The 115,343-nt window shown below is 68.4% G+C and carries 86 protein-coding genes, 1 tRNA gene and 2 pseudogenes (2 of these 89 cut by a window edge); 50 read left to right on the top strand and 39 right to left on the bottom strand.

What is annotated here, in order from left to right:
• Positions 1 to 8 carry the final stretch of an RNA polymerase sigma factor gene (locus ACQP0P_RS38210; RefSeq protein WP_433365103.1) on the top strand. It extends 583 nt beyond the left edge of the window, so 8 of the gene's 591 nt are visible here — the last part of the coding sequence; its start codon lies off the left edge, out of view; it ends in the stop codon at positions 6 to 8.
• Positions 1 to 993, top strand: coding sequence for a CU044_5270 family protein (locus ACQP0P_RS38205; protein ID WP_433365100.1), 993 nt, complete (start codon positions 1 to 3; stop codon positions 991 to 993). The genes ACQP0P_RS38210 and ACQP0P_RS38205 overlap by 8 nt, the downstream gene beginning before the upstream one ends.
• 253 nt (positions 994 to 1,246) lie before the next feature.
• On the opposite strand, the gene ACQP0P_RS38200 is transcribed toward ACQP0P_RS38205, so the two are convergent.
• Together ACQP0P_RS38200 and ACQP0P_RS38195 are read right to left on the bottom strand one after the other, a co-directional pair.
• Positions 1,247 to 2,146 (bottom strand): hypothetical protein, encoded by a 900-nt coding sequence (locus ACQP0P_RS38200; protein WP_433365097.1) that lies wholly within the window; start codon positions 2,144 to 2,146, stop codon positions 1,247 to 1,249.
• 13 nt (positions 2,147 to 2,159) lie between these two features.
• Positions 2,160 to 2,660: a hypothetical protein gene (locus tag ACQP0P_RS38195; protein WP_433365094.1), complete on the bottom strand. Its 501-nt coding sequence runs from the start codon at positions 2,658 to 2,660 to the stop codon at positions 2,160 to 2,162.
• A 774-nt stretch (positions 2,661 to 3,434) separates the two neighbouring features.
• Here ACQP0P_RS38195 and ACQP0P_RS38190 point away from each other — a divergent pair.
• The 3 genes from ACQP0P_RS38190 (at position 3,435) to ACQP0P_RS38180 (ending at position 11,040) form a co-directional block, all read left to right on the top strand.
• Positions 3,435 to 3,773: a hypothetical protein gene (locus ACQP0P_RS38190; RefSeq protein WP_433365091.1), complete on the top strand. Its 339-nt coding sequence runs from the start codon at positions 3,435 to 3,437 to the stop codon at positions 3,771 to 3,773.
• A 737-nt stretch (positions 3,774 to 4,510) separates the two neighbouring features.
• On the top strand, positions 4,511 to 10,384 hold the full coding sequence (locus tag ACQP0P_RS38185; protein ID WP_433365088.1) for a DNRLRE domain-containing protein: 5,874 nt from the start codon (positions 4,511 to 4,513) through the stop codon (positions 10,382 to 10,384).
• A gap of 59 nt (positions 10,385 to 10,443) precedes the next feature.
• Positions 10,444 to 11,040 (top strand): DUF6461 domain-containing protein, encoded by a 597-nt coding sequence (locus ACQP0P_RS38180; RefSeq protein WP_433365085.1) that lies wholly within the window; start codon positions 10,444 to 10,446, stop codon positions 11,038 to 11,040.
• A gap of 236 nt (positions 11,041 to 11,276) precedes the next feature.
• Here ACQP0P_RS38180 and ACQP0P_RS38175 read toward each other — a convergent pair whose 3' ends face one another.
• Entirely contained in the window at positions 11,277 to 11,471 is a 195-nt protein-coding gene (locus ACQP0P_RS38175; protein ID WP_433365083.1) for a hypothetical protein, read from the bottom strand.
• A gap of 140 nt (positions 11,472 to 11,611) precedes the next feature.
• Here ACQP0P_RS38175 and ACQP0P_RS38170 point away from each other — a divergent pair, with 140 nt between their 5' ends.
• The 7 genes from ACQP0P_RS38170 to ACQP0P_RS38140 all read left to right on the top strand — a co-directional run bounded on the left by ACQP0P_RS38170 (position 11,612) and on the right by ACQP0P_RS38140 (position 17,926).
• Positions 11,612 to 11,941 carry a PadR family transcriptional regulator gene (locus ACQP0P_RS38170; RefSeq protein ID WP_433365080.1) on the top strand — a complete coding sequence of 110 codons (330 nt, stop codon included), beginning with the start codon at positions 11,612 to 11,614 and terminating at the stop codon, positions 11,939 to 11,941.
• 2 nt (positions 11,942 to 11,943) lie between these two features.
• Entirely contained in the window at positions 11,944 to 12,357 is a 414-nt protein-coding gene (locus ACQP0P_RS38165; RefSeq protein WP_433365078.1) for a DUF1048 domain-containing protein, read from the top strand.
• Positions 12,357 to 13,163 (top strand): ABC transporter ATP-binding protein, encoded by an 807-nt coding sequence (locus ACQP0P_RS38160; RefSeq protein ID WP_355613113.1) that lies wholly within the window; start codon positions 12,357 to 12,359, stop codon positions 13,161 to 13,163. Before ACQP0P_RS38165 ends, ACQP0P_RS38160 begins: the two co-directional genes overlap by 1 nt.
• Positions 13,164 to 13,172: 9 nt before the next feature.
• A complete protein-coding gene (locus tag ACQP0P_RS38155) occupies positions 13,173 to 13,934 on the top strand; it encodes an ABC transporter permease (RefSeq protein WP_355613115.1) in 762 nt (253 codons plus the stop codon).
• Between the two features lie 91 nt (positions 13,935 to 14,025).
• Entirely contained in the window at positions 14,026 to 15,234 is a 1,209-nt protein-coding gene (locus ACQP0P_RS38150; protein WP_433365073.1) for a cytochrome P450, read from the top strand.
• Between the two features lie 346 nt (positions 15,235 to 15,580).
• A complete protein-coding gene (locus ACQP0P_RS38145) occupies positions 15,581 to 16,930 on the top strand; it encodes a serine hydrolase domain-containing protein (RefSeq protein WP_433365070.1) in 1,350 nt (449 codons plus the stop codon).
• A gap of 366 nt (positions 16,931 to 17,296) precedes the next feature.
• Positions 17,297 to 17,926, top strand: coding sequence for a DUF1707 SHOCT-like domain-containing protein (locus ACQP0P_RS38140; RefSeq protein WP_433365067.1), 630 nt, complete (start codon positions 17,297 to 17,299; stop codon positions 17,924 to 17,926).
• A gap of 605 nt (positions 17,927 to 18,531) precedes the next feature.
• Here ACQP0P_RS38140 and ACQP0P_RS38135 read toward each other — a convergent pair.
• The 5 genes from ACQP0P_RS38135 to ACQP0P_RS38115 all read right to left on the bottom strand — a co-directional run bounded on the left by ACQP0P_RS38135 (position 18,532) and on the right by ACQP0P_RS38115 (position 27,123).
• On the bottom strand, positions 18,532 to 23,268 hold the full coding sequence (locus tag ACQP0P_RS38135) for an AAA domain-containing protein (RefSeq protein ID WP_433365064.1): 4,737 nt from the start codon (positions 23,266 to 23,268) through the stop codon (positions 18,532 to 18,534).
• A 277-nt stretch (positions 23,269 to 23,545) separates the two neighbouring features.
• The gene (locus ACQP0P_RS38130; protein ID WP_433365061.1) at positions 23,546 to 24,127 is read right to left on the bottom strand and encodes a DUF4352 domain-containing protein; all 582 of its coding nucleotides are present in this window, start codon (positions 24,125 to 24,127) and stop codon (positions 23,546 to 23,548) included.
• Positions 24,128 to 24,402: 275 nt separating this feature from the next.
• A complete protein-coding gene (locus ACQP0P_RS38125) occupies positions 24,403 to 24,570 on the bottom strand; it encodes a hypothetical protein (protein ID WP_433365059.1) in 168 nt (55 codons plus the stop codon).
• Positions 24,571 to 24,765: 195 nt separating this feature from the next.
• Positions 24,766 to 26,640, bottom strand: a complete 1,875-nt coding sequence (locus tag ACQP0P_RS38120; protein ID WP_433365056.1) for a DNA/RNA helicase domain-containing protein — start codon at positions 26,638 to 26,640, stop codon at positions 24,766 to 24,768.
• Positions 26,641 to 26,766: 126 nt separating this feature from the next.
• Complete coding sequence (locus ACQP0P_RS38115; RefSeq protein WP_433365053.1) at positions 26,767 to 27,123, bottom strand: nucleotide pyrophosphohydrolase; 357 nt, start codon at positions 27,121 to 27,123, stop codon at positions 26,767 to 26,769.
• A gap of 85 nt (positions 27,124 to 27,208) precedes the next feature.
• Here ACQP0P_RS38115 and ACQP0P_RS38110 point away from each other — a divergent pair, with 85 nt between their 5' ends.
• The 5 genes from ACQP0P_RS38110 (at position 27,209) to ACQP0P_RS38090 (ending at position 39,557) form a co-directional block, all read left to right on the top strand.
• The gene (locus ACQP0P_RS38110; protein ID WP_433365050.1) at positions 27,209 to 27,700 is read left to right on the top strand and encodes a hypothetical protein; all 492 of its coding nucleotides are present in this window, start codon (positions 27,209 to 27,211) and stop codon (positions 27,698 to 27,700) included.
• Positions 27,701 to 27,970: 270 nt separating this feature from the next.
• Entirely contained in the window at positions 27,971 to 29,506 is a 1,536-nt protein-coding gene (locus ACQP0P_RS38105; RefSeq protein ID WP_433365047.1) for a protein kinase domain-containing protein, read from the top strand.
• Positions 29,507 to 29,852: 346 nt separating this feature from the next.
• Positions 29,853 to 33,398, top strand: a complete 3,546-nt coding sequence (locus ACQP0P_RS38100; protein ID WP_433365044.1) for a helicase-related protein — start codon at positions 29,853 to 29,855, stop codon at positions 33,396 to 33,398.
• Positions 33,395 to 36,148, top strand: coding sequence for a DUF1156 domain-containing protein (locus tag ACQP0P_RS38095; RefSeq protein ID WP_433365041.1), 2,754 nt, complete (start codon positions 33,395 to 33,397; stop codon positions 36,146 to 36,148). Before ACQP0P_RS38100 ends, ACQP0P_RS38095 begins: the two co-directional genes overlap by 4 nt.
• Before the next feature lie 4 nt (positions 36,149 to 36,152).
• Positions 36,153 to 39,557, top strand: coding sequence for a Swt1 family HEPN domain-containing protein (locus ACQP0P_RS38090; RefSeq protein ID WP_433365038.1), 3,405 nt, complete (start codon positions 36,153 to 36,155; stop codon positions 39,555 to 39,557).
• A gap of 282 nt (positions 39,558 to 39,839) precedes the next feature.
• Here ACQP0P_RS38090 and ACQP0P_RS38085 read toward each other — a convergent pair whose 3' ends face one another.
• The 3 genes from ACQP0P_RS38085 to ACQP0P_RS38075 all read right to left on the bottom strand — a co-directional run bounded on the left by ACQP0P_RS38085 (position 39,840) and on the right by ACQP0P_RS38075 (position 41,652).
• The gene (locus ACQP0P_RS38085; RefSeq protein WP_433365035.1) at positions 39,840 to 40,340 is read right to left on the bottom strand and encodes a hypothetical protein; all 501 of its coding nucleotides are present in this window, start codon (positions 40,338 to 40,340) and stop codon (positions 39,840 to 39,842) included.
• A gap of 197 nt (positions 40,341 to 40,537) precedes the next feature.
• A complete protein-coding gene (locus tag ACQP0P_RS38080; RefSeq protein ID WP_433365032.1) occupies positions 40,538 to 40,744 on the bottom strand; it encodes a DUF397 domain-containing protein in 207 nt (68 codons plus the stop codon).
• A 14-nt stretch (positions 40,745 to 40,758) separates the two neighbouring features.
• Positions 40,759 to 41,652: a helix-turn-helix domain-containing protein gene (locus tag ACQP0P_RS38075; RefSeq protein ID WP_433382304.1), complete on the bottom strand. Its 894-nt coding sequence runs from the start codon at positions 41,650 to 41,652 to the stop codon at positions 40,759 to 40,761.
• Between the two features lie 350 nt (positions 41,653 to 42,002).
• Here ACQP0P_RS38075 and ACQP0P_RS38070 point away from each other — a divergent pair, with 350 nt between their 5' ends.
• Positions 42,003 to 42,455, top strand: coding sequence for an ATP-binding protein (locus ACQP0P_RS38070; protein ID WP_433365029.1), 453 nt, complete (start codon positions 42,003 to 42,005; stop codon positions 42,453 to 42,455).
• Positions 42,456 to 42,615: 160 nt separating this feature from the next.
• On the opposite strand, the gene ACQP0P_RS38065 is transcribed toward ACQP0P_RS38070, so the two are convergent.
• Entirely contained in the window at positions 42,616 to 44,688 is a 2,073-nt protein-coding gene (locus ACQP0P_RS38065; protein ID WP_433365026.1) for a tetratricopeptide repeat protein, read from the bottom strand.
• A gap of 573 nt (positions 44,689 to 45,261) precedes the next feature.
• Here ACQP0P_RS38065 and ACQP0P_RS38060 point away from each other — a divergent pair.
• From ACQP0P_RS38060 to ACQP0P_RS38045, 4 genes are all read left to right on the top strand, one after another.
• Positions 45,262 to 45,384 carry a hypothetical protein gene (locus ACQP0P_RS38060; RefSeq protein ID WP_433365023.1) on the top strand — a complete coding sequence of 41 codons (123 nt, stop codon included), beginning with the start codon at positions 45,262 to 45,264 and terminating at the stop codon, positions 45,382 to 45,384.
• Between the two features lie 261 nt (positions 45,385 to 45,645).
• Positions 45,646 to 48,882 carry a hypothetical protein gene (locus tag ACQP0P_RS38055; RefSeq protein ID WP_433365021.1) on the top strand — a complete coding sequence of 1,079 codons (3,237 nt, stop codon included), beginning with the start codon at positions 45,646 to 45,648 and terminating at the stop codon, positions 48,880 to 48,882.
• Entirely contained in the window at positions 48,879 to 53,540 is a 4,662-nt protein-coding gene (locus ACQP0P_RS38050) for a DEAD/DEAH box helicase (RefSeq protein ID WP_433365018.1), read from the top strand. Before ACQP0P_RS38055 ends, ACQP0P_RS38050 begins: the two co-directional genes overlap by 4 nt.
• Positions 53,541 to 53,739: 199 nt before the next feature.
• Positions 53,740 to 53,964: a hypothetical protein gene (locus tag ACQP0P_RS38045; protein WP_433365015.1), complete on the top strand. Its 225-nt coding sequence runs from the start codon at positions 53,740 to 53,742 to the stop codon at positions 53,962 to 53,964.
• A gap of 93 nt (positions 53,965 to 54,057) precedes the next feature.
• Here ACQP0P_RS38045 and ACQP0P_RS38040 read toward each other — a convergent pair whose 3' ends face one another.
• The gene (locus tag ACQP0P_RS38040) at positions 54,058 to 54,729 is read right to left on the bottom strand and encodes an NAD(P)-dependent oxidoreductase (protein ID WP_433365013.1); all 672 of its coding nucleotides are present in this window, start codon (positions 54,727 to 54,729) and stop codon (positions 54,058 to 54,060) included.
• A gap of 93 nt (positions 54,730 to 54,822) precedes the next feature.
• Between ACQP0P_RS38040 and ACQP0P_RS38035 the strand changes: the two genes are divergently transcribed.
• From ACQP0P_RS38035 to ACQP0P_RS38015, 5 genes are all read left to right on the top strand, one after another.
• The gene (locus ACQP0P_RS38035; RefSeq protein WP_433365010.1) at positions 54,823 to 55,227 is read left to right on the top strand and encodes a winged helix-turn-helix transcriptional regulator; all 405 of its coding nucleotides are present in this window, start codon (positions 54,823 to 54,825) and stop codon (positions 55,225 to 55,227) included.
• A 1,115-nt stretch (positions 55,228 to 56,342) separates the two neighbouring features.
• Positions 56,343 to 56,558 carry a hypothetical protein gene (locus tag ACQP0P_RS38030; RefSeq protein ID WP_326643550.1) on the top strand — a complete coding sequence of 72 codons (216 nt, stop codon included), beginning with the start codon at positions 56,343 to 56,345 and terminating at the stop codon, positions 56,556 to 56,558.
• 10 nt (positions 56,559 to 56,568) lie between these two features.
• The gene (locus ACQP0P_RS38025) at positions 56,569 to 57,162 is read left to right on the top strand and encodes a DUF6879 family protein (RefSeq protein WP_433365007.1); all 594 of its coding nucleotides are present in this window, start codon (positions 56,569 to 56,571) and stop codon (positions 57,160 to 57,162) included.
• Positions 57,163 to 57,385: 223 nt separating this feature from the next.
• Positions 57,386 to 59,404: an ATP-binding protein gene (locus ACQP0P_RS38020; protein ID WP_433365004.1), complete on the top strand. Its 2,019-nt coding sequence runs from the start codon at positions 57,386 to 57,388 to the stop codon at positions 59,402 to 59,404.
• A gap of 140 nt (positions 59,405 to 59,544) precedes the next feature.
• Complete coding sequence (locus ACQP0P_RS38015; RefSeq protein ID WP_433365001.1) at positions 59,545 to 59,961, top strand: GNAT family N-acetyltransferase; 417 nt, start codon at positions 59,545 to 59,547, stop codon at positions 59,959 to 59,961.
• Between the two features lie 36 nt (positions 59,962 to 59,997).
• Here ACQP0P_RS38015 and ACQP0P_RS38010 read toward each other — a convergent pair whose 3' ends face one another.
• The 4 genes from ACQP0P_RS38010 to ACQP0P_RS37995 all read right to left on the bottom strand — a co-directional run bounded on the left by ACQP0P_RS38010 (position 59,998) and on the right by ACQP0P_RS37995 (position 67,018).
• Positions 59,998 to 60,360: a hypothetical protein gene (locus ACQP0P_RS38010; protein ID WP_433364998.1), complete on the bottom strand. Its 363-nt coding sequence runs from the start codon at positions 60,358 to 60,360 to the stop codon at positions 59,998 to 60,000.
• 644 nt (positions 60,361 to 61,004) lie between these two features.
• The gene (locus tag ACQP0P_RS38005; protein WP_433364995.1) at positions 61,005 to 61,979 is read right to left on the bottom strand and encodes an ankyrin repeat domain-containing protein; all 975 of its coding nucleotides are present in this window, start codon (positions 61,977 to 61,979) and stop codon (positions 61,005 to 61,007) included.
• Between the two features lie 363 nt (positions 61,980 to 62,342).
• Positions 62,343 to 66,599, bottom strand: coding sequence for a trypsin-like peptidase domain-containing protein (locus ACQP0P_RS38000; protein WP_433364992.1), 4,257 nt, complete (start codon positions 66,597 to 66,599; stop codon positions 62,343 to 62,345).
• A complete protein-coding gene (locus tag ACQP0P_RS37995) occupies positions 66,596 to 67,018 on the bottom strand; it encodes a hypothetical protein (protein WP_433364989.1) in 423 nt (140 codons plus the stop codon). Before ACQP0P_RS37995 ends, ACQP0P_RS38000 begins: the two co-directional genes overlap by 4 nt.
• A gap of 1,109 nt (positions 67,019 to 68,127) precedes the next feature.
• On the opposite strand from ACQP0P_RS37995, the gene ACQP0P_RS37990 reads away from it, so the two are divergent.
• Complete coding sequence (locus ACQP0P_RS37990) at positions 68,128 to 69,579, top strand: phenylacetate--CoA ligase family protein (protein ID WP_433364986.1); 1,452 nt, start codon at positions 68,128 to 68,130, stop codon at positions 69,577 to 69,579.
• A complete protein-coding gene (locus ACQP0P_RS37985) occupies positions 69,576 to 70,493 on the top strand; it encodes a hypothetical protein (RefSeq protein ID WP_433364983.1) in 918 nt (305 codons plus the stop codon). The genes ACQP0P_RS37990 and ACQP0P_RS37985 overlap by 4 nt, the downstream gene beginning before the upstream one ends.
• A gap of 270 nt (positions 70,494 to 70,763) precedes the next feature.
• On the opposite strand, the gene ACQP0P_RS37980 is transcribed toward ACQP0P_RS37985, so the two are convergent.
• On the bottom strand, positions 70,764 to 71,054 hold the full coding sequence (locus ACQP0P_RS37980) for a hypothetical protein (protein ID WP_433364980.1): 291 nt from the start codon (positions 71,052 to 71,054) through the stop codon (positions 70,764 to 70,766).
• Positions 71,055 to 71,268: 214 nt separating this feature from the next.
• On the opposite strand from ACQP0P_RS37980, the gene ACQP0P_RS37975 reads away from it, so the two are divergent.
• Positions 71,269 to 71,583, top strand: a complete 315-nt coding sequence (locus ACQP0P_RS37975) for a hypothetical protein (RefSeq protein ID WP_433364977.1) — start codon at positions 71,269 to 71,271, stop codon at positions 71,581 to 71,583.
• A 1-nt stretch (position 71,584) separates the two neighbouring features.
• Here ACQP0P_RS37975 and ACQP0P_RS37970 read toward each other — a convergent pair whose 3' ends face one another.
• The 4 genes from ACQP0P_RS37970 to ACQP0P_RS37955 form a co-directional block, all read right to left on the bottom strand.
• Complete coding sequence (locus ACQP0P_RS37970) at positions 71,585 to 73,630, bottom strand: hypothetical protein (protein WP_433364974.1); 2,046 nt, start codon at positions 73,628 to 73,630, stop codon at positions 71,585 to 71,587.
• Positions 73,631 to 74,179: 549 nt separating this feature from the next.
• Positions 74,180 to 74,686 carry a hypothetical protein gene (locus ACQP0P_RS37965; protein ID WP_433364972.1) on the bottom strand — a complete coding sequence of 169 codons (507 nt, stop codon included), beginning with the start codon at positions 74,684 to 74,686 and terminating at the stop codon, positions 74,180 to 74,182.
• Between the two features lie 87 nt (positions 74,687 to 74,773).
• A protein-coding gene (locus tag ACQP0P_RS37960; protein ID WP_433364969.1) for an IS630 family transposase occupies positions 74,774 to 75,849 on the bottom strand; the annotation gives its coding sequence in 2 pieces (ribosomal slippage) (positions 74,774 to 75,306 and positions 75,306 to 75,849; 1,077 coding nt in all).
• A gap of 469 nt (positions 75,850 to 76,318) precedes the next feature.
• Positions 76,319 to 76,657: a YciI family protein gene (locus ACQP0P_RS37955; RefSeq protein ID WP_433364967.1), complete on the bottom strand. Its 339-nt coding sequence runs from the start codon at positions 76,655 to 76,657 to the stop codon at positions 76,319 to 76,321.
• Between the two features lie 286 nt (positions 76,658 to 76,943).
• Here ACQP0P_RS37955 and ACQP0P_RS37950 point away from each other — a divergent pair, with 286 nt between their 5' ends.
• Positions 76,944 to 77,606 (top strand): DUF998 domain-containing protein, encoded by a 663-nt coding sequence (locus ACQP0P_RS37950; protein ID WP_433364964.1) that lies wholly within the window; start codon positions 76,944 to 76,946, stop codon positions 77,604 to 77,606.
• Between the two features lie 218 nt (positions 77,607 to 77,824).
• Here ACQP0P_RS37950 and ACQP0P_RS37945 read toward each other — a convergent pair whose 3' ends face one another.
• The 3 genes from ACQP0P_RS37945 to ACQP0P_RS37935 form a co-directional block, all read right to left on the bottom strand.
• A complete protein-coding gene (locus ACQP0P_RS37945) occupies positions 77,825 to 78,382 on the bottom strand; it encodes a DJ-1/PfpI family protein (protein ID WP_433364961.1) in 558 nt (185 codons plus the stop codon).
• Between the two features lie 127 nt (positions 78,383 to 78,509).
• Positions 78,510 to 81,017 carry a DUF4132 domain-containing protein gene (locus tag ACQP0P_RS37940; protein ID WP_433364958.1) on the bottom strand — a complete coding sequence of 836 codons (2,508 nt, stop codon included), beginning with the start codon at positions 81,015 to 81,017 and terminating at the stop codon, positions 78,510 to 78,512.
• Between the two features lie 117 nt (positions 81,018 to 81,134).
• A complete protein-coding gene (locus ACQP0P_RS37935; RefSeq protein WP_433364955.1) occupies positions 81,135 to 81,809 on the bottom strand; it encodes a TetR/AcrR family transcriptional regulator C-terminal domain-containing protein in 675 nt (224 codons plus the stop codon).
• A 131-nt stretch (positions 81,810 to 81,940) separates the two neighbouring features.
• Here ACQP0P_RS37935 and ACQP0P_RS37930 point away from each other — a divergent pair, with 131 nt between their 5' ends.
• From ACQP0P_RS37930 to ACQP0P_RS37915, 4 genes are all read left to right on the top strand, one after another.
• On the top strand, positions 81,941 to 82,657 hold the full coding sequence (locus ACQP0P_RS37930; RefSeq protein WP_433364952.1) for a DUF998 domain-containing protein: 717 nt from the start codon (positions 81,941 to 81,943) through the stop codon (positions 82,655 to 82,657).
• Positions 82,642 to 83,409 (top strand): hypothetical protein, encoded by a 768-nt coding sequence (locus tag ACQP0P_RS37925; protein WP_433364950.1) that lies wholly within the window; start codon positions 82,642 to 82,644, stop codon positions 83,407 to 83,409. Before ACQP0P_RS37930 ends, ACQP0P_RS37925 begins: the two co-directional genes overlap by 16 nt.
• 498 nt (positions 83,410 to 83,907) lie before the next feature.
• On the top strand, positions 83,908 to 84,414 hold the full coding sequence (locus ACQP0P_RS37920; RefSeq protein ID WP_433364947.1) for a hypothetical protein: 507 nt from the start codon (positions 83,908 to 83,910) through the stop codon (positions 84,412 to 84,414).
• A gap of 166 nt (positions 84,415 to 84,580) precedes the next feature.
• The gene (locus tag ACQP0P_RS37915) at positions 84,581 to 85,087 is read left to right on the top strand and encodes a hypothetical protein (RefSeq protein ID WP_433364944.1); all 507 of its coding nucleotides are present in this window, start codon (positions 84,581 to 84,583) and stop codon (positions 85,085 to 85,087) included.
• Positions 85,088 to 85,435: 348 nt separating this feature from the next.
• Here ACQP0P_RS37915 and ACQP0P_RS37910 read toward each other — a convergent pair whose 3' ends face one another.
• The gene (locus ACQP0P_RS37910) at positions 85,436 to 88,951 is read right to left on the bottom strand and encodes a CHAT domain-containing protein (protein ID WP_433364941.1); all 3,516 of its coding nucleotides are present in this window, start codon (positions 88,949 to 88,951) and stop codon (positions 85,436 to 85,438) included.
• A gap of 121 nt (positions 88,952 to 89,072) precedes the next feature.
• Here ACQP0P_RS37910 and ACQP0P_RS37905 point away from each other — a divergent pair, with 121 nt between their 5' ends.
• Complete coding sequence (locus ACQP0P_RS37905) at positions 89,073 to 89,462, top strand: hypothetical protein (protein ID WP_433364938.1); 390 nt, start codon at positions 89,073 to 89,075, stop codon at positions 89,460 to 89,462.
• The gene (locus tag ACQP0P_RS37900) at positions 89,459 to 90,421 is read left to right on the top strand and encodes a hypothetical protein (RefSeq protein WP_433364935.1); all 963 of its coding nucleotides are present in this window, start codon (positions 89,459 to 89,461) and stop codon (positions 90,419 to 90,421) included. The genes ACQP0P_RS37905 and ACQP0P_RS37900 overlap by 4 nt, the downstream gene beginning before the upstream one ends.
• A 2-nt stretch (positions 90,422 to 90,423) precedes the next feature.
• On the opposite strand, the gene ACQP0P_RS37895 is transcribed toward ACQP0P_RS37900, so the two are convergent.
• Positions 90,424 to 90,738, bottom strand: coding sequence for an ADP-ribosylglycohydrolase family protein (locus tag ACQP0P_RS37895; protein WP_433364932.1), 315 nt, complete (start codon positions 90,736 to 90,738; stop codon positions 90,424 to 90,426).
• Positions 90,739 to 90,944: 206 nt separating this feature from the next.
• Here ACQP0P_RS37895 and ACQP0P_RS37890 point away from each other — a divergent pair, with 206 nt between their 5' ends.
• The gene (locus ACQP0P_RS37890) at positions 90,945 to 91,619 is read left to right on the top strand and encodes an RNA polymerase sigma factor (RefSeq protein ID WP_433364929.1); all 675 of its coding nucleotides are present in this window, start codon (positions 90,945 to 90,947) and stop codon (positions 91,617 to 91,619) included.
• Positions 91,612 to 92,667 carry a CU044_5270 family protein gene (locus tag ACQP0P_RS37885; RefSeq protein ID WP_433364926.1) on the top strand — a complete coding sequence of 352 codons (1,056 nt, stop codon included), beginning with the start codon at positions 91,612 to 91,614 and terminating at the stop codon, positions 92,665 to 92,667. The genes ACQP0P_RS37890 and ACQP0P_RS37885 overlap by 8 nt, the downstream gene beginning before the upstream one ends.
• Positions 92,668 to 92,839: 172 nt before the next feature.
• Here ACQP0P_RS37885 and ACQP0P_RS37880 read toward each other — a convergent pair whose 3' ends face one another.
• The gene (locus tag ACQP0P_RS37880; RefSeq protein WP_433364923.1) at positions 92,840 to 93,643 is read right to left on the bottom strand and encodes a helix-turn-helix domain-containing protein; all 804 of its coding nucleotides are present in this window, start codon (positions 93,641 to 93,643) and stop codon (positions 92,840 to 92,842) included.
• 201 nt (positions 93,644 to 93,844) lie between these two features.
• Here ACQP0P_RS37880 and ACQP0P_RS37875 point away from each other — a divergent pair, with 201 nt between their 5' ends.
• Together ACQP0P_RS37875 and ACQP0P_RS37870 are read left to right on the top strand one after the other, a co-directional pair.
• Positions 93,845 to 94,078 (top strand): hypothetical protein, encoded by a 234-nt coding sequence (locus ACQP0P_RS37875; RefSeq protein ID WP_433364920.1) that lies wholly within the window; start codon positions 93,845 to 93,847, stop codon positions 94,076 to 94,078.
• Positions 94,079 to 94,110: 32 nt separating this feature from the next.
• Positions 94,111 to 94,467, top strand: a complete 357-nt coding sequence (locus ACQP0P_RS37870) for a hypothetical protein (RefSeq protein ID WP_433364918.1) — start codon at positions 94,111 to 94,113, stop codon at positions 94,465 to 94,467.
• Between the two features lie 39 nt (positions 94,468 to 94,506).
• Here the strand turns inward: ACQP0P_RS37870 and secA2 are convergent, their stop codons facing one another.
• The gene (gene secA2 / locus ACQP0P_RS37865; protein ID WP_433364915.1) at positions 94,507 to 96,717 is read right to left on the bottom strand and encodes an accessory Sec system translocase SecA2; all 2,211 of its coding nucleotides are present in this window, start codon (positions 96,715 to 96,717) and stop codon (positions 94,507 to 94,509) included.
• A gap of 349 nt (positions 96,718 to 97,066) precedes the next feature.
• Here secA2 and ACQP0P_RS37860 point away from each other — a divergent pair, with 349 nt between their 5' ends.
• Positions 97,067 to 97,858, top strand: a complete 792-nt coding sequence (locus ACQP0P_RS37860) for a class II aldolase/adducin family protein (protein WP_433364912.1) — start codon at positions 97,067 to 97,069, stop codon at positions 97,856 to 97,858.
• Between the two features lie 65 nt (positions 97,859 to 97,923).
• Here the strand turns inward: ACQP0P_RS37860 and ACQP0P_RS37855 are convergent, their stop codons facing one another.
• Complete coding sequence (locus ACQP0P_RS37855; protein WP_433364909.1) at positions 97,924 to 98,874, bottom strand: EamA family transporter; 951 nt, start codon at positions 98,872 to 98,874, stop codon at positions 97,924 to 97,926.
• Positions 98,875 to 99,107: 233 nt separating this feature from the next.
• Between ACQP0P_RS37855 and ACQP0P_RS37850 the strand changes: the two genes are divergently transcribed.
• Positions 99,108 to 99,473 (top strand): VOC family protein, encoded by a 366-nt coding sequence (locus ACQP0P_RS37850; protein ID WP_433364906.1) that lies wholly within the window; start codon positions 99,108 to 99,110, stop codon positions 99,471 to 99,473.
• 169 nt (positions 99,474 to 99,642) lie between these two features.
• Entirely contained in the window at positions 99,643 to 100,530 is an 888-nt protein-coding gene (locus ACQP0P_RS37845) for a DMT family transporter (RefSeq protein WP_433364903.1), read from the top strand.
• 17 nt (positions 100,531 to 100,547) lie between these two features.
• Here ACQP0P_RS37845 and ACQP0P_RS37840 read toward each other — a convergent pair whose 3' ends face one another.
• Complete coding sequence (locus tag ACQP0P_RS37840) at positions 100,548 to 101,711, bottom strand: FAD-dependent oxidoreductase (protein ID WP_433364900.1); 1,164 nt, start codon at positions 101,709 to 101,711, stop codon at positions 100,548 to 100,550.
• Positions 101,712 to 101,784: 73 nt separating this feature from the next.
• On the opposite strand from ACQP0P_RS37840, the gene ACQP0P_RS37835 reads away from it, so the two are divergent.
• A complete protein-coding gene (locus ACQP0P_RS37835; protein WP_433364897.1) occupies positions 101,785 to 102,372 on the top strand; it encodes a TetR/AcrR family transcriptional regulator in 588 nt (195 codons plus the stop codon).
• A gap of 119 nt (positions 102,373 to 102,491) precedes the next feature.
• On the opposite strand, the gene ACQP0P_RS37830 is transcribed toward ACQP0P_RS37835, so the two are convergent.
• On the bottom strand, positions 102,492 to 103,079 hold the full coding sequence (locus ACQP0P_RS37830; RefSeq protein WP_433364894.1) for a GNAT family N-acetyltransferase: 588 nt from the start codon (positions 103,077 to 103,079) through the stop codon (positions 102,492 to 102,494).
• Positions 103,080 to 103,499: 420 nt separating this feature from the next.
• Between ACQP0P_RS37830 and ACQP0P_RS37825 the strand changes: the two genes are divergently transcribed.
• Together ACQP0P_RS37825 and ACQP0P_RS37820 are read left to right on the top strand one after the other, a co-directional pair.
• Complete coding sequence (locus ACQP0P_RS37825; protein ID WP_433364891.1) at positions 103,500 to 104,675, top strand: acyl-CoA dehydrogenase family protein; 1,176 nt, start codon at positions 103,500 to 103,502, stop codon at positions 104,673 to 104,675.
• 28 nt (positions 104,676 to 104,703) lie between these two features.
• Positions 104,704 to 105,804, top strand: coding sequence for an acyl-CoA dehydrogenase family protein (locus ACQP0P_RS37820; RefSeq protein ID WP_433364888.1), 1,101 nt, complete (start codon positions 104,704 to 104,706; stop codon positions 105,802 to 105,804).
• Between the two features lie 60 nt (positions 105,805 to 105,864).
• Here the strand turns inward: ACQP0P_RS37820 and ACQP0P_RS37815 are convergent, their stop codons facing one another.
• Positions 105,865 to 106,467, bottom strand: a complete 603-nt coding sequence (locus ACQP0P_RS37815; protein ID WP_433364885.1) for a TetR/AcrR family transcriptional regulator — start codon at positions 106,465 to 106,467, stop codon at positions 105,865 to 105,867.
• A gap of 208 nt (positions 106,468 to 106,675) precedes the next feature.
• On the opposite strand from ACQP0P_RS37815, the gene ACQP0P_RS37810 reads away from it, so the two are divergent.
• The gene (locus ACQP0P_RS37810) at positions 106,676 to 107,434 is read left to right on the top strand and encodes a nuclease-related domain-containing protein (protein WP_433364882.1); all 759 of its coding nucleotides are present in this window, start codon (positions 106,676 to 106,678) and stop codon (positions 107,432 to 107,434) included.
• A 139-nt stretch (positions 107,435 to 107,573) separates the two neighbouring features.
• Here ACQP0P_RS37810 and ACQP0P_RS37805 read toward each other — a convergent pair whose 3' ends face one another.
• A complete protein-coding gene (locus tag ACQP0P_RS37805; RefSeq protein WP_433364879.1) occupies positions 107,574 to 108,926 on the bottom strand; it encodes a vWA domain-containing protein in 1,353 nt (450 codons plus the stop codon).
• Positions 108,923 to 109,774: an AAA family ATPase gene (locus ACQP0P_RS37800; protein WP_399528775.1), complete on the bottom strand. Its 852-nt coding sequence runs from the start codon at positions 109,772 to 109,774 to the stop codon at positions 108,923 to 108,925. Before ACQP0P_RS37800 ends, ACQP0P_RS37805 begins: the two co-directional genes overlap by 4 nt.
• A gap of 101 nt (positions 109,775 to 109,875) precedes the next feature.
• On the opposite strand from ACQP0P_RS37800, the gene ACQP0P_RS37795 reads away from it, so the two are divergent.
• A tRNA-Lys gene (locus ACQP0P_RS37795) sits at positions 109,876 to 109,949 on the top strand.
• Between the two features lie 292 nt (positions 109,950 to 110,241).
• On the opposite strand, the gene ACQP0P_RS37790 is transcribed toward ACQP0P_RS37795, so the two are convergent.
• The 3 genes from ACQP0P_RS37790 to ACQP0P_RS37780 all read right to left on the bottom strand — a co-directional run bounded on the left by ACQP0P_RS37790 (position 110,242) and on the right by ACQP0P_RS37780 (position 114,009).
• Entirely contained in the window at positions 110,242 to 112,671 is a 2,430-nt protein-coding gene (locus ACQP0P_RS37790; protein ID WP_433364875.1) for a glycoside hydrolase family 5 protein, read from the bottom strand.
• A 152-nt stretch (positions 112,672 to 112,823) separates the two neighbouring features.
• Complete coding sequence (locus ACQP0P_RS37785; RefSeq protein ID WP_433364872.1) at positions 112,824 to 113,210, bottom strand: hypothetical protein; 387 nt, start codon at positions 113,208 to 113,210, stop codon at positions 112,824 to 112,826.
• A complete protein-coding gene (locus ACQP0P_RS37780; RefSeq protein ID WP_433364869.1) occupies positions 113,119 to 114,009 on the bottom strand; it encodes an enolase C-terminal domain-like protein in 891 nt (296 codons plus the stop codon). Before ACQP0P_RS37780 ends, ACQP0P_RS37785 begins: the two co-directional genes overlap by 92 nt.
• 74 nt (positions 114,010 to 114,083) lie before the next feature.
• On the opposite strand from ACQP0P_RS37780, the pseudogene ACQP0P_RS37775 reads away from it, so the two are divergent.
• Positions 114,084 to 114,506 (top strand): annotated as a pseudogene (locus ACQP0P_RS37775) (aldehyde dehydrogenase family protein); the annotation flags it as partial.
• Positions 114,507 to 114,692: 186 nt separating this feature from the next.
• Here ACQP0P_RS37775 and ACQP0P_RS37770 read toward each other — a convergent pair.
• Positions 114,693 to 115,343 (bottom strand): annotated as a pseudogene (locus tag ACQP0P_RS37770) (5-dehydro-4-deoxyglucarate dehydratase); its annotated part runs 72 nt beyond the window's last position; the annotation flags it as partial.

The following is a 115,343-nucleotide window of genomic DNA, read 5'->3' as shown; positions in this document are numbered from 1 at the left end:
GTGGATGACCTGAAACTGCTGAGCGAGCTGCGGGCGGACGCGCCCGAGCCCGATGCCGACCGCCTGCGCGCGCTGCGGGCGCGTTCCCTGCGCCGTCGCCGCCGGCTACGGCCGGTGCTCTCGCTGCCGCTGGCCATGACGGCGGCCGTCGCGGTGATCGCGGCGGTGACCGTGGTGTACGGCGACGATCGGCCGGTCACCCGGCCACCCGTCACCATCGAGGCGACGCCGGTGAACGCGGAGGTCATGCTGAGGCAGGCGGCGCTGATGGCCGAGAAGCGCCTGCCGGACGGCATCTCGCCCCGTCCCGACCAGTGGCTGTACCGCAAAAGCGTCGTCAGGCAGCCCGCCGACGGCTCGGTCGAGGTCCAGGAGTACTGGACGCGCTACGACGGCACCCGGCAGGCGACCAGGCTGGGCCGGCGCCCGATGGAGACGCGGACCATCGAGCCGGACCCGGGTGACGACGACCTGTCCCCCCGGCAGTACGCGGCCAGGCTGGCCAAGCTGCCCACCGACCCGGACCGGCTGCTGGCCCACGTCAGAGGCGACCGGCACTGGCAGGACAAGCCGGACGAGGAGCGAGGCCTCGATGAGCCCGCGGACGCACGGGCGTTCCGGGTGCTGTCGGTCTACCTCGGCCAGGGGGTCCACCTGCCGCCCAAGCTGGAGGCGGCGATCTTCCGCGCTCTCGCCCGGATTCCGGGAGTCCGGGTGGACCTCGGCATCCGCGACGCGGCGGGCAGGCCGGGCATGGGCATCGCCTACGAGGTCGGCGCTCCGGGCTTCGGCACGCAGCGCGACGAGAACGGTCAGGTCACCGAGCGGTCCTACGTCATCCTCGACAGCACGACCTATCGCTACCTCGGCTCGCGGACGGACTTTCTGCGGGACCGTCTCATCAGCGGCGAGGTGGTCTTCACACAGGGAAGCGTCTTCGCGACCGCCGAGGTCGCGGCGGGGGTCGTCGACGAACCCGGACAGATTCCCTGATGCGACGTTCCCTACCCGAAGTACAGATCCACCCCGGTCCCGGCATCAGGAAGACAGGCCCGACGATCTCGGTTTCCCCGCGGCGCGTTCGCAACCTCCGTTGGGAAACGGAGCCTGTCAGCAGGGGCGAAGGGGGCGATCAGCGGGCCTGAATCGCACAACAGGCTCCTCAGGTGTGCCGGAAAGATCGTGTTCACGGCTCTCTCCCCGGCAGCGCTTCCCCCGGGCGGACCCGGGGGAAGCGCCACCGGACTCAGCCGGCGGGTGAACGCGCCCCTTCGAGCCGGTTGGCCGTGAGCATCAACGGGGTGCCGACCCCGTTCCGGGAGGCCGCCTCGGCGAGGAAGGCGGCCAGCCAGCCCAGCGCGTCCAGTGACCATTCGGTGAGAACGCCGTGGAATGTGGCCCGGTGCCGGGCGGGCCCGCGCCACAGCTCGTCGATGACGGCGGGTTCCAGGGCCGTGCCGTCGTCGGTCAGGTCGTCGGTCAGGTCGTCGGTCAGGGAGAACGAGTCGCACGAGAAGACATCCTGCGTGAAGCCCCGCATCCACCGGAGCATCCCGGGTGCCGCCGAACGGATGGACGGCTCCTGCCCGCCGTCCAACGTCACCCGCACCGATGTTCTCCACCGTGGGTCACCGTCGGCGAACCAGCCGGCCTCCTGGAGCAGGGTCATCACACCGCTCACCTGCGACGACGCGTCGAGGCTCGGTACGGGCAGCAGGACCTGAACGGCTCGCAGGCGCGCGGTGCCGATACGCGACACGACGTCGCCGGCGCACGAGAGGAACGCCTGCACCGGCAACGGCCGGCCGCCGGGAACCGGTTCGGTCAACGACACCTGGAACCACGCGATGCGTGACGGTTCCGATCCGGAACCCGGGCCCTGCCCGGCGTCGTTCATCCCCCACAGGCCGCCGGACGCGTTCTCGGCGGCCTCGGTGAGCCAGCCCATCGCGGACGACCTCGCGACGAACAGGCTGTACGCGTCCGAGGAGGCGACGTGAGGATCCCGCCATGGATGCAACACCAGCTCGCCGTGCAGGGCCGCGAACATGGGGTTGTCGGGTCTGCCCTCTCCCGATACCGCCGGATGCGGCGCCGGTTCGCCGTGCAGGGCCATGTCCATGGGGTTGTCGGGTCCGATACTCACGTCGCCTCTTCCGCTATCGCCTGCAGTAGATGTTCCGGCTAGGTGTGTAGAGCTTGCCCGGGTCGTCGGCCAGGCCGACCAGGTCCACGTCGACGACGCTACGCCATCCCGTCAGGCTGTTGCTGTTACAGCCGCCGCGTCCGGTCGCGCGGTTGCCGGCGCCGCCGCCGGATCGCACCGTCGCACTGCCCGCCGTGCCGGCGTTTCGCCAGCTGCCGTCGGAGTAGTACTGCTGCAGCTGCACCGTGACGACCGCCAGGGTGGCGTTGCAGTTGCCGTTGACCCACCAGCCGTGCCCGGAGGCCTCGAAGGCGGACGAGGAGACGTGGACGTAGTCCCCCGCGGTGTTGAAGACGCACAGCGCCCGGGTGTTCGTCGTGGAACCGGTGTTGTTCAGGCTCGTCTCGCCCCCTGCGGGAGCCCGGCCGGTATCGGGAACCGGAGCGGGGGCGGGGGCGGGAGGGGGGGCGAGGACGGACGCCGACGGAACCGCGATCGCCGCGGTCTGCGACATCCCGAGGAACGCTGCGCTTACGATGCCAGCCGTCATGGAGATCTTGCGGAGTGATTGACGCATGATCGTACCTCCGTGCTGAGTCGAGTCGAGCAGGGGCAGGAGCTGTTGTGCGAATCCTGTCTGGCGGTTGGAAATGTGCGCGGTGCTGATCTCAGGTAATGGCGCCAGGCATTGATAAACGTGTCATTTCCGCTCTTCCGTGTCAACGAAAAAAGAATTATTGGCGGCGTTTCGATAGCTACTTGATCTGCGATTCAGGAACATAGGCGGACAATTCATCGAATAATTATTTATTTTTCGCTAAAGCTCGTCAGGGGTTCCATGTTGTCATGGCGATAATTCGTGACAAAGGCCGGTAAGGCGACCGCCGTATGAGGTCGCCGTTCTTGTTGCCGATCTTCAATTCGTGGAGTTCGGTGGCCCGAAGGGGGCGGCGGGACGCAGGTCGGCATGACGAACGTGTGCCGGTGGGCTTACCCCGGCTGTCCGAACGTCCGGGCGTACCGGACCACCCGCGAGTCGTCCTGAACACCGGGCGCGGAGCCGCATCGCCCGAACGCCGGTGGCCAGGGTGGCGATCGTGCCGTCGTCGGTGCGGGTGAGGTACCAGGCGGTGGCGGACAGCGGCCCGGACAGCGGCCCGGACAGCGGCGTCGCCGTCGCCGATCCGGTCGCTGTGTGCCGACAACAGCCGGGAGACGACCTCCCCGCACCGGCCCTCGGCGCTGCCACCCGTTTTGGAACTATCGCAGCCGCGATGTCGTTGGCACGATGAACATCAACAGCGGGACGTGTGGTCACGATGTCCTGCGGATCGGAGACGAGATGGGCGGCGATCCCCGGCAGGTCCGCCGGTATCACCTGCGACCTGGGAACGTCCGTGAGTTGAAGGACAACGTGATCGCCGGCCTCCGGAAGCTCTGGGCGCTCCAAGGGCTGGCCACGCTGGGAGCGGTGGCCCTCTGGGTGGTCGGTGTCATGGTCGTGTCTCCGCTCCTGTTCCCCGACCCCCTCTGGCCAGGCGGTTTCCGCCGGAGCGGATTGGAGTCGGGGTTGTGCCTGGCCGGGAGCATGGTGATCGCCTCCAGGATTTTGCGCCCCTGGAAGTGACGAACGCACTTTGCGCCTTCCCCGCGCCCGCGGTCCCGGCGATCACGCACACCGTGATGACGCGCGGATCGCCGTCTTCGCCGATCAGGATGGTGTTCAGCTCTTCGAACTCGCCGATGCGGTTGACGAACCCGCGCACATCGGCGGGTAGTTGCCGTGGGGTGAGGTTCGCGGAGCCGCTCCGGTCCGGTTTGCCATGCTCGTGGAAGTGGACTCCGCCGCTGACGTCCCTGGCCTGTGTGCGTACGTACGGACCAGACGTATGGGCCTACAAAGCAAGATCCCGGCCTGCGGCTCCGTACTACGAGTCGTCCCTATTAGATCTTCCATGCAATCTCACTGCGGAGGGTGATCGATCGATATAGCAGCTATTGATCTTTTTGGGGTGAATTGTCGGCCATGATCACCAAAGTTGATGATCTATCTTTCTTTAAGTCAACTTTATAAGTAGCGTCCTGTGTGCCGAACCCTTGTTCGAGTGGCCCACGCGACAGCGCGGGCCACTCGCATGCATGCAGGAGACCTGGGTGACCTTGACACCAAGAAGAGGAGGGCTTCCGCCTTCCCCCTCCAACGGCAGGCGGCGTAGACGCCGACTTGCGAACGCCACCGCCGCCACATTGGCCGCGACGATGATCATTAGCTTGGCGGCAGCACCATCATGGGCCCAGCAAGAACCACCACCGACCGCCCCTCAGGCCCAGCCGACCCCCGCCCTGAGGGGCGGCACGCCAATCGTGGACGAGGCGGTAGAAGCCGCCAAGAAAAAGGCCCGCGAGACCGGCAAGCGTGTGGAGGTTTCCGAGCGCAACACCGAGACCTCGACGGTCTTCGCCAACCCGGACGGCAAGACTCTGCGAATGGAAATACACGCGCAGCCCATCCGGGTCAAGACAGCCAAGGGCGATGGTTTCACACCGATCGACACGACCCTGGTTGAGGAGAACGGGCTCATCAAGCCCAAGGCCATCAAGGGCGACCTGACCCTGTCGGCGGGCGCGGACACCATCCTGCTGAAGAGCAGGACCGCCCAAGGCACCGCCGAGATCGCCGCCCCCAGCGGCAAGCTGCCCAAGCCCAAGCTCGCCGGCAACACCGCCACCTACCACTCCGCCTACGGCAACGGCATGGACCTGGTGGTCACCACAACCCCCACTGGCTTCCGGCAGAAGATCGTGATCCAGGAGCGGCCGAGCGGCCCGGTGACTTTCCGCGTGCCGGTGGACCTGCCCAAGGGCATGTCCTTCAGCAAGAACGCTGCCGGACAGCCCACCGTGCTGGGCCAGGACGGCAAGAAGATCCTCGACATCCGGCCGGTGCCGCTGCTGGACGCCACCGCCGCGGACGCGAACGCGCCGATCGACGCCGGCAAGGTCGGCAAGGCCGGCGTCGCCGTCGAAGGGAACGGCTCCACCCTGGTGTACACCCCTGACGCGGCGTTCCTGGCCGACCCGGCGGTCACCTACCCGGTGACGCTGTCCGCCGCCGACTCCGACTGGTGGGAGTGCACGATCGGACGTGATCCCTGTACTTCACCGCCAGGGGGGGTGGACACGTTCGTCAATGACGACATCTACTACGACAGCTGGAACAACTTCAACCTCGACCGGATCCTGGTCGGCAAGTCCAACAACGGCGCCGTGCGCTGGCGCAGCTACATCCGCTTCCCGGACATCCCGGAAGACTCGCCGCTGCGGGGCGGTACGGTGCAGAACGCCGACCTGATCCTGTGGAACCATCTGTCCAACGACTGCGGCGATCATGTCGGTTCCGGCATTGTCGCCCGCCGGGTCACCTCAGACTGGGATGAGATGACCATGCAGTGGACCAGCCAGCCGTCGGTCACCACCGTGGGCCAGAACGTTGAGTACGGTGCCTACAGCCCCAACTGCACTAGCGGTGCGGCCGGCTGGGCAGGCAAGGAGTGGTACCTGGTCCACTATGTCAATGGGATCGTCCAGGCATGGGCCAACGGTGAGCCGAACTACGGCTTCCAGCTCGCCGCCGCCAACGAGTCCGACATCACCAACTGGCGCCGCTACCGCACGCAGGATTACTACTGCTGCAGTGAAGGTGCCCACCCGCCCAAGCTCACCGTCGACTTCGAGCCTGCGCCGAAGATCTTGACCTACTTCTCCGAAACAGGACCGCGACGGACCTCACCTCCGACCTTCGAAGAGGCAACGGCTCTCCACAGAGAGCCCGCCGAGAGTATTCCGGACAGGCCCGGTACTACGGTGGAAGAGATCATCGCCTCAGAAGGCACCCCTACCGTTCCTTACGAAATTGGACCCGATCAGTTGGGTCCTCTGCCGGGTGAGGATTGGTCGACCCCCCAGATCGAAGATGAAGATGGCCCGGGCTCCGGTGATGAGACACCTCCGGCTCTTATAGAGGTCAGTCCTGAAAGGGGCGCCACTGATGTATCAATTGCGACCCAGATCAAAGCGGTGTTCAGCGAGCCGATCTGGGAAGCGCAGCTCAAGCTGAAGGATCCCGCAGGTAACGTGCTGGCTGGCACGACGCAGCTCGACAGCGAGCGTAAGGTGCTGACGTTTACGCCAGATCAATCGTTGTCATATGATGTCCGCTATATAGTCGAGGTGTCGAACGCCCACGACGCCGACGGAAACATGATGACGGTCGACGCCTGGTCATTTAGCACTCCTGCGACCGCACACTGGAAGTTCGACGAAGGTTCAGGAACCACTGCTGGTGACTCCTCCGGTAATGGCCACCATGCCACCCTTAGCGACACAGTGGCGTGGATTCCCGGAAAGAGCGGAAACGCGGTGTCGAATGAGCCTTCGCAGGCGCAGATCGCCGCTTCTCAGAGGGCGGCCCATCAGGGGAAGGTTGTTGCGGTCGCCGACGAGACGACCGCGACCAGCATCACCTACGCCCAGCCCGACGGAAAGACCTTCACCACCCAGATCGCCGCAGGCCCGGTGCGGACCCGGCAGAACGGCACGTGGGTGCCGATCGACCCCACCCTGGCCGAGCAGGGTGGGGTGCTCAAGCCGAAGACACTTGCGGATGGTGTGGCCGTGGAGGTCTCCACCGGCGGTACCGGCGCGTTCGTGAGGATGACCGCCGACGGGCGGCGGTACGCGTTGACCTGGCCGGCCAGGCTGCCCAAGCCGACGGTCAAGGGCAATGTGGCCACCTACACCGACGCGGCCGGCAAGGGCGCAGACCTGGTGGTCACCGTGCTGCCGACCGGGTTCCGGCATGACGTGGTGCTGCGCGAGCGGCCCGCCAAACCCCTGGAGTTGCGCATCGGGGTGGACACCGGCGGCCTGACGTTGTCGAAGGGCAACGGCGGGCGGCTGCTGCTCACCGACACCGGCACTGGCAAGAACAAGGACAAGGGGAAGAAGAAGCTGGTGGCGTCGGCGCCGCAGCCGGTGATGTGGGACGCCTCCGCCGGAGCCCGCCTGGCCAAGGGCCGCCTGCCCCAGGCCCGGCACGCGAAGATCGCCACCGACGTGGTGACCACGGGCGGCCGCACCGAGTTGGTGCTCAAGCCCGACCACACGTTCCTGTCCGACCCGGCCACCGTGTATCCGGTGCGGGTGGATCCGACCACCACGCTGCCGTTCAACCACGACGTGGAGGTCTTGTCCACCGACACCGCGGGCTTGCCGGCCGATCCGACCGGCGGGTATCTGATGGCCGGGCGGATGCCCGGCTTGCTGGCGCGGGTGCATCTGCGGTTCGACACCGCCGCCCTGACCGGCGCCACGGTGAGCGATGCCAAGCTGTCGCTGAACAACATCGACGCGCCGGCCTGCGGCGCCGCGGTCGGCGCCGGCATCCAGGTGCGCCGCCTGACCGGCGCCTGGGATGAGAACAACCTGTACTGGGCCAACAAGCCGCCCTCCACCACCGAGGACGCCCAGATCAACCGGGCGGCGATCAACGAGAGCTGCGCTACCTGGCCCGGCCCGATGGACTGGAACGTCACCGGCATCGCCCAGGACTGGGCCGCCGGCGCGGCCAACCACGGCCTGGTGCTGCAGCACCCGAACGAGACCAACACCAACGACAACTACCGGGTGTTCACCTCCGCCGAGGACACCGACTTCGCCACCCCGCCCACGCTGACCGTCACCACCACCGGCCCCGCCTCGGCGCCCACTGTCAGCGGCCTGGCCATCACCCCGGCGCAGGCGGCTGGTGGGGTCACCACGGTCACCTCGCTCACCCCGCAACTCGCAGCCACCGTCTCCGACACCATCGGCGGCACCCTGACCGGTCAGTTCGAGATCGAGCACGACCCGGCCGCACCCACCGGGCAAGGCGCCGGCCAGATCTGGGCAGGCGCCTCGGCCGCAGTGGCCTCCGGCAGCCAGGCCGCCGCCGGCGTCCCGGCCGGGAAGCTCACTGACGGATGGAAGATCCGCTGGCGCGCCCGCGCCGTCAACGCCGCCGCGGCCACGAGTTCGGCGTGGTCGGACTGGCTGGCCGTTACGGTGGATGTGCCCGACCCGGTCGGGCAACCGACGGTGTCCGCCCTGCAGGTCAATCCGTCCCAGCAGTTGGACGGCACAACCGTCACTTCTACCCTCATCCCCAGCCTGCTAGCACAGGTGAGCGATCCGGCTGGAGGTAGCCTGCGGGCTGAGTTCGAAGTCGAACACGACCCGGCCGCGACCGAAGGCCAGGGCAGCGGGCAGATCTGGGCCGGGGCCGTCGACAACGTCACTTCCGGCAGCCAGGCCGGCATCACCGTCCCCGACGGGAAACTGACCGACGGCTGGCTGGTACGCTGGCGCGCCCGCGCGATCGCCGGAGCGCTGTCGTCCGCCTGGTCGGACTGGCAGCAGGTCAAGGTCGACGTCATCCAGCCCGGTGAGAAACCGCTCGCGCAGACCACTGGGCCGGTAATCCGTACCGATGAGAGCTTCACCGTCACGGCCTGGCTGCGCTGGAGCGACAAGGAGGGCAACTACACCGTCGTCGAGCAGAGAGGCACTCACCAGGCACCGTTCCGCCTGGGCAACACCCCCGACCGCGGTCTGGTGTTCACCTTCACCAGCGCTGATGCCGCTGATGCGACCGTTGAGGGTGTGGTCTCGGATGTCGAACCACCGGTTGGCGAGTGGTTCCATCTGGCCGGCGTCTATGACGCCGCAGCCAGGACTGCGACGCTCTACCTCAATGGCGACGCGGTTAAAACCGCATCCATCAGCTTTCCTGCATGGAATGCGAATGGTCCCATGGCCCTAGGCGCCAGCGTACGAGGTGATCTTGATGACGTATGGGTCCACCAGCGCGCTCTATCCGTGAGCGACCTGGCGACCCAGCACAACAGCGTCGCAACGCAGACTTCTGCAACAGTCGGCTCGAGCGGTGTCATCGACAAGGAGGAGTCGCGCACGGCACAGACGATGCGCGCCACCCAGGAGGAGTTCCCATACGACCGTCACACGCTGGAGTGGTGCGAGGAGAAGCGGGAATCCGAGGACGACGACGACCGGCTGAGGGACAACGTCTGGGGTGAGGTCCGCCCGTACAGTGGCTGCACAGCCAGGTTCCACAGCTGGCTGATCTGGACCGTCGACACGGAGAAGAGCAGGCAGACGGGCAGGACGATAGTCTTCCCCACGCCGGCCTGGATGTACTTCCACGTGTCGGTCGCCATCCACACCTATGCCGGAAATGAGACAGGCGCCGGCGTCCAGGGCGGCACCGCAGGGCGCCTGCCCCGCGACATCAAGGTGTGGACGAAGCTGTCCAACGTCTTCATTCCCGGCGACGACGACCCCGTGGTGCTAGGCACGCTGAAGCTCCGGGTCCGGGCCAAGGCCGGCAAGGAGACAAGCAACTGCGCCCAGATCGAGGGGCCCGCCAACGGCGAGCGCAGCGGTGACGTGCCGGACTACGATGAGGAGTGGCGGACCGAGTTCGTCTTCCGCTCCTCGGGAGCCCTCTTCGACAGCTGTACGATCCGTCCTTGGCTGACGCTCCAGATACCTGCCTGGCCGGACAAGAGCGTCGAACTGTGGGACATCCCGCGGAACCCGACAGCTACCAACGACAATGCTGCCAAGGTGCGCTGCGACAGCCTGAGCAAGCACGTGTACAAGGGCGGATGCGTCCTGGTGGGGGCCAACGCCGTCTACACCATGCACCGGACCGACCCATTCATGGGCGATGTACCCAAGCACATCCACGATGCGTTCTACTCCCCACACCTGACCGCTCCCCACTTCAAGGACACGAACGGCTCACCCATCGCCAAGAGGGTTCCGGGCAACTACGCCACCGGGGGATCGGCCTTGACGTACGTCTCCAAGGCTGCAAAGGCCCCGGACGGGAGAACGTATCGAGGAAAGAACAAGTATCGAAAGGGCGTCGACTGCCGGGAATGGTTCCCGGGCGCCGATGACGACGACTACCCCGATCCGAACGACGTCCCCGGCGAACTGCAGTGTGATGAGTTTCCCTTCGCATCCACCAAGGAAGGGCCAGGCTCAGCCGGATACAACTACTCCATCCGAGCACTTCGCCGAGACCAGAACGAGAACGCCGGGACCGATCTCGGCATCTTCTACGCTCGCTATCGGTTCCTCAACGGCAGCCAGTTCTGGGTAAACATCAAATAAGGCCGACATGGTGGCCCCGCTCTCCGGGCGGGGCCACCATGCTCCACGAAAGGACAACGATGAGCGAGGCCCGCACCACCTACGACCTCCTGGACGAATACGGCCTCGATGACGACTACTTCGGTTTCCACGCCGCCTGGGTCGAGGGAATCGACGCCCGCGAAGCCGCTCGCCGGATGCGGGCCGACCTCAGCACCACGGCGGAATGCAATATCCACGACATCCACGAACACACCGGTAACGCTGGTGAGCGCGACGGCATCATCCTCGTCGGCCAAGCCGGCTCCTGGGTCCTGATTCTGCAGCTACGGGGCTGGGACTGTCTGCGTGACCAGGCGCTGTCCATCGCGTCCAGCGGCGGGGGTCGCGCGGTGGCGATCGGCTGGAACGCCAACGGCGACGAACAGCTCATCTACGCGGCCGACGGACGGATCCTTACTTACATGAGTTTCTTCCCGCCGTCTCCTCGCGGCGGGGCCAACCGGCATGCGCTGGACGAGTACATGGACGGGCTCTCGTTCGTGGATGGCCCGGACACGGAGGCGAACATCGCCACGGCACTGACCTTGATCGAGCGCATCACCGGGCGAGGCATCGACCAGGACTGGCTCGAGTCCAGCAACACGTGTTACGTGATTCCCGATGGGGCCTGGTAGCCGCAGCGCGGCGGGTCCGTCGACTCACTGAGCGATTTTCGCGGAGCATGGTTTCGCCCGATTGGCTCCCGTGGAAGGGCGAGAAGTACGGCGGGCAACGGCTGCTGATCATGGCGTATCCGGGGCGCGGGGACGAGGTCGTCGTCCACCGCAGACGCACCAGGGGTCAGCCCACATAAGCCCAAAACCCACATTGGGATGATCTTGAAGGATCTTCCGGCTGGTTGACGGCATGGTCACTGGGCGCGGCGGGGTGGGCCGAGGATGGTGGTGATCTTGGCGATGGCTTCGGGGCCGGGTTTGACGTAGTGCATGGCGGTGCGGGGGTTCTTGTGCCGGGTCTTGCCCATGATGAGCTGCAGCGGGACGTCGGCCTCGCCGAGGCGGGCGCGGCCGGTGTGCGGGCAGATGTCGGCGGCGGGCTCGCTCACGAGCGGCGATCAGGCCGCCCGCACCCACATGCTTGCGGCCCCCGATTGTCCCTCAACTATTCGGTGTTGCTAGGTACCAGTAGTCGGTGTTACTTTGTACTGGTAGTTAGCGACACCGAGTAGCGGAAGGGGGGTGTTCCGTGGGCAAGCAACTGACGGAGATGCTCAAGGGAACGCTGGAGGGCATCGTCCTGGCGATCCTGTCCGGCCGGCCCGCGTACGGCTACGAGATCACGGCGTGGCTGCGGGAGCAGGGCTTCTCCGACATCGCCGAGGGCACCATCTACGCGCTGCTCGTCAGGATCGAGCAGCGCGGCCTCGTCGACGTGGAGAAGGTCCCGTCCGAGAAGGGGCCGCCGCGCAAGGTGTACTCCCTGAACGCACGCGGACGGGAGTATCTCGAAGAGTTCTGGAGGACCTGGAGCTTCCTCACGGAACGGCTCGAACAGCTCCGCGAAGGAGGTAAGTAGACATGGCCACAGAGCCGGCCGAGCCGAAGAGGCGCTACCTGCAGTACCTGGAGGTGGTCACCGGGCCGCTCGAGGACAAGAGGCGCTGGCGGCAGTACAAGGCGCGGATCAGAGCGCTTCCCGAGAACTATCGCACGGCAGCCGAAGCGCTGGAGCGGTACCTGATGCACTTCGGGCCGGGGGACGGCGCCGACGCGGCTTCGATGTTCGAAGACCTTGCCGATCTGTTCGAGCAGAGCGCGGCGGACGGAACCCCGATCCGCGAGATCTTCGGGCAGGACCCCGTGGAGTTCGTCGAGGCGTTTGTGCAGAACTACTCCGTGGGGCGGTACATCAGCCGGGAGCGGAACCGCTTCACCGGCGCCATCGAACGCGCCGCCGGCGAAAACACCGCAAGAAAGGACAGGACAGACTGATGACGACACAGCAAGCCCAGGCGATCCAGGTGCAAGGCCTGGAGAAGTCGTACAAGGACCTGCATGTGCTGCGCGGTGTGGACTTCACCGTGGCGCGGGGCAGCATCTTCGCCCTGCTCGGCTCGAACGGGGCGGGCAAGACCACGGTCGTGAAGATCCTGTCCACGCTGCTCAAGGCGGACGCGGGGACGGCCGGCGTCAACGGCTTCGACGTCGCCACGCAACCGGCGAACGTGCGGGAGTCCATCAGCCTCACCGGACAGTTCGCCGCCGTCGACGAGATCCTCAGCGGGCGGGAGAACCTCGTGCTGGTCGCCCGGCTGCGGCACCTCAAGAATCCCGGCCAGATCGCCGATGACCTGCTGAGGCGTTTCTCGCTGACCGACGCGGGCGCGCGCAGGGTGTCGACGTATTCAGGTGGCATGCGCCGCCGCCTGGACATCGCGATGAGCCTCATCGGCAATCCGCCGGTCGTCTTCCTCGACGAGCCGACGACCGGGCTCGACCCCCAGGCGCGCATCGAGGTGTGGCAGGCGGTCAGGGAACTCGCCGCCCAAGGCACGACGGTGCTGCTCACCACGCAGTACCTGGACGAGGCCGAACACCTCGCCGACCGGATCGCGATCCTGCACCAGGGCCGGATCATCGTGAACGGCACCCTGGCCGAGCTCAAGCAGCTACTCCCGCCCGCCAAGGTCGAATACGTCGAGAAGCAACCGACCCTGGAGGACATCTTCCTCACCCTCGTCGGCACCGACGGCAAGGACGGCGACGCCGACAAACACCGCATCTCGGTACGCAAGTAAGGAACAACGATGAGCAAGCATTTCTTCGGCGACACCGCCGTCCTGCTGGGACGCTCCCTGCGCCACATCACGCGCAGCGTGGACACCATCGTCACGACCGCGATCATGCCGATCGCCATGCTGCTGATGTTCGTCTACGTGTTCGGCGGCGCGATCAACACAGGGTCGGTCTCGTATGTGAACTACCTGCTGCCCGGCATCCTGCTCATCACGGTCGCCTCGGGCATCGCCTACACCGCGTTCCGGCTGTTCATGGACATGAAGGGCGGCATCTTCGAGCGCTTCCAGTCCATGCCGATCGCGCGATCGTCGGTGCTGTGGGCGCACGTGCTGACCTCGCTGGTCGCCAATCTGATCTCGCTCGTGGTCGTCGTGCTCGTCGCCCTGCTCATGGGTTTCCGCTCGGGGGCGGGAGTGCCGGCGTGGCTCGCGGTCGCCGGCATGCTGATCCTGTTCACCCTGGCGTTGACGTGGCTCGCCGTCATCGCCGGTCTGTCCGCGAAGTCCGTGGACGGCGCGAGCGCGTTCTCCTACCCGCTCATCTTCCTGCCGTTCCTCAGCTCGGCGTTCGTGCCCACCGACACCATGCCCGGCCCGCTGCGCGTCTTCGCCGAGCACCAGCCGGTGACCTCCATCGTCAACGCCATTCGCGACCTGTTCACCCAGCAGCCGGTCGGCACCGACATCTGGATCGCCCTGGCCTGGTGTGTCGGCATCCTCATCGTCGCCTACGTCTTCGCCATGAACACCTACCGCCGCAAGATCTCCTAGGCCGTATCGGCCGGGCTTGTCTTGATCCCGATGAGCGTGGCGGACAGTTCGAGCTCCACACAACACGTCCTATCGCGAGACAGGGAAGATCATGACTGAATCCCTCCACACCGTCACGACGATGCCGACGGCGCGTCAGTCCGACTGTCCCTTCGACCCGCCCAAGGAGCTGATCCAGGCCCGTGAACACGGCCCGATCAGCCGCTTCCCCTTCCCCGACGGACACCAGGGCCGGCTGGTCACCGGCTACGACCTGGTCCGGGCGGTCCTGGCCGACCCGCGATTCAGCTCACGCAAGGAACTCATGCGCCACCACCCGCTGGTCGACTACGGCGACATCGAGGTCCCCCCGGCGCCGCCCGGCGAGTTCCTCCTCATGGACGAGCCACAGCACAGCCGCTACCGCAAACCACTGGTCGGTAAGTTCACCGTCCGCCGGATGCGACTGCTCACCGAACGCGTCGAGCAGGTCACCGCCGACCACCTGGACGCCATGGAGAAGGCCGGACCGCAGGTGGACCTGGTGACCGCGTTCGCCAAGCCCATCCCCTCCGTCATCATCTGTGAGCTGCTGGGCGTGCCGTACGAGGACCGGGGCTCCTTCCAGGAGAACATCGACAAGTTCCTCGGCGGAGAGGTCGGCGACGAGGAGCTGATCGCGGCCTACACCGCGACCCAGCAGTACCTCGCCGAGCTGGTGGCCGCCAAGCGCGCCAACCCCACCGACGACGTGCTCAGCGACCTGCTCGACAGCGACCTGACCGACGAGGAACTGCAGGGGATGGCCCTGATCCTGCTGTCGGCCGGGTTCGACACCACCGCGAACATGCTGGCGCTGGGCACCTTCGCGCTGCTGCGGAACCCGGACCAGCTCGCCGCGCTGCGCGCCGAGCCCACGCTCACCGACCAGGCCGTCGAAGAACTGCTGCGGTATCTGAGCGTCGCCAAGCAGTTCCACAGGGTCGCGCTGGAGGACATCGAGCTGGGCGGCCACACCATCACGGCCGGTACGACGGTCATCCTGTCGCTCAACACCGCCAACCGCGACCCCGAGCGCTTCCCCAACCCCCACGGGCTCGACCTGCGCAGGCAGGACGGCGGCCACCTGGCCTTCAGCCACGGCATCCACCAGTGCCTGGGCCAGCAGCTCGCCCGCGTCGAGATGCGCGTCGCCTTCCCCGCACTCCTCAACCGCTTCCCCACGCTGCGCCTGGCCGTACCCGCCGAAGAGGTCGCCCTGCGCCCGGAGACCGCCGACATCTACGGGGTCAAGAGCCTCCCGGTCACCTGGGACGCGTAACCACGAACCAATGACGGGCGAGAGCGCGTACGGGCCGCCCGCCACCGCTGTGGCTGCTCGCCTGCGGCGATCGCGTCCGCGGCCCGTTTGCGCCCGTATTCCGGTGGCCCCCTGACGATGGCGGCTCGCGTTCCACGACAAGACCACCAAGTGCGAGCCGGAGCGACACGACGGCATGAAACCGATGGCCGGCCGTGTCCGCCTTCGACGAAAACTGCTCGTGCTCCTCGCACACCACTCTTGCCGCACCGATCCAGCAACACGGACCGTCCCGGTCGATCCGACGTACGTCTGCTCCAGCAGTCTCAGACTCCCTGCATTTCAGATCTCCAGCAAGGAATACAACATGGAAGACACGACAAGCGGGACACCCGAACAGGGACACGTCGGGCGCCGGACCGTGTTGAAGGGCGTGCTGGGTGCCGGCGCGCTCGCCGGCACGCACGCCGCCCTCGCCGGCCGCGCCAACGCCTCCGTGAGCGGTGACGATGTCGAGCACGGCTGGGGAAAAGTCGCCGACGCGTTCCGCAAGAACTTCAAAGACAACCCCGGCGAGGTCGGCGCGGCGTGCAGCGTCTACGTGGGCGGCCGCCCCGTCGTCAACCTGTGGGGCGGCCTCGCCGATCGCGAGGCGAACCGACCGTGGCGCAAGAACACCATCGTCCAGGTCGCATCCACCACGAAAGGCGCCACCGCGATCTGTGCCCACATGCTGGCACAGCGCGGTGAGCTGGATCTGGACGCCCCGGTGGCCCAGTACTGGCCGGAGTTCGGCGCTGCCGGCAAGGGCCAGATCCCGGTGCGCTGGTTACTGTCACACCAGGCCGGCCTGCCGATCGTCGACGGACCGCTGACATTCGAGCAGGCCTGCGCATGGCACCCGGTCATCCGTGCACTCGAGGCGCAGAAGCCGCTGTGGCAGCCGGGCACCGAGCACGTCTACCACAGCGTCACATTCGGGTTCCTGGTCGGTGAGGTCGTGCGCCGGATCTCCGGCAAGTCACTGGGCAGGTTCTTCGCCGAGGAGGTGGCCGCCCCGCTCGGACTGAGCGCCTGGATCGGGCTGCCTGAGAAACAGGAGAGACGGGTGGCCCGGATCCACTACGCCGCACCGTTCAGCGTGGAGGAGCTCACGGCCGGGCTGATCGCGATCACCGGACTCGACGCGGACACCGTCACCGCATGGGTGAACGCCGTGTGGGGCCCGGGCTCGGTCCAAGCCCGCGCCGGTGAGCTCGGCGGCGCCCTGGACAACACGACCGGCTATCACACCACGCGTGCCTGGCGCGCGGCCGAGTTCCCGGCCGCGAACATGCTCGCGGACGCGCGATCGGTGGCGCGGATGTACGCCGCCACGGTCGGCGACGTCGACGGGGTGCGGCTGCTCGATCCGTCAACAGTCGAGAAGATGACAGCCGTCCAGACCGACAAGACGCCGATGCACGGGCTGCCGCCGGGGCTGAACATCCCGGCTGACCGCTCCTTCTACATGTCGCTGGGGTTCTGGCGAGCCTGCCCGCCGCTGCCGATGGCCGGGCCGGGGTCGTTCGGCCACCCGGGCTCGGGTGGATCGATCGGCTTCGCCGACCCCGACGCCGGTGTCGGCTTCGGCTACGTCACCAACCTCTGGAACTTCCGGCCCGACGACCCGCGGGCGTCGAACCTGGCCAAGGCCGTCCGGTCCTGCCTCGGTTGACGACAGCCCACGCGTGACGGAACTCCAGGAGACGCTGCAGGAGCCGGCAGACCGGCACGACATCCCCGGCGTCGGCGTCGTTGACCGCCTGCGGCGGGGGGAGACAGGAGGCGCTGGCCGAACTGGTCGATCCGGGTGGGCCCGGTGGGTGAGCTGCGCGGCACCGGGCAACCGCTGTGGGCGCTGCCCGGCTCCTGGGGCGAGATCGAGCAGGGCCGAACGGCCGTGCTGGTAAGCGTCAGCACAGCACATCGAGGAGCTCATCAAGCAGCTTGGCGAGGCCATCGTCGACGTCGACGAGCCCGACACCAAGGTGCAGGTGTTCTGCGAGTGACACCGCCACAGGCCAACGAAAAGGAGACCCCGATGACGACACAGGAGATCCACGCGCAGGGTCTTGAGAAGTCCAACTTACCCGCCCTGCGCGCGTCCGACGCGGACCGCGACCGGGTCATCGAACTGCTGCGCGCCGCCGCCGCCGACGGCCGGCTCGACCCGGTCGAGTTCGACGAGCGGCTGGACGCGGCGCTGGCCGCCCGCACCGTCGACGCGCTGGCCCCGCTCAGCGCCGATCTGGTCGCGGTTCCAGGCAGTGACGGCGCACTCACGCTGCCGTTCGCCGGGACGCCGGCCGAGCCGGCCGCCGAACTGCTCACCATCAAGGAGCGGCACGGCTCGGTGCGCCGTGACGGCCGGTGGACGCTGCCGCACCGGCTCGCGCTGCGCACCGCGTGGTGTGACGTGACGCTGGACCTGACCAGCGCGGTGCGCAGCGCGCCCGAGCTGGTCATCGAGCTGCGGGTGAGCGGCGGCAACGTGGAGTTGGTCCTCGCGCCGGGCATGGTGGTGGACGCCAACGAGCTGTCGGTACGGCACAGCCGGCTGGCGATCAGCAGGGACGCGGGCGACAACGCGCCGGAGACGCTGCAGGTCCGCTTGGTAGGCCGCATGCGGCACGGCCGGCTCGACACCCGGTGGCAGGCGCCGCGCCGGTGACGCGGCAGGGCCCGGATACCGCGGTATCCGGGCCCTGCCATCTCGCGCGTGGTGCGGGCGCGCCGCCGTGCTACGGCCTGTCGTCAACGACGGCACCACCGCCGACGAACCGTTCTTCCTGCTCATTCCCTGTCCACGATGACCGCCGCCATCGCGTAAACGCTGCAGTCGTCGGGGCGGCGACGGAGACTCTCATCGACGTAGGTGATAAGCGTTTTGTGAATATATCGTCACTTAAAGTGAGTTTCGTGAGAGTTGTGCGCGTTGCTCAAACGGGAGTGCGGGCGCGGATTGTGCGCCTTCGTAGGGGAGATTTCGGCCGTCCGCCAAGTTTTCCACCACGACCGGATCAGCCGTCAGCTCGGCTTCGCGCAACGCCAGGTCGGTGAGCTGGTCAAGAGTAGCGGTGGGAGGAGAGCTGGTCAGGGAAGATGGGGACACGGGCGCGGCTCCTGCGGCGATCTTCGGATTTGAGACCTGAAAGATCAGCAGAAGTCGTGCTCTTCCGTCTTTCACCTGGCCAAACGCTCAACGTCGCCATACCGCATCAGAACCCGGGACCGCCGGGGCCCTGGACCAGGGTGCGTCTCGAGATGCGTTCAATGTCAGTCATGTTCTGAAACGGGGAAAGCCCGTTCCGGATTCATCGACTGCCGGTATGCCTCGATCACCTCTGCGGGAAGGCGGCCACGGTCGCCGATGGAGTACCCCTGGTTGCGAGCCCAGGTGCGTATCTGCGCGGTGGGCACCCCGGTTGAGGAGAGGCCACCGAGACGGGCCGCCGTCACCGTCCTGATCGGTGATTCGTCCATCTCGTTGAAGTCTCCGTCTTCAAGCCCGTCCCAGCCGATTTTCTCCGACAGGGCCAGAGCGCTCCAGGACAGTGACGAGCCGTTCCCCTCGTCGACGGTCGTGCCCGGTGAGATGCCTCGGCGGTCGAGTTCGGCCCAGAGTGACTCCATGGCCGTCGCCGGATCGAAGTAGAACTCGCTCTCGCGGATGCGCCAGAACCGCCACCCCGCGCGCTTGAGCTCGCGCTCCCGATCGAGGTCCGCCTCGCGTTGTTCGGGCGTGCCGTGCCAGAAGTCGCCGTCGCATTCGACCGCGAGTCGCCCCTCGGCCCCGCTCACCACGAGGTCGATCCGGCGGCCGTTGACCTCCACCTGGGGAACGACGTTGTACCCGCGCTCCTGGATATGGAGGAACACCCGCTGCTCGAAGAGCGAGTCGAACTCCGGATGACGGCTGTCGGGGGTCACATCGCTCAACGAGCTGCTGAGCGGTGTCGTCGGCGGGTTCAGCATGTAGCCGAGGAGCGATCGGCGCAGGCACATCGGGGAGAGCAGGTCGAGGCTGACGGAGTGGAAGAGCCACATCTGGTCCTTGGCTCGGGAGGCGGCCACGTTGAACCTGCGCTGCCACTCGGTGCTCGTCACCGCCGAACGCCTCTCGGCGATCACCATGGACAGGAACATCACGTCACGTTCGTCGCCCTGGAAGTCGGGGGGTGTGCCGACCCGCAGGCGCCGGCGCTCCCACTCCTTGGTGTCCAGCCGATCGAGCAGCATGTTGTGGATCAGCTGGGTCTGCCAGGTGCCCTGCAGGACCACGACGCCGAAGGTTTTGTCGTGGTACGCCGGATCCTCCGCGCAGGTGAGAATCCGATCCACGATCGCCTCGGCCTCCGCGACGTTACGGAGCCGGGTCGCCGTTCCCTCGCTCAGCGCGCCGGTGACGCGCACCACCCGTAGCGGCGGCAGCCGATCGGCGCCGAACTGCCGGAGCGGTACCAGCGGCTCGTCCGCGTAGAACTGCCGGGAGGAGAAGTCGATGATCTCCGGCATGCAGCGGAAGTGCTCCTTGAGCCGCAGAACCGTGCCGAATCTCGTCGCCAGCAGGTCGAAGAGGCTGGACTTGGGGGTGAACGCGTCCCGGAGGTAGGCGGGCATGTCCGGGAGATAGGTCGCCAGCTTCGCGAAGATCGGCTCCAGCTCGCCGTGGGTCACGGTCGAGGGTGCACACTGCTTGTCATCGCCGACGACGATGACCCGAGGTGCGAGCCAGAGCAGGAAGAGTGCCTCGATACCGGCCTGGCTGGCCTCGTCGACGATGATGACGTCAAAGGAGTCGCGGGTCGGCGGGATCGTCTCCAGCACCTGCTGGATGGGCATGATCCAGGCGGGGACGGCGTCGCGCGCGTCGTGCATGGCCTCGCGTGCGCGGGACTGGAACCTGTCGGCGTACCGTCCGGTGCCCTTGCCCAGTTTGCCGATGTGATCCTGGTAGGCCCGCAGCGCCGTCGTCTGGCGGGAGTTCATCCGGCTCAGCGCCGCCTGCCAGGCCTGTTCGGCGGCGAGTTCCGCGGTCAGGCGCATCTCCCGGGCGGTCGCGGCTTCGAGGTCGGACTCCAGTTGCTGTTCGAGGCCCGGCTGGCGCTGCTCGGTGAAGAACGTCCGTGCCTTGGCCCATGCCCAGGCGCGGCCCCAGGTGGAGAAGTGCGGTTGCCAGGTTCCAGCTTCGGCGAGCAGGCCGAGCAGTGCCGGGTGCGCGTCGCGGACCCGGCCGGAGAGTTCGTCGCAGCGTCGTTGTTCGGCCTGCTCGCGGTGCGCGTCGGCAAGCACGCCGAGACAGAGCTGATAGGTGATGTCATCACGTGATTTCACCGCGTGTCCGGCCTCCAGCAGCTCCGGGGGCGGAGGGCCGAGCTGGGATTCCCGCTGGATCCTCTCGTACAGGGCCTGGAGTTCCGAGGTGGCCCGTTCGGCTTCGACCTGGAGCCGCACGGCGTGCAGAGCCGCCACGTACGACGTCCACTGCGCGGGAGTGCCGAGGGCGACGTACGCGCCGGTCGAGGCGAGCAGCCGGGCCGTCTCCGTCACCGCCGACACGATCTGACGCACCCGATCGAGCCGGTCGAAGGCATCGGCGAGCTGTGCGACCGTACGCTGCAGGGGCTGGTCTCGCGGGAACTCCACTCCGACCAGCCGCCAGCCGCGCAGGAGTTCTCCGACGGCGGCCCGGCCTTCGAATTCGGCGATGACCAGTGAGAGCAGTTCCGCGTTGGACGGTGTGATTCCGTCGACCGATGTGCCTGCCAGCCACGGCTCGGCCTGCTTCTGCACAGCGGGCTTGAACAGGCCGCGTTTGAGGTGGTTGCCCGCGGCGAGGTAGTCGCGCAATGCCTGAACGGACTGGAGGTACGAACCCGCCGCGCCCGGCGCGTCCAGCGACGGGTACCGGATTTCGCGGAAGCCGATGCGGCTGATCGCGTCCCGGGCCGCGTCAAGACGGTGGGTGTGCGCCGCCAGCTGGTCCCACACGGCGGTCTCGCGGCCGCCGAATCCATCGTTCAGCGCACGGACCGTCCAGTCGGCTGGATCCCAGGCCGACGGTTCCTCGGGCATGCCGAGCTGTCGCAGGCGGAGGGTGACATCGGTTGCCACCGCCTCAAGCCGGGAGAGCAGATCGAGACCGAGGTGTTCAAGGCGCGCGGAGATGCCCGTCTGGGCGTGCCGGGCCATACTGTGCGCGCTGCTCTCCGCCGCGATCAGGGCCTTGAGCGTCTCAGTGCCGGGCAGTGCGGCCACGTCGGGGAGGCGCTGGGAGAGCCTCGCCCTGCGCCTGGGGGTCTCTCCGGCGAGCAGGGTGATGAGTTCCGCGGCTTCACCGGTCGAGATCGGCGGTACGGGGCGTGCCGAGGCGGGAAGAGGGGTCGGGATCCAGCAGCACTCCGGTTCCTCCTGCCGCAGGCGCCGGATCACGGAGGCGAGAGTGCCGGAGTAGCCGGCCGCGATCTCGGCATGCTGGTAGGTCTCGGACTCGCGCAGCGCCCGGATCTTCTCGGTCAGTTCGACGGTCGCACGACGGGCGGAGTCGAGTTGGTGCCGCTTCTCGGTGATGGCCCTGGCCTGCCGGGCCGGGTCGAAGGAGGAGAAACGGCTCGACAGCGCCTTGACGCCGCCTTCGAGTTCCGCGGAGCCGCCACGGCCGATGTCGGTCATGGAGACGCAGAGCGCGGCGATCTCCGGAGGGAGTTTGTCCCGCAGGACGCGCAGCGCCTGCGCCTTCTGGCTGGTGACCAGCACCCGCTGCCCCTGGGCGAGCAGCGCCGACAGCAGATTGGCGATGCTGTGGGTCTTCCCGGTCCCCGGTGGACCCTGGACGACGACGCCGTTGTCCGAGCGCAGCCGCGTCATGATCGTGCGTTGCTCGGGGTTGGCGGGCAGTGGGAAGAGCGGATCCTGGCCGAGAGTGTCCGCTGAGGCGATCCCCCCGTCCCGCATGAAGGCCATCCGCTCCGCCGGTTCGAGAGGGCTGACCAGTTGTGCCAGCCCGAGGGGCGTCTGGGGTGCCGGTCCGGTCAGCGTGGAGATCATCTGGTCGTAGTAGGAGATCAGAGAACCGTGGTCCCGTTTCCGGAGCACGAGCGCGGGCGCCGGCCGTACCTCGGCGCCTCTGGCGGACATGTCGCCCGGAGACCAGTCGTGCCGATATCGGGGCCCGGGGTTGGTGTCCAGGCCCCGGTCACACCAGGACTCCAGGATCTCTGCCATCGAATCCCGCAGGCCGACGCCTTCGCCCTCCCGGACACGCCGGCGGAGGTGGTCGGTCCGCTGCGGGGCGAACCGCTCCAGATCGGCCAGCAGCTCACGGTCCTGGAGTACGGTCGCCGTCTCGCCCAGCAGGACGTCCACCCGCTGGGAGTGCCGGTCGACCCGGAGATGGAGGCGGGTGGCGAGCAGATGGTTACGGACGCGCGGGCCGCCGGGCACCTCCCAGGAGAGCAGGCCGGTCGCCAGCACCAGTTCCAGCTGGTCCTCGACCTGGTCCAGTTGGTTGGAGATCGAGTAGAGGTCGCGGTACCAGCGCTGCTGCCGTTGCCGCTCCCGTTCCGCCTCCGCCCAGGCCTGCCAGGAAGGCAGCCAGTCGCCATAGGCCCTGACCACCTCGGGCCGGTCCTGCCGGGTCTCCCGGCGGGACGTCGTCTGCCCGTTCTCGTCCGTTTCCTCGATGCGGCGCGGACCGGTCTCGGACAGCTCCGGAGCGTCCAGTTCGGCGTCGATGAGCTCATCGTGGCGCAGCCAGCCGTCGAGCCTGTCCGGGGGAGCCGGGTGTGGTGCGCTCCGGACGGGATCGACGGAGAGGAAGACCTCGCCCAGCCCGGCCTCGCGATCCGGTTTGACCTCGTTCGGCAGGTCTGCCAGCCAGAGCACCTGACTGTGTTGGCGGAGGTCCCGGATCGGGGCCCGGCGGGCCGATGCGAGGTCGCGGAGAAACTCCACCAGGCGCGTGCTGGAGTCGACCAGTTGCGGATCGCGGGCCCGGGACTGCTGCGCACTCACGCGGTTCCCTTCTCCTTCGAGTCGTGGGGGTCTGAGTCGAGGTGATGGGCGCCTGGGAATACGAGCGACGTCAGCGGTCGGGCGCGAGCAAGGCTTCTCCTCGGAGGGACGATTCCGAGTGGACGAGACTTTAGTGGTCGCCGGGTGGTGAAGGAATGGATCGTTCCCGTAATGAGATGACCCCGCGGCTCCGCGCGGTACGGACGCCGATGATCCGGGCCTCGCGCCTGAACCGCCGAGCGGCCTCCTCTGGTTCGATCCGAAACGGGGTGTGTGGTCAGTTGTTCAGGGCGACGGTGACACCGCCGGAGAAGGGGGAGTCGTGTAGTTCGATCGCCTTGATCCTGAAGTTCTTCGGGACATCGAAGAGCAGGATCCCGTTGACCGCGTTGCCGGGGTTGATGGTGTTGAGGAAGGCGTTGGAATTCTTCAGCCCGAGGGCGGCGGCTCCGGAGTCGGGGTCGTACTGCCTGCCCTTGGTGTCGATGAGCTTCTGCGAGGAGTCGCTGAACAGCTGGGACTCGTCGCCGATGTTCTTCACGGTGACGTGCACCAGGATGTACTGCCCCTGGGCATCGGATCCGACGTACTCGTCGCCGACCCGCGCGACGCCCTTCTCGATCTTGGTGATCCTGAAGGCGAACTTGCCGTCCCTGACGGTGTCGCCGATTCCCGCCGACTTGGGTTCGGTCTTCTTCGCGGGGGCGGAGGTGTCGGTGGCCGCGGTGTCGTCCGAGCTCGCTGAGTTCCCGCTGTCCTTGTCGCCTCCGCTGAGGAGGACGCCGATCACCACCAGGCCGATCAACACGACGGCGCCGATGAGGATCGCGCGCAGGCAGCCGCCTCGCTTCCGCTGCACGATCACCACCTGTGGAGGGGGTTGGGGGTGGCCGTGCTGCGGGGGTTGCGGGTTTCCGTGCATGGCGGGACCTCGCTTTTCCAGGGGGTGGGGGCGATCGTGCGACGCCAGTGAATCATAGTGTGAACATGATGCACAAGACTAAGTCTTGTGACTGTCATATATATGCGTATCATCACTAATTGATGTATTTCGTTCGTATCTGATTGGATCGCGCTCAAGTCGCGGCAGATACCCCGGAGCGCGTGTGTTGCCGCACCCCGGGGCGGGCAGGTTCAAGCAGCCAGGACGACCGCCCTGGTCGCTGGACCAAGAGACGGGTCGGTTCGTTCTACGAGCACGAGCGCGGCCTGGCCGCCGTGTTCGACGGCGACGAGTTCGTCGCCCCTCACCTCGCGGATCCGGCAGGAGAGCGCGGTGAACTCGGCGCGCGGGGAAAGCAAAGAGGGCGCGGTCCGAAGACCGCGCCCTCGGGGGCGGGAAGCCCCGGGTAAGCCCGTGCTCGCTTTCGCGACTCCGCGAATGTACCCGGCATCGAGACGATCGACCACGGTTTTTTGGAAACCCTCCGCCGGAACCCCAGTACTCCAGACGCACGTCGAGAGCCTGGGTTGAACCGGACGTCTAGGACATAGCCATCAGGAGGTGAGGCGGGAGAGGAACTCCTGGGTTTCCGGGTCCGTGGAGTAGACGAACGTGCCTATCATCCCTCGGGTCAGGAGCACCTTGTAGGTGTTACGGATCAGTCGATCCGCCTGCTCGTCGGTGGTTCCCCGGGTGAGCGAGGGGTCCTTGCTGAACGCTCTCCTCGTGTGGAGCCTGCCGTCCCGGACGACGAGATCGGGTCCGATGATCACACCGTTCCAGTCGTACTCGAATCCCTGGGCGGTGTAGACACAGCCGACCTGTTCGAACCCTCCGTCCAGGGTCGCCCACAGTGCGCTCGCGGGCGCGCTGCCCACGGCCCTGTCATCTTTGACATTCCACGGACGGGACCAGTCGCCGATTTGGACGTCGTGAACGAGCGTGTCGTTGCTCTGGGGCTTGCTCCACGGCCAGCAGAAGCCGGCGGTCATCCGCGCCGAGTAGCCCTTGTCCAGTTTCGAACGCAGCAGGGTCTCAAGCTCCTGCGGTGACTCCGCCGGAGACACCGCGAAGTGGTCGTCTCCCGACCACGGAACGGGGCGGTCGCCCCGCAGGCCGAGGAGGTGCAGCACCCACTCCTCGTAGGCGCGGCTGCCTCCGCAGCGGAACTGCTCGTCGAGCGAGATCTCGTGAACGCGGAGCCCCCGGGCCTCGGCGTGCTCTCTGATCTCGGCGGTGGTGCCCATCTCGCCGGGCCGCACGACCTGGTGCTCGTCCAGCAGAAAGACGGGAACGCGGGCGGCGTCGATCAGCTCGTCGACCTGACGGCGGTCGCTGCGCAGCCGCGCGGGCGTGTAGCGGTTCTGCGAGGTCTCGCGGAGACGGTGGGACTCGTCGCAGATCAGAACCTCAAGGCCGTTCTGCTCGGCGGTCATGAAGCTGTTGAAGTACTTGAAGAGGCTCTTCACCTTCGAGGAGCCCTTGCCCGGAACCTTGCGCAGCGTCTCGGTGAACGACCGCGACCCGGTGGCGTGCAGAACGGCTCGGCCCTGCCTCGACAGCTCACCCAGCAGGGAGAGCGCGATGACACTCTTGCCGCTTCCCGGGCCGCCGGTGACGATGACGACCTCCTTCGAGTCCGCCCGGCGAGCCCGGTCCACGGCGTTCAGCACGATCTCGTACGCGAGCCGCTGCTCCGCCAGCAGCACGAACTGCTCTCTGTCCTTGATCTCCCGGGCGGCCAGCTTGAGCAGCTGCTTCGAGGGACGCACCGCACTGGTGAGCAGCCGGTCGGCCGCGTCCGCGCCGGACTCGGGAGCGAACTGGTCACTCAGGTAGGTGAGGAAGGCGCCCCGCCGGGTCTTGGTGAACAGGCGGCTCCGCTCGTCCTGCTCCCGCGTGTAGAGATCCTGGATGTCGAGGTCGGCCGCGTTGTGCAGGTAGGCCACGCCCCTGAGCGCGTCGTCCCTGCCCTCCAGGGCGCCGATGAAGTCGGCGAGGTAGTCGCAGTAGCCCCGCACCTGGAGCGCGGGATGCAGCTTGGGGCCGCCCGGAGTGCCCTCGGCCAGCACGAGGTCCGGATCCTCCTCGAAGAGCTCGGCCCGGCTCCACTGCTTCAGCTCCACCACCAGGTAGGCGTCGCCGCCGGTGCGGCGGTCCACTCCCGCGAGCACGACATCGGCCCGCTTGCTGGTCAGCGGGAGCTGGTACTCGATCAGCATCTCGACGTCGCCCAGCCCGGCGTCGACCAGGTCGCGGGCGAGGATGGGCAGGCTGCGATCCCAGGACCTGCGCTCGGCTTCGGAGGGATTGACGCGCACCGTTCTTCTGAGATGTTCGGCGATGGTCTCGCTGAGCCGTTTTTCGGGGACCGAACCGTCGGTCGCCAGCTTGGCCAGACTTTCGGCGGAGTGCCGAAATGCCGTCACGGACCTACCCCCAGGCAGCACGAGAGACTCGTGCGGTATGGGAGCGTGTCCGCGATCAGGCGATCGGCGGAAGCCCGTCGGGCCGCATCACTACGCCCGGCACATTACCGCGATCATCCGACAAAATCAGACGAGTGGCGGCGCCTTCCTGGCCGACCCCCGGTAGGCCTCCACGCTGTAGCGCTTCTCGCTCTGGTCGAGCTTGGCGTGGGCGGCTTCGACGAGATCGACGTTCAGCACATCGGCGAGCCGGGTCAGGTAGACCATGACGTCGGCGAGTTCGGAGCGCAGCCGTCCGGCGGCCTCCGGGTCATCCATGGCCCGCGCGGACTCCTCGGGAGTGAGCCACTGCAGCTCCGCGAGGAGTTCCCCGACCTCTCCGGCCAGGGCCATGGCCAGGTTCTTCGGGGTGTGGAACTGCTCCCACTCCCGCTCGTGCGCGAACCGCCGCAACCTGTCGGCCAGTTCCTCAAGCTCCGTCATGGAAGCACGCTACAAGCCGCGGAAACCAGGGTTCGAGCAACCCCGGTACAGTCTCCGGGATTCCGGTAGACCAGGAGAGGACGAGGTGAGCCAAGACTCCCGGACGCTCTGCGCGATCCTGCTGAATCCCGCGCTCCGGCCAGCCCCCGAGACCATCTCGTTCCGCAATCTCGGCTGTGCGCTCCCCCTGGTGGGCTGCGAGCGGATCCGGCTGGCGAACCTGCTGGACGTCCCTACCAAGGACCAGGGACAGCTCGGCGCCACTGTGATCGAGGAGTCCGAGGTGGCCCGGTCTCGGGCACTGCTCGCCGAGGCGGTCCTCACCGCCGACGAGATCCTGTTCGCCTGGGGATCGAACCGGGTCACCGGCCGGACCGGCGTCGTGCTGCGGGAGCAGGTCTCCTGGCTGCGCGGGCACCTGAAGGACGCCGGAGTCCGCCGGACCTGGATGGTGGCGGGCACCCCGCGCCACCCCTCCCGCTGGCGGCAGTACGTCGGACCGGAGAAGGCGAGGGTGGAGGGCAGCACCTTCGAGGACCGCCTGGCGAAGGTGCTGGCCGCACACCCACTCGAATAGCGCGCCGATCGTTGGCCTGGCCGCGGTGACCGTCACGGACTCGGCCATCCCGTAACTCCCGAATGTGAAAGACCTCTGGAGAGCGGCAGGCGGGAATGTTCAGCCCGAGCAGCATACTTTTGAGGTTGTTCATCGTAAATGACGGCTGTTTCGACGACCCTTTTGGCCATAAGAGGACCCGGTGACCGGACCCCTGCGGTCTGGGCGGTAAAGCGGTGTAGTTTTGCCGCATAACAGAGCTCTTCGGGTGGGCCGGTGGAGGCGGATCGGGTGATCATTGACGGTCGCTACGAGCTGGATGCCCTCCCGCTGGGACAGGGTGGGATGGGCGAGGTTTACGGAGCCTACGACCAGAAGCTCGACCGCAGGGTCGCCGTCAAGCTGCTCCGCTTCCCCTACGGCAAGCCCGACGAGGAACTGGCGAAGCGCTTCCTCCACGAGGCGCGGATCATGGCCAAGCTGGAGCATCCGGGCACGCCGCCGATCCATGACGTCGGAGTCTTCGAGGACCCGAAAGTCGGGCCTCGACCGTTCATGGTGATGCAGTTCGTCGAGGGCGCCACGGTGGACCACATCCTGGGGGAGCACGGCGTGCTCCCCGTCGGCTGGGCTGCGGGGATCGCCGCGCAGGTCGCCGCTGTGCTGTGCGCCGCGCATGAGCGGGGCGTCTTCCACCGTGACCTCAAGCCGTCGAACCTGATGGTCTGTCCGGACGGCACCGTCAAGGTGCTGGACTTCGGCCTGGCCATGTTCCACGATCCCGAGCTGTCCAGGCTCACCAGGACCGGCACCATCCTGGGCACGCCGCTCTACATGTCGCCGGAGCAGGTCCGGGGCGCGGTGGTCACCCCGCAGAGCGACCTCTACTCCCTCGGCCTCATCCTGCACGAGATGCTCACCGGGGAGCGGGTGTTCGACGGGAACTCGGAGTACCGCATCCTCGAGCGGCAGGTGCATGAGGCCGCGCCCTCGGTGCGGGAGCAGCGTTCCGACGTGCCGGCCGAGCTGGACCGGCTCGTGCTGCGGCTGCTGGCCAAGCGTGCGGAGGATCGACCGGCCCGGGCGAAGCTGCTGCACACCGCTCTGCTGTCCTTCGTGGACGAGGTGGGGCCGCTGCCGGGGGTGACGAGCCCCGGTCCCAGCCCGGTGCGGATGTACGCGGAGGTGGTCGGCCGCATCACCGACCCCGGGAACACCCGGCCGGAAGCCGTTACGCCGGAGCCGTCCCGGCAGGCCGACCCCGGGAACTTCAGCAGGGAGAACCTGGCCCAGGCCCGGAGCGAGGCCGAGGAACTGGCGAAGGCATCCCGCTACGGCCAGGCGGTCGAGGTGCTCGACGCGGTCGTCGCCCCCGCCAGCCGGATGGCCGGTCCTCTCGATGAGGAGGTGCTCGCCGCGCGTCTGCGTCTGGGGGATGTGCTCTTCGAGGGCGGTGACTACCGCCGGGCGGCCCCGGTCTTCGGGGAGCTACGTGTTGACCTGACGCGCAAGCACGGTCCGCACGACGAGGGAGTGCTGCACTGCCGCCGCCAGGAGGCGACCTGCCAGGCGCTTATGGGGGAGACCGGGCAGGCTCTGGAGATGTTGAGGAGCCTGCTGGTCCAGGAGCAGGCCGTCTATGGCAGACATGATCCCCGGCCGTTGGAGCTGAGGCGGCAGATCGGGCTCCTCGAACTCGGCGCGGGTGACACCGATCGGGCCCGGCACACCCTGTTCGGCCTGCTGGAGGATCTCGTCCGGCTGTACGGGCCGGAGCACCCCGACACGGTCAAGGTCCGGGACGGGCTTGCGCGCCTCTCCATGTGAAGGGGCGGGTCAGGGCGACTCGTAGGGTGCGCAGCAAAAAATCAGTGAGCTAAGTACACAACTTTTCTTGCGTAGTTTGCTGTTTTGTGTGTACGTTTTACTTGAGCTTGGGAAATTCTAGTGCGGCCCGCGGTAATTGGGAAAACCGCCTGTCCTGTTTGTGGGACATGGACACCTTTGGCGATTGTGTCCGGTTTGTGGATTCATGTCGAGCGTGGCTGGAATGGGTGCTCCTGGCCTGCCGGTGGCTACTCCAAAGTCCACTAAATCGGACTAACGCCCTGAAAGCATATTTTGACTGCTTATTCATTTATGGACAGACCGAAAGGGCTTTAAGCACTGTGAGATGTCTACCCCGTCCAGTCCGCGGGACCCCGCGATGACGGGGGCCAGGCTGGAGAAGCTCACCCCCGGCGCCCTCGTCGGCGGGGTGACGCCGGACGGCGACATCACCGTCGTCGCGGTCAGGTGGTACGGGTCCAACGCGATCAACCTCACCTACAAGACCGGCAACGGCCAGGTGGCCGAGCAACTCCTCTACCGCGACCACGAGAGCAGGCTCACCCTGCGCCGGGCGTCCGCCGCCTACGGGTTCGACGGCGACGGCGCGCTGTTCAAGCTCGCCGCCGAGGCGCTCCGCCTCCGGATGGCCGCCCGGTTCGACCCGATGCTCGCGGTGACCACCAGCGACCTGGAGCCGCTGCCGCACCAGATCCAGGCGGTCTACGGCGAACTGCTCGACCGCACCCCGCTCCGCTTCGTCCTCGCCGACGACCCCGGCGCCGGGAAGACCATCATGGCCGGCCTCTATATCAAGGAGCTGATGCTCCGCGGCGATGTGGAACGATGCATGATCGTCGCGCCCGGTGGCCTGGTCGAGCAGTGGCAGGAGGAGCTGCTGGAGAAGTTCGGCCTCCGGTTCGAACAGCTCACCCGCCAGCTCATCGACGCCCAGCTCGACCGGAGCGTCTTCGAGAGCCACCCGCTGCTCATCGCCCGGATGGACCAGCTCTCCCGCAGCGAGGAACTGCAGGCCCAGCTCGCCCGGAGCGACTGGGACCTCGTCGTGGTCGACGAGGCCCACCGGATGTCCGCCCGCTACTTCGGCGACGAGCTGAAGAAGACCCGGCGTTACCAGCTCGGTGAGTTGCTCGGCGGACACGCCCGTCACCTGCTGCTGATGACCGCGACCCCGCACGCCGGCAGTGAGGCCGACTTCCAGCTCTTCATGGGCCTGCTCGACTCCGATCGCTTCGAGGGCAAGTACCGCGAGGGACTCAGCTCCGCCGACACCGACGGCCTGATGCGCCGCATGGTCAAGGAGGACCTGCTCACCTTCGAGGGCACACCGCTCTTCCCCGAGCGCCGCGCTTACACCGTCCCGTACGAGCTGTCAGAGGCCGAGGACGAGCTGTACGGGGTGGTCACCGACTACGTCCGCGAGCAGATGGGCCGGGCCCAGCAGCTCGCCGCCCGGGGCGAGGGGCGACGCGGCAACACCGTCGGCTTCGCGCTCACCGTGCTGCAGCGCCGTCTCGCCTCCAGCCCGGAGGCGATCCTGCGCTCCCTGGAGCGCCGCCACAAGCGGCTCGGCCGACTCCGCCAGGAGCTGGCCACCGGCCCGAGCCCGCTGGAGGGCCGGCTCAAGGACCGGCTCGCGGGCCTGCTGGGCAAGGCCCCCGAGACCCTCGACGCCGACCTGGACGACCTGTCCAGCACCGAGGTCGAGGAGCTGGAGGACGACGTCGTCGACGCCGCGACCACCGCGCAGACCATCGCCGAGCTCGACAAGGAGCTCGGCCTCCTGGTCGACCTGGTCGAGCTGGCCCGCCGGGTGCGCAACGCGGGCACCGACCGCAAGTGGACCGAGCTGTCCGAGCTGCTGCAGGGCAACACCCTGATCCGCGACACCGACGGCACCCCCCGCAAGCTCATCGTGTTCACCGAGCACAAGGACACCCTCGAATACCTGGTCGAGCGGATCCGCGGACTGATCGGCCGCGAGGAGGCGGTGGTCGCCATCCACGGCGGCGTCTCCCGCGACCAGCGCCGCCGGATCAAGGAGCTGTTCACCCAGGACCCGGAGTGCCGCATCCTGGTCGCCACCGACGCGGCGGGCGAGGGCCTGAACCTGCAGCGGGCCCACCTCATGGTCAACTACGACCTGCCGTGGAACCCCAACCGGATCGAGCAGCGCTTCGGCCGGATCCACCGGATCGGCCAGACCGAGGTCTGCCACCTGTGGAACCTCGTCGCCGTCGGCACCCGCGAGGGCGACGTCTTCTACCGGCTGCTGGAGAAGATCGAGGAACAGCGCCGCGCCTACCAGGGCAAGGTCTTCGACGTCCTCGGCGAGGCGTTCCAGGACGAGCCGCTGCGCAAGCTCCTGATGGAGGCCATCCAGTACGGGGACAGGCCCGAGGTCCGGGACCGGCTCCACCAGGTCATCGACGCCTCGGTCGGCGAGGGCCTCGACCGGCTGATGGCCGAGCGCGCGCTGGCCCACCAGCGGCTCGGCGGGACCGACGTCGCGAAGTGGCGGCTGCGGATGGAGGAGGCCCAGGCCCGGCGGCTGCAGCCGCACTACGTCAGGGCGTTCTTCCTGGCCGCCTTCAAACTGCTCGGCGGGCGCGTCGCCGAGCGCGAGTCCGGCCGGTACGAGATCACCCACGTCCCCGGTGACCTGCTGGCGCACGACCGGCAGATCAGGGTGGGCGTCCCGGTGCTGCGCCGCTACGAGCGGGTCACCTTCGCCCGCGAGCTGGTCAGACCCGCCGGACGCCCCCGCGCCGACCTGCTCGCCCCCGGTCACCCGCTGCTCGACGCGGTGGTCTCGCTGGTCGTCGAGCGGTACGGCAACCAGCTCAGGCAGGGCGCGCTGCTGGTCGACCGCAGGGACTCAGGCGAAGAGCCGCACCTGCTGGCGGCCGTCTCCCAGGAGGTCGCCGACGGCCACGACCGGATCGTCAGCAAGCGCTTCGACTTCGTGGAGATCGGCCCCACCACCGCCCGGACGGCCGGCGCCGCCCCCTACCTCGACTACGCGCCCGCCTCGGCCGAGGAACGGGACCTGGTCGCGGGGGTGCTGGAGGAGAGCTGGCTGGCCAGCGGGGTGGAGGACCTCGCGGTCGGCTGGGCCGTGCGGAACGGTCTCGCCTCGTTCGTCGACGAGCTCAGGGCGCGGCTGACGGCGGAGACCGCCCGCACCCGAGGTCTGGTACGGCAGCGGCTGCTCCAGGAGATCAACTACTGGGACACCCGGCACGCCGACCTGCTGGACGCCGAGCAGACCGGTAAGACGCTCAAGATCCGCCCGGAGACCGCCGCCCGGCGGGCCAGGGACCTGGAGGCCCGGCTCCGCCGCCGGATGGAGCAGCTCGACCGGGGAGAGCTGCTCCAGGTCCGGCCCCCGCAGGTGGCCGGTGGCGCGCTGGTCGTCCCGCAGGGCCTGCTGGACCGGCTGGCCGGCCTCCGCGACGACCCGGCGACGGCGTACGCGCGGCAGACGGCCGAGGTGGAACGGCGCGCGGTGGACCGGGTGCTGGACGAGGAACGCAGGCTCGGCCGGCTGCCCGAGGAGATGGCGCACAACAACCCCGGCTACGACATCCGCTCCCGGACGGTGGACGACCACTGGGTCTTCATCGAGGTCAAGGGCCGGATCGCCGGGGCGAAGGACTTCCACGTCACCCGGACGGAGGTGCTGACCGGCAAGAACTCCGGCCGGTCCTTCCGGCTCGCGCTGGTGAGCGTGCACCCGGACGGTCCGGCGTACGACGAGGTCCGCTACCTCGTCGACCCGTTCCGGGACGTGGACTTCGGCGACTTCGTCGCCACCGATCTCGGTGGCGACTGGAACAAGGAATGGGCACGAGGAGGAGCACCGGTATGAGCACTGGTACAGGTACAGGTACGGGTTCTGAGGGCTACCGGCGCAAGCTGATCGAGGTGGCGCTGCCGCTGGAGGAGATCAACAAGCAGTCGGCCCGGGAGAAGTCGATCCGGCACGGCCACCCCTCCACCCTGCACCTGTGGTGGGCCCGCCGCCCGCTGGCCGCCTGCCGCGCGGTGCTCTTCGCCCAGCTCGTGGACGACCCGTCGTCGCGTCCGGAGGAGTTCCCGACCGAGGAGGACCAGGCGCTGGAGCGCAAGCGCCTGTTCAACATCATCGAGCGGCTGGTCAACTGGGACAACATCAACGACAAGGCGCTGTACGCGGAGGCCAAGGCCGAGATCTTGAAGTCCTGCGACGGAAACCCGCCGCCGATCCTCGATCCGTTCGCGGGGGGCGGGTCGATTCCGCTGGAGGCTCAGCGTCTTGGGTTGGAGGCGCACGCCTCGGATCTGAACCCGGTCCCGGTGCTTATCAATAAGGCACTGATCGAGATCCCGCCGAAGTGGGCGGGGCAGCCTCCGGTCTTTCCTGGTGCTGCCAGGGCGAAGCTTGGTGAGTGGCCTAGCACTGCGGGTCTGGTCGAGGACGTTCGCCATTACGGGCAGTGGATGCGTGACAAGGCAGAGAAGAGCATTGGCCACCAGTATCCCAAGGCCAAACTGGAGGACGGTACGGAGGTCAATGTCGTTGCTTGGATTTGGGCGAGAACGGTGCGATGCCCAAATCCGGCATGCCATCTAGAAGCGCCTTTGGTCAACAGCTTCACACTGTCAAGGAAGCGGTCAGCGGCTGTCCATGTTCTTCCTATAATCGAGAGAGATGGAATCAGCTTCACAATCGAACGCACGACGACCCCATCCACCTCCGCGACAGTGTCGCGCAGTGGTGCAGTCTGCTTGTCCTGTAGAGGCGTAATTCCCCTTCCGTATGTGCGAGCAGAAGGGAAGGCTGGGCGACTGGGAAAGGTTCTCATCTCGGTTGTGGCGGAAGGAAAACGGTCTCGTATTTATTTGCCACCTTCGAGGGCGCACGAAGAGGCTGCCATTATTTCCGCTCCTTTGGAGCCCATCGATGCAGACCTCCCGGTAGCTGCTTTGGGATTCCGGGTTCAAGGATACGGCCTGACTAATCAGGCGGACCTTTATACAGCCCGTCAGATGCTGTTGTTAACGACACTCGCCGATCTTGTTCGGGAGGCTGTGCAGAAGTGCATTGCCGATGGCGCTAGCTCTGAATATGCTCAGGATCTGGGCAAATATCTTGCACTTCTTGTAGGGCGAGTAGCAAATCGGAATTCAAGTCAGAGTTTCTGGAATCCGACTGGAGATAAGATCGAGCAGGTATTTGCTCGGAATGCGCTCCCTATGATATGGGTTTATGCCGAGGCGAATCCTTTCTCGAATTCAACGGGAAACGTGTTAGGGCAGCTCGGCTATTTGGCGGAAGCTTTGGAGCGGCTCCCAGCAAATGGATCTTCTCTGGTCCAGCAGCGAGATGCAACTGAGATCAAGTCTGATCATCGGTTGGTAATAGCCACCGACCCCCCGTACTACGACAATGTTCCATACGCCGACCTGTCAGACTTCTTCTACATATGGCATCGCCGCGCGTTGAAGGGTTTCATGCCTGGGTTGTATGGAACAGTCGCGACTCCAAAGTCGCAGGAACTTATCGCCGAGCCAGCCCGCGCTGGCAGTTGGGCGGAAGCGGCTCAGTTTTTCGAGCAGGGTCTACGTAAATTCTTTGAGGCGTCAGTCAAAGTTCAGGATCCTCGGGCACCACTCACCCTGTTCTATGCGTTCAAGCAATCTGAGACCGACGAAACTGGAACTGCATCCACAGGCTGGGAGACTATGCTCCAAGCGCTGGTTGATGCTGGTTTCATGGTTATTTCAACCTGGCCAATTCGCACGGAGAAGGAAGGCGGCCTAAGGGATATCGGGAGAAATGCTCTCGCCTCATCGATCGTGCTTGCGTGTCGCCCTAGGCAGGAAAAGTCGATCTCTATAGATCGTCGTGGGTTCATTGTTGCTCTAAGGAAAGAGCTTCCCGATGCTCTCCGAAGGATGCGGCAAGGGAGCGTCGCTCCCGTTGATCTGGCTCAGGCGTCGATCGGCCCTGGAATAGCAATATTCTCGCGATACGATTGCGTGACTGAGAGTGACGGATCGAAGATGTCCGTAAGGTCCTCCCTGATATTAATCAATCAGATTCTTGCTGAGGTCCTATCTGAACAGGAAGGTGATTTCGACTCTGACACACGCTTCTGTATTAAATGGTTTGAGACCTATGGTTTCGATATCGGAACTTACGGAAGTGCCGAGACTTTATCCAAAGCCATGAATACGTCCGTCGATGGTCTTGGCCGGTCTGGAGTCCTAAGTTCGCACGCGAACAAAGTGCAGCTTCTCAGCCCGAAAGAGCTACCGGATGGATATGACCCTCAGGCTGACGATCGGATCTCGGTCTGGGAGGTCGTCATGCATCTGGCCAAGCGCCTCGACGACAAGGGCATCGAAGCAGCCGGGCAGCTCATGGCCGCCGCGAAGCTCAGGGTCGATCTCGACACCGCCAAGGAACTCTCTTACCTGCTCTTCTCGATCTGCGAGCGGCGCAACTGGACCAAGACCGCGCTGCTTTTCAACGCCCTCGGCTCCTCCTGGCGGGAGATCGAGAGCGCATCGCGCAGCGCCGTACCGGCCACGAGTGCGCAGGGAATGCTCGACCTCACCCCCGAAGAGGACTGACGACATGGCGTTGAGCAACAGGGACAGGATCGGCCGGGGTCTGGAGATTCTCGGGAAGGGCCTTGAGTCGTTCGTCGAGATGATGATGAGCATGGCTACGACAGGGAGCCATGACTGGCTTCAGGTCATCGAGGCACGGGACGCCGTCAAGCACGGTGTGAACAAGACCTATGAGAAGACCGATGTGCGTTTCCTGCTCCGCGTCATCACCGAGGAATGGCGAGTCTTCAAGGACAGGCTCTCGCGAGGAGAGCAGAACTTCGCCAGTGAGCTGCGCGAGGTCGGCAACAAGTGGGCGCACACCAAGCCGTTCTCCGGTGACGACACCTATCGCGCTCTCGACACGATGGAGCGATTACTGGTCGCGGTCGGTGCCATGGACCGGGCCGACGAGGTGCGCAAGCTCCGGTTGGACCAGCAGCGGAGTCTCTACGACGGTGAGACCCGTAAGGCCGCCCAGTCGGTGACCTCCATGCCCAGCATCGAGGCCAACGGGCTCAAGCCCTGGCGGGACATCATCACCCCGCACGCGGACGTGCAGGTGGGCAAGCTGGATGCCGCCGAGTTCGCCGCCGACCTGCACATGGTCTCCATCGGGGAGAGCACCAGCCAGGAGTATTCCGACCCGGTGCAGTTCTTCCGGCGCACCTACCTCACCGAAGGTCTGAAGGACCTGCTGCAGCGGGCTGTTGCCCGGGTCGGTAAGGACCCGAACGCCACCCCGGTCTGGAACCTGCAGACCAACTTCGGCGGTGGCAAGACCCACTCGATGCTGGCCCTGTGGCACATCTTCTCCGGGACACCGCTACACGAGTTCCCGCAGGAGGTCGTTGATCTGTTAGGAGACGCCGACACCAGCGCGATCGGCACCCAGGTCCAGCGGGCCGCGCTCGTCGGCAACCACATCGACCCGAGCGCTGGGAAGCTCCACGAGGACGGCGTGCACACCCACACGCTCTGGGGTGAGCTGGCCTGGCAGCTCGGCGGGCGCAAGGCGTATGAGATCGTCCGGGAGGCCGACGAGGCGCACACCAACCCCGGTGACGCGCTCCGGCAGCTCATCGCGGCCTACTCGCCGTGCCTGATCCTGATCGACGAGTGGGTGGCCTACGGCAGGCAGCTCTACGGCCGTGACGACCTGCCGGCCGGGACGTTCGACACCCAGTTCACCTTCGCGCAGACGATCACCGAGGCGGTCAAGGCCGTGCCGGGTGCGCTGCTGGTCGTCTCCATCCCCGCCTCCAGCCACAAGGAGGCGGAAGAGGGGATCATGGGCAGCGCGCTGGAGGTCGGCGGGGTCAACGGTCAGGCCGCGCTGGACCGGCTGCAGAACGTGATCCGCCGGGTAGCGCAGCAGTGGCAGCCCGCGCGGGCGCACGAGTCCTTCGAGATCGTCCGCCGTCGCCTCTTCGAGGAGCCCAACGCCCAGGCGAAGGCCGAGATCGCGGCCATCGCCAAGCAGTTCTGGAAGTTCTACAACGACCATAAGGGCGAGTTCCCGCGCGAGTGCTCCGAGGTCTCCTACGAGAAGCGGATCATCGACGCCTACCCGATCCACCCGGAGCTCTTCGACCGGCTGTACGAGGACTGGTCGACGCTCGACCGGTTCCAGCGCACCCGGGGTGTGCTCCGGCTGATGAGCATCGTCATTCAGCAGCTCTGGCAGGCACAGGACGCCGGACCGCTGATCATGCCGGGTTCGCTGCCACTCAACCACCCGGCCGTGGTCAGCGAGCTGACGCAGTACCTCCAGGACAACTGGAAGGCCATCATCGAGACCGACGTCGACAGCGAGACGGCCACGCCGGTCCAGGTCGACAAGGAACGGACCGTCTTCGGCAAGCGGGCGCTCACCCGCCGACTGGCCAGGACGCTCTTCTTCGGCTCCGCGCCGACGCTGACCAAGCAGCACAAGGGCATCGAGCAGCAGAACATCCGGCTCGGCGTGGCCATCCCTGGTGATGTCGTCGGTAACTTCGGTTCCGCGCTGCACGTGCTCAGCGACCGGGCCACCTTCCTCTACGTGGACGGTGCCCGCTACTGGTACGACACCCAGGCATCGGTCACCCGTACGGCCAAGGACTACGCCGAGCGGCTGCACAAGGAGGACGTCTGGCTGGAGATCGTCACGCGGCTGCGGGCCAAGGAGCTCAGGTCTCGCGGCGACTTCTCCGCCGTGCACGTCACCGACGACAGCAACGATGTGCCGGACACCGGTGACGCGCGACTGGTCATCCTGCACCCGAGCGTCGTCCACGCCAAGAACGACGCCAACTCCTCAGCGCGTCTCCTCGCCCAGAAGGTGCTCGACAAGCGGAGCAGCGCGCAGCGGATCAACCGCAACATGCTGGTCTTCCTGGCCGGCGACGCCAAGCGGATGGAGGAGCTGTCGGACGCCGTACGGGAGTATCTGGCCTGGAAGAACATCGCCAAACGTAAGGACGAGCTGGATCTCACCGTCCAGCAGATCAAGCAGGTGGAGACCCGGCTGGCCAACGCCAACCAGGCCGTTGAGCTGCGGATCCGCGAGACCTACTACTGGACATTCGTCCCCGACCAGCAGCCCGGCGGCCACATCACCTGGCAGGAAGAGAAGGCCGACGGCGGCAAGGACCGGCTGGCCGAGCGGGTCAGCGTCAAGCTGAAGCAGCGTGACATGCTCCGAGTCGTCCAGGCCGCGTCGGTGATCCGGGGGAACCTCGACCGGGAGCTGGCCAGCGTCTGGCAACGAGGACACATCACCGTCGGTGAGCTGTGGAGCTACTACTGCCGTTACCCCTATCTCCCGAGGCTCCGCGATCGGGAGGTGCTCGACGGCGGGCTTGCCGCTGGTCCCGACGAGCTGGACTGGGAGCGCACCGGCTTCGCCCTCGCGACAAGCTATGACGGACAGCGCTTCGAGGGTCTGGCCATGCCGCCGAAGGGCTGGTTCGGACAGCTCACCGACAACACGCTGCTGGTCCGGCCCGACCTCGCCCTGGCCCAGCAGCGTGCCGACGCCCAGGCCAAGGCCGAGGCCGACGCGGCGGCCGCCGCAGCGGCCGGTTCGGCGACGATCACGGGGGGCACCGGTTCCTCGGGCTCGACCTCCGGCGCGGGCACCGGATCGGGCGGGGTGACGGTCGTCGTCCCGCAGCCCGGTGGCGGCACCCCGCCACCACCGTCCGGCCCCAGGAACGTCAGGTTCTACGGAGTCACCAAGCTCGACCCGGAGTTCTACCAGAAGAGCTTCACCAAGGCCGTCCAGGAGGTCATCCAGCACCTGGCCGCGGTGGAGGGTGCCGAGCTGGAGTTGACCGTCGAGATCACCGCCCACCGGCCGGGCGGATTCCCGGAGGACAAGGTACGCATCGTCTCGGAGAACGCCCGCGTCCTGAAGTTCGACCAGTTCGGCTTCGAGGACAGCTGAGGCGATTTTCGGATCAGGGCCGTCACCATCCGGTGACGGCTCCACCCTCGACTGCTGCCTCGTCCCAAGGTCGTTATCTAGGGAAGCAATCGCCTCGATGGCATATTTCCCAGGAAACGACCATGCGCAGGTGCGCGGACTCCACGGCTTCCTCCATAACTCAACGCGCTTGCCTGATCGCCGTTGGTAAGGCACACTGGGCAGTGCCGCACCCCCTGGGGTGTGGAAGTGAGGCCGGGCCTCCCGATGGAATCGGGCGTCCGGCCTTCGCGCTGTTGAGAGTCATTCAAGGCAGATCATGCGGACCTGCTCTGCGAGCAGGTCGTAGTAGCGGGTTCGACCGTCCAGCCACCATGTTGTGGCACTGACGACGGCGTCTGCGGCCCAAAGAAGTGGTTCGCTGACAGATGGGCGCCATGTGACGGTCAGGTTTTTTGGCAGGATATGCGCCATGCGAAGTCCGGTCAGGAGTCCTCGGTCGAGATGATCCTGTTCGGGTGAGCGACTCTCGATGGCAACCGTCGTAACCTCAGCATGGTCGACCTCGGTGAGCAGTCGCTCAAGGCAACGGCGACGGGCACGTTCTGTTCGGATATCCCTACTATGAAGATGCACCGTGACGATTCCGCGGATCGGCATGCTTGCGAGTCGTTCGGCGATGATCAATTGCCGAGCGGGGGATTCGTCCCGCCAGTGCAGACGGGGGCTCTTGCCGAGGCGTAAAGATTCCAGGGTTATGCGGATATCGTCCTGGTCGGCGGAGTCCACGATGACCGCAGCCATCGCGTAAACGCTGCAATCGCCGGGGCGGCGCCGGAGACTCTCGTCGATGCAGGCCGTAAGCACTGGGTAAATATATCGTCACGCAAAGTGAATGCCTGTGGAGTTCGCGCGGTGCTTGAACGAGAGCGCGGGTGGGGGGAGGCTTCCCGACAGGGCGGTCAGAGAGCGCCCTGTCGGTTTTGGCGTCTTCGGGGCGGTTAGGGGATGGCGTCGAAATCGCCGTTTTTGATGCCTTGGGTGAAGGCGGTCCACTGGTTGCGGGGGAAGATGAGGGTGCCGCCGTTGCGGTTTTTGGTGTCGCGGACGGCGACGTCGTTGCCGACGAAGGCCATCTCGACGCAGCTTGGGCCATCGGCGCTGAGGCTGCTCTTGCGCCAGCGTGCACCGGACAGGTCTGGTTGCATCTTGGTTCCTTTCGCTAGTGATCTCTGTGTAGAGATGCGAGTAGCGCTGCTGTGTCGGCGGGGCTGAGCGCTACCGCGCGAAGATGCTCACACATATCGTTATACCGCTGGATATCCGTTTCTTCCTCAAGGAAAAGGTCGCCGGCCATGCTGTCGATGTGAATCACATCGGGGTTGTCCGCAGCGAATTTCAAAACGATGAAGCTGCCGGGCATGCCTGGGTGGGCTCCGGCGGAAAACGGGATGACCTGGACGGTGACATGCGGGCGTCGAGCCTGCTGGGCCAGGTGCTTGAGTTGAGCACGCATGACGGAGTCGCCGCCAACCTGTCGGAGCAGGGCGGCCTGATCCAGGATCGCCCATAGGTGAAGCGGTGTGTCTCCCTCCAGGAGAGCCTGTCGTTGCATCCGGGCAGCGACACGATCCTCGATTTCGTCATCGGTAACGGTCGGACGAACACCACGGATCATCGCCCGCATGTAGTCCTCGGTCTGCAGCAGACCGGGGACGAACAGCGACTCATAGTTGATGGCCTGCTGGGCCTCGGCCTCCAGGCCGATATAGGCGCTGTACTTGTCGGGGAGGTCTGCTTCGAGGCCGTGTAACCACCCGCGCTGCTTGGCCTCCTTCTGGAGCGTCACCAGATCTGTGCGCTGGCTGCCGGTGACACCGTAGGCGTCGAGTAGAGCGTTGAGCGTCCGGAGTTGCGGCTTGGTCTTGGCCGTCTCGATCCGGTGGAGTGTGGCGAGGTTGACGTCGGTCTTCTCGGTTACCTCGGCCTGAGATAGTCCGGCCTCCTGACGGAGGCGGCGCAGCTCGGCTGCCAGACGCCGCAGGCGCACCGTTGGCGGTTGGCGCTTGATCCGTGGCAGGGGTGCAGCTGCTCCCAACTCATCCTTCTCCTGCATCTTCAGCACCTCTCTGGACTATGCGGGCAGTGTAAGAACCTGCATTGCATTTACTCATGGTGATGGTGCATGCTCTCTCCGTAAGCCTTCCAGGCGGGCGCCCCGCTAGGAGGCGAAACGCATGATTTCCCCAGACGGCCGGGCGGGCGATCTTCCCTCCTGAGGCGGCCCACCCCGTACCGGGTGCCCGTCCGGCCTCAGCGGTACGACCGGCGATACATCTGCGACGCTCCCCGGCCGTACTCCCATAGGACCGGCACCGTGCCCCCGTCCCCCGTGGGGGTGAGCGGCGTCCCCGGCTGCGAACGGTGCCGGTCCTATGCCCGACGTACCAACCAGGAGCGGGTGAAATGACCGGTGCCACCAGCAGCACGCAGTACCTCAAGCTCTCCGTCTTCCCGACCTCGCCCTACTACGCCCGGGTCCACGTCCGGCGCGTACTGGAGAGCTGGCACCGGGACGACCTGATCGAGACCGCCCAGCTCATCGCCTCCGAGCTGGTCTCCAACGCGATCACCGCGCACACCGCGTGCCCCGACGCCGCCAAGGCGATCCCGTACGCCGACCCGGACCAGATCTGGATGGACCTCTACCGGATGGGCGAGACCGTCGTGCTCCGCGTCTGGGACGCCAGCCCGCTCACCCCGGTCGTCCGCGACCCCACCCCCGACGACGAACACGGCCGCGGCCTGCACCTCGTCGACCTGCTCGCCACCGACTGGGGCTACTACCGCCCCACCCCCGGCGGCAAAATCGTCTGGTGCACCCTGACACCCCCACCTCCCGGGGAGCAGACTGAGTGATCGTCACACTCCCATCAAATAGCGAAATGGATGCTGGGAGAGGTGCTGAGGTCGATGAGTGTCGACAGGCCCGAAGGGGGCGATTCCAACCGCTATTGGAGATCGCGCCGATCGCCAGGGCCGGTTGTTTGCGGGGAGTACCTCTTGGCCCATTGATCGTTCATCGTCTCCGAAACCATCGCCTCCACGCTGAGCGTCTGGCGTACTTCGCCCAATGGGCATGCTCGGCGCGGGCGGCCAGCGTGGTGGGGTGGTCCGGCCCCAGCAGCCGCTCGATCATCGGCCCCAGCACCGCCAGCTGGTCTCGGGCGTCGACGGTGTTTCCCATCTGCCCCGCCAAGGAGGCGAAGAAGAAACGGGCGGTCAGCGTGGTGGGGTGTTCGGGGCCCAGGACCCGTTCGATCACCGGCACCAGCACCGCCAACTGGTCCATCCCACCGGCCGCGTCCCCCGCATTGCTCATCCACACAGCGAGGTGGAAGCGTCCGGTCAGCGTGGTCAGATGCTCGGAACCCAGCACTCGCTTGAACACCGGTATCAACATCGTGAACTGATATCGGGCGCCGGCTGCGTCTCCCGCCTCCCCCGTCCAGCGGGCCAGGTGGAAACGAGCGCCCAGAGTGATGGGATGCTCAGGGCCTACGACCCGCTCGAGTACCGGTACCAGCGCCGAGAATCGGTCCCGGGCACCGGCCGCGTCCCCGGCCTCTCCTGTCCAATCGGCGAGAGCACTGCGGATCTCAAAGGTGACGGGGTGCTCAGGACCCCGTGCTCGTTCGACTAGGGGGAGCAGTGCCGCGAACCGGTCTCGGGCATCGGCCGGGTCGCCGCTTTCCCCGCTCCAGCGGGCGAGGCCGACGCGGGCGTTCAAGGTAGTGGGGTGCTCGCAACCCAAAGCTTGCTCCAGCACCGGCACCAGCGCCGCGAACCGGTCTCGGGCATCGGCCGGGTCGCCGCTTTCCCCGCTCCAGCGGGCGAGGCCGACGCGGGCGTTCAAGGTAGTGGGGTGCTCGCAACCCAAAGCTTGCTCCAGCACCGGCACCAGCGCCGCGAACCGGTCTCGGGCATCGGCCGGGTCGCCGCTTTCCCCGCTCCAACGGGCGAGGCCGACGCGGGCGTTCAGGGTGATCAAGTGCTCGCAGCCCAAAGCCTGCTCCAGCACCGGCATCAGCGCCGCGAACCGATCCCGGGCCTCGGCGGCCGGAGTTCCCGCTTCCCCCGCCCAGAAAGCGAGGTTGGCGCGGGCGTTCAGGGTGACGGAGTGCCCAGGACCCAGGGCCCGCTCCAGTACCGGTACCAGCGCCGTGAACCGGTCCCGGGCCTCGGCGGTGTTCCCCGCTGCTCCGGCCAGGCTGGCGAGGGTGGCGCGGATGTCCAGCGTGGTGGGGTGGTCCGGCCCCAGCAGTCGTTCGGTCATCGGTTCCAGCTCGGCCAACCGGTCCCGGGCCTCGGCGATGTTCCCCATCACCCCGACCAGGGAGGAGAGGGCGGCGCGGGCGGTCAAGGTGTCGGCATGTTCGGGGCCCAGGGTCTCGTGCATGACAGCGTGGCGCCGGTGTTGCAGGGACAGGGCGGTGCTGTACTCACCCCTGTCGTACAGGTACTCGATGACGGAGCCCATGGTGGAAGAGTCGAGGGCCAGGACGGCGCGGGCATGCGCCAACAGGCTCGCGTAGGCCGGCCACGAGGAGGGATGCCCGGAATCGGAGGGAAGCACCGCCTGCAGCAGGGTGGCCGCGGTAGCTCCGCAGGCGGCGCGCTCGTCCTCGGTCAGCCCGGCCATGATGACGGCCTGGACCTGACGGTGCACACTTACCAGCAGACCATCCGGCGACCGGTCAATCACGCCGTAGGAGACCAGCAGGTCCAGCGCGCCGTCCAGGGCGATCTCCTCGGCGCCCTGGAGCCCGTTCAGCACCGCGCGCGGCAGGTCCTCGGGCGCGTAGCAGGCCAGCACTCGCAGCGCGTGGATCGCCAGGGGGTCGGCCTGCTCGATCTGTGGGCACGTCAGCGCCCATACCCGGGCCACCGCGCCGGCACCCGGGACGCCTTCAGAAGTGGTGTGCAGCAGACGCAGGTAGCCGGCCAGGTCCGCACCGGGAGTGTTGACGATGTAGGCGCCGGCTTGCCGAAGCGCCGGCTGGGATCCTTTCAGCTCCGCGGCCAGCCGTCCGGCCTGTTCCTCGGCCTGAGCGCGATCGGGGCCGACTGCGGCACCGATCGTGGACAGCACCAGTTTTACCGCGTCTGCAGGGGACAAAGAAGTCGGCACTCTCCAACCCTGTCGCCCGAGGACGACAGTCCACCTCGATGACGCATATCCGTTATCTAACTCACTGCGCCCCCGAAGGCAGGCGAGGTTTCGTCGTGTCAGGCCGGGTCGCCAACCGGAGCATCTTCGACCTCTCGGCGATGTGCAGCGAGGCCGGCCAGTTTCGATCAGGTGTGTGGCGACTGACCGCGCACGGTCTGGACCCTTGCGAGGCTCCGGCCGCCAAGAAGAAGCGAGCACAGCGTCCGAAGACGATTGGTTGTGGGTCCTACCACGAAACTCTCCCTGAAAGATTTGCATAAATCAGGACGAAGCGGCCACGCGATCCTCGCCGCCCTCGATGGACGGATCCTGCGTATCCAGCAGAGAAAGACCGAAGGTCAGTCATTTAGGTAATAAAAAATGTTCTTTCCGGTTGGTCCGATATGTGGCTATCCTTGACGGCGATGATGAAAGCGGAATTTCAAACTGTCGGAACGGGAGGTTAAAGTGATCGACCAGTTCTGTTGTCGCGCCTATCGCTGAGGTCGCCTCATGCCGGTCGAGAAGTTGGAGAACGACATCCAGACGCTGGTCGGGAAGATCTCCCGGAGAGAGATCATGCTCCCGGAGATCCAGCGCGGCCGGACCTCTCATGGTCTCGGGAACCCTGGATGAGTGGCGCCAGATGGTCGAGCGGGAAAAGGACGACGCGCTGCCGCTCTCCCCGCTTCCCCAGGTTGTGGAGATTCCCCGGCAGGGGGAGCCGACCCTTTTCCCGGTTACAAGCATCGAATAACTATTCGTGCCGTCCTATTCCGGATGCCGTGGTCAGTGATTACTTTCGCTGGCATGGAAGGTTCCAAAGATGCGGAGTCCCCGAAAAAGACCGGCCCTGTAGGACTGCTCAATATCCGGGAAAAATCCTGGTCCAGACGTTTGCGAGGGTCGTCCCTGATCGCGGAGGTCGACGTCAAGGACACCTACAGCGAGCAGGTGGCATCGGTCCTTGGCAAGGTCTATGAGAAATGGACCAGGAGCGGTCGACGGCCCGGTGACTTCTTCGTGCAGTGGCCTTCCTGCGTGGCGGTCGCCGTCACCGGGGTCGCCGCCCGGGGCTACCAGCGAGGGACGTTCTGGCCTGAGCTGTGGAAGGCCGTCCGTTACCGGGGGCTGCCGGAGGACCAGACCATCTGGGGACAGGGGTTCGTCGCGGCGGTCGACAGTCTCGGCATGCCCACCTTCCCCGACATGTCGATGCCCTACCTCGGCCCGATCCTGATGCACACCGGCATCCCGACCTACTGCCTGGAGGACTACTTCCGGCTGATCACCCAGCGCAGGGCCGTCGAGCGGGGGCTGGACGCCGAGGGCTTCCTCGCCTGGGCGACCGCGCCGGGCCTGGAGAAGCGCCTCCAGGAGCTCGACGTGCCCGCGCGCCGTTTCCTGCAGCACGGCACCGAGTTCGCGCTGGACTTCGTCGAGCGCAGCTTCGACCTGCTGGACCGGCTGGGGGACTCGGCCCCGGATCTCGACGGCGTCGGCCTGCCACCCCGGGTGGTCGGCCGCGCCCAGCAACTGGCGGACGAGGGCCGTCTCACCCTGAACGCCTCGCGGTCCTCCAGTGGAAGCCGTACGCGCACCGAACGGCCCAGGATCGCCCTCGACCCCTTCGGCCGGGGGGTCGAGGTGGTCCTGCCCGCGATCAGCGAGACCCCCGACGGGATCGCGCGCTGGAACATCACCGCCGACGGGGTGACCACCACGGTCCGCAGCCAGGCCCAGTGGGTGGGGACGGCCGAGGGCGCCCCCTCGACCAGCTTCGGCCTGCTCCGGCCGGTCCGGACGGCCGTGGTCGCCCTCGCGGGCTGGCAGCACCAGAGCGAACTCTCCGTTGTCGACCCGGCCGCGCCCCTGCTGGTCTTCGCCGAGGACGGTCGCCGGCTGCCGCCGAGTCTGCCGCTCCCGCCCGATGTGGTCTGGGTGGTGCATCCCGACGAGCACGCGCTGACGGCGGACGGCCCGCTCACGGTGACCGTCGAGGGGCAGCTACCGCTGGGCTGGGACGGCTGGTGCCTGCGGCAGGTCTCACTGCGGGGTGTGCGCTCGGTCGAACTCGCCGGGCTTCCCGCCAGCCGCCGTACCGTACGCGGCTACTCCCACCCCAGGATCGTCACCGGCGACCCCGTCCGGGGAGTCACCACGCCCTACGGTTCCCCGGTTTATCCACACCCGCCGGAGATCTGGTTGCCGGGCGAGTCCGGCGCGGACACGAACTGGCTGATCGAGGCGCGGACCAGCGGGAGTGACACCGTCATCGGGTCACGCACGAAGACGACCAGTGAGCCCACCACGGTCACCGACCTGTGGGACTCGCTGCCCCGGCCGCTGCTCGGCGCCTTCGACATCGTCGTACGCGGTCCGTTGGGACGCGGGACCAAGCGCACGGTGTTCGTGGCCGAGGGTCTTGACGTGCGCTTCACCCCCGAGGTCCGGGTGTTCGGCAGCTCGGGTCTGGCCGACGGCCGGGCCGAGCTGTCGGCGGTGATCGGGGCCCGTGCCAACCCGAGGACGCTCTCCTTCGACACCGACCAGCTCGCCGGTGTGGTCGAGTACCGGACCGACATCGAGTCCGAACCCCTGGTGGTCACCCCTCCGCACGTCCAGATCATGCACGAACGGGCCGCCGAGTCGCCGGGCTGGCGGGCGGGTCCGCTGCGGATCGCCTCCGACGTGTTCACCGACGGCCCCGGCGCCCTGCTCGTCCGGGTTCCCGAGGCGCGCACTCTGCCGACGCTGCGGGTGGTGGTCGGGGGACGGATCGTGCAGGAGGTCCCGTCCGGTGGCCGGGCCCAGGAGGGAACGGCCCGCTACGACCTGGTCAGGATCGCCGACACGGTGCACGAGCACCAGCGGGCCGACCTGCTGCTGGACGTGGGTAAGGAGATCATCAGGGTCGCGAGCATTCGCCCCCGCCAGCTCGCGCGGAGCGCCGACCGGGTGGACGGACACCTCCAGCTCGCCGAATTCGTGCCCGTCGAAGGGCTGACGGCCGGGATCTACGCTGCCCGGGCGCCCTGGCGCGAGCCGCTGATCGTTCCCGTAGAGCAGGACGGCAGGATTCCACTCGTCCCCGAACTGGCCGACGCCGGTCCCCTGCTTCTCTACCTCCAGGTGGACGACCCGTGGGTGCCGGCCGAATGGCCACGCTGGCCCGACCACTACCTGACGGTCGGCGGCGAAGGGCATCTGGTCAGCGAGGATCCCGAGGAGACGAAGCTCTCCCGCTTCGTGGCGGGGGAGGGGGCCTTCCCTGACGAGGTCGACGATCTGCGGCGGATCTGGACCACGCTGGATCTCATGCACCAGCTCCGGTCGTCCTCGGACGTGCAGCAGTTCCGGTTGCACTGCTCCCGGCCACTGCTGCGGCGACCCGCCGACGCGCTGGTCGCGCTGGTGGGTCTCGGCTTCGAGCCGGACCGCACGGTGGTCGCCCTCATCACCTCGGGTCTCGCGGCGACCGCCGTACCGGACCTAGATCAGGTCGGCACGGCGCGGAAGATGTGGGCGCTCGCCCCGGCGGCGGCGGTGCTGGCCGGAGACCTGGCGGACGCCGACTGCTTCTCGGCGGCGGAACGGCAGTGTGGTGAGGTGCTGGCCGAGATCACCGAGAAAAGCGTCGACCCCTGGGCGGGAGTGGGGCGGTTCGGGCCCGAGGTCGAGAGGATGGCCCACCTGACCGCCCAGCAGATCGAGGGCATCTGGCGAGCCGCCAACGTCGTCCCCCAGGCGCTGCTCGACGCCGACACCCGGGCGTCGGCGGCGCGCAAGCTTTTCGACGCCCGGGACAGGGAGGCATTGCGACTGGTCAGCCAGATCGCCGCGCACGCGGTCAGGACGGCTCAGTCGGTGCTGGGACAGTCGGCTCTGCTCCGCCAGGTCAACGAGCGAAGGCCCCCGGCGGACCGGCGCGGCTGGTACTCCCTGCCCGCGGCTTCGATGGCATTCGCGCTCCTCGCCAGGCTGGCGGCCAGAGGGGATACGGACTGCACTCGTGCCGAACAGCTCTTCCGCGCCGACTGGGCCCGGCTCGCGGCGGTGGCACCCGACCTCGTGACGATCGACCTCGTACTGGCCGAACTGCTGATCGGCGCGGGGAAAAAGGAGACGCAGTGAGCAACACGCTCGATCCGCTGAGCACCAGCGGCCTGATCGTCGAAAGCTACCGCCGGTATCTGCGGTCGCTGCTGCCGGTCCGCGAACCGCGGATCGCGCGGGCGCTGGCGGAGGAGATCTCCGCGAGTCCCATGCTGACCAAGGGGCCGCTGCTGGAGGCCACCCCGCCGTACGCGACCGGGGCCACGCTGCGGCAGCTCATCGACGAGGGCGTGCTCGATCCGGCGTTCCGCATGCTCGCGGGCAAGGAATCGCCGCTGGAACGGCCGCTGTACCGGCACCAGGAGACCGCGATCCGCAAGGCGGGGCAGGGCCGTAACCTGGTGGTCGCCACCGGAACCGGCTCCGGCAAGACCGAGAGTTTCCTGCTGCCGATCCTGAACTCGCTGATCGCCGAACATGTCCGCGGCGACCTCGGCCCGGGGGTGCGGGCGCTGCTGCTCTATCCGATGAACGCGCTGGCCAACGACCAGTTGAAGCGGCTGCGCAAGCTCCTGGAGAAGGTCCCGCAGATCACCTTCGGCCGGTACACCGGGGACACCCCGGAGAGCGCGCGGGTGGGCGAGGAGAACTTCGAAGCGCTCAACCCCGGCGAGCCGCGACTGCCCAACGAACTGCTCAGCCGAGAGGAGATGCGGGCGAATCCCCCGCATCTCCTGCTGACCAACTACGCCATGCTGGAGTATCTCCTGCTCCGGCCCGACGACCTGCACCTGTTCGAGCAGCGGAGCTGGCGGTTCGTCGCGCTGGACGAGGCACACGTCTACGACGGCGCCAAGGCGGCGGAGCTGGCGATGCTGCTGCGCCGCCTGCACGACCGGGTCGCTCCGGAACGGCCGCTGCAGTGCATCGCCACCAGCGCGACGGTCGGCGACGACCCGGCGACGGTCACCGAGTTCGCCAGGAAGCTCTTCGACGTGCCGTTCGAGTGGGTGCCCGGCGACGCCTCCCGGCAGGACCTGGTCACCGCGACCCGGGTGCGGATGCCCGAGGAGCCGTTCTGGGGACCGCTGCCCGCCGACGCCTACCGGGAGCTGGCCGAGGCCGCCGACCCGGCCGCCGACCTGCTGGTGCTGGCCAAGGAGCGGGGGTTCGCCGCGGACGACCCCGGCATGGCCCTCGCCCACGAACAGGGTATGGCCGAACTGCGCAGGCGCCTGGCCGCGGGACCGGTCCCCTTCGCGGACCTCGCCGGGTTGCTCTTCGACCCGCACGAGCGGCCGGAGGAGACGCTGGCCGCGCTGGTCGCGGTGGGCAGCAGGATCCGTGACCTGGCCGGCTCGCCAGTGCTCTCCGCCCGCTACCACCTCTTCGCCCGGGCGACCGAGGGCGCCTTCACCTGTCTCACTCCCGCCGGGCCGCACGTTTCCCTGGGCCGTCACGAGACCTGCGAGTCGTGCCAGGGAGCCACCTTCGAGTTCGGCGCCTGCAAGCGGTGCGGCGCGGTCCACCTGATCGGCGCGGTCCGGGCGGACGGCGCCGACTACGTCTTCGCCCCCAGGATCAGGCGGGACGAGCGCAGGGTGTGGCTGCTCCTCGGTGACTCCCCGGTGCTGGCCGACGAGGACGACGAGCTCGACGAGCTCGGCGGATCGACCGAGGTCACCGGGGACGACGCGTTCCTCTGCGCGGGGTGCGGCGGGCTGCACCTCTCACCGAGGCTGGTCTGCGGGCGTGACGGCTGTACGGCGACCTCCCTGTGGCCGGTACGTCGGCTCAACACCCACCAGGACTCCCCGTCCGGCTGCGCCGCCTGCGGGGCCAGGGGGCAGGGGATGGTCCGGCAGTTCGAGAGCGGTAACGACGCGGCGGTGGCCGTCCTCGGCACCGCCCTCTACCAGGCGCTGCCCCCGGCTACGAAGGAGGAGCTGGCCGACCAGCCGGGGGAGGGCCGCAAGCTGCTCTCCTTCAGCGACAGCCGGCAGGCCGCCGCGTTCTTCGCCCCGTACCTGGAGTCCAGCTATTCCAGCATCCAGCACCGCCGGCTGATCCTCGAAGGGCTGAAAGCGGCCACCCGGGACGATGACGCGGTCAGTGTCGCCGACCTCACCTACCAGGTGGCGAAGGCGGCGGACCGGGCCCACGTGTTCACCCGCCGGATGTCCGGCCAGGAGCGCAGGCGCGAGGTGGCTCTGTGGATCATGCGGGAGCTGGTGGCGATGGACGACCGCCAGTCCCTGGAGGGGCTGGGACTGCTCCACGTCGACCTGGACCGTGAGCGCCGCTGGCCGGTGTCCCCGGGACTGAGGGGACTGGGGCTCTCCGACGACGAGAGCTGGGCGCTGCTGACCGAACTGCTCCGCAGCGTCAGGCAGCAGGGTGTGCTGACCATGCCGGACGGCGTCGACCCCAGGGACGAGGCGTTCGACCCGCGCCGGGGCCCGATCTACCTGCGGGAGGACGGTTCGGAACCTAAGAGGAAGGTGCTGAGCTGGCTGCCTACCCGAGGGATGAACCGGCGGCTTGACTACGTACGGCGGGTGTTGGAGGCCCTCGGTTCCGCCGCGGACCCCAAAGAGGTGCTCCGCGGCTGTTGGAAGATGATCATCAAACCGCGGGACGGCTGGCTGGCGACGGACACCGTCCGGTCCCTCGGCACGCTGCGCCAGATCGACCACGAATGGCTGCGGTTCGCGTCCGCCTCACCGGACCGGTCGTCGCACCGGTGCGACGTGTGCCGCCGGGTCGCCTCGGTCTCCGTACGGGGAGTCTGCTCCACCATGGGCTGCCGGGGCACGCTGCGGCCGTTCACCGTTCCGTCCCTGGCGGAGGACGACAACCACTACCGCGCCGTCTACCAGTCGATGCGGCCGGTGCCGCTGGTGGCCCGCGAGCACACCGCCCAGTGGACCAGCCTGGAGGCGGCCGACATCCAGCAGAGATTCCTGCGCGGCGAGGTCAACCTGCTGTCCTGCTCCACCACCTTCGAACTCGGGGTGGACGTCGGTGAACTGCAGTCGGTGCTGCTGCGCAACATGCCGCCGACGACCGCCAACTACGTCCAGCGCGCTGGGCGGGCGGGACGCAGGACGGACTCGGCCGCGCTGGTGGTGACCTACGCGCAACGGCGCTCCCACGACCTGTCCCGCTACCAGGATCCCGCCTCGATGATCGCCGGGCAGGTGCGCGCGCCGTACGTCCCGCTCGGGAACGAGCGGATCGACCGGCGGCACGCGCATTCGATGGCCCTCTCGGAGTTCTTCCGGCACGCGAAGAAGGTCGGCGGCGAGACGTGGACGACGGCGGGTGAATTCTTCCTGCCGGAGAACGGCGGAGTGGCCGCCTCGCGGGTCCGGTCCTTCCTCTCGCCCGTCCCCCGAGACGTCATGGAGTCGCTGCTGCGGGTGCTCCCGCCGGAGGTCCAGCGGGAGATCGGCGTCAACACCGGCGCCTGGGTCGACGCGCTGGCCGACCTGCTGGAGGAGATCAGGGCCCAACTCGCCCTCGATGTTGAGATCTTCGAGGAACGTCGCGTCGCGGCCTTCGAAGCGCGTCAGGACCACCTCGTCAGCCGGTACGCCCGAACCATCAACACTCTGACCAAGCGCAACCTGCTCGGCTACCTCGCCAACCGGAACGTGCTCCCCAAGTACGGTTTCCCGGTCGACACGGTCGAGTTGCGCACCTCGTACTCCGGGGAGGCGGTGGGCGCCAAGCTGGAGCTCACCCGGGACCTGTCCGCGGCGATCTACGAGTACGCGCCGGGCTCCGAGGTCGTGGCCGGGGGACTGCTCTGGCGATCCGGTGGCGTCTACCGGCTGCCGGACCGCGAGCTCGTCGGCAAGCACTACCTCGTCTGCGAGCACTGCCAGCACTACCGGGAGGGAGACGAGCAGCTCGATCCGATCTGCCCGTCCTGTTCGACGGTGGCGCGGAACGCGCCGCGGCAGTACTACGTGCCTGAGTTCGGCTTCGTCGCGGAGTCCAAGCCGTCGAAGACCACCACCACGCCGCCCAAGCGGAGCTGGAACGGCGCGACCCACGTCCTCTCCCTGGCGGCCGAGGTGGAGGAGATCGTATGGCGAGCCTCCACCGGCGGGACGATCCTCGGCCGGGCCGGTAAACGGGGACGGCTGATCGCGCTCTCGGAGGGACCGACCGGAGCCGGCTACCTGATCTGCGACTGGTGCGGCACCGGGATGCCGTTGACATCGAAAAAGGTGAAGTCCCACCCGCACCTGCTGCGCGGTACGGACTGCACCGGAACACTCCGGCGACGTTCGCTCGCGCACCCCTACGAGACCGACATCCTGGCGCTGGACTTCGACCATCTCGTCATACCGCTCGCCACCAACACGGCCAGCTGGCACTCGCTGCTCTACGCGATGCTGGAGGGGGCGGCGGAGGAACTCGAACTGAGCCGCGACGACATCGGCGGCACGCTGTACGCCCGGCCGGGCAACCGGATCGGGATCGTCATGTTCGACGCGGTGCCCGGGGGAGCGGGCAGCGTGCTCCGCATCGCCCGGGCTCTGGACGGAGTCGTGAAGGCGGCGCATGCCAGGGTGTCCAGCTGCGACTGCGGTGAGGAGACCTCCTGCTACGGCTGCCTGCGGAGTTTCCGCAACCAGGCCCACCACGAGGACCTCAGCCGCGCGGCGGCCCTCGGCGTACTGGGCCCACTGACGGTGGCCGGTCTGGAGGCGGAGCGGTACTGACCTTGGAGGGCGTTTGATCCTGAGGGCTCCGTCTGTTTTGGGTTCAGGCGCCGTGCCAGGTGGGGTGGATTCGCCGGTGGGGGCGTGGTCACGTCTGTAGACGTGACCACGCGGTTCGTACTCGACCGCGCACTACCTATTGTAGTTGGGTCGTCGCTCCTGTCGATCGCTATCGGATATCGCGCCAGTCGGCAGCCATGTGAAGCGGCTCAACCTCGCCGAGGGCGTGTGGACCGATGCGAAAGGCGACAGCCGTGACCTGGCTGTCCGCGACGTCGATGTGCCGGCCGTGCTGCTGAAAAGCCACCTCAGACTCGTTTCCGAGCCGGCGACGGACAGCATCGACGTGCTGTGGGACTTCTCAAGGCTCGGACGGGCCGACATGTCATCCGGGAGATCGTCACCGACTATCTGGAGTACGTGAGCGGTCGGTGGCGGCGTTGAGGTGCCCGGCCGGCCAGGTGTCGTACGGGTGGCCTCGTCGCGAGAGGTCCGGATGGCACACGGCGTATCCGGCTCAGTCGAAGATGGAGACGCGGGTGCGGTGGTGCCGTGGCGTGTCGATTTCGTCGATCACCGCCACCGCGAGGTCCGCATAGGACAGCTGCGCGGATGCCGATTGCGGCACGGTCTCTCCTCCGATCCGGTAGCGGCCGGTTCTGGGGCCCGTCGATTCCAGCAGCGCGGGCGGGGTCAGCATGAGCCAGTCGACCGCGGTGTGCCCAGCCGCCCGGAGCCGGTCCAGACCGGCCGTGTGCGCGATGGCGAACGGCCGGATCTCAGCCGGGAAGACCGAAGGGTCGTCCATCACCGGATGCCCGCAGGCGTCGCGGAGGTTCGCGAACAGTCCGACCAGAACGAGCCTGGGCACGCGCGCTTCCGCCAGACCGTGCAGCAGGGCGTCGGCCGCCTTGACGAAGAACTGCGGGTCGAGGCCGGCGAAGCCCTGCTCCGGGCCGGAGAACGGGCTCACCGCCTGAACCGCGGCATCATGGCCGAGCACGATCGAGGAGATCGCCGCCACGTCCGTGACGTCGCCCCGCACCACCCGGACGCCGTCCGCCTGAATGTCGCGGTACCTGTCCGGATCCCGGACCACGGCCGTGACGTGATGCCCGCGCCCACGTGCCTCAGCCGTGATCGCCCGCCCCGCCCGGCCTCCCGCCCCGAAGATGACGATGCCGCTCATGTCGCTCCAATCCGGCCGCGTAGGTCGCCGCCGGACAGAACGGTATCCAGGGGATACTGGTTACCTCAAAGATACTGGGATAGCCTCGCGTTCATGGTCGAACCCCTGGACCCGCAGATGTTCGACCCCGTGTGCCCGTCCAGCGCCATGCCGATACGGATCGGCGACAAGTGGACCGCGATGGTCGTGCTCTGTCTCGAAGGCGGCCGGCGGCGGTTCAACGAACTGCGGGGACCGCTGCGCGGCGTCACCCCGAAAGTGCTCACCCAGACCCTGCGGGCGATGGAGCGCGACGGTCTGGTCACCCGCACCGCGTACGACGAGAACCCGCCCCGGGTCGAGTACGAGCTGACCGCACTGGGGCGCAGCCTGCTGACCCTCATCGCGGCCGCACGCGCCTGGAGCGGGGAGCATCTTCCCGCGCTCCTCGAAGCCCGCGACGCGCACGACTCCGCACCCGGCCCATCGCCGCTGAGACAGGCTAAACAAGTTCGTTGAGCAGGATGATCCACGTCGCGTCGGCCTCCCTGGCGGGCCGGCGGTCGGTTTCGCCGACAGGTGCGAAGGGAGTGATCAGAACGCGATGGCCGGGTGCCCGTCATGCGGCGGGAAGCCCGGCCTCACTTCGCGGTTCGTACTCGACCACGCGCCACTCACCATAGTTGGGCCGTCGCTCCTGTCCAACAGCTATTGGAGATCGCGCCGATCGGCAGCCATATGGCAGGAGCGGCTGAAGCCCACCGGATAGCGAGCGGTGATCTGAACCCGCACGTCTATGGCCAACCGGTACCCGTCGGTTCTGGAGGGATCTCGTTCTCCGTAGGCTCCGGGGGAGGGGCGCTCTCGATCGGTTCGGGTGGTGGCTCCGTCTCGGGAAGGCCGGCGGGGAGCGAGGTCGCCGGTATCGGTTCACGCGGCTCAGGAGGTGGGCCGCTGCTCGTCGGGAGCATGGCCGCGAGCACGAGGATGAACCCGACGACTGCCACCAGGCCCACACCGACCTCGTCGGCACCCGGACCGCCGGACAGCCGGCGTGGATGCCCGCGCACCCAGACCCTCTTGCCGTTCTGGTTTCGGTAATGGCCGTTGACCCAGGTCCAGCGCGTAGCGCCCATGCCAGGACCGTATAGAGGTCACCGGAGCGGGACCAGAACAGCGCACGGCAGGGTTTCCTACCTCGCCGTGAGGCGGTCGCACCTGTTCTGTGCTCGCCGACCACGCTTGTGCCGTCGGCGGTCGACATCACCAGGGGCGTGCCCTTGTAAGGCTGTGTCCGCCCTTTATCGAATTGGTTTTCGACCGGATGTCGGTTCGTTCCCCGTCCTACGCGGAGGCGTTGCAGTGCTCGCCGAGGATGAAAACATCGCGCTCTCAATGTGTGCTGCCGATGCACCGAATCGGGACATCGAATATGTAAACAGGACAAAGTTCTAGAGATCGCGAGATTCCATTGACCGGAAGATCTCGATACAAGTGGCATCAATTTACGTTAAGGTCGCTCTTAAATGAACCGCATCAAGGTCCGTTTCGTCGTTGACCTTTCGTGATTGCTGTGTTATTTTTCGTTCAATTTGCATATAGCTGCCACGGGAGTGGTGAGAAGAGGAGTGGTCGTGAAGCTGACCATGCTCTGCAAGGATTCCAACTCTGGGGGGCAGGGTTGTCCCAGTGTCTACTTAGCGGACAGCGGCGAGATGGTCGTGCAGGGTGTCCAGGTGGACGAGGCCACAATGGGAGAGCTCGCGAACTTGCTGCCCGGTGAAACCGCTGTGCGAATCGACCCGGAAGTCATCCTCGGTGCGATTCGGCGCTACCAGGCCGACCGGTGACGGCGAAGTCGTGCCGGTCACAAAATTCCTATCACTGAACGACCCCCGATTCAACAGCCTTTTCACTGATTTTCATCATACGGCCTATCGCCTGGAAACCCTGCAGATCTATGACGTCTCGTACGAGCAGGAGGCGTTTGATCGGTTTCTCGTCGGCGAGTCCCGTGGCCTGTTTCCGGGAATCGAGAGCTGGATCGACATGGTCAGGGCGGGAGTCGGGGAAGGGAAGCGATTCCACCGTGTTCATGTGCTGGTGGAGCCGCTGTCGGATTATGTTCGCTTCGAATGCGCGTGGTCCTACCGGCATACGGTCAAGGCCGGTGAGGACGTAAGGGTCATCCCGGTCGGTGAGCACGAGTGGCCGGAGGGCCTGCCCAGAGTCGACTACTGGCTCTTCGACTCCACCCGGCTGCTCATCATGAACTACACCCCGGAGGGGGCCTTTCTCTCCGCGGAGCTGATCGAGGATCCACGAAGGATCGTGGAGGCGAACTACTGGCGTGACCAGGCCGTCGGACTGTCCGTTCCGTTCTTGGAATATGCGGCAGGTTACGACGACCTGATGCTCGGGCGACGGAAATGTGAGTGCTCTCGACCGGGATGATTTTTCCTTCACTCCACGGGCGGCGCACACCGTATGCCGGAGATCCGTGGCTGGTCGTCTTCGGACAGTGGGAGTCGGGTTGAAGGACGGGCAGGTGCCGGGCACCACGCACAACGAGATCAGTGGTGAGGCGGGGGCGGCAGTACAGGCGGGGACCGTACACGGTGGCATCCATGTTGGTCCGGCGGTGCGGGGGATATTCCCCGGGCCTCGCCAACTGCCCATGGATGTCACCCAGTTCGTCAACCGAGAAGAACAGATGGCCAGGTTGGACGCCCTCCTGCCATGCGACTCACCGGAGAGCGGCCGGCGGGCGGGCGCGTCGGCCGTCATCTCGGCGATCGCGGGGACACCGGGGATCGGTAAGACCGCCCTGGCGGTCCACTGGGCCCACCGCGTGCGCCACCACTACCCGGACGGAGACCTCTACATCAACATGAGGGGATACGGTCCGGGTCCCGCGGTGAGCGTCGGCCAGGCCCTCGACTCCTTTCTGCGTGCGCTGAACGTCACTCCGGACCGGATCCCCACGGACTCCGAGGAGCGGGCGGCGACATACCGCTCCGTGTTGAACGGCAAGCGTGTTCTGGTGGTCATCGACAACGCGTTGTCCGTCGAGCAGGTGAGGAATCTCCTGCCCGGCTCTCCGACGTGTACAACACTCGTGACCAGTCGCAACACGCTACAAGGACTTGTTGTTCGAGAGGGTGCGGTACGTATGGTCATAGATGCTCTCTCGCCGGCTGAATCGCTGGAACTGCTCAGGAACATAGTGGGAGCAGAACGGATAGATGCGGAGCGGGGTGCCGCGGAGAAGCTGGCAGCACAGTGCGCCTATCTTCCATTGGCGTTGCGCATAATAGCCGAACGCATAACAAGTCATCCATACACCAGTATGGCGGAATTCGCGATGGAACTCGCGGACGAGCACGCCAGGCTCGACGCACTGGGGATCGAGGATGACGAGCTAAGTGATGTGCGGGCAGTGTTCTCGTGGTCGTACAAGGCGCTCAATCCGGACCTGGCGCGAATGTTCAGGTTCCTTGGTCTGCACCCGGGTTCCGAATTCAGCGTTGCGGCCGCAGCAGCCCTGATCGGAGCGGACCAGAGGACCACGCGACGGCTGATAGACGCGCTTACGAGCAGTAACCTGGTACAACCCGTGGCGCCGGAAAGGTATCTTCTACACGATCTGTTACGGGTTTACGCCGTTGAACGGGTGAATGCCGAAGAGACCGTTTCGGTGCGTATCGCAGCCGTAAGAAGATGCCTTCTCTGGTATCTCGTGAGTGTCTACAACGGGCACAGGGTCATTCTGCCGGGATTTCACAGCGTTCCCATCGACATTGACGGCGTGTCGATCACCCCTCTCCTGTTCGATGACGTGGACAGAGCCATGCAGTGGTTCGAGCGGGAGAGAGGCAACCTGCTCGACGCCCTGGCTATGGCCGTGAAGACCGAACAGTTCGACATAGCGTGGAGATTTCCGGCAGTGATGTACGGCTTCTTCGAGCTCCGTTCGTACTGGTCGGACTGGCGTGAGATCCACACTGTCGGGGTGGAGGCCGCCAGGTCGATCGGTGACCGATATGGAGAGGCCTGTAACTATTTGGGGCTCGGTGATGCGAACTGGTTGCTCCGACGCCTCGATGAAGCACTCGTGTGTTACCAGAACAGCGCTGAGGCAGGACGTGAGGTGGGAGACGGCTGGGTTGAGGGCTTCTCACTGCGGCAGATAGGGGCCGTTCTCCAGGAGAGTCGGCAATTGGACCGGGCGATAGAGGTGACCCAGGAGGCGATCAACGTTTTCCAGGCGATTGGGGAGAAAAGAGGGGAGGGGATGGCCTGGCTCAGCCTTGGAAAATGTTACGGGTCGCTCGGAATGCATACCGAAGCGGCCGACTACTGTCGTGTGGCGCTCGGTCTGTTCACAGAGATCGAGGACGGATGGAGCCTCGCCTGGGGCAGGTGTGCTTTCGGACTGGCCCTGAAGGAGTCGGGCTCGTACGAGGAGTCGCGGGACAGTTATCAGCTCGCGCTGGCAACGTTCGGCACCTTCGAGGACAGGCTCAACGAGTCACGGGCCCTGATCGGTATCGGAGAGGCGTACCAGGGCATGGGGCAGCGGGGAGAGGCCCGAGCTTATTTCAGAAGAGCGGCTGCACTCCTGGAGAATCTGGGCGATTCGGATGCCGCTGACCTCTGGGCGAGGATCGGCCCGCTGAACGACTCCGGCTCATGACAGGGCCGGCTGTCTCCCTCCGCGCCGGCGGCAGAGAACTGGCTGTTTCCTGTCATCTCGCCATTCGGAGACTGCATGACGAGATCTTCCTCCGGCCACCCTTCGTCTTCGGGGAGCGGGCGTCGCAGGAGCACGAGGACATGCTGACCACGATCCGGGAAGACCTCACCTTCGGGATCTCCATCGCGCTGTCCGGTGCGGATGTCGTGGGTTTCACATACGGACATCGTCTGCCGACAGATCACCGGTGGTGGGAGAACTTCACGACCCCGGTGCCCTCCGACGTCACACAGGAGTGGGACGGGCGGACCTTCGCGCTGATCGACATCGGGGTGAGCGAACGGTGGCGGGGGAGAGGCGTCGGCCGTCGCCTGGTCGACTCGCTGCTCGGCCCCAGACAGGAATCCCGCGCGGTTCTTTCGGTGCAGCCGGACGCGACCCAGGCGCACGCTTTCTATGCGGCTTCGGGCTGGCAGCTGATCGGCAGAAAAGGCCCAATACCAGGGGTTGTGCCGCCGTTCTGGGATATCTACTGTCTTGATCTGGCGACCGACTGAGCTTGTCCGGTTTTTCCGCCGGTTACGTAGCTCTCGTCAGGTCCGATCGCTTGGTGGTTCCTCGGCCGGTTTCCGGTACGTCCCTTCCGTGGCATCGGTCGGCGAGGAGCCAAGGGTGATGGGTCCGGTGAAGTCGAGCCCCTGGAAGACGGGGCCGTGCACGGTGCCGCTGACGTTGTTCGTCACGGTGTCGCCGCTCGGAGTGGATACCGGACCGGCGTTCTCCGACGACGTTTCGGGAACGCGTCGTGCGAGTGTGAGCGCGTAGACGGAAAGCCCGACACCGATGACGCCGGCCAGGCTGCCCACCACGCTGGCCAGCTTGTCCGCCTCGTCAAGCCCGGCCACCGCGAAATAGCCGCCGAGCCCGGCAACGACCAGGCCGACTGTGAAAGCCACCGTCCAGGTCAGCGTACGGTGCCGTCCTGTCATGTCACAGGCCTCGTCTCTCGCGTAGTGGTCGAGCGATGAAAGCCGCCGAACCCAGGATCTTCACCGAGGAAGAGCCCGTCAACCCCGTCCTCGGCAGCGACAGAAACGGGAATTCTCTGAATAACGCTCGCCTTTGAAGGAACTTCGGTGTGGAGATGGTGGTGGTCGAACTGCCTGCGGACGTCCGAGCTGCGGTGCTTGCCGCGCAGACACGACAGTTCCGATGACACATTCATGACGTACTGGTGCTCCGAAACAACCCGCACCAGAGCCTCCTCTTCCCCCTGTCAGCAGAAAGGTTCGATCGCTGCGGCTGCCCTTCTTGCCAGTGCCCTTGACTCGACAAGCGTCCATGTAGGCAGCAGGTTCCTTGTGACAGAGGTGACGGACGGTGAGCCCACCGGCACACCGTTCCCCGGTGACATGCTGCCCGGGCAGCCGATGATTTCAGCCGGACCAAACGTCGTGATCATCACTAGCGACTCCCTGGAGAGATTCGTGATCCACGTCAGATTCGATAGGAATATGTCGCTTTCGTTCGCGCTGTTGGTCATTCTCGGCCTCTCCCGAGGCTGAGCGGGGCGCGGATGTTCTACGCGATCCTTACGGCTTCAGCGGTCTCGTTCCGGCAGCCGCAACCACAGATCCGGTGGGCCGACGACGGCTCGCGCGTCGGGCGGTCGCAGTCCCGCCGCGGCGCAGCAATAGGCCTCGGCCTGGCCCTGGTAGAGGTACTCGGCGAGAATCTCGTCGGCCGTCAGGTGGCCCCCGGCGTCGCCACCGCCGGGATGCGTGTCCGAGTCCTCAAGGACGCCGTCGCGGCTCACGGCCCCTTGGCTGCCGCTCTTGGGGTTGGCGAACATGCTGTGACAGACCGTTCCCACGGACAGCGGCAGGGTCACTTCGGGGGTGGAGGGGACGTATCCCCATGGCTGGGTGACGACGCATCCGCCGGGAACGTCGGTGACCCCGACGATCCCCAGGTTGCCGTCGGGGTCGGACCACGGATCATCCAGGGCCGCCTCGATGTCGGCGTCATCGGCCGGGCGGGCCTCCAACCGCCGCGCGGCCTCGGCTGCGCTGATGTTCGCCACGCACGCCATGCTGAAGCCTTCTTCGTCGAATTCCCCCAGCGCGGCGATCAGGCGTCGCGCCTCCGCGACCGTCGCGGCCTCGGCGGGGGACAGGCCGGGGTGCCCCGCAGGGACCGGGAACAGGTCGGGCGCCGGACCGGCGAGGGCGAGCCGTCCAGGAGACCATCCGGCCATCATCGGCCGCCACGGGTCCGCTCCGGCGGCGACCAGGACGCGGGCGCTGTCCAGGCGGTGGGCGAAGACGGCCACCCACAGGGCGGTCCGGTCGTCATACTCGGCGTCGACGTCGTCGACGCGACCCGCCAGCTCGGTCACCGACTCAGGGGTTCCCCATTCGGCCGCGAGGTGCAACGGCTTTCCGTCGTAGCCGCCGAAGGAGTAGACGCCCGAGTTCGGGTCGGCACCCGCTCCCAGCCTGGCACGGATCACCTCGATATCAGCCCAGCCACGCCCGCTGATGCCATACCATCCCGTCGGCCCGGAACCGGTCATAACGCTCCTCGGATCGGTGTTCAGTGGTCCAGCCAGAACTGGAGCTTGAGCAGAGTCAAGCTGATGATGTTTGGCGTGAACTCTTCGTGGCTGAGAGCCTTGCGGTGAATTCTGACCTGCCAGGTGCTGTTCTCTTTACCGAGGTCGAATTCTGCGCCGTAGGATACACACCCGGACCATTGGTCAGAGGAGTGGCGCGTGCCGCACCTTGCAGGGTCGATTTGATCGAGCCGGGCCGCTACGCGGTGATGGGGCGCCCAGGCGGCCGACGCCGTACCCGATGCCCCGGCCGAGGCCGATCAGATGTGCACTCTGGTGGGATCGCCGTGGCCGCTGTTCTGGACCGGTCGCCGAAGCCTCGTCCTACTCGCAGGGGTCGGCCGCCGTGCCGTCGGGGAGCTGGGACAGTTCCTCGGCTGCGAACCGGCGCCCGCCCGACACCGCACACAGGCGGCGGGCCCACTCGTCGGGATCCGTGCTCAGCACGCGCGTCGTGCCCGTCCGGTAGAGCAGGCCGCGGCCCCCCGTGAACATCGTCAGATGACCGAGCGCGTCGTTGAGCCTGAACGTGACGAAGTCGCTGCTGTAGTCCAGATCTGCGTGCGCCTGGCGCAGCCGGAACAGGTCGAAGGCGTCGGCCTGGGTGTAGGTGCCGGTCAGCCGCCCGATCGCCGGGTCGCCTCCGGAAGGGAGGTTCCAGAGCGTGAAGGCGTTGCGGTCGTCCGCGTTGTGCACGATCAGCCTGGCCAGGTCGCCGCTCACGGCCACCGGGGTGCTCGGGCCCCTGCCGGGCAGCAGGTAGTCGCGGGTGACCCTGCCGAGCGTCAAGTCGTAGCGCTGCACCCGCCGCGCGGCGCGCGTCACGAGCAGCGCGGCCGTGCCGTCGTAGCCGGGCAGCAGGCTCATGGTGTCCGGGTCACCGTCGGCGGAGAGCTGCGCCATCTGGCCGCTGAGGTCCAGCGGGGGGCCCACCAGACGCAGCGGCACGCTCTCCCATCGGCTCACCAGCCCGCCGGCGAAGGCCACGACGCGGCCACCAGGGGTGGCGTGCAGGCTGAAAGGCGTACTCCCCTGGTGGGGCGCGGCCGGGGCGGGTAGCGTCGCCGAGCCGATCGGTCGCAGGTCCGGTACGGACAGCAGGACGAGCTCGCGCGTGTCGGCCCGCGCCAGCGCGACCTCCTGGCGGCCGGGCAGCGGCACGACGCGGACGGCGTTCTCATCCAGCGGCGACCGCTCACCCGCACCCTCCCGCAGGCGCGCGGGCCTCTCGCTCCGCAGCAGCCCGCTCTCCGCGTTCCACACCCGCAGCCGGTCGTCGTCGTCCACGGTGACCACGTACTTGTCGCCGACCACCGCCGTCGCGAGCACCCGGTGCGGGTTGGTGACGAGCCGGTGGCCCGCCGTCACCTCGAACACCCCGCCGCGGCCCGTGTCCCAGATGCTCCACCTGCCGTCGGCGCCGGTCGCCACGGGGGACACCGACGCTCCCGCGGGTCCCCCGACGATCTCGCGGGCGGTGAGGTCGACCAGAGCGTGCCGCAGGAGCAACAGCCTGCCCCCGTGGCTGAGCCTGCCGGGGTCGGGGTGGTCCGTGCAGTCGACGTGCGGGAGACGGCTCCTGGCCAGGACCTTGCCGGTACGCACGCCGTAGGTGGTCACCTGGATACCGTCGGCGCTGTCCCTGCAGGTCACCAGCGTCCGGCCGTCGTGCGCGAGCGCGGTGCCGCGCTTCCGCGCGGCGGGCAACGTGTAGCCACGCCCGAACCGGTCCTCCCCTTTTGAGACCAGCAGCCAGTTGTCCACGCCGCTTTCCAAGGAACCGGCGTAGGCCGACACGACGTCGTCCTCGCTCATCTCGACGGTTTTCAACTCCCGGCCGCCGAGGTCGGGCAGCCGGATGGCACGGTGGCGCTCCCCGTCCCAGACGACGACCGCGTTCCCCGCCCGGTCGTGGACCAGCAGCCGTCTGCCGGTGGCGTCGAACCCCAGCAGCACCCGGGGCTCCGAGGCGATGCCCGGCGTCTCCGCCCGATCGACCAGGCGGGCCGCCCGGGGGTCCCACAGTTCGATCACGCCGCCCGAGGTGGCAATGGCCAGCCGGTCTCCCTGAACGTTCAGGACACTGCCGGTCACCTTCGCGGCGAAGGGGAGTTGGCGGCCGGTGACGTCCCCACGGCCCGGCTGCCAGACCCGTACGCCGTGCGACTCCTCCTGGACGACCACCGAGCCGTCCTCGCTCGCCATCACACGCTCGGACGTGGCTCCCGAACCCGGCAGCAGCAGCTCGGCGTCCGCGTAGTCGGCGTACTTGCCGAACAGGGCGCGCAGGACACTCGGCTCCTCGGGGTCGCTGCGGTAGGCGGCCAGCGCGTGCAGCACCGCGACATCACGCGCGGTGTGGGCGCTCTCCGCCCGGGTGGCCAGCGTCTGAGCGGCCAGGGTACGGAGCTGGGTCCTGCTCAGGACGTAGGCGTAGGTCGCGACGGCCAGGAGCGCCAGAACGGCGGCCAGCAACGCTCTGAGACGGAGCACCGACCTTCGGCGACGGCGCTCGGCGGACCCTTCCTCCTCCTTCCCCGCGGCGATGAACTCCCGGTCCGCCGCCGACAGGTCGCCGCCGCGGTGGTCGGCCCACCTCAGCGCCTCCGCCAGCCGGGGGCCGCGCAGGAGCTCGGCGGGGTCCTGACGGTCGTGCCAGCGTTCGGCGGCCTGGCGAAGTTCGTGGTGCCAGGTGCGGAACTCCCCGTCCCGGTAGACCCACGTACGTAGCCGCTCCCAGTTTTCGATCAGCGACTCGTGGGTCAGGCGCAGCGTCTGCACGCCCGGTGGGCCTTCCGCGATGACGAGCAGTCGGCTGTCGGCCAGTTCCCGGCCCAGCCGCCAGGTCTCCTCGTCGGTGGAGGACCTGCGTAACAGCGCGCCGGTCGGGGGCTGGCCCGGCGCCTGCCGTACGAGCTGGAGCAGGAGGTTCCGGGCGCGTTCGTGATCGTCCGGCGCCAGGCGTTCGTTCCACACCTTCTCCGCGTAGCCCGCCAGCGCGCCGTGCACCCCGCCGATCTCGTCATAGGTGGCCTGGGTGAGCAGGCCGCCACGCCGCCGCTCCCACAGCATCGTCAGCGCGAACTGCACCAGCGGCATGCGTCCCGGCTGGTCGCCCACGTCCTTGAGGATGTCCCGGACCAGGCCGGGTTCGAACCGCACGCCCGTACGCTCCAGCGGCCCCTCGATCGCGTGGTGCAGCCGCTCCTCGCTCAACGGGCCCACGGGATACAGCGCGCCATGGAGCAGCTCGACGAACTCCGAGTTCGCCAACGGGTACGTCATGAAGTCCGCCCGCAGGACCAGCAGCACGTGCGTGGCCGCTCCGGGAGTGCGCAGCAGTGGCAGGAGCGCGTTGACGAACTCCTCGGCGGCCGCCGGGTCGCTGTAGATCTCCTCGAACTGGTCGATCAGCAGCACCAGCCGTTCCCTGCCCGCCCGCGCGCGCACCCGACCTACGGTCTCCACCAGCCCGCCGTTTCGCAGCGCCGGCTCCAGCACGGCGACCTCCGCCAGTCTGGCGGACTCCGACAGCTCCGGCTCCAGCTCGGTCAGCAGCGCCACGGCGAGGGCGGTCAGCGGTGTGGCGCCCTGCGTGGGACGTACCGGCAGGGCCAGGACGCCGGTGTCACGGCGCAGGATCGGTAGTACCCCCGCCTGCAGCAGCGAGGACTTGCCACAGCCGGAAGGGCCGAACACCGCGGTGAGCCCCGCCCTCAGCGTCTTGGCGGCCAGCGCCTTGGCCTCCTCCTCCCTGCCGAAGAACAACTCCGCGTCGCTCTCCCCGAAAACGTCCAGCCCCCGGTACGGCGAGGCGGCCAGGGATCGGTCCACCAGTTCGGGCCACACCCGGATGATCAACTCGGCCGGGATGACGAAGGCGGTACGGTGCTCCACCCGCGGGTCGTGGGCCACGACGATCCCGATCATCGCTCCGTGCTGGGTGTCCCACACGGCCGCGCCGCCGAACCCCGGCGCGATGACGCGGCCGCCCGAACGTGTGTTCTCGACCTGTAACCACCCCTGACCGGTGACACCGAGAATGCGGCCTGACGCCCACGTCCCCATGTCGTAGTCGTCGGGAAAACCAAAGACGTTGAACTCGTGGCCCCACACGTCGTGCGCGACCAGCAGCAGCGTCGGCTGCGCGGCCGCGGGCGGCGGCTCGGCCAGACGGAGCCCGGCCACGTCGTGCTCATAGGACCAGGAGACGACCTTCGCCTCGATGGGTGCGTGCTCGACGCCGAGCAGTGGGAAGTCCACGAGAACCGGCTCGTCGGGAGGGGACTCCGCGTCTCTGCCCAGCGCGTCGTTGACCACATGGGCGCAGGTCACCACGTCCAGCGGCCCCACCAGGCAACCACCGCCCATGGCTGCGGTCACACCCCGTTCCGGGAGGCCGGCGTGACCGCTGACGCGGGCCACCGACAGGCGTGACTGCGCGGCCCACACCGGGTGGGCCGGCTGGGGCTTGGACGGGTAATGATGATGCTGGTGGTACTGGTATTCGGCACCGACCATCTTGCTGCCGATGAAAGTGTTGTCCCGGACCTCGATGTGGTCGCCTTCAGCGCCCGTCATCGTCCGTCCACGTCCGGTGGAGAAGGCTCGGCAGCGCCGACCGACTTACCGACGACCTTTCCGTTGGTGAAGGTGTTGCCATGGAACTCGATGTGATCACCGCTATACGTACGCGTCTGTCCGCCACCCGAGGCGGGCTGCGGCCCCGCCGCCCCGACGGCGGGCATCGAGGATGTCGACGGCCGGTTCTCCGGCAGACCGGGCCCGGCGGTGTCGGCGCGCGCATGTTCAGCGCGCAACTGCACCAGCAGCGCCGCCACCGCGACCATCAGTCCGACCGCACCGATGAACATGCTGACCACGCTGGCCCGTTGATCGAGCACCTGCAGCAGCCCCGCCGGCACCTGCAGGGGATCGGCGAAGAAACCGACCAGCCCCACCGCCAGCAAGACCGTCGTCAGTAGGATCGCGACGATCACCGCTATCCGCCACATCCGCGCACGCCGCGGCTGAGCAGAACTTTCTGCCGCCTTAGACATGCCTCCAGCATGCATCGGCGCTTCCGCCGGCGGATCCATAGTGACGAACGCGTGATCTACGACTTCACCGGCGATCGCGTCCCGGATCGCCCGCGATCGCAGTCAGCGGGGGTACGGCTGATCCCGTTGCCCGACCTCACCGCGAACGAGGCGCAGCATCGCACGGAGCGCTACCCGGCCGCCCTGGATCGTGAGCGTGTTCCACGCGGTTCTTTTCGGGATTTCGGTTGTTGCCCTATGCGGGGGCGTGAGCGATTGTTCCGGAAATCGCCGTTCCATATAAATGGCGTGGGATGACCTCTTACCGGTGACCGGGGCTTTCCTTGAATGTCTAGCTACTTGACCGTCTCATCGGCCTCTCTATGTACGGCCAACTGAAAATCGCGGTTCCTCGAATAGTGGACTTTCCTTGAGGAGGAGCGCGCTTCGGAGTCTGCCCCGACCGGCATCCGGCTGCCAATACCTTTCAGGCAGGGCTAAAAGGGTGCAGGGCTCGGCCGGCTCCGAGGTCGTGGACCTGCGGATCGAGCTCGCCGAGGCCGGTAAGGTCCGCGATCCTCGAAGGTCTCGCTGGTCGATGACGCCCCTGCGATGTTGACGTCCTTCGGCGCTTCGCCTTCGACGGGAAGGGCCTTTTACACCACCCCTGCCCTGACTGTCTCCCGGATTTAGCTCAGGCTTATTAGTAAAAATCTACAAATCTATCCAGGTCGCGCTGTTAATAATTACAAATAAGTTTATGTGGAAACTGCTGGACATTTACCTCGACTGAATGACACCTTGACGGTGTGCCGGGCGTACGGGGTATGTGCCCGAGGGCCACTTTTCGGATTGGCCTATACGCCTGTCACGGCTCACGGGGATGAACAGAATCGGAAGGAGTGGAAATGGTCAAGGCTACCTTCGCCTACTGCAAGTACGCAGTGAGCGCGCTTACCGCAGTCGCTTTCGCGGCTTGCCCGTACTGACCGACAGTGTCAAAAGGTCGCCCCGGGACGCGTGCGTCCCGGGGCGACCCCGGTTCACTGCCGCCATCGGAGGAGAAATCCGTGCTGAGGACCGCAGCGGCCCAGCTACACCATGGCTATTCCCTTGTGTTCGGTCGCCGGCTTCGGGTGGCGAACATCGAGCGTGTCGTCGCCGACATCCTGGCCACCCGTGCCGAGTTCGGTGGGATCGGCGACCTTGAGGCGTTCCGTGGCACCTCGATGTCGGTCCGGGACCGTAAGCCCATCGACGACCGGAGGTTGCGCCGCCTCGCACGTATGGCGTACGCCGAGACCCCGTACTACCGGGACCTCTTCGATCGTGTCGGCATGCGGCCGGACGAGGTGAACCTGTCAACCCTGGAGCGGCTGCCGGTCACGCGCAAGGAGACCCTGCGGGACACACCCGAGGCACTCGTGAACCGCGGTGTCCGGCCCTGGTATCGGGCGGAGACCTCCGGCACCACCGGTCCGCCGTCGTCGGTGTGGTTCTCCCGCTACGAGGCCGAGCTGCTCACCGCGATGTCCGCGGTCTCGCTCCTGATCGACAACCGGCTCGGCGAAGGCGACGTCATCCAGCTCAACCTGGTTTCGCGTGCCTTCTTCGGAATCCACTGTCTCGCCGGGGCGGCCGCGCTGATCGGCGCGGCGCCCTGCTCCCTCGGGCTGGTGGAGCCCGAGATCTCGCTCTCCCGGCTGGCGGGCGGCGCCCGGCTCTCCGACGCGGAGGCCCGGCCCGTCCTGCTGGTCACCTACTCGAGCTACCTCGGCCTGCTGGTGGAGGTCGGTGAGCGGCTCGGGTACACGGCCGCCGACTTCGGGCTGCGGCAGATCACGTGCGGCGGCGAGCTCCTCACCGAGGGGTTGCGCCGCCGCGCCGAACGACTTTTCGGGGCCACGGTCGTGGAAACCTACGGAATGACCGAGATCGCTCCGGCGAGCGGCCAGATCTGCACCGGGGGGCATCTGCACTTCCATCCGGAACAGGGCATCACCGAGGTGCTCGATCTCACCGGGACCCGGACCGCCGAGCCCGGTGAGCTGGGAGTGCTCACCTTCACCCCGGTCTTCCCCTACCGGGAGACCACTCTTCTCCTCAGATTGTTCAGCGGAGACGTGGTGCGCCGGCTGGCCGATGACGATCTCGGCTGCGAGCTGGCGCAGTTGCCGGCCACCTCACGGGTGCTGGGCAAGGACGGGCACCTGTACCGTTTCGCGGACCACACCGTGACCCCGCGCGACATCCTGGAACTCGTCGAGGCCGATCCGGCGGCGAGGTTCCCGTCCCGATGGTCTCTGCAGACGGGGTCCGACGGGTTGGAACTGCACATCCTCAGCGACGACCGGCAGGCCGCCGACCGGATCCACAAGCGGGGCCTCGAACAGGAGATCCCACTGGCCCGCGTCATCGTGCACGGTGAACGCGCCACGATGCCGCCCACCGCGCCCATACGCGCGGACCTGCGCGAGCTGAGCTTCGCGCCCCTGAAGAAGCGCTCGGAGACCGTACAGTGAATTCCATCCTCGCCGAGATCGTGGTGATCGTCCTCATTCCGGCGGCGGCCATCCTGCTCGGAGTGTTCTACTTCCTCCGGGTGCGGATGGAACGGCCTCCGGTCGGGTTGTACACGCTCGGGGACGTCATGGTGATGATGACCGCCGTCCTCGTCATCCCCGTGGTCTATCTCGCCCTGCCGTCGTTCGCCGTCGCGACGGTGCTGGGCCTGATGACCGTCTTCGCGATCCAGATCACCTTGGCACCGCTGCTGTCGGGGCGGGTGGCGCTGCTGGTGGCGTTCGGCGCGGCCGCGCTCGATCTCGTGCTCTTCCTCTTGGCGTCCACCGCGGCGACGGCCTGGAACAACGCCCTCCTGCTGATCCTCGTCATCGGCGTGTGCAACCTCTACGTCCAGAGTGGAATCAAGGCCCGCGACGTGGCCGTCTTCGCCTCGCTCCTGGCCGGCTACGACCTCGTGGCCACGACGTTGCTGCCGACGATGGGCGACTTCCTGCGCAAGGTCATCGACCTGCCGTTCGCGCCGGTCTTCGCTTGGTCGGGAGGGTCGCAGCCCGTGGTGATCGGTCTCGGGGACGTGCTCATGTTCGTGTTGTGGACACTGGTGTCGTTCAAGGCATTCGGGCGTGCCGCCGGCTGGCTGGCCGCGGGTACCTCACTGGCGCTGGCCGCGACGCTGGTCCTCGCGATGCGGACGGGCCTGCTGACGGAGCTGTTCCCCGTCATGGTGCCGGTGGGCCCCCTGATGGCCCTGCAGTACCTCCTCTGGCGCAAGATGCGGGGTCCTGAGCGGACGATGGCCACCTATCAGGCATCTCGGGAGGCCACCGCGCCGCGTGTCCTCCAGGCTCCGGCCGGAGCCGCGGAGGCTCAGCCACCCGAGCGGCTCGCCGAGCACACGGTGGCCGAATAAGCGACCGACGGGCGTGGCGGCCGGCGCCGCCCCCCGCGGCGCGACTTCGCAGGAGCAGATGTACACCAGGCCGCCCGCCGGGCCGCGGGCGACCAGGCCGGGCGCTGGGGCGCGGCGGTCGCCGTCCTCGACGACTTTCGGCCACCTCCTCCGCCAGGACGTCCTCGACCACTACCGGGCTCAGGTCCGCCGCGCCGGCCGGTGACCGCCCAGGATCGGCGCAGGCGTGCCGAAGACGCGGTTCGCCAGGGGCGGCGTTGCCGGCCCGGGTCAGTACCGCGCGGTGGAGGGCGGAACCTTCGCCGGGGTGGAGCGGAGTTCCTCTTCGAGGGCGTCGACGAGCGCCCTGGCCGCCTGGCGTAGTCGTACGCGGCGGGCGGTGAGGTCCTCGGTGAACGTCCGGGCCTTCGGCCCCACCCAGGTCGGCCGGCCGGTGAGCCGGCCATGGGCCGGGTCGAGGGCGGCCTCCAGGATCGCGACCCGCGCCCTGACCTCCGTCAACGTCTGTTCCAGCAGTTGGCGCCGCGGGTTGGGCACCAGGTCCTCCGGGCGAGAATTCATTTATTCCCCTTCGGATGCGGATACATCGGACGGACTATTGGACATTATTGGACCTGTGGCACCTCGGCCAGCGCTGGAGGAATGCATGACACGTTTTGTACGGTGTGGCGTTCTGGTGTGTGCGGTGGGGTTGCTGGCGGTGTCCGGATGTGGGGAGAGCGGGCCTACGGCGGCTGAGGCGGGGGAGACCCTCAAATCGCATATCACCGAGTTGATGAAGGAGAGCCACGTTCTTGATGTCCGTATCACGGATTCTGGTGGGCGCGATATTCCCTGTGGGGAGGGAAAGGCCAAGCGGACCTTCGCGGCTACGGCGAGGGATGCCGCGTCGCAACGTGATCCGGGCGGGCTCAATACCTACATGCTCGGTGTGCTCTCCTCGGTTGCCCCTTACCGGATTGCCGAAGATCAGGGCAACGCTCCCATTCGGCTTGCCAATGACACATACAAGACGGTGATCATCTTGGAGTCACCGGGTAACGGGCAATACGGAGTGCGGGGCGAGACCGAGTGTCTTCCGACTTCGTGAGCTAGCTATCGTAGGCCAACCCGCGCTCTCTGCTCAGTTTGTTACCGCCTTCGAACCGACTCGCCATCTTTTGGGATAGATCGCCCATTGATAGCTCGTCTTCGCTCCCCATCCCATTGACCGCCGCCCACCGCTCGAAGGACTCCAACCCCTTGTTCCCCTGCTTGACCAGCTCGGCGAACGGTCTGAGGTTGCCCTTGGCGTCGATGATGGACACGCCGGGTGGGCAGCTGGCCTGGAACTCGGCGGCCGTCACCTTCGGGGTGAAGCCGTTGGCCATCAGCAGCTGCGCGTAGGTGTGCTGGCGGCTGAGGGTGGCCGCCCGGTCGTCCTTGTCGACCTTGTCCATCCGGGTCTCGTCCTCCTTGCCGAAGGCGCCGTCGGCGGAGAAGTAGGTGCTCAACGCGTACCAGGCGAAGTCGTACGCCCGGGTCGGCGCGGCGTAGATGCTGATCAGCCCGATGGCGTTGTCCCGGAGGAAGTTCGTCAGGTCCTTGCGCTGCTTGTCGACCATGTCCAGGTCACCCTGCACCTTCTCGATCGCGGCCAGCTCGAAGCCGCGTACGTTGCCCAGAGCGGTGAACGCCTTGTCCAGGTGTTCGACGTCCCCGGTGCGCCGGGCCGTCGCCGAGGCGTCGGCGATGAGCCGCTGGGAGAAGCGGCCCATGCCCTGGTCGAAGGGGGCGAGGTTCTTGGCGGAGTCGGCGAAGGTCTTCAGGAAGTCGTAGGTGTCCTTCGGGCTCAGAGTGAACGCCGCCGTCGTGCCGAAGGCCGAGGTGAAGGGCTTGAGCGTGCTGGCCTCGGTCATGTTGGCGTCGCCGATGTTCGCCCCCTCGGTGATCTCGGCGGCGTAGGCTCCGGCCAGCGTGGACATGAAGATCCTGGCTGCCGGTGCGACCTCCATCGGGGTGGCCGGGGTCTCCTCGGTGCTGTCGGTGTCCCTGAGGTCGCCCATGATGGTCATGACGTTGAAGGCGAACTTCGCGGCCTCGGGGCTGTGCGGGCCCTTCTCGTAGGCGCCGCCTCCGGCGGCGAGCATCCGGCCGAACTCCGCGCTGACGTCGAAGTCCATGCCCGGCGGCCGCTGAAAGGCGTGTTCGGGGCTTTCCAGCCGGTTGAGCTCGGTGAACAGGTCTCTGAGGTCCTCGCGCGACATGGCGTTGAACAGGCCCCTGGCCACCTCGGGGTTGTTCGCCAGGGCGGGCAGCAGTGGGGCGAGGTCGGTCTTCCACCGCCGGGGGCGGGTGCCGTCGCCGTCGCCGACCGGCTTTCCCACCCTGCCCCGCGCTATCTCGGTGAGCCACGCGGCGGGGAACATGCCGTACCGGAGCAGGGATGCCAGCTCGCCGTCCGGCGCCTTCTTGAGGGTGCCCGCCTCCCACTCCGAGCCGAGCAGGGCCGGCTGCGCGCCGACCGCGGTGGCCAGGGCGTCGCCGATGACCTTCCGGTGCTTGTCGGCTGCCTTCCTGTCGTACCTGTCCAGACGTTGGAGCATGCCGAGCATGCCCTGTGGGCCGATGCCCCGGAAGAACCCGGCGGTGAGATAGGCGTCCTGCTGCCCGTCGGCGAGTTTGCCGAGGATCCGGTCGTAGGCGGCATCGGGCAGGCCGAGGGCGGACGGGGGAAGTCGCGAGAGCTGAAAGGCGAGTTCGGTGCCTTTCCTGGCGCTGCCCGCCGGGGACTTTCCGGTCTTCTCGTCGTAGGGCAGCAGCCCCCACTGGAACGGGTTCTGGAACAGGCCGCCGGTCCAGGCCGAGGACTGCTTCGGCAGGCCGACCCCCAGCATGGGCAGGTCCTGGTTGATCGTCTGCAGGCGGTTGCGCAGCCCCAGGAGTTCGTCGCTGACCCAGCCGTCGATCTCCCTGATCGGCAGCAGTCCCGCCGCCGACACCTCGGCCGCCGCGAGGAGTTGCCGGATCCGCTCGGTCTGCTCGCCGATCACGTCGCGACCGCGTTCCAGCGCGGCGATGAAGCCCTGCATCAGCTCGGGGTCGATTCCGGCGAAGTCCGGTGACAAAGGCCCCGTTCCCGATGACATCGCCTCCACGCCATTCTCCCCGCTCCGTTTTCACTTATTTCACTCTAACTCCATAATAGGCATATTAAAATGAAAAATACGGACCTTTCAAGCATTATGGGATGATTTCTACCTCGCCCTGCCTTGCCCTACTGTGCCCGAGTGCACATCCGGTGGGTGATGGAGGGGCGATCCCCTCCCGCGGCCGTTCCTGTTCACCCCGCACCGACCGGCCACCTACGGCACACCGATCCTGGAGACCTGGCGGCGGGCCCACTACGAGCCACCATGAGCCGAGCCAGTACGGAACGCTGTCGCGGACCTCCGAGCGGGACCCGCTCCCCGTTCATCACGGCCTCGAACGAGCCGAGCGCGCGAAACTCGATCGTAGCCGCCAGGTGGCGCACCGGTGAGAGATCATCGAGTACTGCGCCCGCTCACGGGCGCAGGCCGGAAGCTCCACGCTTGTTTCGGGGACGTCGCGATCCATCCCGATTCATGTCTGCCGACGTCGCTTTGAAGGCATCGAATCGCGACCACCCTTATTGATCTTGATGAGATCGCCTCAATGCCCGCGGATCAATGCCGATCACCGTGTTGGGATTGCTGATCGATCCACTTTTCCAGGGCGTCGGCGCATCGCGCGTTGTGCGGCGTGACCCAGTCGCGGGTCTTCCCGCCGAGAAAAGAGACGGAGAACGCGCCGATCCGGGTCCAGCGCGGCCACCCGCGCCGATCCTCCCAGTGGAGTTCCAGTCCGCCCAGGCGGCCACGGCGAAGACCGGTGACCCCGCTGGTCGGGATGGTGCGGGTCCGGAAGCAGCCGCGAACCCTGATGAACTCGTCGGTGCAGGTGACGCCTATCAAGGGGGCTCGTGCCGTAAGCAGGCCGCCAAGGAGTAGTGCCGGAATGCCGAAGACGGCACAATCCAGAAGACCTGCAGGCGGAGCCTGCCGGAAGTCTTCCAGCCGAAAGGGGATATCGATGCCAAGCCTTATCCGTGTCCCCTCAAGGGCCATTGCGATGAGGGCGATCCCCATGAGGGTGAGGCTCAGTCGATGAATCGGATCCGCGCGTAGCTTCACGATCTCATTCTAATGTTCGACCTTGAGGGAGTGGCTCGCTGATTCTCGCCCCTCCAGGGAAGTACTGAGCCTGAAAGTTGGGCGTTGCTACGGTGGGTCGGACAGGACGAGGCCGGTCTCGGCGATGAATCCGGCCAGGAGTTCGGGTTGGTATTGCATGGGCTTGAGCCGGTTCTTGATCAGGGCGGTCAGCTGGTCGATGTCATCCACGGTGAAGTTGAACAGCTTGGTGCGCAGCGCCGCCCAGATGCCCTCGGCGGGGTTGAGGTCGGGGGCATACGGTGGGAACCGGTAGACCGGCAGCCAGTCTTTCTGGTTGGCGATCCAGGCGCGCATCCGAGCCGAGACGTGTTCGGGCAGGCTGTCCCATACCAGCGAGATCGGGCCGCCCAACTGGGCGTGTGCGGAGTTCAGCAGGGACTGCAGCGCCACCTCGTTGAACCCTTTGTTCTCGTGTTTACGGCGGTGATAGGTGAGCGTGCGGTAGATCAGCCGGGTCCGCTCGCCGGGCCGGACGCACAGCAGCGCGGCGATCGAGGTACGGCCCGAGCCGCGATAGGACACCGGAAGGACCGGTGTGTGGCCCTTGGGTGCCCAGGTTCTGCCTTTGGGCGGTCTTAGGCTCTGGCCGGACTCGTCGGCGAAGACGAGCCACGAGCCCCAGGCCGCCCGGGTGCTTTTATCGCCGACCACGCCCGCTTCACCCAGGTGGCGACCCGCGCCTCATCGCGTTGGCCGGCCCGGTGCGCGGGCACCTGGAATGACCGGCCCAGCCGCCGCAGCAGGTAGGCCACCGCACGCGGGGTATAGGAGACGTGGAATTTCCGCGCGATCAGCAGGGCGATACGCGGGCTGGTCCAGCGCTGGTCGTCCCAGCCGTGCGCGGCGGCGCCCTGGCCCAGGAGCGTCTCCAGCAGCCTCAACTGCTCGGCGGTGAGTTTGCAGCCGTTGCCCGCGGCGCCCTTGGAGACCAGCGCGGCCTTGCCTCCACGCCTCCACAGGGCGTGCCATTCATACGCGGACTTGAGTGTGATGCCCAGCAGTTGGGCGACCCGGGTCGGGGTGATTCCCCCGGCGAACATGTCCGCGGCCCGGAACCGCAGCCTCTGCCGACGGTCCCGCTCTGGCGCGGACAGTCCTCCGCTTCTATCGGAGTACCTCATCCTTCAAGACTGCCACCTGGACAAATACCACCTGGCAGGCGCCTGGTAGTTACCTCACGCCCACACTTCTTGATCAGTACGGTCTCGGTCACGTCCCGGGCGTTCATGGGCACGCCGTCCGGGCAGGCCGCCGACCCGGACCGAGCCGCAGCAACGCGTTCCGCAGCCGAGTGAGGGCAAGCGCCTCGTTCTGCCGGCGTTCCTTTCGATTGATCTTCGGGAGCCGTGCCTGTCTGTCGTTACGGGCTTGGCGTTTCCTTACCCGCTGCTACTCGCCGTTGGACGACGACGAACGAACCCGTTCAAAACATCAACTTGCCGGGGCCCTGTCCAGGAAAGTACGCGTGAGCCCTCTTCTTTATGGTCGCCGATATCGTTTCTGGCGGCTTGCCGCGCTTGTCGCGGGCGGCCACCCGACCGCGTGGTGCGGCGGCGCCGCACCACGCGGTGCTAAGACCTCGGGGCCTGATCAGCTCTCCGGGCCGAAGACCTGCTGGATGGTGCCCTCCCCTTCGCCGATGATCTTCCAGAAACGCCGGGAGAGCTCGATGGCATCCTCCTTCGAGTTCACCTCGATGAGCGCGAAGCTGACGATGGCCTCCTTGGCCTCGGTGAACGGCCCGTCGGTGACGGTCATCTCGCCGCCGGAGGCCGAGACGTGGAGGCCGGCCGGGTCCAGGCCGCCGGTCGCCAGCAGTACCCCCGCCCGGGTCATCTCCTCGACGAACGCGGCCATCTCCGCGTGGACCGCCTCGCTCGGGGGTGCCGCGTCGCCGCCCTTGGTGGTCATCAGGAACTGCATCGTCATATCTCCTTCGGGTTATCAGAGAACCGATCCTCGCCGGTCTCCGGCTACGCGTCGATCCGGGCCGGCGGAAATCGACATGCCTCGCCTGACCTGGGCCGCAGCCCGATGTGACAGGGAATGCGATATGACAGGGAATGCTAGTGAGGTGACGTATTCGCAGCTCAGAGGGGTGACGGTGCGGCGGCGTCGATTCCCGCCCTCCTCGTTCGACGCGTCAGCGAGGCCGGGTGAGACCGGCGGACCGAGTACGGCGACGGATCCCCGTCGCAGCAGAGAGGAAGCAGTCATGACCGCCGTCCAGTCCGGTACCGTCACCCCCGTCACCCCCGCGCCGCGCACCCTGCTCGCCTGCTCCGTCGCCGCCGCGGCCCTCTTCACGGTCGTGTCGCTGGCCCAGGCCTTCACCCGCGAGGGCTTCGACCTGACGCGTCACCCCCTGAGCATGCTGAGCACCGGCGACCTGGGCTGGCTGCAGATCGCCAACTTCCTGCTCAGCGGCGCTCTGACGATCGCCGGCGCGATCGGCCTGCGCCGCGTGCTGCACGGCACACCCGGCGGCACCTGGGCGCCCAGGCTGATCCTGGTCAACGGCGTCGCGACGGCCGCCGCCGGGGTGTTCGTCATGGACCCGGGCGACGGCTTCCCGGCAGGCACCCCGCTGGGCCAGCCGACCGCGATGAGCGGGAGCGCCCTCCTGCACATGGTCGCCGGATCCATCGCGTTCACCGCGCTCATCGCCGCCTGCTTCGTGCTGGGCCGCCACTTCTCCCGCGCCGGCCGCCCCGGCTTCGCCGCCGCCTCGCGGCTCAGCGGTCTGGTCTTCGCCCTCGGCGACGTCTGGGCGATGTCGGGCGGGCAGGCGGGATCGCTGACCCTGGCCATCGGCGCGATCACCGCGATGGTGTGGGTCGCCGTGGTGGCGGCGGACCAGCGCACCGCGCTCCGGTAGGGACGCGCCACGGGCCGTGTCCCCTCACACCGCGAGGGGACACGGCCCGTTCTGTTCCGTGGGACCTGCCTCGCGGGGCGACCGGGTGGAACGTCCGGCGGACAGGCAGGTGCGCGAGGCACCTTGCCACGGCCTTGGCGGTGACGCCGTCACCGGCCGACGCCACCACCTCCAGCACGTGCAGCGCGCGCTGGACGGACGAGAGAAGTCCCTGGCTCTCAGCCGGTTGCGACACGGAGGACCTTCATGAACTCGCGCATCCACGCCGGATGGTCGGGCCAGGCCCGCCCGGTCACCAGGTTTCCGTCCACATGGGCCTCGCTGTCGACCCAGGTCGCGCCCGCCACCTCGACGTCCGGGGCGCAGGCCGGGTAGGCGCTGCTCTCCCGGCCCTTCAGCACGCCCGCCGCCGCCAGCAGGATCGGCCCGTGGCACAGCGCCGCGATCGGCTTGCCGGCCCCGGCGAAGTGCCTGACGATCTCCAGGCAGTCGCGGTCGTTGCGGATGTACTCCGGCGCCCGGCCGCCGGGAATGACCAGCGCCGCGTACCGCTCCGGATCGACGTCGGCGAACGCGAGGTCGGAGGGCCAGGTGTGCCCGGGCTTCTCGGTGTAGGTGTCGAAGCCGTCGACGAAGTCGTGCACCACGAACTGGAGCCTCTTGGCGCTCGGCGCGGCGATGTCCACCTCGTACCCCTCTTCGAGCAGCCGCTGGTAGGGATACATCACCTCCAGGTCCTCCGCCGCGTCACCTGTGACGATCAGCACCTTGGCCATCGCGTAACACCTCCGTAATCAGTCTCCCCCGATCTTTACCATGCGCGGGTGCAGGGTCAACGTCGGGGGTTCCACGGGCCGGAAAAACGGACATTGCCTGGTCCGCTCGCCCCGCGAGGACATCGGGTCAGCCCTTGATCTGGCGGGTGATGGACGGGTCGGTGATGGTGGTGTCGTCGGCCAGCAGGAACGCCTTGGAGATGATGAGCGAGAGCATGCCGCCCTCCTCCTCGAACGGCAGGAAGACCTGGTCGGACCCGCCGCGGGGGACGATGCAGAGATAGGCGTCGTTGGGCTCCATCAGGATGTTGCCCGATCCCAGGTGGATCCGGTAGGTGCGCAGGTCACCGCGGACCCGCAGGAAGCGGTCGGTGAGTTCGGCCCGGTCGGCGATGCGCAGCCGGGGGAGCAGCCGCCTCAGGGCGTCGCGGCGGATCTCGGCGGTCTCGGTGAGGTCGCCGAAGTTGTAGGAGTGCCAGTAGTCGCCCTGCCCTTCGGGGTCAAGACCGACGGAGGAGACGCCGACGGCGAGGTCGGCGTCCCGCATGACCTCCGACAGCACCAGCGGCGGCACCTCGGTCAGCGCTGCCGGTCCGTGGAACTCCTCCTGCGACGACTCCTCGCCGGTGCGGTAGAACCGGATCGGGCCGCTGAGGCAGAACGCGGCGGTGCCGCCGCCGTCGGTCTCCCAGGACTCCCAGGGCAGGTGCATGTCCCAGCACGCCTGCCAGCCGAGGATGTCCTTGACGGCCTCGCCCTGCTCCGAGCCGCCCGCCGCGTCCCAGTGACCGAGCGAGAGACCGGTCCAGCCACGTTCGGACAGCAGCGCCTTGGCCTGGCCGTACCGCAGTCGATGTCCGGCGAAGCGGTTGGAGAGCGTCCCGGCCTGCTCCTCGGCCGGGGTGAGCAGGTAGACCTCGCGAAAGGCCTGCTTGAACGGCTGCCGTGACCCGACCTCCAACAGGTGGTCGCGCCAGGCACGGACCTCCTCGACGGTCTCCCTGATGGGATGCCAAAGCTGCATCGGGGTGTCGGCGCGGGGCTGGATCCGGCGGCCGAGCGGGTCGGTGAGCTCCCAGCCGTCGCCGGCCCTGACCGGTGTCCCGGCGGGGCCCTGCAGGATCTGCCAGATCAGCCGTCTGCCGTGGACGCCGGTGACGGGGTGGTCGAGGAGGAACTCCTCGACCTGATTCCAGCGCCAGACCCGGTCCTCGGCCAGCGCCCGCTCGACGCGGAACCGCTCGGCGGGCAGGGCCCCGCGTAGCTCCTTGAGCGTGTTCCTGAACTCGGTGAGCAGCGCGCCGTGGCCCTCCCTTATCGCTTTCGGCGCTGATTTGACCGGTTTGCCCGCCGGGTTGAGGAAGGTCAGCAGCGGTGTGCCCGCCTCGTCCAGCGCCAGCCGGATGACGTGCTCGCCCGCCTTCTCCTCCCGTACGCCATCGGGGCCGAGTCCGAACGTCGGCGCGGTCCGGTCGAGTAACTGCTCGCGGCTGAGCCCGGCGTGGGCGGCCACCGCGTCCAGCACCTGCGCGACCTTCGCCAGAATCGACTTCTTCCTGACCTTGGCCTGCATCCGGGCCAGCGGAGCCACCACCTTCAGACCGCCGTGCCGGCCCAGTGCGAGCAGGGCGGCGTTGACCAGCATCTCGCAGCGCGAGTTGGGCCCGGACCCGCCGATCCCGATGCCCGCCGCCAGCGCCACCTCTCCGAGCAGCGGGACCGTCCACGGTTCGTCGATCAGCTCGCAGGTCCACACCATGCCGCGCAGCAGCGTGGCGGTGCGTTCATGGAGGTATGTCGTCGTGGTCCGCACATGATCGCCGTATCGCTGCTGGACCGTCGACTCCCGGTAGGCGGGCACCCGATCCAGGATCTCCCGGATGAGCACGACGGCGTCCGGCGTGAGCAGGCCGGCGGCCTGCCCGAGCCAGGCGGGCTTGGGACGTGCCGAGGTGGCGGTCATCCAGTGGCGCAGCAGGGGGAACGCCCGCGGGTCGCCGAGGCGCGAGCCGTACTCGGTGGCCAGCAGGGTGGCGAAGCCGTCGCCGCCGCCGACCAGGCAGGTGGCGGCCGTTACGGGGTTCTCGGCATGCCCGGCCAGGAAGAGGTCCAGGTCGCGCTTGAACCGCGAGCAGGAGTGCCATGGGTGGGCGGTCATGATCTCCTGGATCCGGCGCATCGGGGGAAGATGGCGGCGTTGTTCCTCATGGGTGAGTTTCCTGGTGACCGCCCACGGGATGGCCAGTGGGGCCTCGTGGCCGTAACCGTGCAGGATCGGCTCGACCGCTGCCCGCCAGAGCAGCTCGATCTCGTCGCCGGTCCAGGCGAGTTTCCGTTCGGCGACCCGCATGGCCAGCAGCGTGGGGTCGGGGCGGTAGTCGCCGTGCTCGCGGTCGCGGGGCATGTTCAACCGCAACTGCGCCCACACTCCCACCGCACGCCACTGCGCGTCGTCGAGATCGGGCCCGAGCGCGGCGGTGACCTTCTCGGTGAACGTCGGCGCGGGCCAGTGCTGCTCGGGCACATAGAGCTCGTCGAGCCGGGCGAACATGTCAGTGCGGGTCCGGTCGAGGTCGCCGAGCCGGCCGAACTGCTCGGCGGAGAGCTCGGTGAGCAGGTCCAGGTCAGAAGTCAACGGTCGTCTCCAGCGATAGGGGGCACCGCCATGACTACCAACCGGCTCTGACAAATCCCGGTCACGGAACAGCCGTGTCAGGGCCGCGCGTGGCCTGGATCCCACCGGGTGAGCGGCTCAGGTCGGACGGGGCGGGGACAGGCGGGCCAGGGCGGCGGCCGTGCCGTCGATCAGGGCTCGGAGGCCGTGTTCGAAGGCGTCCTCGCCAGGCGAACCACCGTTCTCGCGGAGCGCCACGAGCAGGGTGGCCCCCGTACCCCCGTCGAGCAGTCCGGCCAGCGCAGCGAGCCGGTCCGCGGGCGTGCCCGCGTGCTCCTGGCGTTCGGTCTGCTCCTGAAGGACGCATCCGTTGACGTAACGGGTGAGGGCCGTGATCGTGCGTAGCGCCAGGACCGGAGTGAAGCCGCGGCCGACCATGGCGGTCGTCTCCTCGTCGAACATCCTGATCGTCGCCGGGCTCAGGGCGGCGGCACCGGAGACGATGCGGGCGCCGTCGCGGTGGGCGAGCAGGGAGCCGCGGTACGCGCGGGCACGGCGGGTGAGCCAGTCCTGCCAGGACTCGCCGTCGCGGGGCGGGCCCATCCCGGCGGCCAGGACGATCGCGTCGGCCATCCCGTCGAGCAACTCCTGCTTGTTGCGCAGGTGCCAGTAGAGCGCGGGCGACTGGACGCCCAGCTCCGAGGCGAGCCGGCGCACCGTCAGCCCGTCCAGGCCGACCTCGTCGAGCAGCCGCAGTGCTGTATCGATCATCGTCTGCCGGGTCAGGCCGGCTCCCCGCTTGTTCTCGCCCATCGGTTGACACCTTAGCAGTGCTAAGGAAGCATGGCGGCGACGTGCCTTAGCGCTGCTAAGGAACACTCGCGCGCCGGACACCGCGTGGAGTCAGGGCCGGACCGCGAAGGCCGGTCACAGAGGGGAGAGCCATGTCCAACGTGCGAAAACAGCGGCTGACCAGGGCGCTGCTGACCTGTGGTGCCGTAGCCGGACCGCTGTTCATCCTCGCGGTCGTGATCCAGGACTACACGCGCGTGGGTTTCGACCCCAGGCGGCAGCCGCTCAGCATGCTGAGCCTGGGCGACCTGGGATGGATCCAGATCGCCAACTTCGTCATCACCGGGCTGCTGAACATCGCGTTCGCGGTCGGGCTGTGGCGGGCGTTGCGTCCAGGCCATGGCGGGACCTGGGGGCCGCTGCTCATCGGCGCGTATGGGACCGGCCTGGTCGGCGCCGGTGTCTTCCGCTTCGAACCGGCGTGGGGCTACCCGCCCGGTGCGCCACAGGGTCCTCCCGATGCCCCCGGCTTGAGCTACATCCTGCACGGTGCCGCCTTCGGCGCGGTGTTCGTCTCGCTGGTCGCGGCATGCTTCGTCTTCACTCGTCATTTCGCCGTACGGGGAGAGCGCGGATGGGCGCTCTACTGCGCGGCCACAGGCGTGGCGCTTCCCGCCCTCTACCTGCTGGCGGGGTTGCTGTCGGACGACGGCGAGAACTCCCAGCCCCTGAGCCTGCTCCTGCGCGCCATCGCGCTCCTGGGCTGGGGATGGGCCGCGGTGCTCGCGGTGCGGGTACGCGGATCCCACACGCCGGCTGGGCCCGACGTCACCTACTGGCCACGCTGCCGTTCGTGCCGACGGCGCTAGGCGAGTGGCTGACCGCCTGGAACTACGGCATCTCGGACGAGTTGGCCATCCACCACGGCTCCGGGCTGACCGTCGGGCTCGCCGACGTCAACCGGATCAACGAGGCCATCCGCGCTTTCAAACAGATGGACGACCAGTTCGGGGCCGGGGCGGTGCGCCCGGTGGTGATGAACTACCTGAACAACAACGTGTCTCCCCTGCTCCAGGGCCGTTACGACGACAAGGTCGGCGCGGAGCTGATGTCGGCCGCTGCCGGAATGACCGCGATGGCGGGGTGGACCGCGTTCGACCTGAACCGCCAGGGTCAGGCACAGCACTACTTCGGTCAGGCGCTCAGGCTGGCCAAGCTGGCCAACGACCCGCTGTTGGGTGCCTGGGTGTTGTCCACGCTGACCAGGCAGGCGATTCACCTGGAGCAGTCCATCTGGGCGGTCTGGCTTGCTCGGGCCGCCGTCGACACCGCTCGCCGGGCCGAGGCGCCCCCGAGAGTCATGGCACTGATTCTGGTCAGAGAGGCTCACGCGAGAGCCTTGGGCGTAGGACCGGCACAGGATCGCGACACGCACAAGGTCAGGCAGGTGGAACGACTGCTCATCGAGACCGAGCGGGCGTGCCCAGGGGACCACGGACCGCGATCCGGAATGGGTGAGCCGGTTCGACGAGGTGGAGTTGCGCACGCAGGCGGGCGATTGCTGGAGCCTGCTCGGCGAACAACGGCGGGCGCTGGCGTGCGCGGAGGAGGGCGTGAATGAGTTCAGCCAGGTGAACACAGCCAAGGCGTACCTCGGGAATCGCACCGGCCGATTTGTCAACCCTGGAAGCTTGCAGGTTTTCATCTCCCTGGTCGGCAGCTGATCATTTAGCGGGAGGGTCACGTGCCGATCGCACCAGAGGGCGGTGGATCGATGACGTGATACGGGGACAGGGGAAACGCGGTGAGAAGGTCCGGTCGTTGTCGGCTGCGTAGGTTGGTGATGTCCGCGGAGCGGTCTCCCCATGGGGAGGGCCAGGTGCGATCGGCTCATCGGGTTTCCGTCGCCGTCGGGGCGGAGGTTTGGTCATGGAAAGAACGGCCGCGGCCGTCCGCGCGGGTTCGTCGTCGAACACGTCGGCCACGCTGACCGCTCCGCCGACGCTCCTCCCGGCCTGGACCTGAACCCCGGGCTGGACGTGACCTCTGATCCGCTGAAGAGCCCCCTCACCTGGTCGGCTCTGAGGCGTGGTCCCCGGCCGACGAAATAAGGAAAGACATGCGTACGTCCATCGGTAGATCTCGTTCGATTCTCGCCCGTGCCGCGATGGCCGCCGCCGCGTTGGTCAGCGTCGCGGGGTTCACCGTCGCGGTGCCGGCCACGGCGCACGCGGCCGGTGCGGTTCAGGCGGCGAACAGCTGCTGGAGCGGGCCCAACGTCACCGACTGGCGGGGCAGGACCTTCAAGTCCAGGACCTGTCCCACCTGGACCGGTACCTGGGTGTACAGCGGCCCGTACGGCACCGGTGACGGGGCGACTGTGGTCGGCTACCTCAATGCCGCGAACAACTGGGTGGTGTGCCAGACCAGGGGGGGAGGAAACCCGCGTCTCGGGGGTAACCAGAACACCATCTGGCTGTACACCCAGGGGGACACGACCCAGGCTTGGCCTGAGCGAAAGGCCTGGGGGTGGATCCCGGCGACCGCAGTGTCGTACGGCGCCGACAACGCCGCGGTTCCCGGCGTTCCCATGTGCGACACCTACCCCGGCCAGGTGCCGAGCTGAGCCACCGTAACGGCGATGAGCCGGCCGCCGGTCGATCTGGGCGTGTCCGTGGTGGTGCGCATCGCCGACGCCCGGCGTCCGGGGGCGGGAGACGCTCTCTTGGCCGGCTCTGAGTCACCTCACTCGCCGGGGAGCGTGGTCCCCGGCCGACGAAATAAGGAAAGACATGCGTACGTCCATCGGTAGATCTCGTTCGATTCTCGCCCGTGCCGCGATGGCCGCCGCCGCGTTGGTCAGCGTCGCGGGGCTCACCGCCGCGCTGCCGGCCACGGCGCACGCGGCCGGCGCGGTTCAGGCGGCGAACAGCTGCTGGAGCGGGCCCAACGTCACCAACTGGCAGGGCATCACCTTCCGGTCCAGGACCTGCCCGACCTGGACCGGCGTCAACGTGTACGAGGCCACGGGCCAGAACGCTCAGGGCAAGTACGTTTACACCGGCTACCTCAATGCCGGCAACAACTGGGTGGTGTGCCAGACGCGAGGTGACAGGAACCCCTCTCTGGGTGGGGGCACCAACGACATCTGGCTGTACACCCAGGGGGACACGACCAAGTCGCTGCCCGCGCGAAAGGCATGGGGGTGGATCCCGGCGACCGCGGTGTCATACGGCGCCAACAACGCCGCGGTTCCCGGCGTTCCCTGGTGCAGCAGCTACCCCGGCTACCTGCCCTAAGGGCGATCCTGCTGGAGGACGCGAACGCCTGCCCTCGGAGTACCTCCGAGGGCAGGCGGGATCGCCGCCCCTGACCGTCGGCGCGGTCATCGCGACGGTGTGGGTCGCCGAACCGGCCCTTGGTTCCAGCAGGGAGCCGGTACCGGCTGAGAGACGGTGGTCATTTCGTAATCCACTCAGGCCCGCGCCTTCGATGGGGAGAGGCGTCCCGCCTCACGGGGCGGCCGCCGCGGTGATGAGCCAGATCCCGGTCGTCAACCGGTAGCCGGACGCCGGATCGCGGAAGCGGGCCGGCAGCCCGGCCGTAGCCGGGTCGACCCGGTCCCGCCAGTGCCGAAGCAGGGATCGCTAGATTCCGGTGTGGATGTGCGAGGCCCACAGGGTCGGGCTGGCCGGGTAGTCGTCGCGGAGCCGCCGGATGGCGTGGTGCAGGGCATGGGCCGCTCGCTCGCTGCGCGGTTCGGTCGTACCGCCGTCGGTGAGGTGGGTGTAGACCTCGTCGGCGACGGTGAAGGCGACTCTGTCGTTGATGCCCCACAGGGTGCCGATGACGTGCTTGTAGCCGACCAGCTGGAAGGCGGCGGTGAGGTGGACGGCCTGGTCGGCCAGCCGCTGGCTGGTCTCCGTGGTGCCGCACGCCGACAGGTAGGCCAGCTCGGCATGGGCGAGGTGGAGCCGGGCCAGGGCCGTGACGGTGAGCGGTCTGGTCTCGTGGTCGTACAGCAGCAGCCTGCCGGCGGCGGGGTTGTTCGTGTCGCTGAGCCCGTGGCAGGCCAGATGGGCGATGCGATGACGGGGCAGCGCGGCCAGCACGCTGTCGTGGTCTGCGGCCGGCCCGACGAGGAGGAGGGAGCCGGGGAGTAACTCGGTCAGGCGCCGTGCCTCGGAGCCGGCACCCGGCAGGGCGGAGACGAGGGTACCGGGGGTTTCCGGCATCGCGACGATCAGTGCGCCCTTTCCCCGGCCGACATCCGGTCCGGGGGAGTCGCGGTGGGCCTGCCGGGCGTAGCGCAGCGCGCGAAGGGTGGTCGTGTAGGAGGAGACGACCCGGTCCATCACCGTCGGTGGCGGGTCGCGGAGATCGTCCTCGCCGGTGTCCGGCGGGGCCGCACCGTGATGGCCCGCGGCGTGCAGCGGCAGGAACGACATCTCCCCGACGGGGCACCACCACAGGCGCGGCCACACCCCGTCGGGCTCGACCGGGCCGGTCAGGCCGAGTTCGGAGAGCACCGGACCGGTGATCTCGTCCCACAGCCAGGAGAGTACGGCCCGCACCTGCCGCTGGCCCCGCAGCCGTTCGCCCGGTGAGCCGGTGGCGAGGATGAGCGCGGACTGGAAGCGGTTGATCTGTTCGATCACGTCGCCGATGGTGATGCCGGGCAGTTCCACCAGCCTGACCGGCTGTCCGGCGTCCGAGGTGAGGATCAGCACGTCACAGCGGAAGCTGCTCACGTTCACGATCGCCACCGGCCCGTCGGCCGCCTGCCCGCGCAGGTCGTCGATCCGCGGTGGGAGCAGGAATGTCGCCAGGCCGGGAACCTCGCGAATCCGGGTGAGCAGTTCCTCCCACTCGCGCGCCAGCCGCCGACGGGTCTCACCGGTTTCCTGGGGGTGGCCAGGTGAGGTCACGGGAAGGAGGACCGGGCCGCCGGTGACGGGGTCGAAGCCGGAACGGTCCGTGGCGTCCAGCTCGTCGCGGAGCCGTACGAACTCCGCCGCCAGCTCCGGCGCGTGGGCGCCGAGGTCGGCGAGATCTCCCCGGGCCCCCATGGTCTCGGCCAGTAGCACACCGCGGGCCTGCTCCAGCAGTTCCACCGCCCGCTCCGGGTGCCCTGTCCCGATCGCCGCGGACGCCGCCTCCGCGGCGACCCAGGCCGCCTTGTGCAGGCCGTACTCGCGATCCGCCCGGGACAGCCGGCGCGGAGAGAGCTGTGGTAGCAACGCGATGGCGCCCTCCAGCCTGGCGAGCGCCGTCGTGCGGTCCCCCGCGGCCATCGCCGCCGCCCCCGCCCCTCGCATCGCGGTGAACCTCGTGCTCACGGATGCGGCCGTCGAGGCGGCGGCCTGCTCGAACAGAGCGCCGGCCTCCCGCCGCGCGTCCGGATCGCCGATCCGTTCGAAGGGCTTCCAGAGAGCCTGTGCCAGGACGAGGGAGCACACGCTGTGAGCCGCGTGCTCGGGCGGGGTGGCGGCGAGCGCGGCCCGGTAGGCGCGCAGGGACTCGTCGAGGGTGTTCATGTCCCCGGTCCGCTCGAACATCCTGCCGAGGGCCGCTCCGAGGTTGACCAGGTACGTCGGGTAGAAGGCATGTTCGACCGGGGTCGCGGCCAGGGAGCGGCGGAGCAGGTCCACCGCTTCGGCTTCGGCCTCCGGTTCAGCCATCCGCCTGGCCAGGTCGAACAGGGTCATGCCAAGGATGTTGGAGTAAGCGGGGTGGTTGATGTGTTCGGGCGGGGTGACGGCGAGCGCGGCACGGCAGGCCCGCACCGCCTCGCGCAGGTCTTCCGGGTCGCCGGCCCGCTCGAATCTCAGCCGCAACGCGTTGCCGAGCAGCATGGAGCACGGAGCGTAACGAGGGTTGTCGGAAGGGACGGCGGCGGTCGCGGCCCGGCACACCTCCACCGCCTCGGTCAGCGTGCCGGTGTCCCCCCTCTGGCCGAACAGGGTCATCAGGGCACTCCCGAGGGCACGCAGGGAGTCGGCGTGCTCGGGGCCGCCGGGCGGGGTGACGGCGAGCGCGTCCCTGTTCGCCTCCACGGCCTCGGTCAGGACGTCCGCGTTCCCGGTCCTGACGAACAGGGCCATCAGGGCGATCCCGAGCTCGCGCAGGCTCCTGCCCCGGTGGGGGGCGTTCTGAGGGGTCGCGGCGATCGCCTCCCGGTACGCCTCCACCGCCTCGGTCACCCTGTCCAGGTCCCCCGTCACCTGGAACGACAGGCGCAGGGCGATCCCGAGCTCGGTCAGGTGCCTGGCGCGGGCGGGGTGTCCGGGTGGGGTGGCGGTGACCGCACCGCGGGCCGCCTCCAGCGCCTCGGTCAGAATGTTCGCGTTCCCGGTTTGCTCGAACAGCGCCTGCAGGGCGGCCCCGAGCTGGGCCAGGTGCTTGGCGTGGTCGGGGTGTCCGGGTGGGGTGGCGGTGACCGCGGACCGGTACGTCTGGACCCCCTCGGTCAGCGCGTCCATGTCGCCGGCCAGCCAGAACAGGCTCTGCAGGCAGATCGCGAGACCCGCCAGAACGTACCCGTGATCCGGGTGGCCGGACGGGGTGGCGGCCAGGGCCTGGCGGAACAGCGAGATCGCCTCGCGGGTGGGTCCCGGGTCCCCGGTCGCCCCGGACAGGGTCCGCAGGGCGAACCCGAGGTTGGCGCGACCGGTGACATGGTCCGGATGGCCGGGCGGGGTGGCGGCCAGGGCGCGCCGCAGCAGGTTCACGGCCTCGACGGCGAGGGCCGGATCCTCGCTCCGCCCGGCGCGGCCGAGCAGTTGCCGAGCCTGCTCGGTCCACTCCTCGGGCCCGTCCTCGCCGAGCCGCGGAAAGCCGGCGACCACGCTCGCATTCTGCCGGAAGTAGGTTCGCAACGGTTCGGGAACGCGGTCGGGAGTGACCCGGTGGACCTGCGCCAGCAGGAGCACCGCGGTCCGCATGTCGTCGTTGTCCCTACCCCCGGACAGCACCTGCCAGCGGAACATGTACAGCATGCCGACGGTGTGCGCGACCTCCGCGTCGCCGGCCGCGTCGCCGACGAGGTCCAGTAGCCGTCTCGCCTCGTCCAGGGCGTCGGCACCCAGCAGCCGTCCGGGGTCCTTGGTGGTCGGAAGCGCCAGGATCCGCCTGCGGATCGCGGCCAGAAGAAGCTCTCGCACTGGCGTCCTCCCGGTACCGGTGCTGCGTGATGACCGTGCCCGCCTCGTCGTTTTCTGATGTTAGATCACGTATGGACCGCACGCCTTACACTCGCCATGGCGCATACCGGGAGTGAGGATCATGGACGGGCTGGCGGAGCGAATCGGACACCTGTGCACCCTGCTGGGTGCGGACGACGGCCTGTCCGCGTACGTCGAGCAGGCAGGTGCGGGCGAGACGCTGGCGGCCGTCGTGGACGCCCTCGGCCGTGGCGAGTACGGTGCGGCGTTGGAAAGAGATCTGGACGCGCTGGACGAGGCGATGGCCAGGTTCGGGCTGGGAGCCGTGACCACGTCCGAGCGCGTCTACCGCCCGGCGCCCGGCACCGGCGGCGGCCATCCCGTCGTACAGGCGTGGGCCTGTCCCCTGGTGAGGCGGTGCAGCCGTGTCGAACCCGTGACGCGGGACTCCGCACCGCCCGCGTGCGCGGCCGTCGGCACCGCGATGGCGCTGGTGCGGGTACCGACATGACCGTCTTCCTGGCCGAGTTGGGCAAGAAGCTCGCCGAGAGATGGCTGACCCTCCTCGTCCTTCCCGGTCTGGTCTATCTGACCTGCGTCGTGGTGGCCACCACCCTGCGGCACGGCCGTGCCCTGGACGTGGCGGCACTCCGCGACACCGCCAACCGGATCGCCGCGCAGCCGGCCTCCGCCAGTCCCGGTGCCGTCCTGCTGGCCGCGGCCGGGATCCTGGCCGCGGCGGCCGCCGCGGCCCTGACCGCCGCCGCACTCGGGCAGGCGATCGAGCGGGTCTGGACCACTCCCGGACGCAACCCGCTGGCCCGGCGGCTCACCGAGCGCCGCAGGAATCGCTGGGACCAGGCCGACGCGCGTGTCCGGCGGGAGATCACCGCCGCCGTCCGAGCCCGGACGGGTCCCATGTCCCAGGGACTCGGCGCGCCGGCCCAGGAGGTCGGCGACGCGATCGGCGCGCGGAACGCCATCGGCCTGACGCGCCCGCAGCGGCCCACCTGGATCGGCGATCGCCTGTACGCGGCCGACCAGCGTGTCCACGCGGCCTATGACCTCGATCTGGACTCCGCCTGGCCACGCCTGTGGCTCGTCATGCCCGAACAGACTCGGGCGGAGCTCACCGTCGCCCGTGACAACCACACCGCCGCCGCCCGCCTCGCGGGCTGGGCGATCCTCTACCTTCCGCTCGGATGGTGGTGGTGGCCCGCGATCCCGGTCACCGTCGCCGTCGCCCTCATCGCCTGGGTCAGGGCCCGCCAGGCCACCGCGGTCCTCGCCGACCTCGTCGAGGCCACCGTCGACCTGTACGGCCGGGATCTGGCCACCCAGCTCGGGATCCCCCACGATGGCCCCTTCACCCGTCAGACGGGTCTGGCCATCACCGACACCCTCCGCAAAGACCTGGAATCCCGGCTGACCGCTTCCCCTGACGTCCAGGGCACGCCAGGCGGCCCCTGAGGTCAGGCGCCGGGATACCTCCCGAGCCAGGTGTCGGTGATCTCCTGCTCCCTGGCGGACCAGGCCGCGAAGTCGTCCGCCAGTTCGGTGATGGCGTCGCGGCCCTCCAGGTGGGCGAGCCAGCCGGTGGGAAGCGCGGCCTCGCCGTGCAGGGCTCCCAGCAGGTTTCCGCAGACGGCCCCGGTGGAGTCGCTGTCGCCGGAGTGGTTGACCGCGAGCAGCAGCGCCCGCCCGACATCGCCGGGCGCGGGGTGCGCCAGGGCGCAGTAGACCGCGATGGCCAGCGCCTCCTCGGCGAAGACTGTACGCGGAGACATAACGGAAAATGGCCAATATGAGGCGGGCCGGGCTGCGATTTCGAGGAGTCTCCGAAACGTGGAGAACGGCTGTCACGCGGCCGCGTGAGAAGCCTCCGAAACAGGGGGCGGTGCGACATCCGGGGGATGTCCTCGTCGCCTTCGGGAACCGCGAGCGCTCGGGAAGGCAACAACGGGTGTCCTGACCAAGAGCCGAGAGGCCGGATATGAGCGAGACGAGCCGGACCGGGACGGAGGCCGGCGCGGTCCTTTTCCCCGACGAGGTTCTTTCCCACGATGAGGTGGAGGTCCCCACCGCGGGGGCGGGGATCGACGACGCCTCCCTCATCGAGCGGTCCCGGCGGGAGCCCGAGGCGTTCGCCGAGGTCTTCCAGCGGCACGCGCCGGAGATCAAGCGCTACGTCACCCGGCGGCTGGGGGTCGACGCGGCGGAGGACGTGGTGGCGGACACCTTTCTGGTGGCGTTCCGCGGGCGGGAGGGCTACGACCCGTCCCAGCCCAGCGCGCGCCCGTGGTTGTACGGCATCGCGACCAACCTGATCAGGCGGCACCGGCGCGTCGAGGTGCGGCAGCTGCGCGTTCTCGAACGGACCGGTGTCGATCCAGTGACCGTCCCGTTCACCGAGCGCAGCGACGAGCGGCTGAGCGCCGACGCGGTACGGCGGAGCCTGGCGGCCGCCCTGGCGGGGCTGCCCTCGGGCCACCGGGACGTGTTGCTGCTGGTGACGTGGGGTGGCCTGACCTACCCGGAGGCCGCCCGGTCGCTGGGCATCCCGGTGGGCACGGTCCGCTCGCGCGTCAACCGCGCCCGGAGCAAGGTACGCAGGCAACTCGGCGGGGTCGATCCCACGTCTGTCAGTGAGGAATCCGTCCATGAATGAGATGACCCGGTTGAACCGGCTGCGCTCGGAAGTGCCCCGGCCGGGAGCGCCGGAGCTGCGTGCCGAGGAGCGGCGGCTGCTGTCGGAGATCGCCGCTCTCGGCACGGCGCCGCCCGCCCGTCCTGGTCGCCGGACGGGCCGCCTGCCGGGCCGTCAGGTGAGCCTTCGGGCGAACCTCCGTACGAGCATCGCGTTGGGAGCCGCGGCCATGGCGGTCACCGGGGTCGCGGTTGTCGGCGCCCGTTCGCTCCCCTCGTCGGAATCGGCGGTCCAGGTGGCGCCCGTGGCGGTGGTGGAGGTCCTCCGGCGCGCCGCCGACACCGCGAGCCGGCAGGACGAGCTGCACCCGAGGCCCGGCCAGTTCCTCGTCTACGAGTCGCAGGCCATGTTTCCGGTCAAGCTGGAGGAGGGGCGCTACCTCGACCGCAGCATGATCAAGCTCTGGCTGCCGGTCGAGGGTTCCTCCCTGGATGAGGGGGTTGTATCGGTCAAGCACCTGGAACCGGAGCCCTACCCGGGAGAGCCGCTGCCCGCCGAGGCCAGGCGACGGGCCGGGGGCGGGGGCGAGCCGTCGAAACTTGAGGGCATCGACATCCGTCCCGACCACCTGCGCACCGACTACGCCCACCTGAGCCGGTTGCCCACCGACCTCGCGGGGATGCGCGAGCACCTCTACACCGGTCTGTCCGGGGGGCCCCTCGATCACTACGAGGCCTGGGGGCGGGTCGGTTCGATGATCACGCAGGCGTACCTGCCGGCCGCCCAGCGGGCCGCGCTCTTCGAGGCGACCGGCACGATCCCCGGGGTCGAGACCGTCGACGGGGTCAAGGACGCGGCGGGACGCACGGGGGTCGCGGCGGCCATGGCCAACCGGGAGGGCGGGGTGCGGCACGAGTACATCTTCGACCCCGCCACCTACCTGTACCTGGGCGAGCGGGTCGTGGTGGTGGACGCGGCCAGGGCCGGGGCGCCGGTGGGCGGCGTGCTGACCTCGACGGCGCTGCTGAAGGTCGAGGTGGCCGACCACGCGCCCAAGGTCGCCCGATAGCCGGGGTTCCCCGGGGGGACGGCGCAGGCGCTGGTCTCTGTCACCATTGCCCCATGCGCGCCTTCCGTCTCCTGCGCGCCGCGGTGTTCGCGGTCGTGGGCGTGACGATGTCGCCGGCCACGTACGGCCCGGCCGGGGGTGCCCCGGCCGGGCCGCCCGCGCTCCCGCCGGGTCAGTCGGGGTGGTGCTGGTGTTGCAGGTAGGCGGCGGTCTCGGGGTTGGCGGGGAAGTACGCCTCGATGGCCAGCTCGGCGACGGTGATGTCCAGCGGGGTGCCGAAGGTGGCCATGGTGCTGAAGAAGGCCAGCTCCCGGTAGCCTCGGCGGAGCCTGAGGGGGATCACGATGTGACCGGGTCCTGGCCGGTCTATCTCGGGTTCCGGCTGGTCGCAGGGGTAGTCGTCGAGTTCCCGCCAGAGCGCGGCCAGTTCGGGGTCGGCGGTGAGACTCATCTGGCGGCGGAGCCGGTGCAGCAGGTGGGCCCGCCACTCGCCCAGGTTGATGATCCGCTGTGCTATGCCCTTGGGGTGCAGGCTCAGCCGGAGCACGTTGACCGGGGGGACCAGCAGCTCGGGAGCGACCCCGCGGAGCAGCAGCCCGGTGGCGGGGTTGCGGTCGACGAGGTTCCAGCGCTGGTCGACGACCACCGCCGGGTACGGTTCGTGGCCGCTGAGCACCTGTCCAAGGGCCTCGCGTACGGAAGCCATGTGCGGGGAGTCGAGCGGCGTCTCCGAGTAGAGCGGTGCGAACCCGCCGGAGAGCAGCAGGTGGTTGCGCTCGCGGAGGGGGAGGTCCAGCTCCTCGGCGAGGTGCAGGATCATCTGCCTGCTCGGTTTGGACCTTCCGGTCTCCACGAAGCTCAGATGCCGGGTGGAGATGTCCGCCTGGATCGCCAGGTCCATCTGGCTCATTCGCCGGCGCTCCCGCCACTGGCGCAGAAGCTCACCTACCGGCCGGGACGCGCTGGTGGTGGTCATGCGGCCCACGATAACCGGTGATGATCAGTAAAACCATTACCGAGCACGTAACGCTTGCCATGACGCCGGGGTGGCTCACATCTTGCCGTGCCTGGGCTGCGTGGTCGGGGCGCTGGAATTTATGCCCACGTACTACAGTAAACCGCCGGGCTATTGTCCAGTTCGCTGGACGGCTTCCGTCCAGTACGCTAGCTTCCGTGCGTGCTTCAGACATACTCCGAGATCCGCGATCGGATTTACGAACTCGCGCGCCGACATGCCCTGCGTCCCGACTGGGTCGACGCGGGCAGGACGACACGATCCCTGCTGCTCTACAACTCCGATCAGGTGGTGGTCGCCCGTTCCCGGGTCCCCATGCGTCATATGGACCCCGACCTGCTCGCGGCTCTCGCTCATGACTTGGAAGACGTGTTCGGAAAGGGATGGATGGAATGACCGGGACACCCCTGCGGCTCACGATGAAGGCCGTGCGTAAGACCGACTACTGGATCGCGCTTCCGGTGGATGCACCCATCAAGGGAGGCGTTTCCGGCGATACCCTCGCGGAGCTGTACGAGGAAGTGGAAGCAGCCAAGCACTTCATCCTCGGCGCTCCCTCGGAGGTCGAGATCATTGTGACGTATCTGTATGAGGTGGCTGGTGTTCCGCCCACGGTGCTCGACGCCTACAAGGAGCTTCGAGCGCGGCGCGATCAGGTGGCCGCGCAGCTCGGTGAGACCGCCAGAGAGGCAGTGGCGGCTCTCCGGGCCGCGGGCGTCTCTGTTCGCGACAGCGCGGCCCTGCTCGAACTGTCAAAGTCGCGTGTGGATCAGCTCAGCGCCTGAAGTACTGTCCTCTCTGGCGTGACGGCCTACGGTAGGCGGTCAGCGGTGGCGGACCTTGGTGGTCAGGCGGTTGAGGATGCGGTCCCACTCGGTGCCGAAGGGGTTGTCCTGGACGAGGTAGGTCCAGGTGGCGGTGGGGCGCTTGAGGCCCGCGCCGTCGAGGTCGAGGCCGTCCGCGGTCACCGTGGCGGTCTCGAAGGTCTCGACCGAGCGCGACTCGATCTCGGCCAGCAGGCGCTGGTAGGCCGGGACCGCGTCCTTGTGGAACTCGTCGATCGGGTTGAGCCGCCCGAGAACCCGCAGGTGGATGCCCTCTCGCAGCTCCCCCAGATAGGCCAGGTGGTCGGCCCAGCCGCGGTCGAGGTGGAACAGCACGATCTGGCGGGCGGCCTCGTGGAGCACCTCCTCGTCGACGCTCTCCGCGAGCTCCGACCATCGCTCGGGAGCGGCCGAGGCCATGGCCTCGCCGGCCACCCGCTCGTGCAGGACCCGGCCGCGGCGCTCCAGCAACTGGCCGCGCTGGCGCTCCAGCAGCCGGGTGTAGCGCCAGGTGTTGCGGTGGATCTCCATGTTGACGCCCTCGGCGACCCGCTGGGCGTGGCCCACCAGGGAGTGTTCGGGCACGCCCTTGGCGTACTCGTCGGCGACGTAGTGGGCGATCAGCTCGTCCTCGCCGCTGACGTAGAAGATCGAGCCGCCGGGGTCGCCCTGACGGCCCGCGCGCCCGCGGAGCTGGTCGTCCAGGCGGCTGCTGGTGTGCCGGCCCGAACCGATGACGTACAGGCCGCCGAGCTCGTCGACGCCCTCGCCGAGACGGATGTCGGTGCCGCGCCCGGCCATCTGGGTGGAGACGGTGAGCGCGCCGTGCTCCCCGGCCCGGGAGATGATGGCCGCCTCCTCGGCGTCGTTCTTGGCGTTGAGGACCACGCACTCCAGCCCTCGGCCGCTCAGGGTCAGCGCCAGGCGCTCGGACTCGGCCACGTCCATGGTGCCGATCAGGATCGGCCGGCCGGTGGCGTGCACCTCGGCGATCTCCTCGACCAGCGCGAGGTCCTTCTCCATCCGGTACTCGAAGAGCCGGTCGGGCTCGTCGGTCCGCACACACGGCCGGTTGGAGGAGACCACGGCCACCTTGAGGTCGTAGAACTCCCGCAGCTGGTCGCCGACCGCGACCGCGGTGCCGGTCATGCCGCACTTCTCCGGGTAGCGGGTGATCAGCGCCTGGACGGTGATCGAGTCGAGGATCTCGCCGGTCTCCGAGGGCGACAGCGCCTCCTTGGCCTCCACCGCCGCCTGCAGCCCGTCCGGCCAGCGCTGCAGCAGCGCCACCCGGCCCCGCGACGGGTTGATCAGGTGCACCTTGCCGTCCCGGACGATGTAGTCGACGTCCTTGGTCAGCAGGGCGTGCGCGTGCAGGGCGAGGTTGACCTCGGTCAGCGTGGCGGGGGTGTCGTAGAGGTCGAGGCCGAGCGCCTGCTCGACGGTGTCGATGCCCTTGGTCGTCAGGTGGACGTTGCGCGCCTGATCGTCGAGCTCGTAGTGGTAGCCCTTGACCAGCTGCCTGACCAGCGCCGCCATCTCCGGCACCGCGTCACCGGGGTCGGCGGCCCCGGCCAGCACCAGCGGCACCCTGGCCTCGTCGACCAGCACGGAGTCGGCCTCGTCGACCACCGCCACGGCCGGCGCGGGCACGATCAGGTCCTCCACCCGGGTGCTCAGCCGGTCGCGCAGCACGTCGAAGCCGATCTCGCTGACCGAGCCGTACGTCACGTCCGCCGCGTACGCCGCCCTGCGCTCCTCGGGCGTGGAGCTCTGCCCGATCCAGCCGCAGGAGACGCCGAGCGCCTCGTACAGCGGGCCCATCCACTCGGCGTCACGCCGGGCCAGGTAGTCGTTGACCGAGATGACGTGGACCCGCTTGCCCTGCAGGGCGTATCCGGCGGCGGCCATCGCACCGGACAGGGTCTTGCCCTCGCCGGTCGCCATCTCCGCGACGTTTCCCGACAGCATCGCCAGCATGCCGACCAGCTGCACGTCGTAAGGACGCAGGTCGAGCGTGCGGCGCGCGGCCTCCCTGAGGATCGCGCAGAACTCCGCCAGGTCGTCGACCGAGGGCGTGGGCAGTTCGTCGAGCGCGCGGATCCGCTCCTCGCGGGTCCCGGCATCCGCCACGACCCGCTCGAACTTCGACAGGTCGATGGTGCCGGGGCGTTCGAGGAAGCGCCTGAAGAGCTGAGTTATCGAGGCCACGTCTCCTCCAACGCCCGTTTGCGGGCTCGCGTTCCGTCTCTTCGCACATTGTGGTGCAAAGATCGATTGTTCATGGATCGGAGCGGGTCCGCGAGGCCCGGTCGGTGCCGGGCGGCGGCAGGCGGCGCGTCGCGGACATCGGGCCGGTGGGACGCCGAGGCGCCAGGTCACCGGCCCGACCAGTGCAGCAAGATACAGATTTATCGGCGGTTTGTTATGTCATGGCGTAATAAATCGGACTTATTCTCTGCCGGGGAGGCGTGGACGTCCCCGATGATCGGCACGAAGGTTGTGAGACCGCCGAACATACGACGACCGCCGCGGAAACGACGACCGCCCTGGAGGCACGATGAGCCTGTCCGACCTGCAGCCCGTTCCCACAGACCAGCTCGCCTTCCGGCTGCCGCAGAAGTTCGAGACCGTCGCCGAGGAGCGCCGCCACCGCCAGGAGCGGCTGGTCGCCGCGCTGCGGCTGTTCGGCAGGTTCGGCTTCGAGGAGGGGGTGGCCGGGCACATCACGGCCCGCGACCCCGAGCACACCGACCACTTCTGGGTGAACCCGTTCGGCCTGTCGTTCAAACACATCAAGGTCAGCGATCTGATCCTGGTCAACCACGAGGGCCAGGTGGTCGAGGGCCGCTACCACGTCAACCAGGCCGCGTTCGCGATCCACTCGATGGTCCACCAGGCCAGGCCGGACGCGGTCGCCGCCGCGCACAGCCACTCGGTGCACGGCAAGGCGCTGTCCTCGCTCGGCACGCTGCTGGAACCGCTCACCCAGGACGCCTGCGCGTTCTACGAGGACCACGCGCTGTTCGACGACTACACCGGTGTCGTGGTGGAGACCGAGGAGGGCCGCCGCATCGCGCAGGCCCTCGGCTCCCACAAGGCCGTCATCCTGCGCAACCACGGCCTGCTCACGGTCGGCGACAGCGTGGACGCCGCCGCCTGGTGGTTCATCACGATGGAGCGCTCGTGCCAGGCGCAGCTGCTGGCCAAGGCCGCGGGGCCCACCGTCCAGATCAGCCACGAGAACGCCAAGCTCACCCACGGCCAGATCGGCAACGACACGGTCGGCTGGATCAACTTCCAGCCGCTGCACGACCAGATCGTCGCCGCCGAACCCGACCTGTTCGACTGACGGCCCGCGAGCCGCACGCCCTCCCGCTGGGGACGGTCGTGCGGCTCGCGGGGATTTCGTACGGCTCAGGTCGTGCCGCTCCCGCCTCCCCTCTCGCCCGCGGCGAGCAGGGCGACCGCGCCGAGCAGCAGGACGCCGCCGCACGCCGCCGGCAGGGTGAGCCGTTCGCCGAGCAGCAGGATGCCGAGGAGCGCCGCGCCGACCGGCTCCACCAGGGAGATCACCGAGGCCGTCGTGGCACGCACCGCGGCGAGACCGGTGAAGAAGAGGCCGTAGGCCAGTGCCGTCGGAACCGTGCCGAGAAAGGCGATGATCGCCCAGGAGGCGAGCGGGTCGCCGGAGGGCAGCAGGCCCTGGGCCAGCGCGACGGGCAGCAGGCAGAGCCCGCCGACGACGAAGCCGCCCATGGCGGTGCGGTACGGCTCGCCGGAGGAGGCCCGGTTGAGCAGGGTCACGCCCGCGTACCCGGCCGCCGACAGCAGCGCCCACCCGATGCCGGCCGCGGAGAAGGTCGCGGAGCCGTCGTCGAGGGTCAGCATCGCCAGACCGGTCAGGGCGATCGTGACCGCGCCCAGCCCGGCCGCGCCCAGCCGCTCACCCAGGAGCAGCCGCCCACCCGCGGCGACGAGGACGGGAGTGGCGCCTATGGTGACCACCGTCGCCACGGCCAGTCCCGATCCGGCGATCGCCGCGAAGTAGGCGGTCTGGTAGACGGCCATCGCCACGCCCGTGACCAGGATCCGCCCGAGGGCGGCCCCGAGCCGGGGCCTTCGGATGGTGAGTGGGGTTCCGCCGAGGGCCGGGTCGTCTCCGGCGGGCCGGGTCTCCCCGAGGCCGAGGAGACGGCCGGCCAGCAGGAGCATGGCGGCTCCGGCGGCGAACCGCCAGAAGGAGACGGCGACGGGGCCGAGCCCGCCCGCCTGGTAGAGCAGCGCGCCCGCGGCACCGCCGGTGCCCCAGGCGGTTGCCGCGATGGACACGTACAGCAGGCCCCGCCGCACGGAGACATGCGTCATGGAGGTCTCTCCAGATGAGGTGATTGTCGTCAGGTCGCCCGTATGCGGACGGCAAGCACCCACCGGACCGCTCGGGTCCGGTCGTCAGGAGAGAGGCCGCCCGCTAGCGGGCGGTCGGCGGGGCAGTGATCAGAAACACGGACCCACCATAGCGAGGCGTTCCTCGCGATGGCCAACGTGTATTCCGCCCGTACCTGACAGCAGATGACAGGTATGGGGGGGACGATCGTGCCATGACCATGACAGCGAAATTCCTCGCCGTGAACATAGACTGCGCCGAGCCCAGGCGACTGGCCGAGTTCTACGCGGCGGTCTTCGGCTACCAGGTGCAGTACGCGGAAGACACCTACGCCGGTATCGGCGACGGCACGATGACCTTCTACTTCCAGCAGAACCTCGACCGCAAGCCCGCCGCCTGGCCCGGCCCCGACAAGCAGTTCCACCTGGACGTCCGCGTCGCCGACGTGGAGACGGCGGTCCGGGACTACCTGGCGATCGGGGCCACCAGGCCCGACTACCAGCCGGGCGAGGGAAAGTGGGTGGTGCTCGCCGATCCCGAGGGCCACCTGTTCTGTGTCTGCCCGATGGGCGACCAGTAGGTCGTCTTTCGAAGCCCTCCGCTGCCGAACCCGGCGAGCGTGAACCGGCATCGCACCGGCATCGCACTGGGCGGCCCGCCGCCGGGTGGGACAAGAAGCGGTGCAGGTCTCTACCCGTTCGTCTCGCGCTCTAAGCTTGCGGGGTGACCCAAGAAGCGCTTCTTCCCAGATGTCCTGTTCGCTCTGCGGGGTGGCGATGACCTGGGTCGGGATATCGATCGCGCTGGTCGGTGCGCTGGGCTACGCCCTGGGGGCCGCGCTCCAGCAGTTCGAGGCGGTCTCCGAGGGCGCCTCGCTGAAGCTGATGAGGCGGCCCCGCTGGTGGATCGGTGGTGTCATCGGGTTCACCGGGGCGTCCCTGCACGCCGTCGCCCTCAGCTTCGCGCCGCTGATAGCGGTGCAGCCGATCAGCGTGGCGACACTGGTGTTCGCGGTGCCGCTGGCGGCGATACTGCACGGCAGACGCCCGCACCGGGCGGAGATCAGTGGTTCGATCGCGGTGGCCGTCGGGCTGCTCGGCCTGTTGCTGCTGGTTCCCGTGCACCCGGTGAAACCGCACATGACGAACCAGGAGGCGCTGGGCTTCCTCGGCTGCGTCGGGCTGGTCATCGTGGCGACCCATCTGCTGGGGCGGAAGATGGGCGGCTCGGCCAAGGCACTCATGCTGTCGGTCGCCGCCGGAGCGATGACCGCCAGCGTCTCCACCTTCGTCCGGGTGGTGGGCGGCAACTTCGGCGGCGACTTCGGCACGCTGCTCAACTGGTTCACGGTCGCCATCCCGGTGCTGCTCGTCTGCGCGGTCGTGTTGCTGCAGAAGACCTACGAGGTGGGTTACTTCGGCATCTCCTACGCGGCGGTGCAGGTGGTCGACCCGATCACCTCGATCCTCGCCGGTGTGTTCCTGCTCGACGAGGCGGTGCCCACCGGCTGGCTGAACGTGGTCCCCGCGCTCTTCGCGGGCGCGCTGCTCGTCTGGGGGACGGTCACCCTGGGGAAGCTCTCCCCGGACCACGGGGTTCCGGCCTCGGAACGCGAGAAGGCGACGGTCTCGCCGTAGGCGCCCTTCGTGGCGGGTCAGGTTGAGGGCGGCGTCCAGCCGAGCACCTCGTCCATCGCGTCGTTCATGCGCGAGGGGGCGAGCCGCCAGCTGAGCGCCGTCATCGTGTCGCGCAGTCGCACGGCCAGCGGGTTGCGCACCCGGGTGACGCGGCAGATCGCGGCGGACCTGGCCACGATCCCGGAGGTGCGCTCCAGCCGGGCGGCGGTGTAGCCGGCCAGCACGTCGTTCCCGCCAAAGGACACGGTGCCCGTGCCGTCGCCGACCACGTGGGCCAGCACCACCGCGTCCTCGATCGCCTGGCAGGCACCCTGGCCCAGGTTGGGGGTCATGGCGTGCGCGGCGTCGCCCAGCAGCGCGACCCTGCCCCGGTGCATGGCGGGCAGCGGGGTGGCGAGGTGGTGGACGTCGTTCCGCAGCACCCGCTCCGGTGTGGCGGCGGCGAGCAGCTCCGGGATCGGGGAGTGCCAGTCTCCGAACAGCCGGCGCAGCTCGGCCGACTGGTCCCCGCCGCCACCGCCCGCCGGGACGGTGTCGGTGGCGTAGCAGTAGGCCATCTCCCCGGCCAGCGGCATGACCCCGAAGACCTTTCCGCGTCCCCAGCTCTCGTAGGCCCGGCCGGGAACGCCCTGGGCGGGGACGAGCAGCCGCCAGGCGGTGACGCCCGAGTAGCTCGGGGCGGGGTGAGCCGGAAACAGCGTGGACCTGACGGGGGAGTGGATGCCGTCGGCCGCGACCACCAGGTTCGCCTCCGCCTGCCCGCCGGCGAAGGTCACCAGGCCGCTGTCCGGGTCGACCCGGGTGACCTCGGTGTTCAGCCGGACCGTACCGGTTTCGAGGCGTGAGGAGAGCGCGCCGGCCAGATCCGCGCGGCGCAGCAGCACCACGGAGTCGCCGCCGTTGCGCGCTGAGGCGGCCTCCGCGCTGGTCCGCACCATCCACCTGCCGTCGGAGCGCCGGATGCCGCCCGAACCCTGGATCGCCGACAGCCCGCGAATCTCGTCGCCGGCCCCGATCGTGTCGAGCGCCTTGAGCGCGTTGGCGGCCACGGCCAGGCCGGAACCGACCGGCTCCAGGGACGCGGCCCGCTCGAAGACCGTCACCTGCCAGCCCCGCCGCTGTAGCGCCACCGCCGCCGTCAGCCCGCCGATGCCCGCTCCGATGACCGCCGCGTGTGCCATGTCCCTCTCCTCTACTACGGATGTAGTGGAAGTTACTACGCCCGTAGTTAAACTACAAATGTAGTATTCGAGGGTGAAGTCCCAGCGTGCCGAGATCATCGCCGACACCGCCATCGACCTGCTCGTGGAGCGGGGGATGCGCGGCCTGACCCACCGGGCCGTGGACGAGGCGGCGGGGCTGCCACCGGGGTCCACCTCCAACCTGGCCCGCACCCGGTCCGCGCTGCTGGAGCTGACCCTCGACCGGCTCACCCGGCTGGAGTCCGCCCTGTTCGCGCCGCTCCTCGACGCGCCGGAGCCGGACGCGGTCGACGTGCTCACCGAGATGACGGCACAGCTGCTCTGGGCGCAGCTGACCGTCGGCCGCCGTCGGACGATCGCCCGCTATGAACTGGCCCTGGAGGCCACCCGCCGTCCCGAGCTGCGCACCATCTACGACAGGGCCGGCGAGCACTTCCGCGATCCCGTGGTCGCGATCCTCGCCGCCGCCGGGTCGGCCGATCCGGTACGGCACGGGCGCCAGGTCGTCGCCTTCGGCGAGGGTGTCATGTTCGACGCCATCGTCGGCGCCGGAGCCGAACCGACCCTGGACGACCTCCGCCTGGGGATCGGGGAACTGCTGCGCGGCATGCTCGGCAGGGAGGGCAGGGAGGGCCGGTAGGGCTCGGCCGGAGCGTCGCGGAGACCGGAGGGGCCCGGAGCCCGAAAGGCTCGGGGGCCGGCGGAAATCCGGGAAGCCGGGGAGGCCCGGAAGGCCGGATGGGCCGGTTCGGGAGCCGTTCAGCGGGCCAGGCCGGTGAGGCGGGCGCGGTGGGCGGGCCACTCGTCGTCCAGGATGCCGAAGTAGACGGTGTCGCGCCAGGTGCCGTCGGGGCGGCGGCGCTGGCGGCGTAGGGTGCCCTCGTGAACGCCGCCGATGCGCCTGATCGCGTTCTGTGAGCGGGTGTTCAGGTTGTCGGTCTTGAGCTGCACCCGGTTCACGCCCAGCGTGTCGAAGGCGTGGTCGATCAGCAGGACCTTGCACGCGGTGTTCACCGCGGAGCGCCACATGGTTCTGCCGTACCAGGTCCAGCCGATCTCGATGCTGTCGGCGTACCCGGGCGTGTCGATGTAGGTGGTCCAGCCGACCGCCCGGCCGGTCTTCCTCGGCACCACCGCGAACGGCACGTAGTTCGGTGCCCCGACCAGCCGCGTCGCGATCCGGGCCAGCTCGGCCTCGGTGCGCGGGGTGGGGGCGGGCATCCAGCGCCACACCTCGTCGTCGCCACCACCGGCCAGGAACAGGTCGGGGATGTGGCCGTCGGCCAACGGCTCCAGCCGTACGGTGTCGTCTTCGAGGGTGGTGGGGGCGGGCATCTGCGCGGTCATGGAAGGGACTTTAGGACTCCGGGTGGACCTGCCCGAAGGTCCACTCGGCAGCTCTTTTTTGGGGACCACTCGGGGGTCCTGTTCCGGCACGGAGCGGGGATCCCGTGAATTTCGGCATGGCCGGGTGTGTCGACAGGCGTACCGTCTGGTCGGTACACTCTCCGGCAGACCGTGAGGAGATCCCATGGATTTCGTGTTCCAGACCGGGACCGGGCAGTCGCGGGGGCGGCTGCCCGACGTCATGGACGAGTCCGCCCATCCGGTGCTCGCGGCCCGGGTCGCCGGGCGCTGAGGGTCTTTTGAAAAGCACATGACCTGACCTCGCCGTTCTCCCTCCCGCGTGCCGGGACTGCGGGCGGTGCCAGGGGGCCCGGGATCGCCGGGCACCCGAATCGATGAAGATCGACGAAGGGAGCGTTCGTGGCGCTGGACGAAGAGGCGGTCAGGGAGCGCGCTGTCGCGTTCCTGGCCGCGCACGACCCCGCGGGGGATCGGCTGGAGTTCCTGCGGGCCAGGTTCGACGCCGGGCTGGCCTGGGTGCACTTCCCCGAGGGGCTCGGCGGGCTCGGGGCCGCCCGCGAGTCGCAGCACGTCGTGGAGCACGAGCTCGCGGGGACGCCGCAGATCAACCCCGGGCTGCAGACGATCGGGCTGGGGATGGCCGCGCCCACGATCCTGGCGTTCGGCACCGACGAGCAGCGCAGCCGGTTCCTGCGCCCGCTGTGGACAGGCGAGGAGATCTGGTGCCAGCTCTTCAGCGAGCCCGGCGCCGGCTCCGACCTGGCCACGCTCGGCACCCGCGCGGTCAGGGACGGGGACGAGTGGGTCGTCGACGGGCAGAAGGTGTGGACCTCCGGCGCCCACCACTCCCGGTGGGCGATCCTGGTCGCCAGGACCGACGTGGACCTGCCCAAGCACCGGGGGCTCACCTACTTCGTGTGCGACATGCACGCCCCCGGGGTCGAGGTCAGGCCGCTACGGCAGATCACCGGCGAGGCCGAGTTCAACGAGGTCTTCCTCACCGGGGTACGGCTCGGCGACGACCTGCGGCTGGGAGAGATCGGCGACGGCTGGCGGGTCGCGCAGACCACGCTCATGAACGAGCGGGTCGCCATCGGCGGCGCGCCGGTCAAACGGGGCGGCGGCATGGTCGGCCTGGTCGCCGAAGCCTGGCGCACCCGGCCCGAGCTGCGCACCCACGACCTGCACCAGCGGCTGCTGCGTCTGTGGGTGGAGGCGGAGGTGACCCGCCTGGCCGGGACGCGGCTGCGCGAGCAGCTGTCCGCCGGGCAGCCGGGCCCCGAGGGTTCCGGTATGAAGCTCGCCTTCGCCTCGCTCAACCAGGCCCTGTCCGGGCTGGAGGTCGAGCTGCGCGGCGAGGAGGGCCTGGCCTACGACGACTGGACCTTCCGCCGCTCCGAAGGCGTCGACTTCGTCGGCCGGGGTTCCGGATACCGCTACCTGCGCGCCAAGGGAAACTCCATCGAGGGCGGCACCTCGGAGATCCTGCGCAACATCGTCGCCGAGCGCGTGCTCGGCCTGCCCTCGGAACCCCGCGTCGACAAGGACGTCCCCTGGAAGGACCTGCCCCGATGACGTACGACGCGAAAGTGGTGAGCGACCGGTGACACTGCTTTACACCGAGGTCGAGGAGGAGCTCCGCGCCTCCGTACGGGGCCTCCTCGCGGACCGCTGCCCGGCCGACGCCGTGCTGAAACGGGTCGAGTCCGAGGCGCCGTACGACATGGATCTGTGGAAGACGCTGTCGCGGGAGATCGGGGTGGCGGGCCTGCTCGTGCCGGAGGACTACGGCGGGGCGGGGGCGTCGGCGCGCGAGGTCGCGGTGGTGCTGGAGGAGCTGGGACGGGCGGTGGCGCCGCTGCCGTTCTTCACCAGTTCGGTGCTCGCCACGAAGGCCCTGCTGAACGTCGGTGAGGAGGACCTGATCCAGGAACTCGCCTCGGGCGAGACGACGGCGGCGCTGGCGGTGTCGCTGGCGGCCTCTCCGTACCGGCCGTTGCCGGAGACCGTCACCGTCACGGACGAGGGGCTCCTGAACGGGGAGATCAGGGCGGTGGCCGGCGCGGACGTGGCGGACGTGCTGCTGGTGCCCGTCGGAACGGCGCTCTACCAGGTGGACGCGGAGAACGTCCGGATCGACGTGCTGCCCTCGCTGGACCTGACCCGGCCGATCGCCACCGTCGCCTTCTCGGACACCCCCGGGCTGGCCCTCGGCAGGCTCGACGTGCGAAGGGTGCTGAACTTCGGCGCGGGGCTGCTCGCCTCCGAGCAGCTGGGCGTCGCCGAGTGGTGCCTGGGCACGACGCTCGCCTACATCAAGGAGCGCCACCAGTTCGCCCGCCCGGTGGGGTCCTTCCAGGCGATCAAGCACCGGATGGCCGATCTCTGGCTGGACGTGGTGCGTGCCCGCGCGGCGGCCAGGAACGCCGCCGACCTGCTGGCCGGGGACCAGGCCGGTTCCGGCGACGCGGAGACGGTCCAGAGCCGTGAGCTGGCGGCGGCGGTGGCCAAGTCATGGTGTTCCGAGGTGGCGCTGCACGTCGCCGAGGAGAGCGTCCAACTGCACGGCGGGATCGGGATGACCTGGGAGCACCCGGTGCACCTGTATCTCAAGCGCGCTAAGGCGACCGAGATCGCGCTCGGCACCCCCGGCGCCCACCGGGAGGCCGTGGCGGCTCTCGTGGACCTGCCCGCCCCCGTCTGACCTTCTCCCCGCTCGCGGACCTGTCCCACCCGGTCCGCGAGCGGGTGGGAACTGGAAGGCTTACTTGGTAAAGGGGGGCTGCTCCGGGCGGAGCGAGGTGAGGAGCAGGTCGGCGAAGTGCGCCCCCAGCTCCGGGCCCGAGAGCGGGCCCTCCGCGCTGTACCAGGTGCCCAGGTGGTGCACGGAGCCGAAGAAGAAGTCGACGACGATGTCGGCGGGCACGTCCTTCCTGAAGGTGCCCTCCTGCTGGCCCTCGATGACCAGGTCGCGGAAGCGCTCGTGGTAGCGGCGCCGCTCGGCACGGACGACCTTGCGGATGTCGGGCGTGAGCAGGTGCATCGACCGGAAGAAGATCTTGGAGTCGTCCAGGTTCTCCACGGTGGTCGCCACGACGTCCGCGGCGGCGGTGTACAGGCGCTCGGCCACCGGCCTCGAGCTCTCGGCGAAGTGGGTCAGCCGCTCCATCTGCAGGTGCAGCACCCGGCCGTAGATCTCGCGGAGCAGGTCGTCCTTGGAATCGAAGTAGTGGTACATGGCGCCCTTGGTGACACCGGCCGCCGAGACGATCCCCTGCACCGACGTGCCCTCGAAGCCTCGCTCGGCGAAGAGGCGGGTGGCCTCGCCGAGCAGGCGCTGCCGTACCGGCTCCTGGTCCTGAGTCATAACGTGTCCCCCATGCTGTGGTGAGGGAAAGCGTACCGACTGGTTGGTCAAGCAGGCGGCTGATCGACGGAGACGTGTTACTTGCGTCACCTTCGCGAGTGGACGATAGCTGGAGCCCCCAATTGGGTATTTCATAGTCCAAGGATCTTCAGTGTGGCAGGTCCCCCCGTTTTCCTTCACGACCGCATCGAGCCATGGGGGGTTCGTCATGCCCGGCGGATCTATCTACGTGACGCCAGTCGACCAGGTTCACGGCCTGTCGCCCCAGGTCATGTACGAGCAGTTCTGGCTCAAGGAAGTCACCCATCGCAGGAAGATGCGCGGGGTCAAGGCGGCCGTCGGCCTGGCGGTGGGCGTCGCGCTGGCCTACCGGTTCAACCTGTCCGCGCCGATCCTCGGGCTGCTGTGCGGCCTGCTCGTCGGTGCCGCGGACGCGTTCTGGACCTGGCGCGAGTACGACGCCACCGCCGTCTGGCGAGGCAGGCGCAGGGGCGAGACCATCACCGGCAGGCTGCTCCGCCGCAGGCTGCGCAGGGCCGGCTACCACGTCCTCGACGGCCGGGCCATCCCGGGCAAGGCCTCGATCGACCACCTGGTCATCGGTCCCGGCGGCGTCTGGGTGGTCGACAACGAGGCCTGGCATCCGGAGACCGAGATCGCCCGGTACGGCGACCGGCTGTTCCTCGGCGAGAAGTACGGCACGAAAACGGCGAAGGCGCTCGTCGAGGTCTCCGAGTCACTGGCCGAGGTGCTCTCCCGCGAGTCGGGCATCCCCGTCACCATCGAGCCGCTGCTCGCCGTGCACGGCGGGCAGCTCAGGCGGTCGGTCACCGCGGAGGGGCTCACCCTCCTCAAGCCCCGCCTGGTCGCGCGCTGGATCAAGGACGGTCCGCGGGCGGACTTCGACGACGCCCAGGTGGAGGTGCTCGCCAGGACCGCGGCCCGGGTGCTGCGCCGGATGAGCTGACCGTACGGGCCGACCGCGCCCGGCCCACCCACGATGGGCGGGAGCGCGGCGCTCCGGGCATCGCGCCCGGAGAACCGATGGAAGCGAACACCTGGAAGCGAACGCCTGGAAGCGAACGCCGTCGCCCGGCGGAGTCCGCTCAGGCGAGTTCCTCGATGAAGGCCGTCAGCTGCGCGACGTTCCGGCACTCGTGCATGGGCACGATCCCCCCGTACGCCGTCGCCACCGAGTCGCCGGTGTCCCACTGGGCGGTCGGCTCCGGGTTGAGCCAGTAACTGTGCCGGGCGTCCCTGGTCAGCCGCTTCAGCGTCTCCAGCGCGGGCGGCTGGTAGTTGGACCGGGCGTCGCCCAGGATCAGCAGTGACGTCTTCGGCCCGATGGCGTCGCCGTACCGCTCGGCGAACGTCTCCAGCGCGTGGCCGTAGTTGGTCCGGCCGAACCGCACCATGTCGGCCTCCCGCACCAGCCGGGTCATCGCCTCCGCCACGTCGGCGCCGGGTACGAAGAACCGGGTGATCTCGTCCACGGTGTCCACGAACCCGAACGCGCGGACCTTGGTGAACTGCTCGCGCAGCGCGTAGGTCAGCAGCAGGGTGAAGTGGGCGAAGGCGGCGACCGAGTCGCTGGTGTCGCAGAGCACAACCAGTTCGGGTTTGTGCGGGCGGCGCGGCTTGTTGAAGGTGGTCAGCGGCACCCCACCGCTGGACAGCGAGGCCCGTACGGTCCTGCGGAAGTCGAGGCGGCCGCGGTGGCCGAGCCGGTGCTTGACGGTCAGCCTGGCGGCGAGGCGCCGGGCGAGCGGGTGGACCTCCCTGCGGAGCCTGGCCAGGTCGGCCTTGGTGATCCGCAGAAAGTCGAGCCGCTCCAGCGGCGGGCGTACCGAGGACCGGGCGATCCGCTCGATTCCGGAGTCCTCGGCGATCCGGCGGCGCACGTCGCGGGAGACGGCGTCCTCGAAGCGCCTGGTGTTCTCGCCGATCCGCTGCCGGGCGACCTTCTCGGCCAGCCCGCCGCGCTCCTGGCCGGCGAGGACCTCGGCGAGCAGGCGCGCCATGAGCGTCTCGGGGGAGAGCGCCCGCATCACCGAGTAGGAGAACCAGTTCTGCCTGCCGGGGCTCGCCACCTGGCGGCCGAAGCGCTCCACCATCGCCCGCGCGAACTCGTTCATCCCCTCGGCGCCCAGCAACAGCTCGGCCAGCCTGTCGCGCAGCTCGGGGAGCTCGGCGGTCTCCAGGTCCGGTTCGGCCTCGTGCGAGGACCGCAGGCCGGTCGTGGAGGCGGGGAACCACAGGTCGAACAGCGTGTCGAAGCCCGGCCGGTGCGAGGGCCGCTTGACCAGCGTCGCGGCGTACGCGGCCCGCAGCGACTCCCGCTCGGTCAGGTCGATCACCTCCAGTGCCCTGGCCGCGTCCAGCCCCTCGGCCAGCGACACCGGCAGCCCCGCCTCGCGTAGCGCGTGCACGAACCCCACGTGCCGGTCGAGCAGGCTCACAGGGCCAGTTCCTTGCGTGCCCGGGTCTGGTCGGAGGCGTGCTTGAGCACGACGCCGAGGGTGGCCCCGATCGCCGCCTCGTCCAGCTCGGTCCTGCCCAGCGCGATCAGGGTGTTGGCCCAGTCGATCGTCTCGGCGATCGAGGGCGCCTTCTTCAGCTCCAGGGCGCGCATGGTGGCCACCGTACGGGCGAGTTGCTCGGCCAGGGCGGCCGTGATCGTGGGCACCTGGGCCAGCACGATGTCGCGCTCGCGCTCCGGTGTCGGGTACTCCAGGTGCAGGTAGAGACAGCGCCGCTTCAGCGCCTCGGAGAGCTCGCGGGTCGCGTTGGAGGTCAGCACCACGTAGGGCTTGCGTACGGCGGTGATCGTGCCGAGCTCGGGGATGGTGACCTGGTAGTCCGACAGGATCTCCAGCAGCAGCCCCTCCACCTCGACGTCCGCCTTGTCGGTCTCGTCGATCAGCAGGACCGTGGGCGTCCGGGACCGGATCGCCGCGAGCAGCGGCCGCTCCAGCAGGAACTCCTCGGTGAAGATGTCGTCGTGGGTGGCGTCCCAGCTCTCGTCCTGCCCGGCCTGGATGCGCAGCAGCTGCTTCTTGTAGTTCCACTCGTACAGCGCCCTGGCCTCGTCCAGCCCCTCGTAGCACTGCAACCTGACCAGTTCGGCCCCGGTCGCCGCCGCCACGGCCTTGGCGAGCTGGGTCTTGCCCACGCCGGCCGGTCCCTCTGCGAGGAGTGGTTTGCCGAGCGCTCCCGCCAGGAAGACCGAGGTCGCGATGGAGTCGTCGGAGAGATAGTCGACGGCGCTGAGCCGCTCGCTGGCGTCGGCGGGCGAGGCGAACCACATGTGTGCTCCCAGTACAGGACCGAATGTTGTTCTAGCTTAGCCGCTGATCGTCACGGATTTCGAAGCCCTGCCCGATGTGCGCTATCCTTCAAGAGCTTCAAGCGCCGCTAGCTCAGTTGGTTAGAGCAGCTGACTCTTAATCAGCGGGTCCGGGGTTCGAGTCCCTGGCGGCGCACCGGCAGGAAGCCCAGGTCAGTGTCACTGACCTGGGCTTTCTTCATTCGGCGATCAACCCGACCGGCCCGCCGGCACATCAAGATCACGCTTGGCCGCTCCGTGGTCGCCCGCCTGTCGTGATCTTGTTTCCGTCATGATCCATCTGCGGTTCACGGCTCTGTCGGTTGTGATCACCTGGACGGCCGGCAGCGATCGGGGTCCGATTACCCTGCCGCCGTGGGAACCGACGTCTACGGCCGCCGGTATTGCGATCGGCGCAGCTCAGGCTCGGTGACGTGCGGAAAGTGGGGCTAGCGGTGTGCCGTCAGGGTGTAGGCGCCCCGGGTGCAGCCGGTGATGCGCCAGCCGCCCGGTGCCTTCCGGGTGGCGACGCCTGTGAGTCCGGCACCACGGACGACCGGCTGGGCGCCGCCGGGGAACCAGACGTCGAGGCCGCACCCGGCGCCCTCGCCCCGGGCCGTGAGGCTCGCCTGGTCCGAGGTGAGGCTGGTCAGGCGGCCGGGGGCGGAGCGTGGGTAGGGGCGCGAGAGCTCGGCGACGTATTCGGGGGGTGGGGGCAGGTTCTTCCCGGTGGCACAGTCCTCGATGATGAGGTTGCCGCCGGTATCGTCTTCGGCTCCGGCGTGGGCGTCGCCGCAGGACTGCTTCCAGACCCAGAACGCACCGCCGATGCGGTGCCTGTCCTCTTGGTCGGTGTATCTCGTGATCGGGGCCGAGGCGGGGTCGCCGAACCACCCCCACTCTCCTGACCAGAGCCCGGCGCCGTAGTACGCCGCTGCCCGGCTCGCCAGGTCGAAGCCGCGCTCGATGCTGGTGATGGTGATGCCGGTGCCCTGGTCGATGGTGATCGACTCGTTGTAGAGGTGGGGGGCGAAGACGAGCAGCCGGTCGTCGGTGAAGTCCTTGGGCACCGAGACCTCGAAGCCGAGACCCGACCAGAGCACGGACGGCTCGAAGAAGACCAGGTGCGGGAAGCCGCGCTTCTCGCCCGCCCTGATGGCCTTGATCGCTCGGTCGTAGTAGCGGCCGAGCAGAACGCCGGAGGTGATCGGCGGTGCCTCGCCGAAGCCGGGCTCGTTCAGCAGGTCGTATCCGGCGACCATCGGCTCGTTCGCGAACCGCTCCGCCAGCATGCCCCAGGCGGCGACCAGGCGGGTCTGGATGCCGTCCCTGTCCTGGTAGAAGTTGGTGAAGGCGCGGGCGACGGCCGGAGAGATATCGCGTCCGGTGAACTCGCACCTGGGGGCGCCGTCGAAGCGGTCGGCCCAGGTGGGGGCGCCGTCCCAGCCGTGCATCGGGGAACCGTTCTCGCAGGTGGTGCCGGGGGCGGCGTTGACGCCCTTGCCCCAGGCGTCCTGGTGCATGTCGATGACCGTGCGCAGGCCGTGCTTGGCCGCGGTCTCGACGGCCCAGGAGATCCTGGCGAGGTAGGCCGGGTCGTATTGGCCGGGCTGGGGTTCCAGGGCTGACCAGGACAGGGCGAGGCGGATGACGTTGAAGCCCATCTGCTCCATGCCGGCGAAGTCGGCCTCGGTGAGCGGTCGCGTCACCGCCTTGTCCGGAAATTTCTGGAAGTAGTCTTCGAGCTGGTTGACGTTCACGCCGCGCAGCAGCACCTCGTTGCCGTCGGCGTCGACGATCCTGCGGTCGGCTGAGAGCGTCAGGCCCTTGGTGTGTGGTGGCGGTGTGGTGGCGGTGCCGGGCTGCAGGAGCGGTACGGCGAGCGCCGCCGCGGCCACGACGGCCGCCATCCGTGTCGGCGCGGAGAAGGCGACGCCCTTATGTGCCGGGCGAAGGGTGGTTCTTCGCGCCGGGAAGGTGGCGGGGAGGAGGGCGACGAGGGCTGCTGTCGCGAGGGCGAGGAGGGCGCCGAAGGAGAGCGCGGGGGCGAGGCGGAGCATGATCGCCGGTGCCCAGAACGTGTCGCCGCCCGCCAGGTCGCCGGGGAGCCCGATGGCCACCTCGACCAGGCCCAGCGTCGCGGCCGCTCCCAGCGCGGAGATCCCGGCCACGACGGCCCGCGGCGAGGTGGTGGTACTGAGCCGGCGGTTCAGCGCCCAGGTCATCACGCCCAGCAGGGTGACGGCGGCGAGGTAGCCCAGCGGTCCCGCCTCGGGCGCCGGGGCCAGCGGGGAGTCGCCGATGGCGTACCCGATGGGTGAGCCGCCCCACCACACCCCACCGACCAACGCACCCACGACCACGGCCACCCCCGCCGCCACCCACCCCGGCCCCGAGGCCGCGGTGGGTTCAGTGCCCGACTCCGGGGAGGGTGGGGTGAGGCGGCGGTGCAGGAACTGCGTGAGCCAGGTGGCTGCCAGGACCGGCAGGCCGAAGACCGCCGCCTTGACACCGGTGAAGCCGGTCGACCACGCCAGGTAGACCACATCGCCGAAGGCCATCACCAGCGACATCGTCAGCTTGGCCGCCATCGCCGACCACACCACCGCGCCCCACACCAGCAGTGCCGTACGCAGCGGGGCACGCCCGCGCGCGACCACCCACGCCAACACCCCGACCCCCGCCAGCAGCAGCGGCACGTAGACGGCCGGCGCGGCCACCTGCCAGAGCCCGGCGACGGGTAGCAGGTCGGCGCCCGTCCACGTGTACGGCGCGGCCAGCCCCGACGGGTCGAACGCCGCCCCCAGCGCGATGACGGCGGCCAGTACCACGACGGCGGTCGGCGACAACCAGCGGTTCCTCATAGTGCCAGCGACCATACATGAGCATTGTTCATATATGAAGAGCCAGATCCACAACAGTGCGGAAGACCAGCCGAACCCGCGGGGCGGCTGCAGTGCGACGCGCTCGTGATCGGGTCGGGGAACTCACCCCGCGGTCGCGGTCGTTGTTGCCGGTCGAGGTGATCGGGTCACCCACTTCGGCGACCGCCCGAGCCGAAGAGCCGGAGGGCTTCGCGCAGGGCGGCCAGGCGTGGCGGTGAGGCCAGCCCGGCATGGTAGAGGTGGAACTCCCGCGCCCCCGCCTCCGCGTAGGCGTTCAGCAGGTCGGCCAGGGCTCGCGGGTCGGCGGGGCGTGGCGGGAGCGCCAGGACGTAGGCGCCGATCCGCTGACCGGGCACGGCCATGGCCGACAGCTCCCTGAGCCGCGCGCAGTCGGCGGCGAGCTCTCCCCAGCAGTTGCCGACCAGCGCCCCGGCCGCCGGTTCACCGGAGGGGAGCGCGGCGAAGGAACCCGCGGCCCACGGGTCGGGGTTGGCGTGCAGCGTGATGGGCGTCCGGCCCGCCGCGGCGATCACCCGTGACCGCAGCCGTGTCGAGAGGGCGACGCGCGCCTCTCGTACGGCGTCCGTCGCCGGGCCCAGGGCCTCGGCCATCGAGCCGGGGTGGCCGTCGACCGCCCGCCGCACCCGTTCTCGCGTTCCCTCCGGGTGGCCGGGGGAGCAGGCCGCGCAGGAACACAGCGACAGCAGGGCCATGTGGACCGCGGACCAGTCGGCGCCCTCGGTCTTCTCGTAGGCGTGCTTGTGGAAGAAGCCCATCGGGCCGCGCCAGCGGCATGGGCACCCGCGCGGCCACCTGCGCCATGCCCTCCAGGCCGGGCGTGGGATCCTCCAGGTACTCCACCAGCCCCTCCAGTCTGGCGCCCATCGCGACCGAGGTCTCGACGCTCCACGCGGCGTTGGGGTCCAGCCGTAACGGCAGCCCGGGGAAGGCCTCGGCCAGGGCGGCGAGCGCCTCGGACTCCTCCTCCGGCGGGAAGACGCCGCCCTTGACCTTGATGGAGGCGAAGCCGTACTCCTCGACCAGGAGCCGGGCCTGCGCGAGCAGCCCGTCGGTGTCGAGCGCCGCACCGAAGCGGTCGGGATCGCCGCCGGGGTGGCCGGCCCGCTTGTAGAAGAGATAGGCGCTGTACGGCACGGCCTCACGCACCCGGCCGCCGAGCAGATCGCACACGGGGACGCCCGCCGCCCTGCCCCTGATGTCCAGGCAGGCCACCTCGAACGGCGACAGCACACGGTCGACGCTTTTCTCCCTGGTGGAGACGCCGGTCAGTCCGTGCAGGTCGGTCACCGCGTCGCCGACGATCGCGCGCACGCGCCGTTCCATTGGAGGCGACCATCGACCACGCCGACACCTCCCTCACCCCGCCCCGGCCCGATGTGCGCCGGATGAAGCACCCGCTGCCCGGCGTCGTCGCCGTGTTCAGCGCGAGCAACTTCCCGTTCGCCTTCTCCGTCGCGGGCGGCGACACCGCCTCGGCGCTGGCGGCCGGATGCCCCGTGGTGGTCAAGGCTCATCCCGGCCATCCCGGCACTTCGGAGGCGGTCGCCCGGATCGTCAGGTCCGCGCTGCCCGACCCCGCCCTGCTCGGCTTGGTCCATGGTCTGGAGGGTGGGGCCGACGTGGTGCGTCACCCCCTGGTCCGGGCGGTCGGCTTCACCGGGTCCCTGGCCGGGGGCCGGGCCCTCCAGGAGCTCATCGGGCAGCGGGAGGAGCCGATTCCGTTCTTCGGTGAGCTGGGCAGCGTCAACCCGGTCGTCGTCCTGCCTTCGGCGGTCCGCGACGGGCTCGCCGAGGGTTTCGCCGCCTCCCTCACGCTCGGCACCGGCCAGTTCTGCACCAACCCCGGGCTGCTGTTCGTGCCGGAGGATCCGGAATCGCTGAAGGAGCCGGCCGCCGCCGTGGCGGCCGGCACCGGTGGTCCGATGCTCACCGAACGCATCCGCGAGGGCTACCGCGTAGCCGGGTACCCGGTCGCGAAGCTCCACCAGCGGCACGAAGAACTCGGCCAGCAGCCGCCGCACGAGCGGGTCGTCCCCGGTGGTGACGGCCCAGTAGCAGGCCAGTGCGATCGAGGGGGCGAAGGCGAAGACGGCGCTGGAGTAGAGCGGGACGCCGATGCCACGGTAGGCCGGGACGGTGAGCTCGGCGGTCGGCAGCCCGTTGAAGAAGGTGAATTCCTCCCTGCCCGTCCGGCGCACCGCCAGGATGATCCGCTGCATCAGGTCGAGGTCGCCCAGGCCGTCCTTGAACCCGACCACGTTCGGCAGCTGGGCGAGCTCGGCCACCGCCTCCGGGGTGTACCTGGCGTTGCCGCGCTGGTACACGATCAGCGGCAGGTCGCTCGCCGCGGCGATCTCGCGCACATAGCGCACGAGCCCTTCGGGCGTGCCGCCGACCAGGTAGGGCGGCAGCAGCAGCAATCCGTCCACGCCGTGCCGCGCCGCGGCGCGTGCCTGGGCGGCGGCGGCGGGCACCGGGCCACCGGCGCCGGCCAGCACCGGAACCCGCCGGTCGGCCGCCGCGACGGAGACCGCGACCACCCGTTCGTAGTCCGCCAGGTCAAGGGCATGGAACTCACCCGTGCCGCAGGCGCAGAACACTCCGGCCGCCCCCGCCGTGACTCCCGCGGAGACATGGTCGGCCAG

Origin of the sequence: Streptosporangium sp. CA-115845 (genome assembly GCF_050943795.1) — a bacterium.
In the GTDB taxonomy this organism is placed as follows: Bacteria; Actinomycetota; Actinomycetes; order Streptosporangiales; family Streptosporangiaceae; genus Streptosporangium.
This window is presented reverse-complemented; position numbering and strand designations above follow the sequence as displayed.

Bases quoted from the DNA above. Each gene is read 5' to 3' on its own strand.
- ACQP0P_RS38060 (WP_433365023.1), top strand. From the start codon at position 45,262: ATGCCGGTCGAGAAGTTGGAGAACGACATCCAGACGCTGGTCGGGAAG.
- ACQP0P_RS38095 (WP_433365041.1), top strand. From the start codon at position 33,395: ATGAGCACTGGTACAGGTACAGGTACGGGTTCTGAGGGCTACCGGCGC.
- ACQP0P_RS38080 (WP_433365032.1), bottom strand. From the start codon at position 40,744: ATGCAACCAGACCTGTCCGGTGCACGCTGGCGCAAGAGCAGCCTCAGC.
- ACQP0P_RS38005 (WP_433364995.1), bottom strand. From the start codon at position 61,979: ATGACCGGTTCCGGGCCGACGGGATGGTATGGCATCAGCGGGCGTGGC.
- ACQP0P_RS37890 (WP_433364929.1), top strand. From the start codon at position 90,945: ATGAGCGAGACGAGCCGGACCGGGACGGAGGCCGGCGCGGTCCTTTTC.
- ACQP0P_RS37880 (WP_433364923.1), bottom strand. From the start codon at position 93,643: ATGACCACCACCAGCGCGTCCCGGCCGGTAGGTGAGCTTCTGCGCCAG.
- ACQP0P_RS38035 (WP_433365010.1), top strand. From the start codon at position 54,823: ATGGTCGAACCCCTGGACCCGCAGATGTTCGACCCCGTGTGCCCGTCC.
- ACQP0P_RS37920 (WP_433364947.1), top strand. From the start codon at position 83,908: ATGCGTACGTCCATCGGTAGATCTCGTTCGATTCTCGCCCGTGCCGCG.
- ACQP0P_RS38145 (WP_433365070.1), top strand. From the start codon at position 15,581: ATGGAAGACACGACAAGCGGGACACCCGAACAGGGACACGTCGGGCGC.
- ACQP0P_RS37905 (WP_433364938.1), top strand. From the start codon at position 89,073: ATGGACGGGCTGGCGGAGCGAATCGGACACCTGTGCACCCTGCTGGGT.
- ACQP0P_RS38195 (WP_433365094.1), bottom strand. From the start codon at position 2,660: ATGTCGCAGACCGCGGCGATCGCGGTTCCGTCGGCGTCCGTCCTCGCC.
- ACQP0P_RS38115 (WP_433365053.1), bottom strand. From the start codon at position 27,123: ATGACGGAGCTTGAGGAACTGGCCGACAGGTTGCGGCGGTTCGCGCAC.
- ACQP0P_RS37915 (WP_433364944.1), top strand. From the start codon at position 84,581: ATGCGTACGTCCATCGGTAGATCTCGTTCGATTCTCGCCCGTGCCGCG.
- ACQP0P_RS38020 (WP_433365004.1), top strand. From the start codon at position 57,386: ATGGATGTCACCCAGTTCGTCAACCGAGAAGAACAGATGGCCAGGTTG.
- ACQP0P_RS38085 (WP_433365035.1), bottom strand. From the start codon at position 40,340: ATGGCTGCGGTCATCGTGGACTCCGCCGACCAGGACGATATCCGCATA.
- ACQP0P_RS37850 (WP_433364906.1), top strand. From the start codon at position 99,108: ATGACCATGACAGCGAAATTCCTCGCCGTGAACATAGACTGCGCCGAG.
- ACQP0P_RS37830 (WP_433364894.1), bottom strand. From the start codon at position 103,079: ATGACCGCGCAGATGCCCGCCCCCACCACCCTCGAAGACGACACCGTA.
- ACQP0P_RS38000 (WP_433364992.1), bottom strand. From the start codon at position 66,599: ATGACGGGCGCTGAAGGCGACCACATCGAGGTCCGGGACAACACTTTC.
- ACQP0P_RS38160 (WP_355613113.1), top strand. From the start codon at position 12,357: ATGACGACACAGCAAGCCCAGGCGATCCAGGTGCAAGGCCTGGAGAAG.
- ACQP0P_RS38075 (WP_433382304.1), bottom strand. From the start codon at position 41,652: ATGCAGGAGAAGGATGAGTTGGGAGCAGCTGCACCCCTGCCACGGATC.
- ACQP0P_RS37950 (WP_433364964.1), top strand. From the start codon at position 76,944: ATGACCGCCGTCCAGTCCGGTACCGTCACCCCCGTCACCCCCGCGCCG.
- ACQP0P_RS37845 (WP_433364903.1), top strand. From the start codon at position 99,643: ATGTCCTGTTCGCTCTGCGGGGTGGCGATGACCTGGGTCGGGATATCG.
- ACQP0P_RS38165 (WP_433365078.1), top strand. From the start codon at position 11,944: ATGGCCACAGAGCCGGCCGAGCCGAAGAGGCGCTACCTGCAGTACCTG.
- ACQP0P_RS38100 (WP_433365044.1), top strand. From the start codon at position 29,853: ATGTCTACCCCGTCCAGTCCGCGGGACCCCGCGATGACGGGGGCCAGG.
- ACQP0P_RS37885 (WP_433364926.1), top strand. From the start codon at position 91,612: ATGAATGAGATGACCCGGTTGAACCGGCTGCGCTCGGAAGTGCCCCGG.
- ACQP0P_RS38140 (WP_433365067.1), top strand. From the start codon at position 17,297: ATGACGACACAGGAGATCCACGCGCAGGGTCTTGAGAAGTCCAACTTA.
- ACQP0P_RS37815 (WP_433364885.1), bottom strand. From the start codon at position 106,467: ATGACTCAGGACCAGGAGCCGGTACGGCAGCGCCTGCTCGGCGAGGCC.
- ACQP0P_RS37900 (WP_433364935.1), top strand. From the start codon at position 89,459: ATGACCGTCTTCCTGGCCGAGTTGGGCAAGAAGCTCGCCGAGAGATGG.
- ACQP0P_RS38070 (WP_433365029.1), top strand. From the start codon at position 42,003: ATGACCGGTGCCACCAGCAGCACGCAGTACCTCAAGCTCTCCGTCTTC.
- ACQP0P_RS38155 (WP_355613115.1), top strand. From the start codon at position 13,173: ATGAGCAAGCATTTCTTCGGCGACACCGCCGTCCTGCTGGGACGCTCC.
- ACQP0P_RS37945 (WP_433364961.1), bottom strand. From the start codon at position 78,382: ATGGCCAAGGTGCTGATCGTCACAGGTGACGCGGCGGAGGACCTGGAG.
- ACQP0P_RS37840 (WP_433364900.1), bottom strand. From the start codon at position 101,711: ATGGCACACGCGGCGGTCATCGGAGCGGGCATCGGCGGGCTGACGGCG.
- ACQP0P_RS38040 (WP_433365013.1), bottom strand. From the start codon at position 54,729: ATGAGCGGCATCGTCATCTTCGGGGCGGGAGGCCGGGCGGGGCGGGCG.
- ACQP0P_RS38190 (WP_433365091.1), top strand. From the start codon at position 3,435: ATGAACATCAACAGCGGGACGTGTGGTCACGATGTCCTGCGGATCGGA.
- ACQP0P_RS37855 (WP_433364909.1), bottom strand. From the start codon at position 98,874: ATGACGCATGTCTCCGTGCGGCGGGGCCTGCTGTACGTGTCCATCGCG.
- ACQP0P_RS38150 (WP_433365073.1), top strand. From the start codon at position 14,026: ATGACTGAATCCCTCCACACCGTCACGACGATGCCGACGGCGCGTCAG.
- ACQP0P_RS37895 (WP_433364932.1), bottom strand. From the start codon at position 90,738: ATGTCTCCGCGTACAGTCTTCGCCGAGGAGGCGCTGGCCATCGCGGTC.
- ACQP0P_RS37975 (WP_433364977.1), top strand. From the start codon at position 71,269: ATGAAGGAGAGCCACGTTCTTGATGTCCGTATCACGGATTCTGGTGGG.
- ACQP0P_RS38090 (WP_433365038.1), top strand. From the start codon at position 36,153: ATGGCGTTGAGCAACAGGGACAGGATCGGCCGGGGTCTGGAGATTCTC.
- ACQP0P_RS38015 (WP_433365001.1), top strand. From the start codon at position 59,545: ATGCTGACCACGATCCGGGAAGACCTCACCTTCGGGATCTCCATCGCG.
- ACQP0P_RS37930 (WP_433364952.1), top strand. From the start codon at position 81,941: ATGTCCAACGTGCGAAAACAGCGGCTGACCAGGGCGCTGCTGACCTGT.
- ACQP0P_RS37955 (WP_433364967.1), bottom strand. From the start codon at position 76,657: ATGACGATGCAGTTCCTGATGACCACCAAGGGCGGCGACGCGGCACCC.
- ACQP0P_RS37860 (WP_433364912.1), top strand. From the start codon at position 97,067: ATGAGCCTGTCCGACCTGCAGCCCGTTCCCACAGACCAGCTCGCCTTC.
- ACQP0P_RS37980 (WP_433364980.1), bottom strand. From the start codon at position 71,054: ATGAATTCTCGCCCGGAGGACCTGGTGCCCAACCCGCGGCGCCAACTG.
- ACQP0P_RS38180 (WP_433365085.1), top strand. From the start codon at position 10,444: ATGAGCGAGGCCCGCACCACCTACGACCTCCTGGACGAATACGGCCTC.
- ACQP0P_RS37790 (WP_433364875.1), bottom strand. From the start codon at position 112,671: ATGGTCGCTGGCACTATGAGGAACCGCTGGTTGTCGCCGACCGCCGTC.
- ACQP0P_RS37800 (WP_399528775.1), bottom strand. From the start codon at position 109,774: ATGTGGTTCGCCTCGCCCGCCGACGCCAGCGAGCGGCTCAGCGCCGTC.
- ACQP0P_RS37935 (WP_433364955.1), bottom strand. From the start codon at position 81,809: ATGGGCGAGAACAAGCGGGGAGCCGGCCTGACCCGGCAGACGATGATC.
- ACQP0P_RS37810 (WP_433364882.1), top strand. From the start codon at position 106,676: ATGCCCGGCGGATCTATCTACGTGACGCCAGTCGACCAGGTTCACGGC.